The following is a 110,747-nucleotide window of genomic DNA, read 5'->3' on the forward strand; positions in this document are numbered from 1 at the left end:
TAGGACCAATCGACATTCAGGATTCCCAAATCGCTTAATCGCTGATTCATAAGATACCGTGTTAGGCACGGAGGTCGATGGTGGCGGTTAGGCGGTATGAACTGAGCGACGCTCAGTGGCTCAAGATTGCATCCTTGTTGCCTGGGAAGATTGGCGACCCCGGACGTAGCGGCTTGGACAATCGCCTGTTTATCAATGGTTGCCTTTGGGTTTTACGCTCGGGCGCACATTGGCGCGATCTGCCGGACCGCTATGGCAAATGGAAAACGGTGCACAAGCGCTTCAGCCGCTGGTGCCATGCCGGCGCCTGGGAGCGGGTGTTCGAGGCGCTGACGGCTGATCGAGACAACCAGTATCTGATGATCGACAGCACGATCGTTCGCGCCCATCAGCAGGCAGCCTCCGGAAAAGGGGGGCCAAGGATCAGGCGCTGGGGCGTTCCCGAGGCGGACTAACCATCAAGATCCACATGCTGGTCGATGCCCTTGGACGGCCGCTGCGTTTCATCGTAACCGCCGGTCAGGTGGGCGACAACACGCAAGCGCCGGCTCTTCTAGAGGGACAGAGCGGCGCCGCCGTGCTGGCTGATAAAGCCTATGACAGCAATGCCTTGCGGCAAATGATCACCAGCATGGGAGCCGAAGCGGTCATCCCGTCAAACCGCTCACGCAAGATCATCATTCCGCACGATGAAGGCGCCTACAAACATCGCAACCGCATCGAGCGGTGCTTCAACCGAATGAAGCACTTCCGACGCTTCGCCACCCGATACGACCGCAGAACAATCCACTTCGAAGGCTTCGTCTATCTCCTCGCCGCAATGATCTGGCTGCCGTGAATGTCGATTCGTCCTAGCCCTCTCCCCGCGGGCGGGGAGAGGGGACATGCCCGAAGCCTGCCTCACAGCGAGGGGCTTACGTTGGAAGCCGACCCGGCGTTTGGCTGCTGGTTGAAATGATTGTCCTGGAGGGTGCCGCGAGTCTCCTTCGCCCCGCTCGCGGGGAGAAGGTGGCCGGCCGGCCGGATGAGGGGCTATCGATAAACTCTATGTCGGCGATCAGGCGAAGTCGCCTCAATCCTCGATCTTGCGCGCTTCTGAGATCAGCATGATCGGTACGCCATCGCGGATCGGATAGGCGAGGCGGGCCTTTTCCGAGATGAGTTCGTTGGCTTCGGCATGGTAGCTGAGGCGCCCCTTGGTCAGCGGGCAGACGAGCAGTTCGAGCAGTTTCGGATCGACCTTGCTGGCATTGATATCCATCGTTTGCCGCTCACTGCAACATGCTGTCCACATCGCCGAAGTCGCGCGCAAGCACGATCTCGGTGATGGCGATCAGGGTTTCCGCACGGGTCTTGAGGTCGGGGGCCTCCAGCAGCGCCTGCTTTTCTGCCGGGCCGTAGGGCGACATCATCGCCATGGAATTGACCAGGGTACGGTTGCTCGCCCTCTCGACGCTTTCCCAGTCGGCCTTGAGCTTGTTGGCTTCGAGATAGGCCTTGAAGGCGGCAAGCAGTGCTGCCCGGTCGACGAGGGTCTCGTCGTCGCGGTTTTCGAGGTCGGCGGCAAAGGGGCCGATGCGAAAGCGGCGATAGCCGCGCGTTGCGGCAACCTCCGAAAACAGCCGGTAGCGGCAGACCCCGGTCAGCGAGGTGATGTAGCGGCCGTCGCCGGTTTCGGCAAAAGAGGTGATGCGACCGATGCAACCGACCTCGCAAAGCGCCTGCATTGGGCCGGTGGCGGTCTCGTTGCGCCCTTCGCAGAAGGAGGGCTGCACGATGCCGATCAGGCGGTTGCCGGAGAGCGCGTCATCGAGCATGGCGAGATAGCGCGGTTCGAAGATATTGAGGGGGAGCTGGGCGCCGGGAAGCAGCAACGCACCGGTCAGCGGAAAGACCGGAATGATCTCCGGTAAGTCTTTCGGACCGAGATAGCGTGCATTTCCGACGTGCATTCCGATAGACCCTGCAGGTATGCGCTCTTGCCCCGCCAAGGAAGCGTGGTCAACCAGATCAAGATGGTGCGCTCCTCGAAAATCTCAAGGGAGGAATGCGCCGATCTTCATGGGTGAATGTGGGCCACGGTGATCCGCTGGAAACAAGAATGGGGCGGAGACCGCCCATTCGAGAAACGCCTGATGGTTCAGGAAAACAGGATCGACGACAGCTTGCGGCGCGCGGCGATCGTTGCCGGGTCCTTCGGGCCCCAGACCTCGAAGAAGGACAAGAGCTCGCGACGGGCGCCGTCGTCATCGAAGCTGCGGTCGCGCTTCATGATCGTCAGCAGGTGATCGGCGGCCGCCGTCCGGTCGCCTTCGACGTTGCGGATCTTGGCGAGCAGGACGCGCGCCTCGTGATCGTCGGGGTTTGCAGCAAGGCGGCGCTCGAACTCGTTGGGATCGCCGAGCTTGCGCGCTTCCTCGATCTGGTCGAGCTTCTTGGCGATCGCTGCAATGCCGGCGTCCTTGGCGAGGTCTTCCGGCAGGCTGGAAAGCGCTTCACGGGCCTCGGCGATCTGGCCGAGCGCGATCATGCAATCGACCATGCCGGCGATCGCCGCGACGTTTTCGGGATCAGTCTGCAGCACGGCGCCGTAAAGGCCGGCGGCGTTCTCGGCATCGCCGGCATCGAGAAGCGCCCTGGCGTCAGTGAGGACCGCTTCGATTTCGGCCTTGCTGTCATCGACGGCCGGGCCGGCGATCTTTTCGATGAACTGCTTGATCTGGCTTTCCGGAACCGCGCCCATGAAGCCGTCAACCGGCCGGCCGCCAACGAAGGCGATGACGGCGGGGATCGACTGGATGCCGAGCTGGCCGGCAATCGAAGGATGATCGTCGATGTTCATCTTGACGAGCTTGACGCGGCCTGCAGCTTCCGTGACCACCTTTTCGATGACCGGCGTCAGCTGCTTGCAGGGGCCGCACCAGGGGGCCCAGAAGTCGACGAGAACGGGCTGCTGCCTCGAGGCGTCGAGCACGTCCTTGGTGAAGTTGGCGGTGGTGGTTTCCTTGATCAGGTCGCCGCCTGACGCAGCCGCCGGCGCCGGCTGGCCGAAGGAGGCCGAGGCCGTCATCTGAGTGCCGAAGGACCCTGCATAGGGATTGTCGCTGCCCGTCATTCTTCTCTCCTCGCCGGCTCGTCGTCCAGCTTACTGCATTCGCGGCAAAGATCGTATGTCAGGCCGTGACTTTCAAGACAAGCGGTTCGTGCCCGGTCGCTTCCATGAAGCGTAGCAGATCCTTCGAAGCGATCGAGGTGGTCGCGTCATTGGAAAGCGGATGGCAGTTGACGATGTCGAACTTCATCAGCTCCTCGTCGAGGATGACCTTGACGTTGCCCTGGGTGTCGTTGATGGCGCCGAATGCGGTCACGGCACCCGGAATGACGCCCAGATATTCCATCAGCTTCTCCGGCTTGCCGAAGGACACCTTGCTTGCCGCGCCGATCACCTGATGCACGGTCTTCAGGTCGACCGTCGCGTGTTCCTCGACGGTCAAAAGGAAGTAGTTGTCCTTCTTGTCCTTCACGAAGAGGTTTTTCGTGTGGCCGCCGGGGATCGCGTCACGCAACGCCACCGATTCGGCGACCGTGAATACCGGTTCGTGGCTCTTGGTTCTGTGCTCGATCCCAAGTCCGTCGAGAAAATGAAAGAGGTCTTCGGAGGTCTTCGGCTGTGATTCATTCATGATTCTCATCCCTTGGGCGTTCGTTTCCTACCCTGCTTTAGGGGAGAAGTTCGCCGAGACGCAATCTCACAGGCGGCGAGTGCGACCGAAAACGCGGCATTTCCGGGCTTCCCGAGCGGTCTCCAAAAAAATATTCGATTTCTCGTCATTTCCCTGTTGCATTCCAAAATCGCTTAGGCCATATACCGCCCGTCGCCGCAAGACACGGCGCCGCCACGGTCCACCGACTACCCCCGGACCGCGGTTAATGAGCGGGTGTAGCTCAGGGGTAGAGCACAACCTTGCCAAGGTTGGGGTCGGGCGTTCGAATCGCCTCACCCGCTCCAATTTCTCCCAACCACTTCATTTCACAATTGTTTTTGAAATGAACGGCATTCGCCGTCAGGCCTTTTTGCCTATGCGAACGCATGCCCGGACAGCTGGCCCGAGATTGTCATTCTTGCTCTGCCGCTGGTGGCAGCACGCGCTTGCGCCGGCCCGCTCAACTCTTCATGAACACATAATCCGTTTCCTGCCGACGGACCTCGCCGGGGCGCAGCACCGCGTTCGGGAACTCAGGATGGTTGATCGCGTCCGGCCAGATCTGGGTTTCCAGGCAGAAGCCGGCGAAGGGGCCGTAGCGGCGGCCGTCGAGGCCGGGGACGGGGATGTTCAGTTTCGCGCCGGTATAGAGCTGCACGCCGGGTTCGGTCGTCAGCACTTCCATCGTCACGCCGGAATTGATGCTGCGGGCAAGTGCCACTGAATGTTTCGCCATGGGTTCGCTCGAAAGGCAGAAATTGTGGTCGTAGCTGATGCGTTCGCCTTCGGTCTGGCGCCGAAGCGGCGTCATTTCCCTGAGATCGAAGACGGTGCCCTCGACCGGGCGGATCTCGCCCGTCGGCACCTGCAAGTCGCTCGTCGGCAGATAGTGGTCGGCGGCGATCATGATGTCGTGGCCGAGCGCGTCGGCGCTGCCGTCGAGATTGAAGTAGCTGTGCTGGCAGACATTGGCGAGCGTTGCTCGATCCGTCGTGCTCTCGTAGACGACGCTCAGCACGCCACCGGGCTTCAGCGCGTAGGTGCAGGTGACCGTGCAGTTGCCGGGATAGCCGGCGCGTCCGTCCGGATCGGTGATTGTGAGCGTCACGCTATCATGCGTCTGGCGGACGATCGTCCAGTTGCGCTTGCCGATATTGTCGCTGCCGCCGTGCAGGTGGGTGACGCCCTTCTCGTTCAATTCAAGCTGATAGGCTTCGCCGTCGAGTGTGAAGCGTCCGTTGCCGATGCGGTTGGCGCAGCGCCCAGGCGTGGCGCCAAGATAGGGCGAATGGTCGAGGTAGCTTTCAAGATCGGTGAAACCGAGCACCAGCGGCGGCTCATGGCCTTCCAGCCGCAGGTCCTGGATCACCGAACCCCAGGTCAAGACATGGGCGGTGAGGCCGCCGCCGGAGAGCAGCACACGATGGACCGGCTCGCCGGATGGCAGATGGCCGAAGATTTCCGTGTTCTGATGCATGTTCACCGCTGGCTCCCTCTACAGCGCCGCGCGTCTCCCCAGATGCGCAAAGGTCGCTGTACACTTTTTGAATTGCTGCATGTTTTGCCCTTGGCTCGGTTAGGATCAAGGGAAACATGCAGCGATGCGATCGCAGCAACCTGCGTCATTTCCTAAGGCACGGCAACCGGAAAATCATACTAAATGCGGCCTTGCATCGTGTCCGGCCTGAAAGCAAAAACGCCTAGCTATTCAAGGCGCTACCGCGACCTCTCTGCAATCACTTCAGCGCGATAGTTGCTTGGTGGCGTCCTGAAGCCCGGCAAGCGTCAGGGGAAACATTCTCCCCTCGAACAGGCCTTTCACCATGGCGATCGACTGGGTGTAGCTCCAATGCTGCTCGGGCACGGGATTGAGCCAGATCGAGCGCGGAAAATGCGCGGTCAATCGCGACAGCCAGAGAGCACCGGCCTCGTCGTTCCAGTGCTCGACCGAGCCGCCGGGATGGCTGATCTCATAGGGGCTCATCGAGGCATCACCGACGAAGATGGCGCGATAGTCGCCGCCATAGGTGCGCAGCACTTCCAGGGTGCGGGTAATGTCGGCGCGGCGGCGACGATTATCCTTCCACAGGCCTTCGTAGATGCAGTTGTGGAAGTAGAAGTGTTCCATATGGCGGAACTCGCCGCGGGCAGCGGAGAACAGTTCCTCGACGATGCGGATGTGATCGTCCATCGAGCCGCCGACGTCGAAGAACATCAGAAGCTTCACGGCATTGCGCCGCTCGGGTCTCGTCACCACGTCGAGATAACCGTGCTCGGCGGTGGCGCGGATTGTGCCCCCGAGGTCGAGTTCGTCGGCGGCTCCCTGGCGTACCCAGCGCCTGAGCCGCTTTAGCGCCACCTTGATGTTGCGGGTGCCGAGTTCGACCGTATCGTCATAGTCTTTGAACTCGCGCCGGTCCCAGACCTTCACGGCGCGGCGATGGCGCGACTGGTCCTGGCCGATCCTGACGCCTTCGGGATTGTAGCCGTAAGCGCCGAAGGGGGAGGTTCCGGCGGTGCCGATCCATTTCGAGCCGCCCTGGTGCCGGCCCTGCTGCTCTTTCAATCGCTGGCGCAGGGTTTCCATCAGCGTGTCGAAGCCGCCGAGCGCTTCGATCAGGCGCTTTTCTTCCTCGGTCAGATGCTTTTCCGCGAGCTTGCGCAGCCAGTCCTCGGGGATGACGGCCTCTTCGCCTGCTTCGGATGGATTGACCGCCTCGAGCCCGGAGAAGCAATGCTGGAACACCCGGTCGAAGCGGTCGATGTGTCGCTCGTCCTTCACCAGCGCCGTGCGCGCCAGGTAATAGAAGGCTTCGACGTCGAAAGTGGCAAGGCCCGCCTCCATTCCCTCGATCAGGGACAGGAATTCCCGGAGGGTCACCGGGACTTTCGCTGCCTTAAGCTCGAGGAAGAAGGGGATGAACATCGCTAAGCCTCAGCTTGCTCCGGTACCGATCTCAGAGAGATCATAGGGCGTCGTCTGGTACATCTCGTTGATCCAGTTGCCGAAGAAGAGATGCGCGTGGCTGCGCCAGCGGTTCTGCGGCGGCAGGGTCGAATCGTTGTGCGGGAAATAGTCGTGCGGCATCTTGATCGGCACGCCCGCGTCCACGTCGCGGAAGTACTCGTCCGACAGCGAGGTCGAATCATACTCCACGTGGTTGAACATGTAGAGCCGGTTGCCCTTCTTCTCGTGCACCAGGCAGACGCCCATCTCCTTCGATTCCATCAGGATCTCGAGGCTCGGCACCTTGTCGATGTCGGCGCGCCGGACCTCGGTCCAGCGCGAGACGGGAACCGCGAAATCGTCGGAAAAGCCGTTTAGATAGACGGATGAGCGGTTGAGGTTCTGGTGGCGGTAAACGCCGAAAGCCTTTTCCTTCAGCGGATATTTCGGCACGTCGTGGAAATGGTAGATCGCCGCCATCGCGCCCCAGCAGACGTTGAGCGTCGAATGCACGTTGGTTTCCGTCCAGTCGAGGATGCGCTTCAGTTCGTCCCAATAGGTGACGTCCTCGTATTCGAGCGTCTCGACCGGTGCGCCTGTTATGATGAAGCCGTCGAACTTGCGGCCCTTCACCTCTTCCCAGGTCTCGTAGAAGGAAAGCAGGTGATCCTCCGAGGTGTTTTTCGCGCGGTGGGCGCCGATGCGCACCAGCGACAACTCCACCTGCAGCGGCGAGGCGCCGATCAGGCGCGCCATCTGGATCTCGGTCTTGATCTTGTTCGGCATGAGGTTCAGGAGCCCGATCTGGAGCGGGCGGATGTCCTGACGGATCGCCACGGTCTCGGTCATCACCCGCACACCCTCAGTGACGAGGGTTTCGAAGGCGGGCAGCGTATCGGGAATCTTGATGGGCATGGGCTTCCACTCGATCAAATACAAAAAAACCGGCGGCGATTGATCGCGACCGGTCCTCGGAAATCCAACTTTCCTCGGCCCTTTAGCGACTTGTTTAACGTGGCTGCAAGCCGGCCGGCCAAATCACCACGGGGAATTTGATAGCGCGAGTGGGGCGCGGGGGTCAAGAAAAACGAATCGGGCGGTTTGGGCGGCCCCTCATCCCGCTGCCGCGACCTTCTCCCCGCAGGCGGGGAGAAGGAGACTTGCGGCCCCCGCTCGTGTCGAGACGAACCCTCCGATTCGCTGATGACAGTTCCATTCGGCAAGTCTGCGAGCGGGCTCGTCCCCTCGCCCCGCCTGCGGGGAGAGGGTTAGTCCTCGGGTTAAACCCGAGGAGAGGGGCAAAGTTGCTCCAGCGGATCCAGGGCGTCCCGCATCCCGTAACCGAGCCGGCGTCCTGCCTCGTCGATGCCAAGCCAGAAGAAGCGAAAACGGATCGGCGGGCCGCCACTGTCCGGCGTCATCTCCTGGTGCAGCCAGGTTTGCGGCTGTTTGCCGGTCAGGGCGGTGTGAAAATAGTGCCGGCGATGACAGATCGTCCTGCCGTCCCTCTGGAAAGTATAGTCCATAGTGACGAGAGGTGTGAGCGCATCCGGTGGTGCCAGCCCGGTCTCCTCGACAAACTCGCGCACAGCCGCCTGCTCCGGGCTCTCGCCCGGCTCCATCGTGCCGCCGGGCACCTGCAGTTCGATCTCGGGAAAGTCCGGCTCGTCGAAGACCAGCAGGCGGCCCTGCCAGGTGGCGTAGATCAGGACCTTGTGCGCGTCCGGGCTCATCCGTCGCGGCGCGCCATGAAGGCCAGGCGTTCGAAGAGGTGCACGTCCTGCTCGTTCTTCAGGAGCGCGCCGTGCAGCTTCGGCAGCATGGTCTTGGCGTCGACCCTCAGATCAGCCGGATCGACCTCGTCGGCGACGAGCAGGCGGATCCAGTCGAGCGCCTCGGAGGTGGAAGGCTTCTTCTTGAGGCCCGGCACCTGGCGGATGTCGTAGAAGGCGGCAAGGGCTGCCGAAAGCAGCGCCTTGCGGATGCCGGGGTAGTGCACCTCGACGATCCGGGCGAGCGTGTCTGCGTCGGGGAAGCGGATATAGTGGAAGAAGCAGCGGCGCAGGAACGCGTCCGGCAGTTCCTTCTCGTTGTTGGAGGTGATGATGACGATCGGCCGGTGCCGGGCGCAAATCATCTCGCCAGTCTCGTAGACATGGAATTCCATGCGGTCGAGTTCCTGCAACAGGTCGTTCGGAAACTCGATGTCGGCCTTGTCGATCTCGTCGATCAGAAGCACCACGCGGCGGTCTGTCTCGAAGGCCTGCCAGAGCTTGCCCTTGCGGATGTAGTTGCGGACCTCGTTGACGCGCTCGTCGCCGAGCTGGCTGTCACGCAGGCGCGACACGGCGTCGTATTCGTAAAGGCCCTGCTGCGCCTTGGTGGTCGACTTGACGCTCCATTCGATGAGCTCGAGGTTAAGGGCTGAGGCGATCTGGCGGGCAAGCTCGGTCTTGCCGGTGCCGGGCTCGCCCTTGACGAGCAGCGGCCGCTCCAGCCGGATCGCGGCATTGACGGCGATCATCAGGTCCTTGTCGGCGATATAGTCGGCGGTGCCTTCGAATTGCATGGGCGTCTTCCGGTTTCAGCGTCTTGTAAGCGAAGTCCATGGACTACCGCATAATGGCTGAAATCGGAATCGATTTGAGCAGGAGATGCCGGGAGCAGAGGGCTCGGCTCGGCGTCAGCCGCGAAGGGCGGTGACTTCGATCTCGATCAGCATTTCCGGGCGAATGAGATCGCAGACGATCATGGTTGCGGCCGGGCGGATCTCGCCGAAGACTTCGCCGAAGATCGGAAACACCCGGTCGGCGAAGCTGGCATCGGTGACGTAGTAGTGATTGCGCACCACGTCTTTCAGCGAGAAACCCGCTTCCTTCAGTGCGCCCTCGATCGTCTTCAGGCAGTTGCGCGCCTGCTCCTCCACCGTCTCGGGCATGGTCATGGTGGCGTAGTCGTAGCCGGTCGTGCCGGAGACGAAGCACCAATCGCCCATCGCGACGGCACGCGAATAGCCTGCCGTCTTTTCGAAGGGCGACCCCGAGGAGATGAGCTTGCGCGCCATGCCGCTCGCTTTAAGCCCAGGGGCGCGAGGCGCCGACCGTCTTTTCGAAGCTGTCGATGGCGGTTGCCTTTTCCAGCGTCAGGCCGATGTCGTCGAGGCCGTTCAGCAGGCAGTGACGCTTGAAGGCGTCGATCTCGAACTTGATCGAGCCGCCGTCCGGACCGGTGATTTCCTGGGATTCCAGGTCGACCGAGAGGATGGCGTTGGAGCCGCGCGAGGCATCGTCCATCAGCTTGTCGAGGTCGGCCTGGCTGACGACGATCGGCAGAATGCCGTTCTTGAAACAGTTGTTGTAGAAGATGTCGGCAAAGGACGTGGAGATCACGCAGCGGATGCCGAAGTCGAGCAGAGCCCAGGGGGCGTGTTCGCGCGAGGAGCCGCAGCCGAAGTTGTCGCCGGCAACGAGGATCTTGGCGTTCTGGTAGGCCGGCTTGTTGAGCACGAAGTCTGGATTGACCGAGCCGTCCTCGTTGTAGCGGGCTTCGGCGAAAAGGCCCTTGCCAAGGCCGGTGCGCTTGATCGTCTTCAGGTAATCCTTCGGAATGATCATGTCCGTGTCGATGTTGACGACGGGGAGGGGGGCTGCGACACCAGTGAGCTTGACGAATTTTTCCATAACTTCAGGCCTTCGATTTCAGAAGAATGTTGCGCTAGCGTTTAGATGAGTTTTGCGCCGAAATGAAGGAAAATCTGTTCAAACGTAGCGCGCCGGGCGGGTGAAAATGCCCGCCCGGCGGAACTTTTCTCCGGATTTCGATTGTCTGAAGGGACTTAGCCTGCTTTGATCGGGCTGTTCATCGCCCAGAGAACACCGAAGGGATCGCGAAGCTGGCCATAGCGGTCACCCCAGAACATCACCTCGATCGGCATCACCACTTCGGCGCCGGCAGCAACGGCGCGATCCCACCAGGCATCGATGTCGTCGACGGTGAGCGTCAGGGTGAAGGCCTGCGGCTTTTCCAGCGGATGGCCGTATTCCGGATAGGCGTCGGCCAGCATCAGCGAGCTGCCGTTGACATAGAGGTGGATGTGCATCGTGCGGCCCTGCTCGTCGAGCGGGTGCCGGTTCACTTCCTTGCCGCCGAAAGCGCGCTGGTAGAATTCGGACGCCTTGGCGGCGCCGTCGACTTGCAGATAGGGCAGGAGCCCGTTCAGGACCGGTGCCGGCTGTTGCGTTTCGGTTTGCTGCGTCTGGGTATCCATCGGGTTCTCCATCCTGTTTGAGGAGCCAGGACCGTTGCTGGCCTGTCTCAAGGACGGGCGGGGATTGCCCGATCCGACACAGGGATGGAAAAAAAATTGAAACCGGATGGAATGACGGTTTTGGAGGGACAGCGACGGGGTACGATCCGATCACGGATCGACCGCGCCGGGCATCACAGGTCGATGATCGTACCGCGACCGTCGTTCCAGATGCGCATCTCGCGCTGACCGTGGGCGGCAGTCGCTGCTGCCGGACGGACGGTGGCGCGGGCCGGCTTGAAGTTCAGCCGTGCGGCAATGGCGCTGCCGATCACGACGACGGCGGCGATTCCGGCCAGTGCCAGCGCCAACGAAGCGGTCAGAACGAAGGCTGCGAACGTGATGGTCAGGGCCGCGGCCGTAAAGAGAACAGAGCGAATGCTTTGCATAATCGTCACCTTTCTGATGGCGATGTGGTGGTTCGCGCCCGCACTTGCAAGAGGTGGGTTTTCGAAAGAGGTGCGGCGGTTCGCCTCGTCTTGCGGAACGGGGCAAAGGCGGGCACAACTGGGGCATGAGCAAATCCACAGAACATCACCCCGTGCGCCTGCGTCGCTCGGTGCTTTGTGTGCCCGCCGACAACGCCCGGGCACTTGCCAAGGTCGCTGAACTTGCGACCGACGCCGCGATCTTCGATCTCGAAGATGCGGTGGCGCCCGAGCGCAAGGCCGAGGCGCGCGCGGCTCTGGTGCGGCATCTGTCAGAGAGCCGGCCGGATTGCGAAATCGTCATCCGCATCAATGCGATCGGATCCGGCTTTGGCCAGGAGGATCTTGCCGCGGCGCTTGCGGCCGGGCCGGATGCCATTCTTCTGCCGAAGGTCGAAAGCCCTGCGGATATCCAGGCGGCGGCCGACTGGCTTACCGAGAACGATGCGCCTGAGACGCTGCGCCTCTGGGCGATGATCGAAACGCCGCGCGGGGTCATCAACGCGCCTGTCATTGCCGAAGCCGGCCGCACCTTTGGTGGCAGGCTCGATTGTTTCGTCGTCGGTCTCAACGACCTGCGCAAGGACACCGGCGTGCCCGACCGCCCCGGCCGCCCCTATCTCATCCCGTGGCTGATGCAGATCCTGCTGGCCGCCCGCGGCGGCGGTGGCCTCGACGTCATCGACGCCGTGTTCAACGATTTCCGCGATGCTGATGGTTTCGACGAGGAATGCCGGCAGGGCCGCGACATGGGCTATGACGGCAAGATGCTGATCCATCCGGCCCAGATCGGCCCGGCGAACGAGCGCTTCGGCGTGGAGCAGATTGCCGTCGACGAGGCGCGCGCGATCATCGCCGCCTTCTCGGCTCCCGAAAACGCCGGCAAGGGCGTCATCAATCTCAATGGGCGGATGGTCGAACGGTTGCACCTCGACCAGGCCGTAACACTCGCCGCCAAGGCGGACCTCATCGAACAACGAAAGACGAGATCTTGAAACTCTACCGCTTCCTGACCGGCCCCGACGATGCCACCTTCTGTCACAAGGTGACGGCGGCGCTGAACCAGGGCTGGAGCCTGCACGGCTCGCCCACCTATGCCTTCAATGCGGACACGCAGCACATGCAGTGCGGCCAGGCGGTGATCAAGGAGGTCGAGGGCAAGGATTACACGCCGGATATCAAGCTGTCGGAACAGTAGTCGGGAGGAGCGAGTTTAGCCCCTCTCCTCGGGTTTAACCCGAGGACTAGCCTCTCCCCGCAGGTGGGGCGAGGGGACGTGCCCAGCTTGCTCAGTCTTCACCGAGGCATCGATCGCAGAGCGAAAAGTATCGTCCCGTTGTAGGGCGAGGGTGCGACGATGTCCCTTCGCCCCGCTTGCGGGGAGAAGGTGCCGGCAGGCGGATGAGGGGCGGAGCGAAACGGCGAGCCGTCAGCCGCCGACGTGCTCGACGCTCGCCTCGATCCGCTCCATGTCGTCGTCGGAAAGGCCGAAGTGGTGGCCGATCTCGTGGATCAGCACGTGGGTGATGATGTCGCCCAGCGTCTCCTCGTTCTCCGCCCAATAGTCGATGATCGGGCGGCGATAGAGGGTGATGCGGTTTGGAAACTGGCCGGTCTCCATGGTGAAGCGTTCGCTGATGCCGCGGCCTTCGAAGAGGCCGAGCAGGTCGAAGGGCGTTTCCAGCGCCATGTCCTCAAAAACGTCGTCGCTCGGGAAGTCGGCAACTTCGATGATGAGGTCGGTCGTCAGCTGGCGGAACTCCTGCGGCAGGTGGCCATAGGCTTCCAGTGCGAGCTGTTCGAAAGTGGTAAGCGTCGGTGCGTGGCGTTCCCGCCAATCATCGGTCTGGTCAATGCGGGCCATAGGCACTCCTTGTTGCCCTCCATATAGCGATTTTGCCTTTGTTTTTCGAGTGTTGAATTCCATGGGCACGTGGACAGGAATAAATTCTTATAATTGGCTGTTGACTCCATTAGGAAGCTCTGGAATCTATTAGAACATAACATGAACATTTGATGGGAGTTGACCGTCATGGCCGACAAAGCCGTGCAGCGGGAGACGGTACTTTCGCTCCGAGAGACCATAACCAGGATCGAAAACCGCCGGCTTCCGGGCGTCGTGCGGGCCGCCAAGGCGGCCGATCCCGGCGGCTTCCGTCAGCGTGAGGAAGATGAGCCCGGCCGCCGGGCGCTTGCGCTCGGCGTTCCGGATCTGGACGACCTTCTCGAAGGCGGGCTGCCGCTTGAAGGCATGACGGAAATCCGCAATGCCGAGACCCGCGATGCCGGCGCTGCCGCCGGCTTTGCCGCAGCGCTCAGCGTGCTCTGCCAGCAGGCACGCCTTAAAGAAGGCGAGCCGGCGGCCCCCATTCTCTGGATCAGTCAGTCGCTCGCCTCCACCGAAGCGGGCCTGCCCTATGGGCTCGGCCTCAAGGCCTACGGGCTCGATGTCCGAGGTCTTGTCTTCAGCCTGCCGCGCACGGTGAAGGACGCGCTGTGGATCGCTGAAGCCGCGCTTTCCGTCCCGAGCTTCTGCGCCGTCATTCTGGAAATTCGCGGCAACCCTGGCGCCCTTGCGCTCAGCGAGAGCCGGCGCATGCATGTCCGCTCACGCGCAGGGCGCATTCCCCTTCTGCTTTTGCGCCAATCCGGACACGAGGAGGCCAGCAGCGCCTTCTTTCGCTTCCTCGTCGAGCCGTCGCCGGCGCGCGAGCGCCCACTACCGGATGGATCGATGCTTCGCGGCAGCATCGGCCATCCGGTCTTTCATGTCATCGCCGAGAAGAGCAGGGCTCCTGCGCCGCTCGGCTTCCTGCTGGAGTGGAACCCCCATGACCGCCGCCTTTACCCCGTCGAGCTCCTACCAGCCGCTGCTGCGGCAGATCCAGAACCAGCGCATTCTGTCGCTCGCCTTTCCGCATCTTCCGGCCGATCGGGTCGCCCGCAAGCGCTGGGGGAACTCGTGGCTTTCCCGCGGGCGTCCTGAGCATCCGCCCGTCGTCTTTGCCGACAAGGTGAAGAGCGCGATGCGCCTCGTCGCGCTTGACGGTTTCGCCGAGAAGCGTGGGTTTCACATTGGCCAGGGCGTTGCCGAAGCCCGGGCCATGTGCCCCGAGATCGATGTGCTGCCAGCCGATCCCGCTGCCGATCGGGCGCTGCTTGCAGGCCTTGCGGATTGGTGCTGTCGCTACACACCGCTCGTCGCGCTCGATGGCGATAGCGGCCTCTTTCTCGATATTACCGGCTGTGCCCATCTTCTCGGCGGGGAAAAGGCGCTGCTCGATGATCTGCTCGCGCGCCTCTTTCACCTAGGGGTCGAGGCCCGGGCGGCGATCTCCTCGTCTGCCGGGCTTTCCTGGGCGGTGGCGCGCTTCAGCTCCGAAGGCGTCATCGCTCCGGATGAGGCGGCACGGGTGCTGGCGCCATTGCCGATGGCAGCTCTCAGGTTGCCGCAAGAGACGATCGAAACGCTTGGCCGGGTCGGGCTCAAGCAGATTGGCGACATTATCGAAGCGCCGCGCGCGCCGCTTGCCCGCCGGTTCGGTGCGACTTTGCTTCTGCGCCTCGATCAGGCGCTCGGACGGGAGGACGAACCGCTGTCGCCGCGGCTGCCTGTCGCTGCCCTCTCCGTGGAGCGCCGCCTCGGCGAGCCGGTTCAGGGCGAAGACGATATTTTGGGCCTGACGGAGCAACTGGCAACCCGGCTGAAGCCGGAACTGGAAAAACGCGGCGAGGGCGGTCGCCTGTTCGAGCTTCTGCTCTTCCGTGTCGATGGCGCGGTCTTCCGCATCGCCGCCGGCACGTCCTCGCCCCTCAACGAGCCGCGGCGTGTCGCCGGGCTTTTCCGCGAGCGCCTGCAGGCCGTGCATGAGGACCTCGATGCCGGCTTTGGTTTCGAGATCCTCAGGCTCTCGGTGCCGAAAAGCGAGAAATACGAGGTGATGCAGGAGGATTTTTCCGGCACGCCGGATCGCGAGCGTCCGTTGGCGGCCTTTGCCGACCGGGTGATGGCGAGGTTCGGGGCAGAAAGCCTCATGGTACCGGCTCTCTCGGAAAGCCACGTGCCGGAACGGGCGGCAAGCTTTCGCCCGCTGACGGATCTGGCGCTCATGGGCCAGGCCGTGGGGTCGGCGGAAAACATTCCCGCGCCTCTGCTTGCGGTGATGGCCCGGCCGCAGCGGCTCTTTCCGAGCCCCGAGCCGGTGGAAGCCGTGGCTGAGGTGCCGGAGGGACCGCCCCGAAGTTTCCGCTGGCGCCGCACGTTGCACCGCATTGCGCGTGCCGAAGGGCCGGAGCGGATTGCCGGCGAATGGTGGCTCGATGGCGAGCCGGCGATGGAGCGTGATTATTTCCGGGTGGAAGACGAGCGTGGCCGGCGGTTCTGGCTGTTTCGCGAGGGCCATTATGGTGTTGGTGCCCCACCGCGCTGGTTCATGCATGGAGTCTTCGCATGAGCACCCCTTATTTCGAGATCGGCGCCTGGTCGAATTTCTCCTTCCTCGAAGGTGCCTCCCATCCGGGCGAGATGGTCGTCGCAGCCAGCCGCCTCGGCATTGCTGGCCTTGGCATTGCCGACCGCAATACGGTTGCCGGCGTGGTGCGCGCCCATGCGCAGGCCAAGGTGGAAAAATATCCGTTCCAGCCGGGCGCGCGGCTCTCTTTCACCGAAGATCTGCCTGACGTGCTTGCCTATCCCTTAAATCGCCGTGGCTGGGGCAATCTCTGCCGCATGCTGAGTGCCGGAAACCTGCGCGCCAGGAAGGGCACCTGTACGCTCTACGAGACCGATCTCATCGAATGGGGCGAGGACTTGTTGCTTGTCGTGCTGCCCGATCCCGTGATCGGCGCGCCGGAGGCAACCCTGCTTGCCGACTTCCTCAAGCGCCTGGAGCCGCATTTTGCCGACCGGCTCCATCTGGCGCTGGTGCCGCGCTATGACGGCTTCGACCAGTTGGCCTTTGCCGGGCTTGCGACCATCGCCCGCCATGCGACGGTCAAGCTCGTCGCCACCAACAGTCCGCTGTTTCATGCCGCTGCCCGGCGGCCGCTCGCCGATGTCGTCACCGCCATCCGCGAGCATGTGACGATCGCTGCGGCCGGTTATCGGTTGCACGCCAATGCCGAACGGCATTTGAAGACCCCTGCCGAAATGGCGCGCATCTTCCGCGACTATCCGGAAGCGATCGCCAATACCGGGCACTTCTTCCGGCGTCTGAAGTTCTCGCTGTCGGATCTCGAATATCAATATCCGGATGAAAGCATTCCGGGCGAGACGCCGACGCAGACCCTGCGGCGGCTGACCATGGACGGCGCGCGCGAGCGGTATCCCGGGGAGATTCCAGAAAAGGTTTCGACGCAGATCGAGTACGAGCTCGAACTGATCGCGGGCAAGCGTTACGAGCCCTACTTCCTGACGGTGCGTAATATCATGGCGTTTGCGCGCAGCGCTCATATTCTGTGCCAGGGTCGCGGTTCGGCGGCGAATTCCACCGTCTGTTATTGCCTGGGCATCACCGAAGTTGATCCGCTTTCGACCACCCTGCTCTTCGATCGCTTCCTCTCGACCGAGCGGGACGAGCCGCCGGACATCGACGTCGATTTCGAGCATGAGAAGCGGGAAGAGGTGATCCAGCACATCTATCGCACCTACGGCAAGGAGCATGCGGGTCTGACGGCTGCCGTCATCAGCTACCGGGCGCGCTCGGCCGGGCGTGAGACCGCCAAGGCCTTCGGTTTTTCCGAGGACGTGCAATCGGCGCTCGCCGGATCGGTCTGGGGCTGGTCGGTCGCGGATCTCTCGGAACGAGAGGCGCAGGCCGCCGGACTCGACACGAAGGACCCGACGACCGTGAAGGTGCTCGATTACGCCACCGAGCTGATGAGCTTCCCGCGCCACCTCTCCCAGCATGTCGGCGGCTTCGTGATCACTCGAGATAGGCTCGACGAGGTGGTGCCGATCATGAACACGGCGATGCCAGACCGCTACATGATCGAGTGGGACAAGGACGATCTCGACACGCTGAAGATCCTGAAGATCGACGTGCTGGCGCTCGGCATGCTCACCTGCATCGCTCGCGCCTTCGAGCTTCTCGACCGACATTACGATGTGCAGAAAAACCTGCATCAGCTCTTCAAGGATCATCAGGATGCCGTCTACGACATGATCTGCCGGGCCGATACGATCGGCGTCTTCCAGATCGAGAGCCGCGCGCAGATGAGCATGCTGCCGCGGCTGAAGCCCAGGAAATTCTATGATCTCGTCATCGAGGTGGCGATCGTCCGGCCGGGGCCGATCCAGGGCAACATGGTGCATCCCTATCTGAAACGGCGGGAGCAGGATGCTTCGAATATCCCTATCGAATATCCAAGCCCTGAATTGGAGGCCGTGCTGAAGCGGACGCTTGGCGTGCCCTTGTTCCAGGAGCAGGCGATGCAGATCGCCATCACCGCCGCCGGTTTTTCGCCCAGCGAGGCCGACCGGCTACGGCGGGCGATGGCGACCTTCAAGCGCACCGGCACCATCCATACCTTCCATGAGAAGATGATCGAGGGCATGGTCAAGAACGGCTATGACAGGGACTTTGCCGAGCGCTGCTTCAAGCAGATCGAGGGCTTCGGCGAATATGGCTTTCCCGAAAGCCATGCCGCGTCCTTCGCGCTGCTCGTCTATGTCTCATCCTGGCTGAAGACCTATTACCCGGATGTCTTCTGTGCCGCGCTCCTCAACTCGCAGCCGATGGGCTTTTACGCGCCCGGTCAATTGGTGCGCGATGCAAGGGAGCATGGGGTCCGGGTGCGGCCGGTCGATATCAACCATTCGGTCTGGGATTCCGACCTCGAAGCGGGAGATCTCGACAAGGGCGCCATCGAACCGCGGCATCGCGAGATGGAGGAGGTGATCAGGACTGACAAGGCGATGCGGCTTGGCTTCAACTCGATCAAGGGGCTGCGCCAAGAGGAGATCGAGGACAGGCTCGTTGCCAATAGGGGCGCCGGCTACGCAACGGTGCGCGATCTCTGGCTGCGCTCGGGACTGTCGCGTTCCGCACTTGAGCGGCTTGCCGATGCGGATGCCTTCCGTTCGATCGGGCTTGATCGCCGCAAGGCGCTCTGGGCGGTAAAGGCGCTCGATGAAAAGAGTGCGGCAGAGCGGCTGCCGCTCTTCGATCTGAAGGCACAGGAGGACCTGCGGCCGGAGCCGACCGTGGAGTTGCCGGAGATGCTGCCGGGCGAGCAGGTGATCAACGACTATCGCTATCTCTCCTTCTCGCTGAAGGCGCATCCGGTTTCCTTCCTGAGATCGCAGCTTTCCGAACAGGGAATCGTGCCGAGCCGCGCGCTTGCGACTGCCCCGGTCGGACGGCGGATCACGGTCGCCGGGCTGGTGCTCGTTCGCCAACGTCCGGGCTCGGCCAAGGGCGTGATTTTCATGACCATCGAGGACGAGACGGGTGTTGCCAACGCGATCGTCTGGCCAAAAGTGTTTGCGGCCTATCGGCCGGTGGTCATGGGTGCGCGCCTGGTCAAGATCCGCGGCCGGCTCCAGCGCGAAAGCAGTGTCATCCACGTGGTTGCCGAACACATCGAGGACATCACGCCGATGCTCGGACTGTTGCGCAAGGAAGCGCGCCGTTTCGGCGCGAGCGAGCGTGCCGACGAGGCGCTGAGATCGACCGGCGATGCGCGAGAGAAGAAGGCACAGGGCGATCTGCATCTGACAATGGCGCGACGTCCCCGCGGCAGCCCGGAGCCGGTAACGGAAGAGGTGGCTGACGTCATGCCGAAAGGGCGCAATTTCCACTAGAGCATTCTGCCTCACCGCTTGCGGCAGGAAAATACTTTAGAATCAATGAGAAGACCATCCTGAGTGCCTTCCTATGAACGCAAGGGGCTCCAGCGCACCGCTTGCTGCTGGAGGCGCAAAGCTGCCCGGGCATCGAACCGAGTGAATATCCCCCTGTGGGGCATCCGACACTTCTGCGCATCCGTTTTCAGGGAGGTCTTGTTCCGCGTGGTCCCCGACATCAGGGAGGTCAGGATCTGCGTTCCATCGCCGGTGAAGCGGGGCCGTGTCGGCCATCTGATGCGTCGGGCCTTCTGGAAAAAGGTGTGTAAAAATGTCGCAGGAGGGCGGCGGCGTGCCTGCCCCATTGCTCGCAGGAATAGTCATCCATATTTCGCTAAAATTCTGAAAACACGAAACTTTTTGTCAAGTTTAGAGTTGTTCTAATCCGCCTGCAACTTCCGCTCACGGAGTTTTTTGTTGACACTAAATATCCTGTTTTGCTTTATGCGCTAATACAGGGCGTTGCGTACGACAGGCGAGACGACATGCTGGTTTGCAGCTGCAATTTCATCACGGAAAAAGAGATCGAGGACGTGATCGTCGGCCTCCTTAACGAGGACTGCTGGCAGTTGATCGTGCCGGCGAAAGTCTATCACGCGATGGAAAAACGCGGCCGCTGCTGCGGCTGTTTCCCCAATGTCGTCGACATCATCATCCGCACCACCGAGCAATATCACGCGCACCGCGACTCGACGGACGCAGAGATATTTGATTTCATGGCCCGCCTCAGACAATTCCATGAGGACAATCGGAGGGCGGACCTTGAAAGGCGACAAAAAAGTCATCGAGCAGCTTAACGAAGCGCTCTATCTCGAACTCGGTGCCGTCAACCAGTATTGGCTGCACTACCGCCTCCTCGAAGACTGGGGTTACACGCTTCTCGCCAAGAAGGAGCGCGCCGAATCCATCGAGGAAATGCAGCACGCGGACAAGCTTGTTGCCCGCATCATCTTCCTCGAAGGCCACCCCAATCTGCAGACGGTTGCGCCGTTGCGCATCGGCCAGAACGTCAAGGAAGTGCTGAAGGCGGATCTCGCCGGCGAATACGACGCCCGCACCGCCTACAAGAAATCCCGCGACATCTGTCATGCCGCCGGAGACTATGTCTCCATGAAGCTCTTCGAAGAGCTGCTCGCCGACGAAGAAGGCCATATCGACTTCCTCGAAACCCAGCTCGAGCTGCTCGACAAGATCGGCGAAGAGAAATACGGCCAGCTCAATGCCGCGCCGGCCAATGAGGCCGAAGCCGACTAAGCTCAGCGCGGCTTTCCAAAAACAAGGGCCGGCGATTTCGCCGGCCTTTTTGTATCTGTGACTGCCAGGTTCAGCTTACGCCGCCAGATGCGCGAAGGCCGAGACGACCTCCTCATAGACCTTGCGCTTGAACGGCACGATCAGTTCCGGCAGGTCGCGCATCGGCTTCCACTCCCAGGCGTCGAATTCCGGGTCGTGGCCGCCCGGCGGCGGATTGATGGCGATCTCGCTCTCCTCGCCCTCGAAGCGGAAGGCATACCAGCGCTGCGTCTGGCCGCGATACTTGCCCTTGAGGCCGATGCCGATCAGATGTTCGGGCAGGTCGTAGTTGATCCAGCCGGAGGCTTCCGCGAGCAGGGAGACCGTGCGCATGCCGGTCTCCTCGTAGAGTTCGCGATAGGCGGCCTTCAGCGGATCCTCGTCCTTGTCGATGCCGCCCTGCGGCATCTGCCAGCGCTGCGGCGAGCCGTCATACTCCGAGTTGCCGACAGCGATGCGATGTCCGGCCCAGACGAGGCCCGCGCGATTCAGCACCATAACCCCGACACAGGGGCGATAGGGAAGATCCTCCGGTCTCAGTTTCTTGTCCTTGCTCATCGGCTGCTCTTCCTTTCCGATCAAACCACGCGCGCGGCTGCAATCTAACTCTTTGAAATGACGCAATTCCAGACGGAAAACCGCTTCACACTGTTGCTGGAATTACTTTAGTTTTGTTGCGGATCCTTGACGAGCGCGGAAACGCCGACAATCTCGATGCCGCGCCCCTGCGCTTCAGTCACCCAAGTGGCAATCGCGCCGACGCTTTCGTCAAAGGCCGAGGCGACGCCGATGGCGCTGCCGTTACGCCGTGCAATGCGCTCGAGCTCGTCGAGCTTCTTCAGGATTGCACCGCGGCTGAGTTCGGTGTCGAGCGTCAGATCGGCAAAGCCGTGCGGCACGTCGAAGGCATCGGCGAGCTTGCCCGAGAGAGATTGTGCCGAGGTGCCGTCGTCCAGGAACAGCAAGCCGCGCTTGCCAAGGTCGCGCATGACCGGTTCCAGCGCGTCGGCATCGGACAGGAAGCGGCCGCCGAGATAGTTCATGATGCCGGTGTAGTTGGTGATCTCCGCGAGGTTTTCATGCAGCTCCGCAAGGTTCTTCTTGGCGGAAGGACCGACGCGCAGGGCATTGGGGCCTGGGTCGTTCGCCGGGTAGTCGAACGGCTCCATCGGCACCTGCAGCAGGATCTCATGGCCGCTGCGGCGTGCCTCCTGCATCCAGCGCTGCAGGCTGTTTCCGGCTGTGGCAAAGCCAAGCGTTATGTCGGCCGGCAGGTCGCGAATCGCCTTCTGGGTTCCGGTCTGGCTGAGGCCGAGCCCGCCGACCACGAGCGCGACGCGCGTGCCACGCGCACCGGACCAGGGGCGAGCGTACTGATCCATCGGGCGCAACCCATCGGGGCCGATGATCGGCAGCCGCCCGGCCGGGCTATCTTCCAGCAGGGCGTCGTTGGGCATGGCCGCCATGCGCGGATCCTGGCCGCGGATCGGGCCAACATTGATCAGAGCTGGGCCCTTGCCGTCACGGCTGCGCGGCGAAAACGTGGTGACGGTGGAGCCATCGTCCGTGATTGTGCGCTCGACATTGGCGCCGGAATAGGCGGTTCCAGGCGCCATCGTTCCGTTATCGCCGGCGCCCGATTGGCCATTGGCAGCTTTCTGTGTCTTGCCGTCCGCATCTTTCGCGCTCTCGGCCGTCACGGCCGCCGGCGACGGGATGCGCCTCAGCCCGTCGGGCGAAAGAGAACCCCAGAGGGACAGCCCGACAACGGCGGCGCCACAAAGGCCAAGAAGGGTAAGCCCGAGCAAGCGCGGAGGGGTGCGCTTCGCCGCTGGCTTTGCCCGCCGGTTCTGGCCGAGCGGAGCATTGAGATCAGTTCCCAAACGGAGCCTCGGTCGAGCTGTAATGTTGCCGCCAGAGTGAGGTCGACGCCAAGACGCTTCGCCCGATCCTCCCCCTTAGCGCAACCGTGCCTACTGCATGTTTCCTTAGATCGCCTCCGATTCAAGGCTAGAAACATCCACCAACTCAAACTTCTACGGCCTTTGCGCGTCCAAAAAGACGCGCGACGCTGTAGAGAATCAGTCGCCACGGCGGCGCCTGCTAACCCTATAATTTAGTGGCGAAGGGTTGACCAGTGCATCGGCCAGCACAGGCATCCGGTCAAACGGAAAGCGCCGCATGTTCGATTGAACATGCGGCGCTCTCTTTGCTGCCTAGGCAGATTTACTTCTTGAGCTGTGCCTGTTCCGGATTGGCCGGGAAGGTCGGATCGGTCTTCTTGCCACGCAGCAGGTCGAGTGCGTAGTTGAGCTGCAGATCGTCCTTCGTTTCCGGTGGCACATAGGCAACCGAGCCCGAGCCTTCGTCGGTTTCGCTCTGGCCCTGGATGTGGCCACGCAGGTCGGATTCGCCCTGAGCCTCGACCTTGCCGAGCAGTTCGGGCGGCAGCGGCTGTTCGACCTTGATGTCGGGCGAGATGCCCGTGCCCTGGATCGATTTGCCCGACGGCGTGTAGTAGAGCGCCGTCGTCAGACGCAGCGCGCCGGCTTCGCCGAGCGGAATGATCGTCTGGACCGAGCCCTTGCCGAAGGAGCGCGTGCCGAGCACGGTCGCGCGCTTCAGATCCTGCAGGGCGCCGGCGACGATTTCCGAAGCCGAAGCCGAACCGCCGTTGACGAGAACGATCACAGGCTTGCCGTCGGTCAGGTCACCCGGGGTCGCGTTGAAGCGGCGGGTTTCATCCGGGTTGCGGCCGCGGGTCGAAACGACTTCACCGCGCTCCAGGAAAGCGTCGGAGACGTTGATCGCCTGATCGAGCAGGCCACCCGGATTGAGGCGCAGGTCGAGGACATAGCCCTTGAGCTTGTCGGCCGGCACTTCCGACTTGATCTTCTCGATGCCCTTCTTCAGGTCGTCATAGGTCTTCTCGGTGAAGGAGATGACGCGCAGATAGCCGACATCGCCTTCGGTGCGGAACTTGACGGCGCGAACGGCGATGACGTCGCGAACGATCGTCAGGTCGATCGGCTTGTCGGCGCCCTTGCGCAGGATGGTCAGCTTGATCGGGGTGCCGACGGCGCCGCGCATCTTCTCGACGGCGTCTTCCAGCTTCAGGCCGCGCACATCCTGACCGTCGATCTTCGAGATAAAGTCGCCGGCCAGTACACCGGCGCGCGCAGCAGGCGTGTCGTCGATCGGGCTCGTCACCTTGACGAGGTCGTCTTCCATCGTGACTTCGATGCCGAGGCCGCCGAACTCACCGCGGGTCTGGGTGCGCATGTCCTCGGCGTCGGCCGAGTTCATGTAGCTCGAATGCGGGTCGAGCGAGGAGAGCATGCCGTTGATGGCGTTCTCGATCAGCTTGTCGTCCTGCGGCGGCGTCACGTATTGCGCGCGCACGCGCTCGAACACGTCGCCGAAAATAGCAAGTTCGCGATAGGTCGAGGTATTGGCCGCGACGGCCGGAACGACGGCCGAATAAACCACGCCCATCGCGGTCGCGCCCATCAGCGCCCCGACCAGAACAAGTGAAGCCCTACGTATCATTTCGCGCCTTTCCAACCTCTGCTGCGGTCCACCACGGTCGGGAATCAACCGGTTTACCGTCTTTCCGGAATTCAATGTAAAGCGTCGGCCGATCGGTTTCCAGCGCCAAGGCCGCTGCGCTTGCCACTCTTTTTGCTCCCATCGTCGCCAGCGGTTCGCCGGCCACGACAAACTGTCCGGGCTGGACGCTCACCTTCTCCATGCCCGAGAGCACGACGTGGTAGCCGTCACCCGGGTTGAGAATGATCATCTGCCCATAACTGCGGAAATTGCCTGCATAGACGATCCAGCCATCTGACGGCGCAGTCACCAGCGCGCCGGGATTGGTTTCCAACATGATCCCTTGCAGGGAGTGCCCTGTGCCGTCTGCATCGCCGAATTTACGCAACAGCGATCCAGCGGCCGGATAGGCAAGCTTGTTCCTCAGCTCCGAAAACACATATGCGGGGGCAATGCGGTTTTTGTCAGGCACGGCGCTGCGGGCCAGTTCCCGCGCCGCCTCGCGCTCGGCCTCACTCATGCGCCGGCGCTCTTCCTCCTGGGCGCGGGCTGCCTCGGCGGCGTCGCGAACGGAGGCGATCTGGCTCTCGAGCGAACCGATCAGACCTTGCAGATTGGTAGCCTGGGCGGCGAGTTCCTGCGCCTTGCGCTGCTCGGCAGCAAGCTCGCCGGCGCTCGTCTGGCGCAGCTTCTCTTTCTCGGCGACCAGCATCGCCATGCGCCGCTCTTCTTCGACATTGGCCGTCATCGCCGCCGTCAGGTCTTCGCGCTGCTTGTCGATGCCGGCGCGGATGTCGGCGAGCGCCTTGAGGTCGGCCACCAGGTTTTCGGTTTCCTTGCGCAGGCCGGGCACGACGGCACCAAGCAGGATGGCGCTGCGTACCGAGGCGAGCGCGTCCTCCGGGGTGACCAGGATTGCCGGCGGCGGGTTGCGCCCCATCCGCTGCAGGGCGGCAAGCACTTCGGCAAGCACACCGCGCCGCGATCGCAACGACCGGCGAACCGTGTCCTCCTTGGTGCGCAGGTCACTCAGCTTCTTCTCGCCGTCGACGATCTGCTGCTCCAGCTCCTGGCGCTTCCTGGCGGAATCGACGATCGCGACGCGCAGGGCCTCGTTGCTCTTGTCGATCTCGGCAATGGTTGCGGTGAGCGCGTCGGCGCGCTCCTGTGAAAGCGTGATGGTCCTGGAGAGTGCGTCGAGCTCGCTGCGCGTGCTGTTGCGGCGAAGCGTGAGATCCGCAGCAGGATCCGGCGGCCCCTGTTCCTGGCCGGCCATCGAGGCGGCAGGAGACGGCGCATCCTGGGCGCCCGCCGGCAGGCCGATCGCAAGCGCAAGCGCAAAAAGCGCCGCTCTGCGGCCAGGCCGCCCTGCGTCGCCTCTTCTTATGCTGAAAACGCTGGCCTTGCCCTGGCGCGTCATCCGTCGCGTGCGTCCATCCGAAAATATGAGCAAAAAGCCTAATCTGATTTGGCGCGCGCGACCAAGCATATTCTCGTTATCGCCGCGTGTTACCGTGCGACGCGACATGCGGGCGCAAGACCGAAGCCCGGATTAGACGCGGTGATAGGGATGGCCCGAGAGAATGGTCACCGCGCGGTACAGCTGCTCGGCGATCAGGATGCGCACGAGCTGGTGCGGCCAGGTCATCTTTCCAAGGTTGAGCACCGCATTGGCGCGGGCATGCAGGCTCGGGTCGAGACCATCGGCTCCGCCGATCGCAATCATCAGGTCCCGCTTGCCGCCGTCGCGGAACGTACCGAGGAGCGACGCGAAGCCTTCGGAATCGAGCGCCTTGCCGCGCTCGTCCAAAAGCACGAGCAGGCTGCCGTCGGCGAGCGCCTTTTCAAGCTGGGCCGCCTCCTCGCGTTTGCGCGTGTCCGCATTCGTCGCCCGGCTCTCGTTGACTTCGACGACGCGGGAGAGCTCGAGGCCGATCGCCGGACCGGCCTTGGAGAAGCGGTCGAGATAACGGGCCGCGAGATCCTTTTCCGGCCCCGCCTTCAGGCGGCCGACTGCGAAAAGTCCGATACGCATGGCCCTATCCGTTCCCGCTCGCGCTGGACCGGGCAAAGCTCGATCAGTCGCAACAAACTTCCGGCTGACAACGCCGCTCAAGGCGGCGCCAGCCCTTCAAATTCATGCATGACCGCAACTCGGCTCGTCCGGCATTCAGCTGCGCGGCGACCCGGTCGGTCTCAATGCAGGGTGCCGTCCTCGATTTCAGGAGCCGCCCACATCTTTTCGATGTTGTAGAACTCCCGAATCTCCGGTCGGAAAATGTGAACGATCACATCACCGGTGTCGATCAGCACCCAGTCACCGCCTTCCAGACCTTCGACACGGGCATTGCCAAAGCCCCCGTCTTTCAGGTCGGTCGTCAGGTGATCGGCAATGGCCATCACATGCCTGTTCGATCGCCCGGAGACAACGACCATGAAGTCTCCCAGCGCCGACTTTCCGGCAATGTTGATGCTGACGATATTCTCTGCCTTCGAGTCCTCTAGGCTTTCGAGGACCAGTTGAAGCGCACGGACAGCGGCTTCGTCGCTCGATCCCGTGCTGCGCGGGAATGCGGAGACCGCATATCCCTTGGCGTGTGCTGTTGTCAGGGTCTTTCCTTTCCACATGAACAGAACAGGCACTTCCGATTCGAACAAAGATCGAACCGTCCATGAATGTAGGCATCAAACCGTAGCGGTTTCAAGACAGCAGAACTGATTCCCAGGAAATCATAGTCCGCCGGTGCGAAGTGCTGTGGAGCTCATCGACGAGCGAGGCCCGTGAATGAAGGTCCAGGCCGGGGCCGGGTGGAAGGCGAGGCGGCGTGCGTCGTCCTCATCTATACGGGCATAATCGAAGGTTTTCGCCATGCGCGAGGAGAGATAGGCAAGCGTCGAGCCCGGCCGGTCAATGACGGCGATCGGGAAGGTGCGGGCGATCTTCTGCCAGTTCTGCCAGCGGTGGAAACTCTTCAGATTGTCGGCGCCCATGATCCAGACGAAGCGAATATCGCGGTTGCGCGCCTGCACGATTTCGAGCGTGCGGGCGGTGTAGCTCTGACCGAGCGCCTGCTCGAAGGCCGTCACCTTGATGCGCGGGTTACGCGCGAGCCTTTCGCTCATGGCGATGCGGTCGGCGAGCGGCGCCAGATTGTTGTGATCCTTGAGCGGGTTGCCGGGAGTGACCATCCACCAGAGCTGGTCGAGCCCGAGGCGCTGGATCGCCGTATCGGCAACCAGCACATGACCGTCATGCGGCGGATTGAAGGATCCGCCGAAGAGGCCCACCATCATGCCGCTTTCGACATGGGGCATGCGCAGGTAGCGGGCATTCACCTTGCCCGTCGTCACTTCAGGGCCTGACCTGTCCAGCACCACGCACCCGATACTTGAAGGAGGTCAATTGCTCGACGCCGACCGGGCCGCGGGCGTGCATCTTGCCGGTGGCAATGCCGATTTCGCCGCCCATGCCGAACTCGCCGCCATCGGCAAACTGGGTCGAGGCGTTGTGCAAAAGGATCGCGGAATCAATCTCCGCAAAGAAGCGCTCGACCACCTGAGCATTCTCGGCGATGACGGCTTCGGTATGAGCCGATGACCAAGTGCTGATGTGCTCGATCGCGCCGGAAATGCCGTCCACCAGCTTCACTGAGATAATGGCGTCGAGATATTCGGTCGCCCAGTCCTCGTCAGTTGCGGCCTTCAGACCATCGGCCGCGCCGGCGAGGTCTTCCGATACGCGCACTTCGCAACCGGCCGCGAGCAACGCTTTCAACAGCGGTTTTGCCAGCCGCTCGGCATCGTTCCGGTCGATCAAAAGCGTTTCGGCGGCGCCGCAGATGCCGGTGCGGCGCATCTTGGCGTTGACGACGATCTTTTCCGCCATGGCGAGATCGGCCGAAGCGTCGACATAGATATGGCAGAGGCCCTCGAGGTGGGCGAAGACCGGGACACGCGCCTCGTTCTGAACGCGGGCAACGAGGCTCTTTCCGCCGCGCGGCACGATGACGTCGATCGCGCCGGCGAGGCCGGAAAGCATGGCGCCGACGGCGGCACGGTCGGCGACCGGCACCATCTGGATGGCATGCTCGGGCAGGCCGGCCGCCTTCAGCCCCTCGACCAGGCAGGCATGGATTGCACCCGAGGAATGGAAGCTGTCCGAGCCACCGCGCAGGATCACGGCATTGCCGGCCTTCAGGCAGAGTGCGCCAGCGTCCGCCGTCACATTGGGCCGGCTTTCATAGATGACACCGATGACGCCGAGCGGCGTGCGCACGCGCTCGATGTGCAGGCCATTCGGCCGATCCCATTCGGCAATCACGTCGCCGACCGGGTCCTTGAATTCGGCAATCGCGCGGATGCCGTTCGCCATGTCGCGGATGCGGCCTTCAGTCAGCGTCAGGCGGTCGATGAAGGCGCTGGCGACACCAGTTTCGCGGGCATTTTCGAGGTCGATCGCGTTGGCGGCGAGGATCTCGTCCATGCGCGCGACGATCGCGTCGGCCATGGCGATGAGGGCGGCGTGCTTGCGCTCGGCGCTGGCGACGGCGAGTGGTCGGCTGGCGGCCTTGGCCCTGCGGCCGATCTCCAGCATGACGCTCTCGACGTCGCCCTTGTTCTTCACCTCGTCAAGCATGGATCTCATCCTTCCGGCTGCCCTGTTCCTGGGCGCGTTTTCCGGTCATCACCATATCGTCGCGGTGCACCATGGCGGCGCGGCCGGCATAGCCGAGGATCGCGGCAATCTCCGCCGATTTCTTGCCGGCGATCTGGCGGGCCTCGTCGGCATCGTAACCGGCGAGACCACGGGCGATCTCGCGACCGGAGGTGCCCAGAATGGCGATGGTGTCGCCGCGGCTGAAGCTGCCGGTGACGTCGCGCACGCCGGCGGGCAGCAGGCTCTTGCCGGAGCGCAGCGCCTCTTCGGCACCGGCATCGACGGCGAGCGTCCCGGCCGGCAGCAATTGCCCGGCAATCCAGGTCTTGCGCGCGGTCACCGGCGAGCCTGATGGCGCGAACCAGGAGGAGCGGGCGCCCTCTTCGATCGCGGCCAGCGGATGGTCAGGTTTGCCGGAGGCGATGATCATGGCGCAGCCGGCCGTCGTCGCAATTTTGCCGGCATCGATCTTGGTGCGCATGCCGCCGCGTGAAAGCTCCGATGCAGCGCCGCCGGCCATGGCCTCGATCTCGGGCGTGATCTCGGCGATCGTTTCGAGGAAACGGGCGTTCGGGTCGAGATGCGGCGGGGCGGTATAGAGCCCGTCGATATCGGAGAGCAACACCAGCAGGTCGGCACCGACCATGGTGGCGACGCGGGCGGCGAGGCGATCATTGTCACCGTAGCGGATTTCGGTGGTCGCGACCGTGTCGTTCTCGTTGATGATCGGCACGGCGCCGAGCTTCAGCAGCTGGTTGATGGTGGCACGGGCGTTGAGATAGCGGCGGCGCTCCTCGGTATCGCCCAAGGTCAGCAGTACCTGCCCGGCAACGATGGCATCGGTCGACAGGCTCTCCGACCAGGCGCGCGCCAGCGCAATCTGGCCGACGGCGGCAGCCGCCTGGCTCTCTTCCAGCTTCAGGGCACCCGCCGGCAGGTTGAGCACCGTGCGACCAAGCGCGATCGCACCCGAGGAAACGACCAGCACTTCGACGCCCTTGGCCCTGAGGCCGGCGATATCGGCGCACATGGCGTCGAGCCAGGCTTTCTTCAGCCCTGTCGCGCGGTCGACCAACAGGGCCGACCCAATCTTGATGACGACCCGGCGATACTTTTGAAGCGGCTTGCGGGTCTTGGTCATCTCAGGCGTTCTCCTCGCTGAAGCCTTCGCCTGCTTTGGCGGCGACGATGACGCTGCGCAGTGCCCTCAGCGCTTCGGTCATGCCCTTGCCGACGGCAGCGGACAACAGAAGGGGCTCTTCGCCGCAGGCCTTCGCCAGCGCCTTGGCCTTCACCTTCAGCTCGTCCTCGTCGAGCACGTCGATCTGCGACAGCGCAACGATCTGCGGCTTGTCTTCGAGGCCGCCACCATAGGCTTCGAGCTCGTGCTTCACGGTCTTATAGGCCTTGGCGACATCTTCTTCCTGCGCCGAAACGAGATGGAGCAGCACGCGAGTGCGCTCGACATGGCCGAGGAAACGGTCACCGATGCCGACCCCTTCATGCGCGCCTTCGATGAGGCCCGGAATATCGGCGATGATGAATTCGTTGCCGTCGATGGTGGCGACGCCGAGATTGGGATGGAGCGTGGTGAAGGGATAGTTGGCGATCTTCGGTCGGGCGCGGGTGCAGGCCGCAAGGAAGGTCGACTTGCCGGCATTCGGCAGGCCGACGAGGCCTGCGTCGGCGATCAGCTTCAACCGCAGCCAGAGGGTCTTTTCGTCGCCTTCGAGACCCGGATTGGCCCAGTTCGGCGCCTGGTTGGTGGAGGACCTGAAGTGCGCGTTGCCGAAGCCGCCATTGCCGCCGGCGGCAAGCCGGTAGCGCTGGCCCTCGGCCACCATGTCGACGATCAGCGTCTCGTTGTCTTCCTCGAAGATCTGCGTGCCGACCGGCACCTTCAGCGTCACGTCGCCGCCACCGGCGCCGGTGCGGTTGCGGCCCATGCCGTGCTGGCCGGTCTTGGCCTTGAAATGCTGCTGATAACGGAAATCGATCAGCGTGTTGAGGCCGTTGACCGCCTCCACCCAGACGTCGCCGCCGCGGCCGCCGTCGCCGCCGTCCGGTCCGCCGAACTCGATGAACTTCTCGCGCCGGAACGAGACGGCGCCTGCGCCGCCGTCGCCGGAGCGGATATAGACTTTCGTTTCGTCGAGAAATTTCATTTGGCTGCCATCTGTTCGGAGTAAGTGCGCGGTTAGTTCACGGTGTGAGCGGGATGCGGGCGGAAAACCGCATACACTTTTCCTCATCCCGCTTTAATTTGCCGCCATCGATATAGGCGGTTTATTCGGAGGTCAAAGAATATCGTGCGGTTCGTCAGCTACAACATCCAATACGGCATCGGTCTTGACGGCCGTTTCGATCCCGAGCGCATCGCCGCCACGCTCGAAGGCGCCGACATCATCGCGCTGCAGGAAGTGACGCGCGGCTTTCACCGCAACGATCATGTCGATCTCGTCGCACGGTTCGAAGGACTGTTTCCCGGTCATTTCTCTGCCTTTCACGCGCCCTGCGATGTCGACATTGGCTCGGCGATCGAGGGCGGCCGCGCCGTCAGCCGCCGCTTCCAGTTCGGAAACATGATCCTGTCGCGCTGGCCGATCCTTTCGACGCGGCTGATCCTCCTGCCGCGCACCCGTACGATCAGCCCGATGAACCTGCAGCGCGGCGCGACCGAAGCGCTGATCGCCATGCCGGGCGGGCCGCTCAGGGTCTATTCCGTGCATCTCGATCACGTGCTGCCGGCCGAGCGCATCGCCCAGATCCGCTACCTGAAGGACCGGCTGCTCGGCTATCCGCTTGAGGGCGGCGCGATCACCGGGGCGGCCGACTTCGGCCTTGCCGAGCCGCCGCATCCGGAGGATTTCGTCGTCATGGGCGATTTCAACATGCAGCCGGAGACGCCGGAGTACTGTGCCATGGTGGGCGCGCGTGATGCCTTCTACGGTCGCTCGCTGCGGCTTGAGAACCCGGTCGATGCGCTCGCTCATCTCGGCCGGCTGACGCCGCAAAGCTATAGCTGGATCCATCCCGAAAACCCCGAAAAACGCATGCATCTCGACTATTGTTTCTTAAGCGCCGGTCTCGTGCCGCGTCTTCAAGACGCCTGGACCGACTATGAGGCCAAGGGCTCCGACCACTTGCCCGTCGGTTTCACGCTTGCATGAAAAATCCCCCGCGAAGGTGAGTTTCGCGGGGGGGGATTTCCTTTAGTGCGGTCGATGCAGGTCCGCTGCCGTCAGTCGCGTTTCGATATGCGCGACCATGGCGTTGCGGGCGAGCGCATAGACTTGGGCGCAGCCTGTGACCCTGAAGCCGATCTTCTCCTGCACCTTCAGCGAGCCCGGATTATCGGCAAAGACGCCGGAATGGAGCGTCGTTTCGGGCATGCGCCGGAAGAAGCGCTCGACCGCGGCATAGACCGCCTCCGAGGCAAAGCCCTTGCCCCAGTAAAAGCGGTTCAGCCAGTAGCCGACATGCCATTGACCGTGTCTGAGCTCGATGCCGATGCAGCCGATATGCACGTCGTCGCCTGACGTGATGGCGAGCGTCCAGTCGGGGGTCAGGCCTGAGGTCTGCGCGGTCAGCCAGTCGAGTGCGTCCTGCAGGTCGTAGGGCGCCGGAACGCGCGCAAGCATGCGCGCGACCTGGAAATCGCCGAGCGACTGGGCAATTGGCTCGGCATCATTCCGCCGGTGCGGGCGCAGGACAAGACGCTTCGTCTCGATGACCGGGCAGGGCCCGGGGCCGGGGCGGGCAACGACCCGCTGACGTTCGGAAACGAGCGCGTTCATCGCATGCCTCCCCAGCTTCTCAAGGAGACCCAGGTCTTGCGGTCGAGCCGGTACCATTCGACGGCGATCGAGCCGCCGAGCGCCAGGCTGCCGACCATGCCGCTGCCCTGGAACTGGAAGCCGCACTTCTGGATAACCCGGCGGGACGCCAGATTCATGACCCGGCAGCGCGCATCGATCTGGTCGATGTCGCGGGTGCGGAAGGCCATGTCCGTCAGGACCTGGGAGGCCTCGGTGGCATAACCCTGGTTCCAGTAAGGCTCGCCCAGCCAATAGCCGAGTTCCGCCGTCTTGCCATCCGGATGCGGCTCGATACCGCAGCAACCGAGAAATGCGCCATTGTCCGCCTTGGTAATCGCGTAGACGCACTTGCCAATCGTGCCGGCTTTCGCGCGTCGCACGAAGTCGGCGGCATCGGCCGTCGTATACGGGTGCGGCATGCGCGAAACCATGGTCGCGACATTGGCATTGTTGGCAAGATGGGCAAGGGCGTCGATATCGTCTTCATGAGGGGCGCGCAGAACGAGCCGGGGTGACAACAATATCGGGCAATCGGTCCTTGACCGTTGGGGCCTCAGCCTTTGCTCGGGAGACCGGGATTGGTCTTCCCTCAACAACTCGGTTTGCATGGTTTCCTCCAGAAACGAAAAAGGGGAGTTGGGTATTGCCCCATCTCCCCTTTGAAGTCTGGCTTGGAACCATCAGGTGCGTCAGCCGGGTCGATGAGACGCCGGCTGTTTTAGAGCGCTACCGGCTTATTCCGCTGCTTCGGCTTTCGGCATTACAGACACGTACACGCGGCCATTGGCCTTCGTACGGAAGTCCACATTGCCGGCCGTGAGTGCAAAAATCGTGTGGTCCTTGCCGAGGCCGACATTGGCGCCCGGATGCCACTTCGTGCCGCGCTGGCGCACGATGATGTTGCCTGCAACGACGTTTTCGCCGCCGAACTTCTTCACGCCAAGGCGCTTGGACTCAGAATCGCGACCGTTGCGCGACGAACCGCCAGCTTTTTTGTGTGCCATTGGTGTTCTCCTTTAAACCTTAGATCCCTGAACTCAGTTTGCAGCGGCTTCAGCGGCAGCTTCGGTCTTCTTCGAAGCCTTCTTCGCCTTGCCACCGGCAGCAGCGATGTCCAGGATGCGGACGGTCGTCTGGTGCTGGCGGTGACCGCGCGAGCGCTTGGAGTTCTGGCGGCGACGCTTCTTGAAGGCGATGACCTTCTTGGCGCGACCCTGCTCAACAACTTCCGCGCTGACGACGGCGCCTTCGACAAACGGAGCGCCGATGGTTGCATCGGCGCCAACGCCGACCATCAGGATCTCGGTGAATTCGATCTTGTCGCCTGCAACGCCTTCCAGCTTTTCGATGGTGAGGACGTCGTTGGCGGCCACGCGGTACTGCTTACCGCCGGTCTTGATGACTGCGAACATTTTTTATCCTTTCATGTTCGATCCGGCTCTCTACCCGAAGGCAAGGCCGTCTTTTTGTCAGTCGACAGTTGAGTGGAGCTCCTTTTGGATATCCACCGGTGAATGGGCGCAAATCACACCCGATGCGGTGTAGCTAGGCCACACCACTTCATTGCGCGGATTACAAGGATTTGCGCGCGTGTGTCAAGCTGAAAGCAACGGGGCCGTTACATATTCTTCAAACAGGCCCTTGCCAGCACCCGAATCTGCCGCTATGAACCCGACCGCGCCGAACAAGCGCCGACCAGCAAAGCGGAGAGGTGGCTGAGTGGTCGAAAGCACCGCACTCGAAATGCGGCGTACGGGCAACCGTACCGTGGGTTCGAATCCCACCCTCTCCGCCATATTCTCCTTATAAGTCCCGAAGCAGAAAACATCGGCCAAGTCCGCGTGCGTTCTGCGTTCGCCTTCGCGCGGCTCGCGGCCTAAGCCTCTCTGTTTTCCCGCAGCCAAATCTCCAGGGCGGCAATGACCGACAGCCGCAGGCTCGCGCCCTTGGCGAGAGCGCGCGTCAGGGCCATGTCGTCGGCGGCAAAGCCCATCTCGGCCATGATGGCGTTGGGCCGCATCCGGCGGCGGTTCATGATTGTTCTGATCTCGGTGATCGTTTCGGGGTGCAGGTAGCGGCCGCTGGCTATCGCCGGCGTTGCGCGGCGCGAAGGCGGTGATTCGGCGCCGGCGCCGAGATCGGCCGCCTCGCTGCCGCCATGCGTCCCCAGCCAGGCGAGAAAAGCCTGGCGCTCGCTCATGCTCGCCTTGCTCCAGGAGTTCTTCAGCTTGTCGAGACGTGTCCGTTCGGTCTTCAACCCAGCCAGGATCAGCGCCTTGCGCAAGGATGGGATCCGGCCGGCTGCGAGATCCGCGTGGATCTCGGGGAAGTCGAGCTTGAGGCGCTGGAGGTGATCGGCGGCGTCGCGCTTCGGTTTCTTCGGCATGCTCGCTTCCAATAATCGTTTGGCGTGCTCTATCGCATAAACCTGCAAATCTAAAATGGTCTGTCCGCGCAAAATGTCCGTGGCAGCGGCGTGCATGGCGGGAGCTGCGCCAATGCCGCCATCTTCGGCAGGCCCTGGGCAGAGCGGGGATGTCTTCTGTTCTTGTGGCGTGTTCGACCCTATAGAGATGCCAGTGAAAATGATGCGTTGCTTTGCGCCAGCTTTACGCAAGTCCCTTCGCCTATCGTCACATCAACGGCCGGGATGTGACACGGCGAATGAAGGACAATGATATGTCAAACGATATCGAACATTACCGCGATCCGTCGGATTCGATGGTCGCTCTCTACCTCGCCAACAACGACGGCGACGAGCTGACCGACGCGCTGGTCGCAGCGCTTGAAGACGCCTTCCGTATCTTGAGCGACGAGATTGCCGGCGAGACGATGCACTGAGGCGCTGCCTCCTGTCCGGTCGCTGAACGTGCCGCCACCGCGCCTTCACTCTCACAGGCGAATTGAAGCCGGTCTGCGTTTTCGGATCGGCGCCCGGCGCCAGGATGGCGACGGGTCATTGCCGGTGGTCAGCGATCCTGCAGCAGTGGCTCCACCGAGAGAGCAACCGCCAGCAACGCCCTGTCGGTTCCATTCCTTCCCATCAGCATCAGGCCGGCCGGGCGCGTCAGTCCCGGCATCGGCAGCGTGATGGCGTCAAGGTCGAACTGGTTGGCGACCTGGCAATTGCGCAACAGCAGGCCTTCCACATGGTCATATTCGGCGTCGTCCGTTGCCACGCTGGCAATCGGCACGGCGGCAATCGGCGTCGTCGGCAGGGCGACGAGGTCGTAGGGCGAAAGCCGCTCGCCCATTTCGACGGCGAGTGCGCGCCGTGTGTCCAGCAAGGCCGCGATGGCTGTATCCGGTACCGTGAGGCGCCGCCGAAGCGGTTCCTTGACCCGTGCATCGACGGGCGCATCGTCGTCTTTCAGCCAATCGGCGTGGATGCGGCTTGCCTCCAGCCCGGCGATCGAACCGATGCGAGTCGCTTCGCGAAGTCTCTGGATCAGATCGTCGATCTGGCAGCCGACGATCGCAGCGCCTGATCGGGCGAGCCGGTCAAGGCTTGCGGCAAAGGCGTCGGCGACCTCGGGCGAGAGGTCGTCCAGCAACCTCCCGTCCGGCACGCCGATGCGCAAACCTGCGATCGGTCGAGCGGCAAGCGGCGTCGGCCGCTCGCCGGCCATCACGGCATCGGCCATCGCGCAGTCGGCGACGGTGCGGGCGAGGGGGCCGATCGAATCCAGGGCAGGGGAAAGCGGAAAGGCGCCATCGAGCGGGATGCGGCTGGCGGTCGGTTTGAAGCCGACGATGCCGTTCAAGGCCGCGGGGATGCGTATGGAGCCACCCGTGTCGGAGCCGATGGCGATGTCGCAGGTGCCTTCGGCGACTGAGACCCCGGCACCGGATGAGGAGCCACCGGGGATCAGGCTTTCATCGGTGGCGTTGCCGGGCACCGGATAGTGCGGGTTGAGCCCGACCGCGGTGAAGGCAAATTCGGTCATATGGGTCTTGCCGACGATCACGGCGCCGGCGGCGCGCAGCCGCGTTACGATCAGGGCATCGGCTGCAGCCGGCGGCGCATCGCGGCGAATGACCGACCCGGCAAGCGTCGGCTCGCCGGCAACGTCGAACAGGTCCTTGATCGAGACGATCTTGCCGTCGAGCGGACCCAGGCTCGCGCCCGTCTGCCGACGACGGTCGGACGCATCCGCCTCGCTGCGCGCACTTTCGGCGTAAAGGCGCACGAACGTCCTTTCTTCGCTCCGGCGATCATTGAGCCGGCTCAAGATCTGTTCGAGGCGATCGCGGACGGAAGAAGAGTTCGAATGGGGCACGGTGAGGAACCTGATGATGTCTGTCGTCGCTTTTAGCACGACGCGATGCCGGATCGTTGCCCGGTTTCGCGGAGGCGATCCGGCGCTTCCTTCGATAGCAGCATTGATCGCAAAAGCCATCATCCGGATTGGAACGAAGCCGCCCACCTTCACCGAACTGTCGCCAAACCGTTCAAATTGTTTCATGCGGCTGTTACGCCTTTGACATCGGCATGACCAAAGGTCCGGCACGCGCGATCGCGCTGCCGATTCGGAGGTCTGCTTGGCCGATATCCTCAAGACGCTTTCGCGGCGTTCTTTCCTGCTTTCCGCCGGTGCCGCGGGCTTCGCGGCCTCGTCGGGTCTTGCAACTCCCTTCTATGCCCGCGGCTACGGCCGGCCGGAATTTGTTCACGGTGTGCAGTCCGGCGATGTCGACACGTGCTCGGGCATGGTCTGGACCCGGGTCGACCGGCCGTCGCGGGTGTCGGTGGAGTATTCGACGACCGAGAGTTTCGCCAATCCGGTCCGCCTTGCCGAATTGACGGCGACGTCGCAGGCCGATTGTGCGGTGAAATGCTCGCTCGACGGGCTGCTGCCGGACCAGGACATTTTCTATCGCTTCACCGCAACCGATCTCTACGATGTCAACCGTGTCTCCGAGCCGGTGGTTGGCCGGTTTCGCACGGCGCCGTTGCGCAAACGCTCGGTCCGCTTCGTCTGGTCGGGCGATACCGCCGGCCAGGGCTGGGGCATCGATGATGTCGGCATGAAGACCTATTCGACGATGCGGCAGCACGAGCCGGATTTCTTCATCCATTCCGGCGACACGATCTATGCCGACAACCCCATCCCCGACGAGATTGAGCTTCGCGACGGCGGTATCTGGAAGAACCGCGTGGTGACGCATGAGAAGCGCGATGTGGCGCGCACGCTCGAAGAATATCGCGGCCAATGGAAATACAATCTGCTCGACGAGCATGTCCGGCAGCTGAATGCCGTCTGTCCCACGTTCTATCAATGGGACGACCATGAGGTCTTGAACAACTGGTCGGCCTCGACCGATCTTCGCGACGACCCGCGTTATCCGGAAAAGGACGTCGCCGTCTATGCCGCGCGTGCCGCGCGCGCGTTTCACGAGATGACGCCGATCCGTAACGTCCCAACGCAGCCGGGCCGCATCTTCCGCAAGATCGGTTACGGTCCGTTGCTCGATGTTTTCTTTATCGATCTGCGCTCCTATCGCGGCGCCAACCAGGGCGAGGGCGGCGGCGAGCTTTTCGGCTGGCGGCAGGCGGACTGGCTCAAACGCGAGCTCGCCGCCTCGCGCGCCACCTGGAAGGTGATTGCCTGCGACATGCCGATCGGCCTCGTCGTCTGGGACGACCATGCCAACCGGCGCGGTTCGGATGCGATCGCCAATGGCGACAACGGTGCGCCTCTCGGCCGCGAACGCGAGTTTGCCGATCTGCTTACCTTCATTCGCGACAACGGCATCGACAATCTGGTCTGGCTGACGGCGGACGTGCACTATACCGCTGCGCACCACTATGATCCTGCGCGCGCCGCCTTCAAGGAGTTCACGCCGTTCTGGGAGTTTGTGTCAGGCCCCCTTCATTCCGGCACCTATGGGCCGAAGGAGCTCGACATGACCTTCGGACCCGAGGTTCGCTTCATCAAGGCCTCGGGCGGTGGCATCGACAGCAACCTGCCGCCGTCGGCCGGCCTGCAGTTCTTCGGCATCGTCGACATCAACGGTCAGACGCAGCAGATGACCGTGCGGCTGATGGACCGGCAGGACCAGGAACTCTGGCGCGTAACGCTTGATCCGGCAGCGGTCGCATGAGCAATTCGACGGTCGTTGGCATCGGTGCAAACCCGGCGCGAGGGGGCCATGCCGGTTGCAAAGCCATGGTCTGCCGGCCTTTCGGCGCCGGTCTCTTCGACGTGCCCCCCTTTCGCAATCGCAAAAAAACCTGTATGAGCGCGACCATTGAAAAAGCGGCGTGGCCCATCGGGGCTTGCCCTAAACCTTCCGAGACGAAAAATGAGCATTCGTAACATCGCGATTATCGCGCACGTCGACCATGGGAAAACGACCCTTGTTGACGAGCTCCTGAAGCAGTCGGGCTCGTTCCGCGACAACCAGCGCGTTGCCGAACGCGTCATGGACTCCAACGACCTCGAAAAAGAGCGTGGCATCACCATTCTCGCCAAGGCGACTTCGGTCGAGTGGAAGGGAAACCGCATCAACATCGTTGACACGCCCGGCCACGCCGACTTCGGCGGCGAAGTCGAGCGCATCCTGTCGATGGTGGATGGCGCCATTGTTCTCGTCGACGCTTCCGAAGGCCCGATGCCGCAGACGAAGTTCGTGGTCGGCAAGGCTCTGAAGGTCGGCCTGAAGCCGATCGTTGCGATCAACAAGATCGACCGCCCGGACGGCCGCCACGAGGAAGTCATCAACGAGGTCTTCGACCTGTTCGCCAACCTCGACGCTACCGACGAACAGCTCGACTTCCCGATCCTTTACGGTTCGGGCCGCGATGGCTGGATGAACGTTGCGCCTGAAGGTCCGAAGGACCAGGGCATGGCGCCGCTTCTCGATCTCGTCTTGAAGCACGTGCCGGAGCCGACGGTTGCCGAAGGCCCGTTCCGCATGATCGGCACGATCCTTGAAGCCAACCCCTTCCTCGGCCGCATCATCACCGGCCGCATCCATTCGGGTTCGCTGAAGCCGAACCAGGCCGTGAAGGTTCTCGGCCAGGACGGCAAGCTGCTCGAAAATGGCCGTGTCTCGAAGATCCTCGCTTTCCGCGGCATCGAGCGTCAGCCTATCGAAGAAGCGCATGCCGGTGACATTGTTGCGATCGCTGGCCTCACCAAGGGTACCGTTGCCGATACCTTCTGCGACCCGAGCGTTGCCGAAGCGCTGACCGCACAGCCGATTGACCCGCCGACCGTCACCATGTCCTTCATCGTCAACGACTCGCCGCTTGCCGGCACCGAAGGCGACAAGGTTACGAGCCGCGTCATCCGCGACCGCCTGTTCAAGGAAGCCGAAGGCAACGTTGCGCTGAAGATCGAAGAATCCTCCGAGAAGGATTCGTTCTTCGTGTCGGGCCGTGGCGAACTGCAGCTCGCCGTTCTGATCGAAACCATGCGCCGCGAAGGTTTCGAGCTTGCCGTTTCGCGTCCACGCGTCGTCATGCACAAGGATGACAATGGTCAGCTGCTCGAGCCGATCGAAGAAGTGGTCATCGACGTCGATGAAGAGCATTCCGGCGTCGTCGTGCAGAAGATGTCGGAGCGCAAGGCCGAAATGGTCGAGCTGCGTCCGTCCGGTGGCAACCGCGTCCGCCTGGTGTTTTTCGCTCCGACCCGCGGCCTCATCGGCTACCAGTCGGAACTTCTGACCGACACCCGCGGCACGGCGATCATGAACCGCCTGTTCCACGACTACCAGCCCTACAAGGGCGAGATCGGCGGCCGCGTCAACGGCGTTCTCCTGTCGAACGATTCCGGTGAATCTGTTGCCTACGCGATGTTCAACCTCGAAGACCGCGGCCCGATGATCATCGATGCCGGCGAGAAGGTCTATGCCGGCATGATCATCGGCATCCACACCCGCGACAACGACCTCGAAGTGAACGTTCTGAAGGGTAAGAAGCTCACCAACATGCGTGCTGCCGGCAAGGACGAAGCCGTTCGTCTGACGCCGCCGATCCGCATGACGCTGGAGCGCGCGCTCTCCTGGATCCAGGACGACGAGCTCGTCGAAGTGACGCCGAAGTCGATCCGCCTGCGCAAGATGTATCTCGACCCGAACGAGCGCAAGCGCTTCGAGAAGTCGCGCACGGCCGGTGCTGCCTGAGCAGCCTGAAAATTACCAAGCCTAGAAAAAACCCCGGAGCGATCCGGGGTTTTTTGCTGTGTGTGCCACGGATGGGCGACTTGCGGATAAAGTTAAAAAGGCGTTAACCTTCCATAGGGTGCCGTTAAAGTTGCCTGTGGGTTAACGCCGGCCGGCAACCGGGCGGGATTCCTGTTCGCCGTGTGTGTGTTTAGAGTCGCGAGTCATGAAGACTGTTTCGATAGAGATTCGGCCCGGAGAGCCGCAGGAAGCGTCGGCCATTGCCGATGTGCACCGCGTTTCGTGGCTGCAGGCCTATGGCGGTCTCATCCCCCACCGTCCGCTCGTTCAGATGGTCAATCGCCGTGACGAGGTCTGGTGGCGCAAGGCGACCCGCGGCCCTGCGACGCTGCTCGTCGTGGACGTGGCCGGAACCATTGCCGGTTATGCAACGCTCGGCCTCAGCCGTGCCAAGGCTCTGCCACAGGAAGGCGAGATCTACGAGATCTATCTCAGGCCCGAGTATCAGGGCATCGGTCTCGGGCGTGTCCTTTTCGGCGAAGCGAGGAGCCTGCTGCGCTCGCTTGGTTGCCGCGGGCTCGTCGTCTGGTGCCTCGAAGACAGCGAACATGCCTACCACTTCTTCCAGGGTGCCGGCGGCACGGACATCGCCGAAGGCATGGAAGATTTCGGCGACAAACACCTGAAGAAGGTCGGCTTCGTCTGGAACTAGGCTCACCAAGATCCCGGCCGCAATACTGAAATCAAGGCTTATTCCGGCAGTTCGTTGACCGTTTCGGCGGCCTTGTCGCCACGCGTGCCGTGATAGGCGGGCTTGTCGATGCCGCAGCGGAAGGTCGGCGCCACCTCGTCGGCGACCTTGCGGGCAAGCGCATTCGGATCGGGATTGGCGAGCGCATCGACATAGCCGGCGACGCAGCCCTTGCCATCGTCCTTCTCGGCCACCCTGGAGATGACGAGCACCTGCCCCTGGAGCGCCGGGACCGATGCGCCCGACGCGTCGGTGTTCTCGATGAACCAGCGCAGGATCGTCGCGACCGGCGCGCCGCCCTTGGCAACCCGCCACTCCACGGTCGTGCCGGCATGGTTGAACGGAATGAAACTCTCGAAGGCGTCGTCGGAATAGCGTTGGTTCAGGTGGCCGAACGAGACGCTCTGGCGGATGTCGGCTTCCTTGAACCGAACGGGGTAGTCCGCATGACCCGGGCAGGTCATCAACGCGTACATGCCTTCCTCTTCCGCGATCGTCTTGCACTTGTCGCGGCCGATATCGGTGTAGACGCTTTCATTGGCTATCGCCGGCCCGGCGGACAGCAGTGCCATCGCGAGGAGCGCAACCCTTCCGTTCATCTGGAACTCCCTCAAGTGTAATTTTGAGACCTGTGGAGGTCGATTGGCAGGCACGAAACGACCGGTTGAATCTGCGCTACGGACGAAAGTTATGTTGCATCGCGGCATGTTTCCCTTTATCCGACGGGCAAACTTCTCAAACCGACCCTGGAGTAGATCCATGCGCATCGACGCGATTTCCATCGGAAAGAATCCACCAGAAGATGTCAACGTGATCGTTGAAGTTCCCGTCGGCGGCCATCCGATCAAGTACGAGATGGACAAGGAAGCCGGCACGCTGGTCGTCGACCGCTTCCTCTACACGCCGATGACCTATCCGGGCAATTACGGCTTCGTGCCGCACACGCTTTCGGATGACGGCGACCCGATCGACGTTCTGATCTGCAACACCCGTCCGCTGGTTCCGGGCTGCGTCATCAACGTGCGCCCGATCGGCGTGATGATGATGGAAGACAATTCCGGCCAGGACGAGAAGATCATCGCCGTTCCGTCGGCTCACCTGACACAGCGCTACGACAAGGTGCATGAATACACCGACCTGCCGGAAATCACGCTGAAGCAGATCGAGCACTTCTTCGAGCACTACAAGGATCTGGAGCCCGGCAAGTGGGTGAAGATCTTCGGCTGGAAGGATGCGTCCGTCGCCCGTCAGTTGATCAAGGAAGCGGTCGAGCGCGCCAAGGGCGCCAAGTAAGCTTAACGACCGACCAGCTCGGCAAGTCGCCTCATCAAATCCTCCGGATCGCCCTCGATCCGGAGGATTTTTTTGCGCTGCGTTTCGCCTGAGATGAGGGAGAGCCTGCTCTTGGCAAGCCCAAGCTTCTTCGCAAGAAAGGCGATCAGCGCCTGGTTGGCCTTGCCCTTCTCGGGCACGGCGCTGACGCGCACTTTCAGATATTCCTCGCCGTCGGCGCCGGTCTCGAAGCCGTCGATGGCCTCACGGCCGCCATTCGGCGTGAGGCGCACCGTCAGGCGACAATGGTCGCCATGGGCGGTGAAGGCCGAGGTGGCCATCGTTAGCCAAGCAGGGCCGGCGCGATCGTCGTGTTGAGGAAGAGCTGGATGAAGTAGAGGATCACGAGCACAACCAGCGGCGACAGGTCGACGCCGCCCATGTCGGGCAGAACCCGGCGGATCGGACGGTAGAGCGGCTCGGTCAACTGGTAGAGCGAGCGGCCGATCATGTTGATCGCCTGGTTGTTCACGTTGATGACGTTGAACGCGTAGAGCCAGGAAAAGATGGCCGACGCGATGACCAGAAACCACGCGATGTTGATGATGAAATTCAAGGTGCCGATGACAGCAAGCATGCCGGTCTCCAAATCGTTATTGACAGACATGTAGACATTGAGACCTAAACGAGCAAGTACGCCGGTTTATCGGGCGCGATCATGTTTAACATGAGGCCGTTCGACAGCCGGTCCCACCAGGAGCGCCTCCCTCATGTCCGCCGTTCATGCCTCGCATCGTTTTGCCGCCTTTCGGCATGTCGGCTACCGCCGCTATTTCTTCTCCCGGTTTCTCGCTTACTTTGCGATCCAGATCATCTCGGTCGCCGTCGGCTGGCAGATCTATGATCTCACGCGTGATCCCTTCAATCTCGGCCTGATCGGTCTCTTCCAGTTCCTGCCGTCGCTGGTTCTGATCCTCGTCACCGGGGCCGCGGCCGACCGCTACAACCGACGCATGATCATGGGCATCTGCATGGTCGTCAGCACGCTCTGCGCTGCCGCGTTGCTCATGCTGACCGTGACCGGGCTGTTTTCGCCCTGGCCGGTCTATGCAATCCTCGTCGTCTTCGGCATCGAGCGCGCCTTCCTGGCGCCGGCTTCGCAGTCTTTGGCGCCCAATCTGGTGCCGCCCGAAGATCTGCCCAATGCGATCGCCTGGAACTCCACGTCCTGGCAGACCGCGATGATCGTCGGCCCGGTCGCCGGCGGCCTGATCTATGCACTCGGTGCGGTCGTTCCCTATGCGGTCGGCGTCTGCTTCTTTCTGGCTGCGGCGCTCATGGTTTTTGCCATTCCGAAGCCGGCAAAGCGCACGCCGGCCTCCGCGCAGAGCTGGGAGACGATCACCGCCGGTTTCCGCTATATCAAGGCGGAAAAAGTGGTGCTCGGCGCCATATCGCTCGATCTCTTCGCCGTGCTGCTCGGCGGTGCCGTCGCGTTGATGCCGGTTTTCGCCCGTGACATTCTTGCGCTCGGCCCCTGGGGCCTCGGCCTGCTTCGTGCTGCTCCGGGCATCGGCGCCGTCGGCATGGCGGTGTGGCTGGCCGCCCACCCGATCCGCCATCGGGCCGGTTTCTACATGTTCATCGGCGTGGCGCTCTTCGGCCTCGGCACGATCATCTTCGGGCTTTCCGCCACGCCCTGGATCTCGATTGCGGCCCTTGTCGTCATGGGCGCCGCCGACATGATCTCTGTCTATGTGCGCGAGACGCTGATCACGCTCTGGACACCGGACGAGCTGCGCGGTCGGGTCAACGCCGTCAATATGGTCTTTGTCGGCGCGTCGAACGAACTCGGCGAATTCCGCGCCGGCATGATGGCCTCCGGCTTCGGCGCGGTGTTCGCGGTCGTTTTCGGTGGTATGGGAACGCTGCTCGTGTCAGGGCTCTGGGCTCTCGGCTTCCCGCAATTGCGCAAGATCGACACGCTCGACGTGCCCGATCACCACAAGCAACCATAGGCGGGTTGCGTTAGGCCGTTTCTTGAAACGCAATTCCGGCCGGAAAACCGTTTTACGCTTTTCGTGGAACTGTTTCTGGTTGTTGGTGGCGCAGGAAGATCAATTCGAGGAAGTTCTCCATCCAGGTGCGCAGCGGCCCGTCATGCTGCATGCGTCCGTCGAGGTGTGCTTTGCCGACCTGGGCGCCCGGCATCTCGAAGCGGTGGGCGCCGTGCACGACCCATCTGTGCATCATGGCGCGTGTCAGCTCGCCGTGGAACTGGATGCCCCAGGCGTTGTCGCCATAGCGGAACGCCTGGTTCGGATAGGTGTCGCCGGTTGCGAGCAGCTCGGCGCCTGCAGGTAGATCGAAGCCTTCGCGGTGGAAATGATAGACCATGTCCGGCCAGTCCATCAGCGCCTTGCCGGCCTCGGTCGCCACCAGCGGGTACCAGCCGATCTCGGTCATGCCTTCGTGATGCGGCGCGACGCTACCGCCGAGATTGCGCGCCAGCATCTGCGCGCCGAGGCAGATGCCGAGATAGGGCTTGTTCTCCTTGAGCGGAACGGAGAGCCAATCGATCTCGCGGCGGACGAACTCTTCCTCGTCATTGGCGCTCATCGGGCCGCCGAAGACGATCGTGCCGCTATGGCGCTCCAGCGTGGAAGGCAGCTCGTCGCCGAGCGCCGGACGGCGGATATCCAGGCTAAAGCCCTTTTGCTGAAGAATTTGACCGACGCGGCCGGCGCTCGATCGTTCCTGATGCAGAATGATCAGAACCGGGTCTCGGGCGCTGGTGTCCGGTATCGGCATTTCAGTTTTCCTGTTGCGGCTCTACTTCCACGGCCGCGTCGCTTCTCGCCGCAGCCTCCTGCCGCATGAGCACCCGGTCGCGGCCGGAGACAGCGAGCAGGTCGGCAATCCGCCAGATCACGTGATCTTCCATCTCGCTGCGCTCGCCGTCGGCATAGACGATATCCCAGAGCATGCCGACGAGTTCGACGCGCTGCTCTTCCGACAGATGCCGTTTGATCTCGGCGGTGAACTGGTAGAAGTCGATCGCTTCGCTCTCGGCAGTCTCGCCGGCTTCGATCAGCGCCGCCAGCGCCGCATCGTCGACCTTGTAGTGCTGCTTGATGACCGCCCGCATCTTGCGCCGCTCGGACGCAAGGATCCTGCCGTCGGCTTCCATCACCTGGAAACAGAGGGCGATGACCGCCACTCTGGGGTCGCCATGCTGTATTCGTGCCGTCGGACCCGTGAGCCCGTCGAGAAACGTCCGTAAGCGTTCAAACATATATTCTGCCCAGCCCCTTGATACTCAAAACAGTCGGAACCCGGCCTTTTCCGGTGTCTTCTCGCCGGTGGCGGGATCGCGGACCCCCGGATCATCCGGCGGTCGCCCGAAGAAGGGATCGGATATCTGCTCGCCGTTGGCGACGTCTTCCTTCGCCGTCGTCTTGATCGCAGCTTTTTCGGCGACCGGCTCGGGTGGCTTGCGTTCCGCAACCTTGATCGGCTGCACCTGTACCACAGGCTCCTCGCGCTCGGCCTCGAGGATGACAGGCGTCTCCTTCCGCTTGGCCACAGGCGCCGGTTCGTGCACATGCGGCTCGATCGCCACCGGCGGCAGGCTGCGGATCGCTTCGTCAGCGGTGGATTGATCGTGGTCGACAGTTGCCGAAAGCGTGTGCGGCGACGCCTTCCATTCGAAGGCGTCGAGCCGGCCGCTGACCGGGGAGACCGGCAGCCACGTCGGTGATGTCACGCCATCGGCAGTCCAGGCCGGATCACGCGGACTGCGCAGCGCCTGCGCCATCCAGTGGCGGATGCGGCCCTCGTCACCGGTGTCCGCCTCTTCGATGTCGGCAAGCAGCAGGAAGACGCTTTCGGTCGGATCAAGCCTTGCTGCGGCTTCAGCCTTGGTGCGGGCCAGAAGCAATTCGCGCGCTTCGAGTGCGGTTTCGGCGACGGTGGCCATGGCAACGGCATTGTTCGGTCGCAGGGCCTCGAGCTTGCGCGCCCGTTTCAGCCGGTCGACGGCAGTGTCGCCACCACGGGCACGCACGTAGAGCTTCGCCACGTCCGGGTGCGGTTCGTGCTTCCAGCTCTTCTCAAGGATCGCGGTTCCCTTGCGCAGGTTATCCTCGCGAAACAGTGCCTTGGCGGCGATGAGCGCGGCCGGCACCAGATGTTCGTCCAGCTTCAGCGCGGCGAGCGCATCGTCGCGCGCCGCCTTCACGTCGCCATCGAGCTTCGTCATCGCGCGGGCGGTCAAAAGCACGGCCTTCTTGCGGTCTGCGTCCTTGCGCTCGACCACATGGGCAGCGCGGCTTTGATCAAGAAGACGAAGGGCGTCGTCCCATTGCCCGGCCTGGCTCTGGCTGTCGAGCGTTGCGAGCGCCGCCCAGGGAAGATGCGGCGCCTTTTCGGCGGCGCGTTCGGCATATTGCCGGGCTGCTTCGTGCGCACCAAGGCGCTTGGCTTCGAGATAAAGCCCGCGAAGCCCGAGTTCGCGCGTCTCCGGATCGTCCGCCATCAGTTCGAACTTGCGGCGGGCGTCGTCATACTTGCCCTCGATCAGCGCCGTCTGTGCTTCAAGCAGGTGGATCAGCGGCTCCTGGTCGGCGCTGATCAGGCCGCGGGTGCGCGCCGTCATCTTGCGGGCAAGGTTGGCATCGCCGGCGCCGGCGGCGATCAGGCCGGTCGAAAGTGCCTGGTAGCCGCGGTCGCGCTTGCGGGCGCGGAAGTAGCGGGTAACCGTGTGCGGCGACAGCCAGATCGTGCGCACCAGCCAGACGGCGATCAGCACGGCGGCGATCAGCGAGATCAGCAGCGATGCGGCGCGCATCAGGCTCATCTCGACGAGCTGACCTTGCCAGACGAGAGAGAGTTCGCCCGGACGGTCGGCAAGCCATGCGAAGCCGAGGCCGAGGCCGAGGACGAGGAGGATGAAAACCAGAATGCGGATCATGTCTGTTTCCTCAACCCTCTGTGCCCGGCTTGGCCATCGTTGCGGCGACGGCAGCGTCGATCACGCCCTCGACGCGCAGGCGCTGGTCGAGCTTGGCCTTGAAGGCCTCGCCCACCGGCTTGGCGGCGACCGGCAGGCCGTCCCATTCAAGCGCTGCGCCCTTCAGGTCACCATTGTTCAGCTTGTCCTCGATGCGGGCGATGACCGCCTCGGGCGTGTCACCCTCGACGCTGCCGACCGGGCGGACGCGAATGCCCGACATGGCGCTCGACACGAGCCGGTCGAAAATGCCCTCGTTCGGATCGGGCTGATTGAGGGCGTCGAGCATGGCATCGGCGGTCTTGGGGAACTCGCGGCGCAGGTCGGTGCGGGTCGGCACGCCGGTCTGGGCATCCGTTGCCAGGCCGGATATGGCCTGCTCATCCGGTGCGATGCTGCGCAACGCGTCGAGTTCGGCGAGGAATGGCCCGCCGCGATCGATCGCGGATTTGAGCGCGGTAACCGCGACGGCCTTCGCCATCTGGATATCATTGACCGGCTCGTTGAGCTTCTGCTCGGCGGATTCGATGCGGCTCGCGAGCTCGGCTTTCTCGGCGGTGGCCGATTGCCGGGCGTCGGCAAGCGCGGTCTTCAGGCCCGCAATCTCCTTGGTGAGATTGTCGACCTCGGCCTTCAGCGCCTCAGCCTCGGCGCCGCCTGGGCCGTTCGCGCCGGGCTGGGCTGCGGACTGTTCCAGCGCGGCGAGACGGCCTTCGAGCGCCGTGTTGTCGACAACGGCCGTGGGGGCGGGCAGCGCTGCGATCTGGTCGCGCAGGGCCTGCAATTCCTGTGACACGGACTGTTCGACGCCGCTGCCGCGATCCGGCCCAAGCGCCGGGACGAAACCGGCATATTGCAGACCGCCGAACCCGAGCAGCGTCACCAGGCCGCCGACGATGCCGGCGGCAAGCGCCCCGGAATTGGAGACGGGTTTTTGCCGCGGTGCCGGCTCCGCATCGCGCGTCACGACGTGCGGTGGCTCTTCAGCAAAAGCGGCCGCGGCGGCATCGGCCGCCGCATCGGCGCGCTGCTCCTCGATTTCTTCCTCAAGGCGGGAGTCGGCAGCGCTGTCGTCGCTGCTGTCGGCCGTAGCATCATCCGCTTTGGCGTCGCCTTCGGCGTCTGTGGCTGCAGCGTCCATCACCGGCTCGCGGCCTGCTTCTGCCTCGGCCGGTTCCGCAATGGTCTTGTCCGCTTCGAGGTCGATCGTCAGCGGTTCCTTCCCGGACTTCGAGCGGCGCGGCGGGTTTTCCGATACCATGGTGACCTCTTACCGTTGGTGCCTGTCGGCTCTTCCCTCAAACCTAGTCAGCCGGAACGGGGAGGGAAAGCCCCTCCGTTCCGTTTTTGAATGAATTTGGCATTAGAGAAGACTGAAAAGGCTTTCTTCATCGGGCCTTGCGGCAATCTCCAGCCTCACGTTGTGCGGCAGCGCCTCGGCGATCGCGGGGCTGAGGCAAAGGTAACGCGAAGCGAAGGAGGGGGCGGCGAGGCCAGCGTCCGACAGGAGACTTGCAAGCCGGCGGGCCGTCTCACGGGAGTAAAGCAGCACGGCGTCGAAGGGGCCAGGTCGCATGGCGTCCTGCAGGATGCCGGGTGGGTGCGCGATGGGATCCATCCGATAGCATTCCACCACCCGATGATTGATGCCGTGCTGCTGGAGCATGTGTTCGAGACCGTCCGAACGAGGTGTGCCGGTCAGATAGAGGACCGGCTGCTGCGTCAGTGTGTCGATGGTCGAGGCGATCAGCCCGGCCAGCGCCTCGCCGGTTCCGCCGCCGATGCGGATATCGGCGAAGCCGAGTTCCTCGGCCGCGCGTGCGGTCGCCTCGCCGACGCAAAAGCAGGGATCGGCGAGATCCTTCGCAAGATCTTCACGGAATGCGGCGAGGACCCGAACTGCTTCGGCGCTGGTCAGAGCGATCGCCGCATGCGGCATTTCGAGCGCTGCTTTTGCAGCAACGGTGAAACGGGTAGCCTGCATCAGCGGCAGCAGGATTGCTTCGTGGCCGGCAGCCTCCAGCCGGCGTGCGGTCGTCTCGGCGGCAGGAAGCGGCCGGGTGACGAGCACGCGCATCGGCTTAGGTCCAGCTTGCAAAGAAGCCCGGGCCGGCCATGGCGCGGATCTCCTCGCCGGCCTTGCGGCCAAGCGCCTCGGCATCGGTACTCTTGCCTTCGATGGCGACACGATGATGCGTCCGGCCATCCGGCGTGAGGATCATGCCGGAGAAGCGGAGATGCGTGCCGTCCGAGGTGGCCAGGCCGGCGATCGGCGTGCGGCAGGAGCCGTCGAGCGTCGCGAGGAAGCCGCGCTCGCAGGCAACCGCCTCGTGGGTGCGCGGATCGTCAATGGCCGCAAGCAGGTCGTTGATGCGGCGGTCGCCCGCCCGGCTTTCGATGCAGATCGCGCCCTGTGCCGGTGCCGGCGGAAAATCTTCCGGATCGAGCAGTTCGGTCGGGACGTGGGCCATACCCAGCCGCTTCAGACCGGCATAGGCGAGCAGCGTCGCGTCCACCTGGCCCTCGGCGAGCTTTCTCAGTCGCGTTTCCACCTGGCCGCGATAGGTGATGACGTTGATATCCGGACGCAGCCGGCGGATCAGCGCCTGGCGGCGCAGCGACGACGAGCCGACCGTTGCGCCCTCGGGAAGTTCCATCAGTTTCGGTGCCGTGCGGCCGATGAAGGCGTCGCGAACATCCTCGCGCGGCAGGAAGGCGGAAAGACAGAGCCCGTCCGGCAGCTTCGTCGGCATGTCCTTCGACGAATGCACGGCGAAATCGAGTTCGGCCGACAGCAATTGCTGCTCGATCTCTTCTGTGAACAGGCCCTTTCCGCCGATCTCGGCGAGCGAGCGATCGGTGATGCGGTCGCCTTTGGTCGACAGAATGACGACCTCGAACATTTCCGGCGGCAGACCATGGACCGCTGCGAGGCGATCGCGCGTTTCATGGGCCTGGGCGAGCGCCAGCGGGCTACCGCGCGTGCCGATCCGGAAAGGTTTTGTTTGCATCAAAGGCTATCCATTGTTACCGGAGTTCCGTGTACCCACCTTTCGGTGCGACCGCAATCTTTTGAGTAGTTCCTGATGTCTCCGCCCCTGCGCATCCTCGGCATAGAAACAAGCTGCGACGAAACCGCCGCTTCCGTTATTCTGCGCGATGAAAGCGGTAAAGGCCATATTCTTGGTGACGTCGTTCTGAGCCAGCTGGAAGAGCACAGCGCCTATGGCGGCGTGGTTCCTGAGATCGCGGCGCGCGCCCATGTGGAGGCGCTCGATACGCTGATCGAGGAGGCGCTGCTGCGTGCCGGCGTTACGCTTGCCGACATCGATGCGATTGCTGCGACAAGTGGTCCCGGTCTGATCGGCGGGCTGATCGTCGGGCTGATGACCGGCAAGGCGATCGCGCGCGCAACCGGCAAGCCGCTCTACGCCGTCAACCATCTCGAAGGCCACGCGCTGACGGCGCGGCTGACGGACGGGCTTTCCTTCCCCTATCTGATGCTGCTTGTTTCCGGCGGCCACACCCAGTTGATTCTGGTCAAGGGCGTCGGCGACTACGAGCGCTGGGGGACCACGATCGACGATGCGCTGGGCGAAGCCTTTGACAAGACGGCGAAGCTGCTCGGCCTGCCCTATCCGGGTGGCCCCGCAGTGGAGAGGGCGGCGCTCGCCGGTAATCCGGAACGGTTCAATTTCCCACGGCCGCTCGTCGGCGACGCCAGGCTCGACTTTTCGTTTTCGGGCCTGAAGACGGCGGTGCGCCAGGCGGCGCAATCGCTGGAGCCGGCCACGGATCAGGACATTGCCGATATCTGCGCCTCGTTCCAGCGGGCCATTTCGCGCACATTGAAGGATCGCGTTGGCCGCGGACTGAAGCGCTTCAAGGCAGAGTATGCCGGTGTTGAGCGGCCGGCGCTTGTGGTTGCCGGCGGGGTTGCCGCCAACCAGATTCTTCGCGCGACGCTCCAGGAACTCTGTGACAAGGACGGTTTCGCGTTCATCGCGCCGCCGCTTTCGCTCTGCACCGACAATGCGGCGATGATCGCCTGGGCGGGCGCGGAACGTCTGGCGGCAGGCATGGCGGCGGATGGCCTCGATGTTGCGCCGCGTTCGCGCTGGCCGCTCGACAGCCAGGCTCAAACATTGCTCGGCTCGGGCAAACGCGGCGCCAAGGCATGAACAGTTCAGCCAGGGGCATGACGAACTCAGCCCATGCCGCACTCAGCCGGGGGCATGACGATACGAAGGACATACGGATAGAGAATGAACGATAGTTCCAAGATCGGGCCGAAGATCGTCGTGGTCGGTGCCGGCGCCTTTGGCACAGCACTTGCCGCGGTTGCGGCATCGGCTGATGGCAGCGACGTGACGCTGCTTGCCCGTCGCCAGGAGATCGCCGAGGCGTGCCGGGATACGGGTCGCAATGAAGATGCTCTACCCGGCATCGACCTGCCGCCGGCGCTGAAGCACACATCAGACGTTTCCGTTCTTGCCGATGCCGAAATCGTGCTTTTCGTCATGCCGTCCCAGGCCCATCGCGACGCGGCGCGGCACTATGGTCCTGTCATCAATGCGGCCGCCACCATCGTCACTTGCGCCAAGGGCATGGAGCAGGCAACCGGCCGGCTCCTGACCGACGTGCTGGCGGAGGAGCTGCCGGGCCATGCGATCGGCGTGCTCTCCGGACCTGGTTTTGCCGCCGATATTGCCAAGGGCCTGCCGACCGCCATGGTCGTTGCTGCGGCCGATGCCCAGACGGCGACGATGCTGGCGGAAGTTCTCTCCGGCCCGACCTTTCGTCTCTATCCCTCGCAAGACCGCATCGGCGTGCAGCTTGGCGGCGCGCTCAAGAATGTGCTGGCGATCGCCTGCGGCATCGTCGAAGGCGCGGGGCTCGGCGACAGCGCCCGCGCGGCGCTGATTTCGCGCGGCCTTGCCGAGATGTCGCGCTTCATCGCTGCCGAGGGCGGCGAGGCGGATACGGTGCGTGGTCTTTCCGGCCTCGGCGATCTCGTCTTGACGGCGACCAGCCATCAGTCGCGCAACCTGCGTTTCGGCATTTCGCTCGGCAAGGATGGCCGCGCCAGCGGACGCAAGGGCGAACTGGTCGAAGGCGCCTTTGCCGCGTCCGTCGCCGCCCGTGTCGCCCATGATCTCGGCGTCGAAATGCCGATCACCGAAGCGGTGGCGGCGATCATCGACGGCAAGCTCGATGTCAGCTCGGCCCTCGAACAATTGATGTCTCGTCCGATCACCCAGGAATGAACGGGCAGCGGGATGAAGAAACGCATCCCGCGCCAAACGACAACTTCAGGAGGAAGCATGCTCTTCGCACTTCATTGCACCGACAAGCCGGGCGCGCTGCAGCTTCGGCTCGATACTCGCCCCGACCATGTCACCTATCTCAATGATCTCAACGCCAAGGGCGTCCTCAAGATGGCCGGCCCTTTCCTCGGTGACGACGGCAAGCCGACGGGAAGCCTGGTGATCGTCAAGAGCGAGACCATCGACGAAGCCCGCGCCATTGCCGAGGCAGACCCCTATGCCAAGGCGGGGCTCTTCTCCAATGTCGAGATCAAGGCCTTCAATTGGGTCTTCAACAATCCGGAGGCTTGAGACCAAGATGGCGCATTGGCTCTACAAATCCGAACCCGTCAAATGGTCCTGGCAGATGCAGAAGGATGCCGGCGCCAAGGGCACCGAATGGACCGGCGTGCGCAACTACCTGGCACGCAACAACATGCGGGCGATGCAGATCGGCGACAAAGGCTTCTTCTATCATTCGAACGAAGGCCTGGAGATCGTCGGCATCACCGAGGTCTGCGCGCTCTCGCATCCGGATTCGACCGCCGAGGGCGATGCGCGCTGGGACTGCGTCGATATCCGCGCGGTCACGGACATGCCGCGCCCGGTGACGTTGAAGGACATCAAGGAGAACCCGAAGCTCGCCAAGATGTCGCTCGTCACCTCCATGCGCCTCTCGGTGCAGCCGGTGACCGAGGACGAATGGCTCGAGGTCTGCCGCATGGGCGGGCTCGACAATCCGCCGCGGTAATTTGTTTCAGCCCATCCGAAGGTCCAAAGGCTGTTCGGATGGGCGCGGAGAGTTTTCGTGAAGACCGATCCGGAAAGCTTTATCCTCGAAAATACCGATGTTTTGTCGCCGCCGCATGTGCCGGAGGTCCGCCTGCACCTGGCGACCGAGGCGCATGAGCTCTGGCTGAAGACGGAGGACGAATTGCAGGAGATCGGCCTGCCGCCGCCATTCTGGGCCTTCGCCTGGGCCGGAGGGCAGGGGCTCGCCCGCTATATCCTCGACCATCCCGAGGTCGTGCGCGACCGTCGCGTCGTCGACTTCGCCTCCGGCTCCGGCCTGGTGGCGATTGCCGCGATGAAGGCGGGTGCTGCCTCGGTGCTTGCGGCCGACATCGATCCCTGGGCGGAGACCGCTGTCCGGCTGAACGCCGCGATCAATGGGGTCACGCTTTCCTACACTGGCGACGACATCACCGGCCAAGACCTTGAGGCCGATATCTATCTCGCCGGCGATGTCTTCTACGACAGGGCTTTCGCCGATCAGCTAAAGCCGTGGTTTTCCAAGTTGATCGCCGGCGGTGCGACCGTAATCGTTGGCGATCCCGGCCGCTCCTACTGTCCGCGCGAGATGATGACGGCACTGGCCACCTACGAGGTGCCGGTGACGCGGGCGCTGGAGGATAGCGAGGTCAAACGCACGACCGTCTGGCGCTTCGGGATTGCCGCAGACGCGGCCAGTTGACAGCCCAAGGCCCTTCGATTCCAATCCGTCAAAAAACGGGGGAACGAACATGGCATTTGCGGGCATGAACTATCTGGCGGTGCTGATTGCCGCCATCGCGGCTTTCGGTCTTGGCGCGATCTACTACGGTGTCCTCGGCAAGCCCTGGATGAAGGCCGCGCGCATCGACGCCGCAAGCGCACAGATGTCGCCGGTGCTCTTTGCCATTTCCTTCGTGTCCGAACTGGTAATGGCGACCATGGTCGCGGGCGTCGTCGGCCATCTCGGTCCGGATCAGGTGACGCTCGCCAACGGCGTGGTCTCGGCCTTCTTCCTCTGGCTCGGCTTTGTCGCGACGACCATCGTCGTCAACCATCGCTATCAGGGCTTCGGGTGGGACCTGTCGCTGATCGACGGTATGCACTGGCTGCTGGTGCTGGTTGCCATGGGCGCCATTATCGGCGCCATGGGTGTCTGACCACGTTTGCCCAGCGGCACCAGGCCTATTGCCGGATCACGCAGACGCCGTGTTCATAGGCGCAGGAGCGGTTCATCGTCTGCGGCGAGACGGTGATGATCTTGCTGCGCTTGACCTGTGGGGGTGGCGCGTAGCCACTGTCGTCGGCATAGCGGTAATCGCCTTCCTGGCTGAAATAGATGCCGTTGCCCAGGTCGACATAGGCGGAAATGCCGCCGACATAGGCGCCGATGCCCGGGATGATGTCGGGAAATTCGTCGCCACCATAGATCCCCGGCCGATAGTCGTTGCGGCGGCCACTGGATGTCCAGATCGCGCGCCCGGCCCTGTCGCGAACCCATCCGCTGCCGTTCCCCCATCGCTCGGCGTTGGGGCCGGGATAGGGGCGATACCGGGGAAGACGGACATGCCGGGTGCGTGTGTCCACCTCCGGCAGTCCACCGTAGATGGCCGGTCGACCATCGTGGCGCCTGTTGCCGGACGTCCAGATATCGTTGCCTGCCCGATCTCGCATCCACCCGCCACGGTGCCCCCATCGCTCGGTGTAGGGGCCAGGATATGGGCGATATCGCGGAAGGCGAATGTGCCGGGTGCGGGTGTTCACTTCCGGCAGCCCGTTGTTGGACGCCCAGTCACGGCGAGGCATATGATTGCGGTTCCAGCCATTTCGGAAGCCCGCCCCGCCGAAGTCGTAGCCCCGACTGCCGGAGCGGCCCGAATACATTCGGTTATGGATGGTGCGCGTCTGGATGCCGCCTGATCCGCCCCAGTCCCGGGCTTCCATGGGGATGCAGCTCGTTGCGATGACCAGGCCGGCGAGTACTAGCACTTTGGTCGCATGGATTGCCCTGAACAGAACCATTCTGTCCGCCCTCCGGATGACGCTTAACAAATCGTTAAGGCCACTCTGGGCCAATTTCGCCCGAAAGTCACGGAATCGCTTGGTTTTTTGGAGCTATCGTTAACGGATGGCCGTGTCTCCGGCAGAGCGGAAAATGGCGCAATTCGTCTAATCGATTAAATTGATTTTGCACTGCAAACACACTTGTCGTTAAGCAATATGGTGATTAAAGGTCCGGAGGACTGAATTGCGCACAATCAGGTGCGATACCGGACTAAAATCGTCCACTTTCTGGGCGTAAACCCGGGCATTTCCGTGAGGTTCCGATGACGGATGTCACAAGAAGCCGGCCGCTGTCGCCGCATCTTCAAATCTATAAGCCGATCCCGACAATGGTGATGTCCATTGTGCACCGCATCACCGGCGGCGCGCTTTACTTCGGCACCATTCTCGTCGCCTGGTGGCTGATCGCCGCGGCATCGGGTGCGGCCTATTATGACTGGGTCAGCTGGCTGTTCGGCACGTGGATCGGCAAGCTGGTGCTGTTCGGTTATACCTGGGCACTGGTGCACCACATGCTCGGTGGTCTGCGCCACTTCATGTGGGATCTCGGCTATGGCTACGAGAAGCACTTCGCCACCAAAGTGGCCAAGGCGACGATCGTCTGTTCGGTGGCGCTGACGCTGCTGATCTGGGTGGTCGGCTATCTCGTCCGCTAACTGGGAGGAAGAACACTGATGGATATGCGCACGCCTCTCGGCAAGGTTCGTGGTCTTGGCTCGGCCAAGGAAGGCACCGATCATTTCTGGCGCCAGCGCCTGACGGCCGTTGCCAACGTTCCGCTCTTGATCTTCTTCGTCATCTTCCTCGTTCGCTACGCCGGCGCGCCTCACGCGGATGTCGTCGCCGCACTCGCGAACCCCTTCGTCGCCGTCGTCATGGCGCTCGTCGTGCTCTCGGGCCTCATCCATATGCGGCTCGGCATGCAGGTGATCATCGAAGACTACGTGCATGGCGAAGGCATGAAGATCGTGCTTCTCATGCTCAACACATTTTTCACGATCGCGGTTGGCGGGCTCTGTCTCTTCGCCATCCTGAAGATCGCTTTTGCAGGGTAATTTCGCCATGGCATCGAACAGTTCACCCGCTGCAAACGGCAAGGCCTACCAATATGTCGACCATGCCTTCGACGTCGTCGTCGTCGGCGCCGGCGGCGCGGGCTTGCGCGCGACCCTCGGCATGGCCGAGCAGGGCTTGAAGACCGCCTGCATCACCAAGGTCTTCCCGACCCGCTCGCACACGGTCGCTGCGCAGGGCGGTATCGCCGCCTCGCTGCAGAACATGACGCCCGACAGCTGGCAGTGGCACCTCTACGACACCGTCAAGGGTTCCGACTGGCTCGGCGACGTCGATGCCATGCAGTATCTTGCCATGGAGGCGCCGAAGGCGGTCTATGAGCTCGAGCACTATGGCGTGCCCTTCTCGCGCAATGCCGAAGGCAAGATCTACCAGCGGCCGTTCGGCGGCCACATGCAGAACTACGGCGAAGGCCCGCCGGTGCAGCGCACCTGTGCGGCGGCCGACCGTACCGGCCACGCCATCCTGCACACGCTCTACGGCCAGTCGCTCAGGAACAACGCCGAGTTCTTCATCGAGTATTTCGCGCTCGACCTGATCATGGCGGATGACGGCCGCTGCACCGGCGTGGTTGCCTGGAACCTCGACGACGGCACGATCCATCGCTTCTCCGCCAAGATGGTGGTGCTGGCGACCGGCGGCTACGGCCGCGCTTACTTCTCGGCGACCTCGGCGCACACCTGCACCGGCGACGGCGGCGGCATGATCGCGCGCGCCGGCCTGCCGCTGCAGGACATGGAGTTCGTCCAGTTCCACCCGACCGGCATTTACGGCGCGGGCTGCCTGATCACCGAAGGTGCGCGTGGCGAAGGCGGTTATCTCGTCAACTCCGAGGGCGAGCGCTTCATGGAGCGTTACGCGCCGTCGGCCAAGGACCTTGCCTCGCGCGACGTCGTCTCGCGCTGCATGACGATGGAAATCCGCGAAGGCCGCGGCGTCGGCAAGAACAAGGACCACATCTTCCTGCACCTCGACCACCTGGATCCGGCGGTTCTGCACGAACGCCTGCCGGGTATCTCGGAATCGGCGAAGATCTTTGCCGGCGTCGACGTGACGCGCGAGCCGATCCCGGTTCTGCCGACGGTGCACTACAACATGGGCGGCGTGCCGACCAACTACTGGGGCGAAGTGCTGAACGCCGACGCCCAGAACCCGGAGCGCATCGCACCCGGCCTGATGGCGGTCGGTGAAGCCGGCTGTGCCTCGGTGCACGGTGCCAACCGCCTCGGCTCCAACTCGCTGATCGACCTCGTGGTCTTCGGCCGCGCCGCAGCCATCCGCGCCGGCCAGGTAATCGACCGTAACGCGGCGGTGCCGGAGCTCAACAAGGCTGCCTGCGACCGCATCATGGACCGCTTCGACCGCCTGCGGAACGCCAATGGCGGCACGCCGACGGCGGTGCTGCGCGAAAAGATGCAGCGCGCCATGCAGGAAGACGCCGCCGTGTTCCGCACCCAGGAATCGCTGGAATCGGGCTGCAAGCGCATCTCGGCGATCTGGAAGGAACTGCCGGACATCAAGGTCACCGACCGCTCGATGATCTGGAACTCGGACCTCGTCGAGACGCTGGAACTCGAAAACCTCATGGCCAACGCCATCACGACGATCTACGGCGCCGAAGCGCGCAAGGAGAGCCGTGGCTCGCACGCCCGCGAGGACTTCACCGAAGGTCCGCTCGGCGGCCGCGACGACGTCAACTGGCGCAAGCACACGCTCGCCTGGGTCAACGAGGCCGGCGACGTCAAGCTCGACTACCGCCCCGTTCATACCGACCTGATCGCCGAAGGCATCGATCCCAAGAAGATCGAGCCCAAGGCCCGCGTGTACTGACGATGAGAAAACGTTTCGGCTTCACTCTTATCGTCGGCAGCTTGCTGGTCGCCTTGCCCGTCATGGCAGCCGAGCGGTACGAGCTGCGCGCTCCCGGTGGTGTGGGCGCTGCGACGAGCAACGAGGTCGGCGTCTGGAAGACGGCCAAGACCGCCCGCGGCGCGCGTTCGTCGCTCGCGATCGGCAATCAGTTCATGTCGCCGAATTTGGAATGCATTGTTCGGCCGGGTACCAAGGCCGAAGTCATAAAGCGCGAGGGATCGGTCGCCTATGTGCGCGCGAGCAACGCGGCTTTCGGTGGTTGCAAGGGTTTCGTGAAAACGGAATTCCTGTCGGCAAACTAGGATTTTATCATGGTTGAACTCGCTCTCCCCAAGAATTCGCAGATGACGGAAGGCAAGGTCTGGCCGAAGCCGCAGGGCGCGACCAACGTTCGCGAATACCGCATCTATCGCTGGAACCCGGATGACGGCGCCAATCCGCGCATCGATACCTTCTATATCGATGTCGACGATTGCGGCCCGATGGTGCTCGACGGTTTGCTCTACATCAAGAACAAGATCGACCCGACGCTGACCTTGCGCCGCTCCTGCCGCGAAGGCATCTGCGGCTCCTGCGCGATGAACATCGACGGTACCAACACGCTCGCCTGCACCAAGGGCATGGACGAGGTGAAGGGCGCGGTGAAGGTCTATCCGCTGCCGCACATGCCGGTCGTCAAGGACCTGGTCCCGGACCTCACCAATTTCTACGCCCAGCACCGTTCGATCGAGCCGTGGCTGAAGACGGTGTCGCCGACGCCGGCCAAGGAATGGAAGCAGAGCCACGAGGACCGTCTGAAGCTCGACGGCCTCTACGAGTGCATCCTGTGCGCCTGCTGCTCGACCTCCTGTCCGAGCTATTGGTGGAACGGCGACCGATACCTCGGTCCGGCGGTTCTGCTGCAGGCCTATCGCTGGCTGATCGACTCCAGAGACGAAGCGACCGGCGAGCGTCTCGACAATCTCGAGGATCCCTTCCGTCTCTACCGCTGCCACACGATCATGAACTGCGCCCAGGCCTGTCCGAAGGGTCTGAACCCGGCCAAGGCCATCGGCGAGATCAAGAAGATGCTGGTCGAGCGCCGCGTCTGATCGACCGGCAGGATTCGATTTGGGAACGGCGGGCAGGGCCCGCCGTTTTGCGTTGTGCGCCACGAGACGGCCGCATTGACGCCGGATCAATCCTTGATTGTGGGGGGCGAAATGGGGATGGGTGTCACCGAGCTTTCGCCAGGAGACGCGCAGCGAATGTACCGGGCGGCCGGACGTTTCAATCCTGCAACAGGTCGGCAGGAATCGTCGTCCCTTGATTTGTCAGGTGGATTTGCTGTATTTCGGCCTATATTATCGCGTTGCATCATGGTTCGCGACACGAACAGGAGTAGGGATATGCGGGTAATTCACGCGGCGGCGGGGCTGGCAGTTGTGCTTGCGCTGACCGGATGCCAGCGGACATCGATGGGCGGTTTCGGTTCCCAGGATGCATCACCCGCTCCGATTCAGGCCGCACCGGTTCCCTCGGTTTCGTCGAACCAGCTTCCGGCGCCGAGCGGCAACACTTCGCAATTCCCGGCTGCACCGGCGAGCGGTACGGCGGTTGCCGGTGGCGCTGTTCAGCAGCCCGGCACGCAGGTTGCCGCTGCAGGTGGTGGCCTTGATGTCACCAAGGAATCAATGGTTGGCAACTGGCGTGTATCGAGCGCCGGCAGCTCGTGCGACATGTTCCTGACGCTGACCAATCTCGGTTCCGGTTCGCGCGGCGGCACCCGTGGCTGCGCCGGCGAGCTGACGACCATGGGCTCCTGGGAAGTGGCCGGCAAGCAGGTGGTCCTCAAGGATCGCAGCGGCAATGCGATCGCCCGACTCTACAAGACGGCCGACGCCCGGTTCGATGGTTCGACCAATGGCGGCCAGCCGGTCAGCCTCAGCCGCTGACGCTTATCCAGCCCGGTCTCGCGCCGGGCTTTTGTTTTCCGGCCCATCTCGGGTGAGACGTGCTCAATCCTGACGACAGTATCTACCGCAAGCTCGAAGCGCTCGTTGCGAGCGGCGAGCGCAAACGCGACCCGGCGCAGTTTACGATTGCCCGGCGTTTCGACCATCTTTCGGCGGAGCTGCTCGCCAGCCGCCCATCGCGCAAGACCAATGCGCTCGGCTGGCTGTTTGCCTCGCGCAAGAAAGATCACCCCCCGGTCAAGGGGCTCTACATCTACGGCGGCGTCGGGCGCGGCAAGACGATGCTGATGGATCTGTTCTTCGACACGGTGCCGATCCAGCGCAAGCGCCGCGCACACTTTCATGAATTCATGGCCGATGTGCACGAGCGCATCTACAAGCACCGCCAGAAGCTCAAGAACGGCGAGACGAAGCAGGCCGACCCGATCCCGCCCGTCGCCTCGGAACTCTTCGGCGAGGCGCGGTTGCTCTGCTTCGACGAATTCTCGGTCACCGACATCGCCGATGCGATGATCCTCGGGCGGTTGTTCGGCGAACTTTTCGCCAAGGGCTGCGTGCTTATTGCGACGTCCAACGTTGCGCCTGGCGATCTCTATCGTGACGGTCTCAATCGCGGGTTGTTCCTGCCCTTCATCGATCTGCTCAAGGCGAATGCCGAGGTCATTTCGCTGGATACGGATACGGATTACCGGCTGACGAAGACCGACGGCAGTCCGGTGTGGCTCTCGCCGCTTGGTCCGGAGGCCGATGCCGCGATGGCGCGGGCGTGGACGAGCGAGACCCGCAATGCACCCATCGCCCCGGCCGAGGTGCCGCGCAAGGGCCGAAAGATCCCTGTGCCGGCTGCCTCCGGCAAGAGTGCCCGCTTCAGTTTCGCCGACCTCTGCCAGCACCCGCTGGGTGCTGCAGACTACCTGGCCATTCTCGAGCGCTATTCGACCATCTTCGTCGATCACGTCCCGCACCTCGGGCCACATATGCGCAACGAAACCAAGCGCTTCATTCTTCTGGTCGACACGCTCTATGACAACGGTGCCCGGCTGTTCGCCTCGGCAGCGGCCGCGCCGCAGGATCTGCTGACCCAGAAGAAGGGCACGGAAGGCTTCGAGTTCGACCGTACGGTCTCACGGCTGATCGAGATGCAAAGTGAGGAATATGCCGCTGCGCACCCCGCCAACAGTGCTGTTTTGTAACGCAGTTGTGACGGAAATTCTTACGTTTACGTAAGAGTTTTATGATCTAACCGATTGAAATTCCTTCATCAAAAAGTATCGATTGATATTTTAACGATTGCCGTTTAATGCCTTGCGGCGAAGGTTTGGCGTTTGCCGCGCTTCAGGCCTCGATCATATTGGGATCACAAAGGAAGCAGTTTCATGGCTCGCAACAAGATCGCACTTATCGGTTCAGGGATGATTGGTGGCACGCTGGCGCATCTCGCCGGCCTGAAGGAACTGGGCGACATCGTCCTCTTCGACATCGCCGACGGCATCCCGCAGGGCAAGGGCCTCGACATCGGCCAGTCCTCGCCGGTCGAAGGCTTTGACGTGAACCTGACGGGTGCCAGCGACTACGCCGCCATCGAAGGTGCCGACGTCTGCATCGTCACCGCCGGTGTCGCACGCAAGCCCGGCATGAGCCGCGACGATCTGCTCGGCATCAATCTCAAGGTCATGGAACAGGTCGGCGCCGGCATCAAGAAATACGCTCCGAACGCCTTCGTCATCTGCATCACCAACCCGCTCGACGCCATGGTCTGGGCGCTGCAGAAGTTCTCGGGCCTGCCGAAGAACAAGGTCGTCGGCATGGCCGGCGTTCTCGACAGCGCGCGCTTCCGCCTGTTCCTCTCCCAGGAATTCAACGTATCGGTCCAGGACGTCACGGCCTTCGTTCTCGGCGGTCACGGCGACACCATGGTGCCGCTCGCCCGCTACTCGACCGTTGCCGGCATTCCTCTGACCGATCTCGTTCAGATGGGCTGGGTCACCAAGGAGCGCCTCGAGGAAATCATCCAGCGCACCCGTGACGGCGGCGCCGAAATCGTCGGCCTCCTGAAGACCGGCTCGGCCTACTACGCCCCGGCCGCTTCGGCGATCGAGATGGCGGAAGCCTACCTCAAGGACAAGAAGCGCGTGCTCCCCTGCGCCGCTCACCTGACCGGCCAGTACGGCGTCAAGGACATGTATGTCGGCGTTCCGACCGTTATCGGCGCCGGCGGCGTCGAGCGTATCATCGAGATCGACCTCAACAAGGCCGAGAAGGAAGCGTTCGACAAGTCGGTCGCTTCGGTCGCCGGTCTTTGCGAAGCCTGCATCGGCATTGCGCCGAGCCTGAAGCAGTAATCGCGTCCCGCTGAGCGGACGCTCCGTATCCGCCCAGCCTCTTTGTTTTTGCCGCATTGGTGCGGGTAGGTGCCTCACCTGCCCGCACAATGCTCCAGACAGGAAAACCACCATGAACATTCATGAATATCAGGCCAAGGCTCTCTTGAAGAGCTATGGCGCACCCGTCGCGGAAGGTGTCGCGATCTTCACGGCCGACGAGGCTGAAGCTGCAGCCAAGACGCTCCCGGGCCCGCTCTATGTCGTCAAGAGCCAGATCCATGCCGGCGGTCGCGGCAAGGGCAAGTTCAAGGAACTCAGCGCCGACGCCAAGGGCGGCGTTCGTCTTGCCTTCTCGATCGATGAAGCCAAGGCTCATGCCAAGGACATGCTCGGCAATACGCTCGTCACCGCGCAGACTGGCCCTGCCGGCAAACAGGTGAACCGCCTCTACATCGAGGACGGCGCCGACATCGAGCGCGAACTTTATCTGTCGCTGCTCGTCGACCGCTCGGTCGGCCAGGTCGCCTTCGTCGTTTCGACCGAAGGCGGCATGGACATCGAGGCTGTTGCGCACGACACGCCGGAAAAGATCGTCAACGTCGCGATCAACCCGGAAGCTGGCGTCACCGCCGCTGATCTCGCCAAGCTCACCTCGGCCCTGAAGCTCGAAGGCGAAGCCAAGGCTGACGCCGAAAAGCTCTTCCCGATCCTCTACAAGGCTTTTGTCGAGAAGGACATGAGCCTGCTCGAGATCAACCCGCTGATCGTCATGAAGAACGGCCGCGTGCGCGTTCTCGATGCCAAGGTCTCGTTCGACGGCAACGCGCTCTTCCGCCACGACGACATCAAGGCACTGCGCGACGAAACCGAAGAAGACGCCAAGGAAATCGAGGCCTCCAAGTGGGACCTCGCCTATGTGGCGCTCGACGGCAACATCGGCTGCATGGTCAACGGCGCCGGCCTTGCCATGGCGACGATGGACATCATCAAGCTCTACGGCAAGGAGCCGGCGAACTTCTGTGACGTCGGCGGCGGCGCCGGCAAGGAGAAGGTCGCGGCAGCCTTCAAGATCATCACGGCTGACCCAAAGGTCGAGGGCATCCTCGTCAACATCTTCGGCGGCATCATGAAGTGCGATGTCATTGCTGAAGGTGTCGTTGCGGCCGTGCAGGAAGTCGGCCTCAAGGTTCCGCTGGTCGTTCGTCTCGAAGGCACGAATGTCGAGCTTGGCAAGAAGATCCTGAACGAATCCGGCCTGGCGATCACCGCCGCCGACGATCTGGATGACGCTGCCAAGAAGATCGTCGCCGCGATCAACGGCTAACTGAAGGACCAGACCTCATGTCGATTCTCGTTAACAAGAACACCAAGGTCCTCGTTCAGGGCCTGACCGGCAAGACCGGCACCTTCCATACCGAACAGGCGCTTGCCTATTACGGCACACAGATGGTCGGCGGCATTCACCCGAAGAAGGGCGGCGAAACCTGGACCGGCTCCAAGGGCGAAACCCTGCCGATCTTCGCATCGGTTGCCGAAGGCCGTGAAAAGACCGGTGCGGACGCATCCGTGATCTATGTTCCGCCGGCAGGTGCCGCAGACGCGATCATCGAAGCGATCGACGCGGAAATCCCGTTCATCACCTGCATTACCGAAGGCATCCCGGTTGCCGACATGGTGCGCGTCAAGGCCCGTCTCGACCGCTCCAAGTCGCGCCTGCTCGGCCCGAACTGCCCCGGTATCCTGACGCCGGAAGAATGCAAGATCGGCATCATGCCGGGCTCGATCTTCCGCAAGGGTTCGGTCGGCATCGTCTCGCGTTCCGGCACGCTCACCTATGAAGCCGTGTTCCAGACCTCCAACGAAGGCCTCGGCCAGACGACGGCCGTCGGCATCGGCGGCGACCCGGTCAAGGGCACCGAGTTCATCGACGTGCTCGAGATGTTCCTGGCGGACGAGGCCACGACCTCGATCATCATGATCGGCGAAATCGGCGGTTCGGCCGAAGAGGATGCGGCGCAGTTCCTCATCGACGAGGCCAAGAAGGGCCGCAAGAAGCCGATGGCCGGCTTCATCGCCGGCCGTACCGCGCCGAAGGGCCGCACCATGGGTCACGCCGGCGCCGTCGTTTCCGGCGGCAAGGGCGATGCGGAATCCAAGATCGCAGCGATGGAGCAGGCAGGCATCCGCGTGTCGCCGTCGCCGGCCCGCCTCGGCAAGACGCTGGTCGAAGTCCTGAAGGGCTGATCTCAAGACTTCTGCCCGGGCCGGAGCGATCCGGCCCGGGCAGCCTGCAGCCCGCGTGTTTCCTTGGCTGATGCGAGATCAGGATACGCGGCAAACTGAGTGCCACGGCGAGCCCGGCGCGTCCCTCGATGCGCGACGCCGTAGGAAAGGCAAGGCGCCAAGCGCGCCGAACGAACATGAACGACCGGGATACCCGGCAACCCAACTTCAGTCAGGAGGCGGACGAGCTGTCCGCGTGAAACCATGACAAGGCAAGAGGCCAACGAGCAATTCCAGCTCACATCCTTTCTGGACGGCGCCAACGCCGCCTATATCGAGCAGCTCCACGCACGCTATGAGACGGACCCGGCGTCCGTGTCGGCCGAATGGCAGGCCTTCTTCAAGGCGCTCGCCGACCGGCCGGAAGATGTCGTGAAGGCAGCCAAGGGCGCCTCCTGGAAAAAGAACAACTGGCCTATCCAGGCCAATGGCGAGCTCGTGTCGGCGCTTGACGGCGACTGGGGTACGGTCGAAAAGGTCATCGAAAAGAAGGTCAAGGCGAAGGCTGAGGAAGCCGCCGCTGCCACTGGCACTGTCGCGAGCGCTGCCGACATCCATCAGGCGACGCGCGATTCCGTGCGCGCCATCATGATGATCCGCGCCTACCGCGCCCGTGGCCACCTGCATGCCAAGCTCGACCCGCTCGGCCTTGCCGCTCCGGTGGAGGACTACAACGAGCTTTCGCCCTCGAACTACGGTTTTGAGGACAAGGATCTCGACCGCAAGATCTTCATCGACAACGTGCTCGGCCTCGAATACGCGTCCATCCGCGAAATGGTCGAAATCCTCGAGCGCACCTACTGCTCGACGATCGGCGTCGAGTTCATGCACATGTCCAACCCGGACGAAAAGGCCTGGATCCAGGAACGCATCGAAGGCCCGGACAAGGGCGTCGAATTCACCCCGGAAGGCAAGAAGGCCATTCTGCAGAAGCTGATCGAGTCGGAAGGCTTCGAGCAGTTCATCGACGTCAAGTACAAGGGCACCAAGCGTTTCGGCCTCGATGGCGGCGAATCGCTGATCCCGGCGCTCGAGCAGATCATCAAGCGCGGCGGCCAGGAAGGCCTCAAGGAAATCGTTCTCGGCATGGCCCACCGCGGCCGCCTGAACGTGCTCTCCCAGGTCATGGCCAAGCCCCATCGCGCCATCTTCCACGAGTTCAAGGGCGGCTCCTACGCGCCTGACGACGTCGAAGGTTCGGGCGACGTCAAGTACCATCTCGGCGCTTCCTCCGACCGCGAGTTCGACGGCAACAAGGTTCACCTGTCGCTGACGGCGAACCCGTCGCACCTCGAAATCGTCAACCCGGTTGTCATGGGCAAGGCCCGCGCCAAGCAGGACCAGATGGCGACCGTCTTTGAAGGCGACATCATCCCGCTGCGCGAGCGCTCGAAGGTCATGCCGCTCCTGCTGCATGGCGATGCGGCCTTCGCCGGCCAGGGCGTGATTGCTGAAATCCTCGGCCTGTCCGGCCTGCGCGGTCACCGCGTCGCCGGCACCGTGCACTTCATCATCAACAACCAGATCGGCTTTACCACCAATCCGGCCTTCTCGCGTTCGTCGCCCTATCCGTCCGACGTCGCCAAGATGATCGAAGCGCCGATCTTCCACGTCAACGGCGACGATCCGGAAGGCGTCGTCTATGCGGCGAAGATCGCGACCGAATTCCGGATGAAGTTCCACAAGCCTGTCGTCATCGACATGTTCTGCTACCGCCGCTTCGGCCACAACGAAGGCGACGAGCCTGCGTTCACCCAGCCGAAGATGTACAAGGTCATCCGTGGCCACAAGACCGTCGTCCAGCTCTATTCGGACCGGTTGATCGCCGAAGGCCTGATGTCCGATGGCGAAGTCGAAAAGATGAGGGCCGACTGGCGCGCCCATCTCGAGCAGGAGTTCGAGGCCGGCCAGTCCTACAAGCCGAACAAGGCCGACTGGCTCGACGGTGTCTGGTCGGGCCTGCGCTCGGCCGACAACCAGGACGAACAGCGCCGCGGCAAGACCTCGGTGCCGATGAAGCAGCTCAAGGAAGTCGGTCGCAAGATCTCGGAGATCCCGGCAGGCTTCAACGCGCACCGCACGATCCAGCGTTTCATGGAAAACCGCGCCGCGATGATCCAGACCGGCGAAGGCGTCGACTGGGCGATGGCCGAGGCGCTCGCTTTCGGCACGCTGGTCACCGAAGGTACCAAGATCCGTCTTTCGGGCCAGGACTGCGAACGCGGCACCTTCTCGCAGCGCCACTCGGTGCTCTACGATCAGCAGACCGAAGAGCGCTACATTCCACTTGCGAACCTGTCTCCGACCCAGGCCCGCTACGAGGTCATCAACTCGATGCTTTCCGAAGAAGCGGTTCTGGGCTTCGAGTACGGTTACTCGCTTGCCCGCCCGAACGCGCTGACGCTCTGGGAAGCCCAGTTCGGCGACTTCGCCAACGGTGCGCAGGTCGTTTTCGACCAGTTCATCTCGTCGGGCGAACGCAAGTGGCTGCGCATGTCGGGTCTCGTCTGCCTGTTGCCGCACGGCTATGAGGGCCAGGGTCCGGAGCACTCGTCCGCCCGCCTCGAGCGCTTCCTGCAGCTTTGCGCCGAAGACAACATGCAGGTCGCCAACGTCACGACGCCGGCGAACTACTTCCACATCCTGCGCCGCCAGGTGAAGCGCGACTTCCGCAAGCCGCTGGTCCTGATGACGCCGAAGTCGCTGCTGCGCCACAAGCGTGCGGTCTCCAGCCTGTCGGAAATGGCCGGCGAGAGCTCGTTCCACCGCCTGCTGTGGGACGATGCAGAGGTGATCAAGGATGGTCCGATCAAGCTGCAGAAGGACTCCAAGATCCGTCGCGTCGTGCTCTGCTCGGGCAAGGTCTATTACGACCTGCTCGAAGAACGCGAAAAGCGCGGCATCGACGACATCTACCTGCTGCGCGTCGAACAGCTCTATCCGTTCCCGGCCAAGGCGCTGATCAACGAGCTCAGCCGCTTCCGCAACGCGGAGATGGTCTGGTGCCAGGAAGAGCCGAAGAACATGGGCGCCTGGTCGTTCATCGATCCTTATCTCGAATGGGTTCTCGCCCATATCGACGCCAAGTATCAGCGCGTGCGCTACACCGGCCGTCCGGCCGCCGCTTCGCCGGCGACGGGCCTGATGTCGAAGCACCTGGCGCAGCTTGCCGCCTTCCTCGAGGACGCGCTGGGGGGCTGATGCTCCCCTCGCTCTGAGCCAATAGAAACAGATATCTGATCAACGGAACAAAAATCATGGCAACAGAAATCCGCGTTCCCACCCTCGGTGAATCCGTCAGCGAAGCGACCGTCGGCACCTGGTTCAAGAAGGTCGGCGACGCCATCAAGGCCGATGAACCCCTGCTCGAACTCGAAACCGACAAGGTGACTATCGAAGTGCCGGCGCCGGCCGCAGGCACGCTGTCCGAAATCGTCGCCCAGGCGGGCGAAACTGTCGGTCTCGGCGCGCTGCTCGGCCAGATCGCCGCCGGTGCTGCCGGCGCCGCGGCCGCCCCGGCTGCTGCGTCTGAGAAGAAGGCCGAGCCGGCTGCCGCCGCTCCGGCTGCCCCGGCCGCTGCTGCTGCTCCTGCCGCGACGTCGATGCCGCCGGCACCTTCGGCTGGCAAGCTGCTCGCCGAAAACAACCTGTCGGCCGACCAGATCGATGGTTCCGGCAAGCGCGGCCAGGTGCTGAAGGGTGACGTGCTTGCAGCCGTTGCCAAGGGCATCTCGACGCCGGCGGCTGCCGAGCCGGCCAAGGTCCAGGCCCGTGCGCCGTCGACGGCTGAGGACGTCGTTCGCGAAGAGCGCGTCAAGATGACCCGCCTGCGCCAGACGATCGCGCGCCGCCTCAAGGACGCGCAGAACACCGCTGCCATGCTCACCACCTACAACGAGGTGGACATGAGCGCCGTTATGTCGCTGCGCAACAAGTACAAGGACATCTTCGAGAAGAAGCATGGCGTGAAGCTCGGCTTCATGGGCTTCTTCACCAAGGCCGTCACCCATGCGCTGAAGGAAATCCCGGCCGTCAACGCCGAGATCGATGGCACCGACATCATCTACAAGAACTACTGCCACGTCGGCGTTGCCGTCGGCACGGACAAGGGTCTTGTCGTTCCGATCGTGCGCGATGCCGACCAGATGTCGATCGCCGAAATCGAGAAGGACATCGGCCGCCTCGGCAAGGCTGCGCGTGATGGCGCGCTGTCGATGGCCGACATGCAGGGCGGCACCTTCACGATCTCCAACGGCGGCGTCTACGGCTCGCTGATGTCCTCGCCGATCCTGAACGCACCGCAGTCCGGCATTCTTGGCATGCACAAGATCCAGGACCGTCCGGTCGCCATCGGCGGCCAGGTCGTCATCCGCCCGATGATGTACCTCGCACTCTCCTACGATCACCGCATCGTCGACGGCAAGGAGGCCGTGACCTTCCTCGTCCGCGTCAAGGAAAGCCTTGAGGATCCGGAGCGTCTGGTCCTCGACCTCTAATATCTGGAGGCAGGGGCGCGCCTTTGTGCGCCCCTGCCGACGCCGCCTCGATCGATGGGGCGAAGCCTGTCTCTACTACCCGGCGCCGCCGAGGACTGGCCGTAACTAACCGATGATGCCGATCTGAACCGCTCCTGGGATCGCAAGGGATGATGGAAGCCGCTGCAGCGTCGACTGAAATCTGGGTGCTCGGCTGGAGCGTCGTGCTGTTGATCGCGCACATCCTCGTGCAGGCACTGTCGCTCGATCTCTCCGGTGATTTCACCATCAAGTACCTGCTTGGCCCGCGCGACGAGCAGCGGGCGTCCAGGAGCGTGGTGTCCGGCCGCCTGCTGCGGTCGCTGCGCAACATGCTGGAGACCTATCCGGCCTTTGTCGCACTTGCCCTTGCCCTGGCGGTGACCGGCAAGACGGGAGGCCTTGGCGCGATCGGCGCGGTGACCTGGTTTCTGGCGCGCGTGGTCTACACCGCACTCTACGTGGCCGGGGTTCCCGTGCTGCGCACTATCGTCTGGTTCGTGTCGATCATCGCCCTGCTGCTGATGGTCGCGCGGCTTTTGGGCTAGCTTTGCTGGCCAACGAAGCAAGAGGAGACCGTCGCATGGCATTCGAACCCAACGTTCCGCCGATCCAGGTGCATCTCTGCGTCAAGGACGGCACGGCGGCGATCGCGTTCTACGAGAAGGCCTTCGGTGCCCAGCACACCTTTTGCCAGCTGGCTGAGGATCGCAAGCGCGTGATGCATTCCAATCTGTCGCTCTTCGGCGGCGAGATCATGCTGCACGATGAATTTCCCGAGTTCGGCTCGAGCGTGCTTTCGCCGAAGACGGTCGGCGGTGCGAGCGTTGCCATCAACATCAACCTGCCGAAGGCCGCCGATGTCGATGCGGCCTATGCGAAGGCGGTCGCCGCCGGGGCATCGACAGTGCTGGAACCGCAGGATACCTTCTGGCACGCACGCTACGCGCGTATCCAGGATCCCTTCGGCCACGTCTGGGCCTTCAACGCACCGGTCGCACAATCATGAGCCAATATCTCTTCGAACTCGCATCGCTGATGGCGATCTTTTCCTTTGCTATCGTCTCTCCCGGCGCCGACCTTGCCATGGTCATGCGCCAGTCGATCGTGCATGGCCGCCGTCCGGCGATCATCACGTCCTTCGGCATCGGCTCGTCGCTGATGTTTCATGTGACCTACACGATCCTCGGCCTCGGGCTGATCATTTCGCAGTCGATCTATCTCTTCAACATCGTCAAATGGTGCGGCGTCGCTTACCTGATCTATATCGGCATCAAGGCTCTGCGCGCTGGCCAGACGGAAATCAAGGTCGAGCGCACGGAGGGCAATGAGCCCGGCAAGGGCCAGTCGGCCGCCAAGGCTTTCGGCCTTGGCTTTGCCGCCAATGCGCTCAACCCCAAGCCGGTGTTCTTCTTCCTGTCGATCTTTTCGACGGTCGTCAGCGCGCACACGCCGATCCTCGTCAAGTTCGGCTATGGTCTCGTCATGGCCTCGTGCCTGATCCTCTGGTTCGTCGGCGTCAGCCTGTTCATGACGACGCCGCGCATGCGCGCCGCCTTCACCCGCGCCAGCAAGTGGATCGACCGCGCCAGCGGCGTGGTGTTCATCGCGCTCGGCCTCAAACTCGCAACGGAGAAGGCTGCCTGATCATGGTCGCTCGTCGCCTCATCCCCGTGCTTTTCTGCGCTGCGCTTGCCGCGCCGGCTGCTGCTGCCGAGTGCAAGCAGTCGCACGCGATCTATGGCGATCGTGACGGCGGCTATGAGCTGCGCTTCGAGCCTGTCGGCTCGGCAAGTGCTGCGACCAGCAACCATTTCAAGGTGGCCGTGCTGAAGCCCGGCCTGCTGCTTGACGGCGTCGTGATGCCGGCGGGCGAGCCGGAGCGGGCCACGGGGCTGATCATGCACAATTGCCCCGAGGGGGACGCGACCGGCGAGGAACTGCGCGCCTGCACGGTCTGGCAGGGTGTCGTCTATGCGCTCGATAAGGCCGGCGCGCTCAGCGAGATCCCCGCCGAGAGTGAGCCGGCGGCGGCGCAGCTGCTGCTGCCCGACTTCGGACCCTCTCTCAGAGCATCGAGCGCCTGGGGCAAAGGCAAGGCAGAAGCCGACAGCTGGGATTCCTTCACCCTCAAGGGATGCGCCGCATGAGCGCAAGTCCCGTTCTTCTTGTGACCGGCGGCAGCCGCGGCATTGGCGCGGCGGTCTGCCTTGCGGCGGCGAAAGCCGGCTGGCGCGTCGCGGTCAACTACGCAACGAACCGCAAGGCGGCCGATGCAGTGGTCCGCGCGATTGAAAAGGCCGGCGGCTCGGCGGTCGCGGTTCAGGGCGACGTCGGTTCCGAGGCGGATGTCCAGGCGATCTTTGCCGCCGTCGATGCGGCCTTTGGCCGGCTGGACGGCCTCGTCAACAATGCCGGCATCGTTGGGCCAACCGCACGGATCGACGAGATGTCCGTCGAGCGGCTGGAGCGAATGTTCCGCATCAACGTCACCGGCTCCATCCGCTGCGCGGCCGAAGCCGTCCGCCGCATGTCGACGCGTTATGGTCACCGGGGCGGCGTCATCGTCAACCTCTCCTCGGCAGCAGCCGTGCTTGGCTCGCCGGCGCAATATGTCGACTATGCCGCCTCGAAGGGTGCGATCGATACCTTCACCATCGGCCTTGCACGTGAGGTGGCTGCCGAGGGCATTCGCGTCAACGCTGTTCGCCCCGGCGTCATCGATACCGAGATCCATGCCTCCGGCGGCCTGCCGGACCGGGCCCGTGATCTCGCTTCCACCATTCCCGTTCAGCGACCCGGCACCGCCGAGGAAGTCGCTGACGCGATCCTCTACCTCCTGTCGGACAAGGCGACTTATGTGACGGGAGCAATTCTCAATGTCAGCGGCGGGCGGTAACCGCCCTGAAGGAAGGATAGTCAAATGTCTTATGATCTCATCGTTATCGGCAGCGGCCCGGGCGGCTATGTCTGCGCCATCAAGGCGGCCCAGCTTGGCCTGAAGGTGGCCGTCGTCGAAAAGCGCGCCACCTATGGCGGCACCTGCCTCAACATCGGCTGCATCCCGTCGAAGGCGCTGCTGCATGCCTCCGAGATGTTCCACCAGGTCGCCCATGGCGTGGACGCGCTTGGCGTCGAGGTTGCAGCGCCGAAGCTGAACCTCGGAAAGATGATGGCCCACAAGGACGCGACGGTTAAGGCCAACGTCGACGGCGTTTCGTTCCTGTTCAAGAAGAACAAGATCGACGGAATCCAGGGCACCGGCAAGGTGCTCGGCCAGGGCAAGGTCTCCGTCACCAACGACAAGGGCGAGGAACAGATCCTCGAAACCAAGAACATCGTGATTGCCACCGGCTCCGACGTTGCCGGCATTCCGGGCGTTCAGGTCGACATCGACGAGAAGGTCATCATCTCCTCGACCGGCGGCATCGCGCTCGAAAAGGTGCCGGCCAACATGATCGTCGTCGGCGGCGGCGTCATCGGCCTCGAGCTCGGTTCGGTCTGGGCACGTCTCGGCGCCAAGGTAACAGTTGTCGAATATCTCGATACGATCCTCGGCGGCATGGACGGCGACGTTGCCAAGCAGTTCCAGCGCATGCTCGCCAAGCAGGACATGGAGTTCAAGCTCGGCGCCAAGGTGACCGGCGTCGTCAAGGACGGCAAGGGTGCGAAGGTGACCTTCGAGCCGGTCAAGGGCGGTGACGCCCAGACGCTTGAGGCCGACGTCGTGCTGATTGCCACCGGCCGCAAGCCCTATACCGACGGCCTTGGCCTCGATAAGGCCGGCGTCGTCATGGACCAGCGCGGCCGTGTCGAGATCGACCATCACTACCAGACGAGCGTTACCGGCATCTACGCCATCGGCGATGTGGTGCGTGGCCCGATGCTTGCCCACAAGGCGGAAGACGAAGGTGTGGCGGTTGCGGAGATCCTTGCCGGCCAGGCCGGCCACGTCAACTACGACGTCATCCCCAGCGTCGTCTACACCCAGCCGGAAGTCGCCTCCGTCGGCAAGACCGAGGAAGAACTGAAGGCCGCAGGCGTCGCCTACAAGGTTGGCAAGTTCCCGTTCACCGCCAATGGCCGTGCGCGCGCGATGCTCGCCACCGACGGCTTCGTCAAGATCCTGGCTGACAAGGAAACCGACCGCGTGCTCGGTGGCCACATCGTCGGCTTCGGCGCCGGCGAGATGATCCACGAGATCGCCGTGCTGATGGAATTCGGCGGTTCCTCGGAAGACCTCGGCCGCACCTGCCATGCGCATCCGACCATGTCGGAAGCGGTCAAGGAAGCGGCGCTGTCGACCTTCTTCAAGCCGATCCATATGTAATGAACCTGCAGGGGGCTGCGGCGAGCGGCCCCCTCATTCCAGCCGTGAGCTTCGAACCGGCGCGGCTGTCGTTGGGTCCTTCGTCCGGCCATGCGCGCGTCAGCGCGCGCTGACACAACCGCCGCGGATGCTGCGTGTTCGATGCCGGCGATTGCTCACTCTTCAGAAGCGGACCTGACCGCGTGGAAGCGCTGCTCGAACTCGCGCCTCAGGCTGCGCCGTGCCTCGGCCGCGCGCTGCCGGCGCTTGCGGTCGCCCGTGTCGGTGACAAGGGTAGGAACGGGTGTCGGGCTGCCGTCCGCGTCGACGGCGACCATGGTGAAGTAACAGGAATTGGTGTGGCGCCGCTCGCCGCTGCGGATGTTCTCCGCCTCGACCCGGATGCCGATCTCCATCGAGGTGCGGCCGGCATTGTTGACGGCGGCTCGGAAGGTAACGAGCTCGCCGACATGGATCGGCTGGCGGAAAATCACCTGGTCGACCGAAAGTGTCACGGCATATTGCTGCGAATAGCGTGAGGCGCAGGAAAACGCCACGCGATCCAGAAGATTGAGCAAGGCGCCGCCATGGACCTTGCCGCTGAAGTTCGCCATGTCGGGCGTCATCAACACGACCATTTCGAGCTCACGCGGGTCATGGCTGGTTTCCATGGTTCATCTCCTCATTGGATGCGAATTGCGACGGCTATCCGGAGTTATGCGGGCTTGCTGCCGCGAAGGGAAGGGTGGTCTTGCCTGTCGCGAAGGCACGAGGTGTGACGATTGGCCCGAGGGCTGCGACAAGCGGCGATCTGTGCAGCGACGGCTGAGGGCGCGATCATGTTTCCGTTGCGCATGATCAATGATACCGACGCGTCAGGAGGAAACATGAAACCGAGAGCCGTGCCCGTCTCGTTGCTGAGCCGTCATCTGCCGAATGCCGACTGGGCGGATCGCTTCGAGCTGGCCCTCGATGGCAAGGGACTGACTGCCACCCAAGCCGCCGAGCTATCGCTTGGCCGTTCGCCGCGGTGGGTCCGGGACCTGCTGGGCCTGCGCAACCGTGTCGTCTCGATCATCGGTCTGAAGTCGGCGGCGCCGAAGCCGGGTCGCCTCGGACTGGTCGGTGCGTTTCCGGTGCTGGAAAAGAGCGACGACGAGGTGGTGCTGGGGTTCGACGACAAGCATCTCGACTTTCGCATCGTCGTCGATGTCAGGGCGGGATCCGCGGTCAACCAGATCGTCGGCGTCACGACATTGATCCGCCGTCACAACGCGCTCGGGCGCATCTATTTGGCGGCGGTCATGCCGTTTCACAAGATGATCGTGCCGACCTTGATGGGTGGTTTGCGATAGATCTTGCGTCAGAGCTAATTCGCGCGCGTGACGGTGAAACCCTGGGTGCGCAAGAGTTCGACGAGGCCTTCCTTACCCGGCAGGTGCAGCGCGCCGACGGCCATGAAGGCGCCACCATCTTTCAGGATCGGCTCGGCGCGTGTCGCCATCGTCCTGTTGCGATCAACGATGATGCGCTGTTCGAAATCGGCATAGCCGAAATCCTCGGCGCTCTTGTCGGATACGGCTTTCATCATCGGCATGATCATGCCCGTGTCGCCGGAAAGATAGAGGTCTGTCATGGTTGCGAAGACGTCGTCGATCGTCTTGCCGAGCGCCAGCGTCTCGATGAGGGCGCGCAGATGCAGTTCGGTCGGCAGCGAGTCCATCGCCGAGAGCTGCTCGACCAGCGATTCCAGGCCTTTCAGCGTCTTGCCCCGACCAACCGCATCCTCGGCGATCTTCTTGTCGAGGAAGGACGCGCCGGCCGCCTTGCGGGTCATTTCGCAGGCGGGCAGCGCGACGAAGCTCGCGATCATCCAGGGTTTCATGCGGGCGACCAGCGTCAGCGGAATGCCGCGTGCCTTCAGGCCCGCTTCCAGCTTTTCGCGATCACCGGGCTTCAGGAAATCGGCGATCGTCTTGTTGTCGGGAAACATGGTGAGGTCGGGCCGCATCAGGATCGCGGCGGCTGACTTCTTCTCGTCGATGATCTCGTCCGATTCGACGATGACCGTCGAGGCTGCCTCAAAGGCGGCCGGGGCCTCGGCAGGCAGTGCGAGCACCCGCGGATCGGTGACGTGCATGGTGCCGAGCAGCCAGGACGGCGCAAGCCCGTCCTTCTCGATCTTCCAGAAGATGCCTTTGCCGTTCGGGACGGCCGCGGCTTCCGCTTCGAGCGCGGCGAATTTTGGTGGATCCGACTTGGCAAGGGCGGTGAGCACGTTCGAGCCGCCACATTCCGCATCTTGGGAGGTTTCCTGGGCATCGGCGTCGGCAACGAAGAGGAGGGCAACGACAAGGCAAGCGGCAAGAACAAGATGCAACAGGGCGGCCAGCCAAAGCGCACCGTCGGCGAGCCAAGCAAGCGGGTTGCGCGGCAGGTTTCGATCAGGTCTCGCAAAGGCGGTCATCATTCTTCCCCGACAATCGGAGGGTCGACTCTAAGCGCGCGCCGGTCACGGCTTCCTTAATAGCCATGGTTAATCCAGCGGTTCGCCAAAAATCAGGCACGCGGATGGGCGCGGTCATAGATCTCGAGAAGCCTTGCGGAATCAACGCCGGTATAGACCTGGGTCGTTGACAGGCTCGCATGGCCGAGCAGTTCCTGAATGGTCCTGAGGTCGCCGCCACCGGCGAGCAGATGGGTGGCGAAGGAGTGGCGCAGCGCATGCGGCGTTGCCGAATCAGGCAGGCCGAGCGCGCCGCGCAGTTTCTGCATCTCGCGCTGGATGATCGCCGGCTGCAGCGTGGCACCGCGCGCGCCCCGAAACAGCGGCTCGTCGGCGGTGGGATGATAGGGGCAGAGCTTCAAATAGGCGGCAACGGCCTGGCGTGCGGCGTCAATCAGCGGCACGATACGCGTCTTGCCGCCCTTGCCGAGAATGCGCAGCGAGGTCGGCGCGCCGGCAAAGTCGCCAGATGTCAGCCCGAGGGCTTCGGAGATGCGCAGGCCGCAGCCATAGAGCAGGGTCAGCACTGCCGCGTTGCGCGCGGCAATCCAGGGCTCTTCGGCAAGCTGGGCTTGCGAAGTCACGACGCCCAAAGCCTCGCGGTCGGTCAACGGCTTCGGCAGGGACTTAGGCTGCTTCGGCGAGCGCACCGCGGCGGCGCCTGCAGCGTTCGCGAGACCGTTGCGCTCGAGAAAGCGCAGGAAGGAGCGCAGTCCTGCGAGCCCGCGGCCGAGCGTGCGGGCGCCGGCGCCGCCCTTGCGGCGCTGGGCGAGAAAACCGCGAAGGTCGGCCGGCCGCAAAGTCTTGATGTCGGAAAGTCGCGGCGGGCCAGCCAGATGCCCGGTGAGGAATGTCAGGAATTGTCGCGTGTCGCGCTCATAGGCCTCGACTGTCTTGCCTGAAAGGCGGCGCTCACGCGTCAGCCCGTCGAGCCAGCGCTGACGCTCGGCGAGCAGCTCCGGATGGCCTATGACGAGGAGCTCGTTCATTGTCGTTTTCCTGAGGTTGTCCATCGGCGACAATGCCCTGAGGCATCTTATGTTTTTGCTAATGCGCCCTTGGAATCTGTCATCCTTCGATCATATAGAATTGCGATGGTCAGCCGCAAACAAACGGATCGGACTATGGCGGGACGGGATTCGGTGAACGGATTCGCGCATTTTGCTGAAGTAATCGCCCTGGTCTCCCAGGGGCAGCCTGGCCACATCGTCGACACGCTGATCGCCGAGCGCGGGCAGCGGATCGCCAGGAGCCCGATGTGGCCGCTGATGCGGCCCTTTCTCTACACGTTGCTGAACTATCGCAAGGCGCTCGAGTTCGCCGATGCGGTGGCGAACATGCCGGGCTTTCAGGCCTTCGAACATCTGAGCTCACTTCTGTCGCTGGATGTGCGCGTCGACCGGGCCGAGCGCATTCCCACCGAGGGCGGCTTCCTGCTTGTCAGCAACCATCCGACCGGTATTGCCGACGGCATCGCCGTCTTCGATCTGCTCAAAAGCCGGCGGCCGGACATGATGTTCTTCGCCAACCGTGACGCCATCCGCGTCAATCCGCGTTTTGTCGAAATGGTCATCCCGGTCGAATGGCGCGAGGAGTACAAGAGCAAGCTGAAGGCCCGCGAGACCCTGCAGGTCACCAACCGGGCGATCGGCGAAGGCAAGGCGACGGTGCTTTTTCCCTCCGGGCGGATCGCCTACTGGGCGGACGGTCGCCTTAACGAGCGGCCGTGGAAGACGTCGGCCGTGGGCTTTGCGCGCAAGTACGGCTTGCCGATCCTGCCGGTGCATATGAGCGCGCGCAATTCCGGTCTGTTCTACTGGTTCGCCAAGTGGTCGACGGAACTGCGCGACATGACCGTGTTCCACGAACTTCTCAACAAGAAGGGCGATCTCTTCGATTTCCGTATCGGCAACCTCATCCCGCCGGAAGCACTGGACGGCGAGAGCGTCGAGGTGACGAAGGCGCTTGAACGCCACACGGTTTTCGACCTCGCTTCGGATGCTGACGCCGCGTTCCAGCCCAGGCTGCAATCGGCGAGCGGGCTCTGAACCGCTTGTTGCGATATGGCGCAGTGGCCGGCGGACTTCCCGTCGGGCGGTGGATCGGCTAGGTCATGAGCCATGCTGCTTCAATCCATGTTCGCCGAAAATTACCGTTCGCTGAAGTCGATCCGCATGGACCTGACCGGGGTCAACCTGTTCATCGGCGAGAACGGCGTCGGCAAATCCAATCTCTACCGCGCCCTGCAACTCGTGCAATCGGCGTCACGCGGCACACTGGCGCGCGAGATCGCCGAGGAGGGCGGCATGTCGTCGGCGCTCTGGAGCGGTCGTCGTCGCGCCGACAAGCCGGCGCGCATCCGGCTCGAGACAGAGTTGCTCGACGAGGAGCGGGCGATCACCTTCCGCTACCGGATTGAAGCCGGGCTGCGCCCGCCCGTGGCCGCCGCCGGTTTTGCCTATGAGCCGCAGGTGAAGGAAGAGGAACTGACCGTCGAGACCGGCCGTCGGCCGGTGACGATGATGAAGCGCTCCGGACCCGGTATTTTCGTGCGCGGCGAGCGCGGGCGGATGGAGGATTATCCCGAGCAGGCACTGACCTCGGAAACGGCGATCTCGCTTCTGGGTGACGCCGGGCACTATCCGGAGGTTGGAACCTTCCGCCGCGCAGTCGACCAGTGGCGGTTTTTCCATGGCTTTCGCAGCGACCGCGATTCGCCCCTGCGTCTGCCCTGTCTCGCCGTCACGGCGCCGATGCTCGACGAAACGGGCGTCAACATGGCGGCGGTCTTCGCGACGCTGCGGCACACGCGTGAGGATACGGTCGATCTCGACCGTGCCGTCGCCGATGCCTTCGGCGGCGCCTATCTCGATGTTCCCGAGCCCGGCCAATTTGCCGAATTCTCGCTGGTCTTCCCGGATTTTCCCAACCGGCCGTTTTCGCCGCGCGAGCTTTCCGACGGGCAGATGCGCTTTCTGGCGCTGGCTGCAGCGCTGCTTTCCTATCGCCGCCCCCGCTTCATTGCCCTTAACGAACCGGAGACGAGCCTGCATCCGGACATGCTGCCGGCGCTCGCCGACATGATCGCCAGTGCCTCGCGTGAAAGCCAGATCTGGATCGTCACCCATTCGGAGCGGTTGGCTGACGAGGTGCGTCAGCGCTGCGGCATTCGTCCGCGCCGGGTGATCCGCAAGGAGAGTGCCACCTGGATCGACGGCATGCGGCTGACAGGGCTGATGGACGACGACGAGTAAGCAATAAAAAACCCCGCATCGCTGCGGGGTCTTCTGTTCATTCCTGAAACATCAGGCCTGAAACAATCAGGCGATCTTCTGGCCGGTCTTGGCCCAGTCGGCCAGGAACTGCTCGAGGCCCTTGTCGGTCAGCGGGTGCTTGACGAGAGCCTTCAGCGTTGCCGGCGGCGCGGTGACGACGTCGGCGCCGATGAGGGCGGCTTCCTTGACGTGGTTCACGGTGCGGATCGAGGCCGCGAGGATTTCGGTCTCATAGCCGTAGTTGTCGAAGATGTGGCGGATCTCGCGGATCAGGTCCATGCCATCGAAGGCGATGTCGTCGAGGCGGCCGACGAAGGGCGAGACGAAGGTCGCGCCGGCCTTGGCGGCGAGCAGCGCCTGATTGGCCGAGAAGCACAGCGTCACGTTGGTCTGGTGGCCGTCCGAGGTCAGCGCCTTGCAGGCCTTGAGGCCGTCGAGCGTCAGCGGCAGCTTGATGCAGATGTTGTCGGCGATCTTCGAAAGGACGGCCGCTTCCTTCATCATCTCGGCGTATTCGGTGGCGGTGACTTCAGCTGAAACCGGGCCTTCGACGATGCCGCAGATTTCCTTGGTGACTTCCGCGATGTCGCGGCCGGACTTCAGGATCAGCGACGGGTTGGTGGTGACGCCATCGAGAAGGCCGAGATCGTTCAGCTCGCGGATTTCCTTGACGTCGGCGGTATCAACGAAAAATTTCATGGAGTCACTCCCTTGGGGCACGATTGCCGTTCGGGCGCATATCTACCGGGGAGGAATTCCGTTGGCAGAAATCGCGCGCGTTGAAACTCTGGTGGAACCGTGACAAACCCTGCTGCCGGCAAGGCTGCGGTTCGCAGCGCAGTTTTCTTTAACCGAAACACGTGGCAAGGTCACGGCAAAATGACTCGCGATTCAACCGATTTATTCGGCGATTTGCTCGGGCCCGTTTCGGCCCGTCGCGTCGTGCCGGTCCTGGTGCCCATGCCGGCGCCGAGGGCCTATTCCTATGCGGTTCCCGATGGCATGGCGGTCGAGCCGGGCTCGATCGTGCAGGTGCCGCTCGGCCCTCGTCTCGTCGTCGGCGTGGTCTGGGATGGGGACGATGACGGAAGCGTCGATCCGAAGAAACTCAAGGTCATCGAGAAGGTTTTCGACTGCCCGCCGCTGACGCGTGACATGCGCACTTTTCTCGACTGGGTCGCCGCCTATACCGTCACGCCACCGGGGCTGGTTGCGCGCATGGCGCTGCGTGCGCCGGCCGCCTTCGATCCGGAGCCGATGGTGGAGGCACTGCGCCTCACCGAGATGCGACCGGAACGCATGACCGCGGCGCGCCAGCGGGTGATCGCAACGGCGTGCGACGGTTTCTCCTGGACGCGTTCGGGGCTGGCGCATGCGGCCGGAACGTCGTCGAGCGTGATCGACGGGCTGGCGCAGCAAGGCGTCTTCGAAACGGTGTTCATGGCGCCGCCGCCGGTTGTCGCCCTGCCCGACCCCGATTTCGTCGCGCCCCGGCTTGAGGGTGCGCAGAAGGATGCCGCCGCCGATCTTCTCGCGGCCGTGGAAGAGGGCGGCTTTTCGGTGTCGCTGATCGACGGCATCACCGGCTCAGGCAAGACCGAGGTCTATTTCGAGGCGATCGCCGCGACGCTTCGGGCCGGCAAGCAGGTGCTGATCCTGCTTCCGGAGATCGCGCTGACCTCGAGCTTTCTCGAACGGTTTCAGGATCGCTTCGGCGCCAAGCCCGCCGAGTGGCACTCTGATCTTGCGCCGCGCACCCGCGAAAAGGTCTGGCGTCAGGTGACGACGGGTACGGTGCGCGTCGTCGCCGGCGCCCGCTCGGCGCTTTTCCTGCCGTTCGAGGAGCTGGGTCTCATCATCGTCGACGAAGAGCATGATCCTGCCTACAAGCAGGAGGATCGCGTCTTTTACAACGCCCGCGACATGGCGGTCGTGCGCGGCCGGATCACCGGTTTTCCGGTCGTGCTCGTCTCGGCGACGCCGTCGGTTGAAAGCCGGGTCAATGGCGAGGTCGGCCGCTACAAGCCGATCCACCTGCCGACGCGCTTCGGCGACGCGGCGCTGCCGCGGCTCGGCGTTGTCGACATGCGTCAGCATCCGCCGGCGCGCGGCGGTTTCCTGTCGCCGGTGCTCTTGAACCAGGTCGGCAAGGCCGTCGAGCGCGGCGAGCAGGCATTGCTCTTTCTCAATCGCCGCGGCTACGCGCCGCTGACGCTCTGCCGCGTCTGCGGCCATCGTTTCCAGTGCCCGGATTGTTCGAGCTGGCTCGTCGAGCATCGCTTCCGCGGCCAGATCCAGTGCCACCATTGCGGCCACGCGCAAAAGACGCCGGAGGCCTGTCCCGAATGCGGTACGCTGGATCATCTCGTCGCCTGCGGGCCCGGGGTCGAGCGCATCGCCGAGGAAGTGGAGCAACATTTTCCAGACGCGCGCACGATCGTGCTTTCGTCCGATCTCATGGGCGTCAAGCGCTTGCGACTGGAGCTCGACGCGATTGCGCGCGGCGAAGCGGATATCGTCATCGGCACGCAGCTCGTCGCCAAGGGGCACAATTTTCCGCTGATGACGCTGGTCGGCATCGTCGATGCGGACATCGGCCTGGCGAATGGCGATCCGCGGGCGGCGGAACGAACCTTCCAGCTGCTCTCGCAGGTGACCGGCCGCGCCGGGCGAACGGGCTTGAAAAGTCTCGGCCTGTTGCAGACCTATCAGCCGCAGCATCCGGTCATGCAGGCGATCGTTTCCGGCGACGCCGATGCCTTCTATGAGCGTGAGATTGCCGAGCGCGAGAAAGCGTTGCTTCCGCCCTTCGGCCGGCTTGCCTCTCTGATTGTCTCGGCCGATTCGCGCCAGGATGCGGAGGGGCATGCGCGGGGGCTGCGAATGGCCGCACCAAGGACCGACGGCATCATGATCCTGGGCCCCGCCGAGGCGCCGCTGGCGCTGATCCGCGGGCGGCATCGCTTCCGCCTGCTGGTGCATGGCCGCCGCAACAGCGACATGCAGGCTTTCGTCAAGGCGATGATCGCCGCGGGCCCCAAGGAGCGTGGCTCTATCAGCGTCCAGCTCGACATCGATCCCCAAAGCTTCCTGTAGTTCAAGTTTCCTGTGATCGTCGGGCTGAAGAGGCGGCAGGCGATTCACAACCGGGGCGACATGCGCTAGAGGTCAGGGACGCTTCGCTTTGGCCAGCCGGCCGAAGACGAAACAGCAGAACAACAGGCACATCTGCGGGAACAGGCATGGAGTTCTACATTCCGACGGAAACCGGCGAGTTCCTCGCCTTCTGCGCAGCCGCTGTGGCGGTGCTGATCGGCGTCGTCATGCTGTTTGCGCCCCGGCTTACCTTTCGCGCGGCTGGCATCGGCATTGCGGAGGGACGGCGTGGTGGCTATGCCGAGGCACGCTCTACCATGGGCGGCATGCATGTCGGGCTCGGTCTTGCCGCCATCCTGCTGGCGCAGCCGATGGTCTATCTTGCTGTCGGTGCGGCCTTCGCGCTCGCCGCTTTCGGCCGAATCCTCTCGATGATGAGTGACAACGGCACCACGCTCTACAACTGGCTGGCGCTCATCGTTCAGGCGGCACTTGCCATCCTGCCGCTCGCCTATGTCTTCGGCATGATCTGATCTGTCGTCGACATGATCTGATTGCGTCCGCGGGCTTTTCCGCGATTCACAGCGCAGGAAACGAATTTACGGCAAAATTCGGCCAAAGGTGGCCGACTTATGCCGCATTCCTGCCGTTCGCGTGTTGCGAGTCCAAACATCCTATGCTAGACGAACCGCGAATTGCGGGGGAAGTGGGTCGCCAGGCCTCGATATCCTGCAAATTATTGCAGCAAATTCAAGAATTTAAGTTGACGGCTCACCGCCAGCACTGTTCTTGGATGAAATTGAGAGAAGCTTGTGCCCGTGGCAGACACATCCCAGCTTATTTCCGGTGTTGCAGAAAGATATGCGTCCTCGCTTTTTGAACTCGCGCTGAGCGCCGGTTCGGTCGAGGCAGTCGGTGCGGATCTTAACCGCGTCCAGGCCCTGATCGACGGCAGCGACGACCTGAAGCGGCTGATCGCAAGCCCGGTCTTTTCTGCAGACGACCAGTTCAAGGCCATTTCGGCGGTTTCCGAAAAGGCTGGCATCTCCGGGCTCGTCGGCAACTTCCTCAAGGTCGTTGCGCGCAATCGTCGCCTCTTCGCGCTGCCGGGCATGATCAAGGCGTTCCGCCTGATCGCCGCGCGCCACCGTGGTGAAATCTCCGCCGACGTCACGTCGGCCCATGCGCTCTCCGCAGCGCAGCAAAACGAATTGAAGGCGACGCTGAAAGGCGTCACCGGCAAAGACGTGGCGGTCAACGTCACCGTCGACCCGTCTATTCTTGGTGGCCTGATCGTCAAGGTCGGCTCCCGCCAGATTGACACTTCCCTTCGCACCAAACTCTCTACCCTTAAGCTTGCACTGAAAGAGGTCGGCTGATGGATATCCGCGCCGCGGAAATTTCCGCAATTCTCAAAGATCAGATCAAAAATTTCGGCCAGGAAGCAGAAGTCTCCGAAGTCGGTCAGGTGCTTTCCGTCGGTGACGGTATTGCCCGCGTCTACGGCCTCGACAATGTCCAGGCAGGCGAAATGGTCGAATTCCCGGGTGGAATTCGCGGCATGGCGCTGAACCTCGAAGCCGACAACGTCGGTGTCGTTATTTTCGGTTCGGACCGTGACATCAAGGAAGGCGACACCGTCAAGCGGACTGGCGCCATCGTGGACGTTCCGGTTGGTCCGGAACTGCTCGGCCGCGTCGTCGACGCGCTCGGCAACCCGATCGACGGCAAGGGCCCGATCAACGCCAAGCAGCGCTCGCGCGTTGACGTCAAGGCTCCGGGCATCATTCCGCGCAAGTCGGTGCATGAGCCGATGTCGACCGGCCTCAAGGCCATCGACGCCCTCATCCCGGTCGGCCGCGGCCAGCGCGAGCTCGTCATCGGCGACCGCCAGACCGGCAAGACCGCGATCATTCTCGACACGATCCTCAACCAGAAGGCCATTCACGACAATGGTCCGGAAGGCGACAAGCTGTATTGCGTCTACGTCGCAATCGGCCAGAAGCGTTCGACGGTTGCCCAGTTCGTGAAGGTTCTCGAAGAGCGTGGCGCTCTTCAGTACTCGATCATCGTTGCTGCGACCGCTTCCGACCCGGCTCCGATGCAGTACCTCGCACCGTTCGCCGGTTGCGCGATGGGCGAATACTTCCGTGACAACGGCAAGCATGCCCTGATCGGTTACGACGACCTTTCCAAGCAGGCCGTTTCCTACCGTCAGATGTCGCTGCTGCTGCGCCGCCCGCCGGGCCGCGAAGCTTACCCGGGCGACGTCTTCTATCTGCACTCCCGCCTGCTCGAGCGTGCTGCAAAGCTCTCGGACGACAACGGCGCCGGTTCGCTGACGGCTCTGCCGGTCATCGAAACGCAGGGCAACGACGTTTCCGCGTTCATTCCGACCAACGTGATCTCGATCACCGACGGCCAGATCTTCCTTGAAACCGACCTGTTCTACCAGGGCATCCGTCCGGCCGTTAACGTCGGTCTGTCGGTTTCGCGCGTCGGTTCCGCCGCGCAGATCAAGGCGATGAAGCAGGTTGCCGGCTCGATCAAGGGCGAGCTCGCCCAGTATCGCGAAATGGCCGCCTTCGCGCAGTTCGGCTCGGACCTCGATGCCGCTACCCAGCGCCTCTTGAACCGCGGTGCCCGTCTGACCGAACTCCTGAAGCAGCCGCAGTTCTCGCCGCTGAAGACGGAAGAGCAGGTCGCAGTCATCTTCGCAGGCGTCAACGGTTACCTCGACAAGCTGCCGGTCAACCAGGTTGGCAAGTTCGAGCAGGGCCTGCTTTCGTACATGCGTTCGGAAGGCAAGGACATCCTGGAAACCATCCGCAAGGACAAGGCGATCTCCGACGACGTCAAGGGCAAGCTGAAGGCTGCAATCGACAGCTTCGCCAAGTCTTTCGCCTGAGCGGATTTCATTTAGGACGGATAACGGATGCCTTCACTTAAGGATCTGAAGAACCGGATCGCCTCCGTCAAGGCGACGCAGAAGATCACCAAGGCGATGAAAATGGTCGCCGCGGCGAAGCTTCGGCGTGCCCAGGAGGCGGCCGAGGCCGCCCGGCCTTACTCGCAGCGCATGGCTGCCGTTCTCGCCAACATCGCCCAGGCGGTTGGCGGGGATGACGGTGCGCCGCAGCTGATGACCGGTACCGGCAAGGACGACACGCATCTTCTGGTCGTCTGCACGGCCGAACGCGGTCTTTGCGGCGGCTTCAACTCGCAGATCGCACGCCACGCTCGCGACCACGTTCGCAAGCTGCTTGCCGCCGGCAAGACCGTGAAGATCATCTGCGTCGGCAAGAAGGGCTTCGATATCCTGCGTCGCGAATTCGCGTCGCTGATTATCGATCGTGTCGACCTGCGTGAGGTCAAGAAGATCGGCTTCCAAAACGCCGACGATATTGGCCACAAAGTCATCGCGCTCTTTGAAAAGGGCGAGTTCGATGTCTGCACGTTGTTCTATTCTGAGTTCAAGTCCGTTATCGCCCAGATTCCGACGGCACAGCAGCTGATCCCCGCCTCGGCCGGCCCGGTCGCAGCGCAAGCATCTGATGCTTCGGCCGTCTACGAATATGAGCCGGACGCGGGCGCGATCCTGAGCGATCTCATTCCGCGCAACATTTCCGTGCAGATCTTCCGAGCCCTGCTCGAGAACGTTGCGGGCGAAATGGGCGCCAAGATGAGCGCGATGGACAATGCGACGCGCAATGCTGGTGAGATGATCAACAAGCTGACGCTGAACTACAACCGTCAGCGCCAGGCTCAGATCACCAAGGAACTCATTGAAATCATCTCGGGCGCGGAAGCGCTCTAAGGTTACGAGAAGAGGGTAAGGATTATGGCTAAGGCAGCTACCCCGAAAGAAACCGTAGCGGAGAAGAAGCCCGCTGCACCGAGGAAGGCAGCTTCCGCCAAGACCGCAGCAGTTGCCGCAACCGGCGCTGTCGGTCGCGTAACGCAGGTCATCGGCGCCGTCGTCGACGTCGCGTTCGAAGAAGGCCAGCTTCCGCAGATCCTGAACGCGCTGGAAACCGACAACCACGGTAACCGCCTCGTTCTCGAAGTCGCCCAGCATCTCGGCGAAAACTCCGTTCGCACGATCGCGATGGACTCGACCGAAGGTCTCGTCCGCGGTCAGCCGGTCACCGACACCGGCGCACCGATCACGGTTCCGGTTGGCGACGAAACGCTCGGACGTATCATGAACGTCATCGGCGAGCCGGTTGACGAAGCGGGTCCGCTCGTCACCTCCGGCAAGCGCGCCATCCACCAGGAAGCGCCGTCCTATGTCGAGCAGTCGACCGAAGCGCAGATCCTCGTCACCGGCATCAAGGTCGTTGACCTTCTCGCTCCTTACGCAAAGGGCGGCAAGATCGGCCTCTTCGGCGGTGCAGGCGTTGGCAAGACCGTTCTCATCATGGAACTGATCAACAACGTCGCCAAGGCGCACGGTGGTTACTCGGTGTTTGCAGGCGTGGGTGAACGTACCCGCGAAGGCAACGACCTCTACCACGAGATGATCGAGTCCGGCGTTAACAAGCACGGCGGCGGCGAAGGCTCCAAGGCTGCGCTCGTTTACGGCCAGATGAACGAACCGCCGGGCGCCCGCGCTCGCGTCGCTCTCACCGGTCTGACGATCGCTGAAGACTTCCGCGACAAGGGCCAGGACGTTCTGTTCTTCGTCGACAACATCTTCCGCTTCACCCAGGCAGGTTCCGAAGTGTCGGCTCTGCTCGGCCGTATTCCGTCGGCCGTGGGTTACCAGCCGACGCTGGCGACCGACATGGGTCAGATGCAGGAACGCATCACCACCACGACCAAGGGTTCGATCACCTCGGTTCAGGCCATCTACGTTCCCGCCGACGACTTGACCGACCCGGCGCCGGCAACCTCGTTCGCCCACCTGGACGCAACGACGGTTCTGTCGCGCTCGATCGCCGAAAAGGGCATCTACCCGGCCGTTGACCCGCTCGACTCCACGTCGCGCATGCTCGACCCGATGATCGTCGGCGAAGAGCACTACGAAGTGTCGCGGAAGGTCCAGACGACCCTGCAGCGCTACAAGGCTCTTCAGGACATCATCGCCATCCTGGGCATGGACGAACTGTCGGAAGAAGACAAGCTGGCCGTTGCCCGCGCTCGCAAGATCGAACGCTTCCTGTCGCAGCCGTTCTTCGTTGCCGAAGTCTTCACCGGTTCGCCGGGCAAGCTGGTTGCTCTCGAAGACACGATCAAGGGCTTCAAGGGCCTGGTCAACGGCGAGTACGACCACCTGCCTGAAGCCGCCTTCTACATGGTCGGCTCGATCGAAGAAGCGATCGAAAAGGCCAAGAAGCTGGCTGCCGAAGCCGCTTGATTGCACTGTTAAGCCTCGGCGCGACCCAAGCGCCGAGGCTTTCATCCTGCCTTCTCAGAAGGCAGGGAAGACATGCACAGCCGCCGTTAGGTGGCGCGCCCACGAAAAGTGAATGGTCATGGCCGATTTCAACTTTGAGCTTGTTTCCCCCGAGCGCCTGCTCCTCTCCGAAAAAGTGACGGAAGTCGTCATTCCGGCGACCGAGGGCGAGATGACCGTGATGGCCAATCACGCGCCGACGATGACGACGGTCAAGCCCGGCGTGGTCACGGTGAAGACGGCCGACGGCAAGACCGAGCGTTTCGCAGTGTTCGGCGGTTTCGCCGATATCCTGCCGACCGGTTGCACGCTGCTTGCCGAATCCGCTGTTCACGTCGACGAACTCGACCGCACGGTGCTCGAAAACCGCATCGATGCGGTTCGCGCCGAGCTGGAAGGCGCCGGCGATGAGAAGAAGACTCGTCTCGAGCAGTTTGTTGCTGAACTGACGAAGCTCGGCGAGATCGTGATCCCGGCCTGAAAGGGACACCCGCAAGGGTAAGTGATTTGAGAAAACCCCGCCTTCGAGCGGGGTTTTTTATTGACCGCCAGGCGGCTTTGGGCGTCGTCTGGTGGTTGGCAGATGGCTCCGATCGACGGCTTTAGCTATTGTTCATCACACATCCTGTATTGAACGCTGATCGCTCAGCCTAGGAAGAGAGACCGCTGGCATGACGTCGAAGATTGTTCCTGTCATCATGGCCGGCGGAAAAGGTACCCGCCTGTGGCCGCTCTCGCGTTCCGCGGCGCCGAAGCAGTTTTTGCAGATCCTCTCCGACCGGTCGCTGTTTCAGCAGACGCTTGAACGGGTGTCGGATCCGGCGCGATACGAGCCGGCGATCGTGGTCACGAACAGCGATTTTCGCTTCATCGTTGCCGAGCAGGCGCGCGCGATCGACGTTGATCTGGGCGACATCCTGCTGGAGCCGGTGGCGCGCAACACCGCACCGGCCCTTGCCGCGGCCGCCTTCTCGGTTCTCGGCCGCTTCGGGCAGGACGCGATCATGCAGGTGCTTGCGTCCGATCATGAGATCGATGCCGGCGCTGTCTATATGGATTGCATCAGGCGGGCGCAGAAGGCCGCACTGAATGGAGAGCTGGTGACGTTCGGCATCACGCCGACGGAACCGGCAACCGGCTACGGCTATATCGAGGCCGGAGACGAACTGACCGAAGGCACAAACCGGGTGGCGCGCTTCGTGGAGAAGCCCGATCGAGCCAAAGCCGAGGCGATGCTTGCAACCGGGCGCTATCTCTGGAACTCCGGCATGTTCATGCTGCCGGTAAAGCTCTTTCTTGACGAGGTTCGCCGCTTTGCGCCGAAGGTGGAGGAAGCGGCAAGGGGGGCCGTCGAAGGCGCCCACAAGGATCTCGATTTTACCAGGCTGCACGCCGAGAGCTTTGCCGCCGCGCCGGATATCTCGATCGACTATGCGGTGTTTGAGAAAACCGAACATGCCGCGGTGGTGCCGTCCGCCTTTCCCTGGTCCGATCTCGGCAGCTGGGATGCGGTGTGGAAGACCGGACGAAAAGACGGGGACGGCAATGTCGTGACTGAACGGGCGACGGTGTCGAACACGCGCAATTCGCTGGTTCTATCGCGCGATATTCATCTGGCGGTTCAAGGGCTCGAGGATGTGGCCGTCATCGCCGGCGAGGACGCTGTCTATGTCGGCCGATTGGACGACAGCCAGAGCGTGGGCAACATCGTCAAGGCGCTGGCGCGCTCTCCGCGGACGGCGGCGCTGACGGAAGTGCACCCGACCTCCTACCGCCCTTGGGGTGCGGTGGCCGCCCTTTCAGAGGGTGAACGTTTCGCCGTCAAACGCCTGCATGTGACGCCCGGGCGGAAGATCTCGCTGCAGAAGCACCATCACCGCGCCGAACACTGGATCGTTGTGCGCGGCACGGCCGAGATCACGATGGCGGGGGAGACACGTCTGCTGCACGAAAACGAGTCGATCTATATTCCGCCGGGAACGGTGCATCGGCTGTACAATCCGGGCAAGATCCCGCTGGAGCTGATCGAGGTGCAGACGGGCTCCTATCTCGGAGAGGACGATATCATCCGCATCGAGGACGAGTTCGGGCGGCATTGAAGCCTGCCGTCCGGCATCGAGCTACCACCTCGGATGGAAGGCCAAATTCGATCGACCGTAGTTGCGGACAGATGCCGCTTCATTGTCGTCGACATGCCGATCAGCTGAAACGAAAAATGCCCGGGCCGAGACCCGGGCATTGAAGTCGGCGCATGCGGACTGAGTTGGCTCAGCCGGCAACGCGCTCGGTCTCGCCCTTCTGGGCGTAGTAGTGGCCGAAGCGGTTTGCGAGGAACGTGTCGAGCGCGATGTCTTCCTGGCGGACGAAGCCCTTCGAGGCGATCTTGCCTTCGGCGAGCAGGTCGAGCACGGCGCAGATGCTGCCTGCGGTCGTGATCTGAATGCCGCTCTGCATGCGACCGGCAACGACGCCGCTATAGACCTTGTTGGCGTAGGTTTCCTGGATCAGGCGGCCGTCACGGAAGCCCGAAACGGTGACGAAGATCACGACGACGTCCTGGGTCGTGGTCGGCAGCGAATTTTCGAAGATGTCCTTCAGGACTTCGCGGCGGTGACGCAGGCCGAGGTCGTTCAAGAGCGCCTTCATGATCGCGGCATGGCCGGGATAACGGATCGTCTTGTAGTTCAGGGTGCGGACCTTGCCCTTCAGCGTCTCGCAGAGTGTGCCGAGGCCGCCAGAGGTGTTGAAGGCTTCGTAGGTGACGCCGTCGAGCGAGAATTCTTCGCGCTCTTCCATGGCCGGAACTTCGATCAGGTTGCTCTCAACGATCGCCTCGCAGGGCTCGATGTATTCGTTGATAACGCCGTCGGTGCTCCAGGTGAGATTGTAGTTGAGCGCGTTCGACGGGTACTGCGGCAGGGCGCCAACGCGCATGCGCACGCTCTCGAGCGTCTGGAAGCGGCTGGCGAGATCGTTGGCGACGATCGAGATGAAGCCCGGCGCGAGGCCGCACTGCGGAATGAAGGCAGTGTTCGCCTTGGCGGCGATCGCCTTGACCTGGCGGGTGGATTCGACGTCTTCGGTGAGATCCAGGTAGTGGATGCCGGCTTCGGCGGCAGCTTCAGCGATTGCGACGGTTAGGTGGAACGGGGCGGCGCTGAGAACCGCGAACTTGCCGGAGAGAAGTGCGACGAGCGCCTTCTTGTCGCCGATGTCGACGGTCGCCGTCGTGATCGCTGCATGCTTTTCCACCTGCTCCAGCTGCTCGGCGGCGCGGTCGGCGACGCAGACGCTGTAGTCGCCGGTGTGGGCAAGCATACGGGCAATGGTGGAGCCGATCTTGCCTGCTCCGATGACGACGATATTCTTCATTCTTTCCCCCGGGGTATGAGAACTGTTTCTGTCTCTATTGTCGGGGGAGGGGTTGTTGATTTGAAGCGCCGATATGACTAAATCGCCTATCTAAATTCGGCAGATTGCCCAACTGGACCGACGAAATGCAGATCACGGACAAGGATCGAGAGCTTCTCGCCATCCTCAGCGAAAACGCCCGCATGCCGACGGCGACGATCGCCCGGAGGCTCGGGCTTTCGCGCACGACGGTGCAGGCGCGGATCGAGCGGCTCGAACGCGAGGGCATCATTGCCGGCTACGGCGTGCGCTTGTCGGAAAGCTATGAGAAGGGATTGGTGAAGGCCCATGTGCTGATCACCATCGCGCCGAGGGCGCTCCCCCGCGTGACGCCGGAACTCAGTGCGATCAGGGAGATCCAGACGCTGCATTCGGTCAGCGGCAGCTTCGACCTCATCGCCGTCGTGGCGGCGACGTCGATCAGTGAGCTCGATCTCTTGATCGATCGCATCGGCGAAATCGATGGCGTCGACCGCACGCTGTCTTCAATCATCCTCTCGACGCGGATCGACCGATAGGCCGTTGCTTCCGGTCCTTATGCCGGGCGGTCGGGGCTATGGCGTTGCGCCTGAAGGCGAGGGGGCTTCGCTCTCGTTGCTGCCAGAGGCGCCGGCACCTGCGCTGTCGGGCACCTTTGCCGGCGCGTTCCAGGCGGTTGGTCCTCGAACGAAGGTGCGAACGCTGCCGTCGCCAGAGGCGAGCCACTTGCTCCGGTCGAAGTAAAGCTCGGCAATGCTCTTCGGCCGCGCCCGTGGCGGCTGGTTGGCGAGGAAATTGTAACGCGGCGTCATTTCGTCGGACTCGCGCTTGAACTGGATGCGGCTGCCGAAGTGCTTGAGGTCGAATTCCTTCAGCGCCTGGATCCGCAGGGTGACGCTGGCGGCATCAGCCCAGCGTACATGGTCGAGAAAGACGGCGGCGGCGCGGGCGGCGGCCGTTGTCACTGCCTGGCTGTCGTCCTGGCGTTCGATGTTGAGCTTGACGCGGAAGGACGTGATCTCCTCCTCGCCGCTGCCCTTGACGAAGATAAAGATCGACGAGGGTCTGTCCTCGCCCGGCCGCGGGAAGGAAATGAGCGAGGAGCATTCCCATTGCCCGCGTTCGCCGGCGCTTGATTTCCATTCGAGTTCGCGAAAGCCGGCTTCGCGCAGTTCGTCACAGAGCGCCTTGGGATCGCTGCGGATGGCGCGGAGAAACTGCTGCTCTGGTGTGTGCAGATCCTGGAAGGTCCAGGCGGGCAGGGCGATCAGCGGCGGTCCGCGCTTCGTCGGCCTGGCGGTCTTCTGTTCGGCCGGTTTCTCGCCTTCGAGAAGGGTTGTCGGAAGACCGAGCGCAAGCAGGACTTTCTTGAGGTTGCGTTGCCCGTTGGCGAGCAAGGCTGTTGCGAGGATGGCCGTGACAATCAGCAGGAGCACGATCAGGAAAAAGCGCAGCCCCGTCCGGCGGGCGGGCTTCCCGGCAGGTGTCTTGCCACGGGCCGTGCTCATGCCACCCCGCTCGCCGGATGGCGGGCGACGGGACGCGGGGCCTCCAGCAAAAGGCGGTCGGTCGGCCGGGTTTCCATGATCTCAGGTTGTCACCATATCCAAGCCTTCTTCATCCCCGAAATCCGCTGCGGCGGCAATATGCAACCGCCGATCTAGAGCGTCCATTGTACGTTCATATGAGCGCACAAAGGACGCTTTAGCACTTTGATCCTGGAGCATCTTTCTGCCTCAAGTGATTCCGCTCGAGGCAGAATGCTCCAGGCCGGCGGACTGTGACATTTCCGTACAACGCGTCGCTGAGCGCTGAGCGCGGCGAACGAAAAAGTTGAAATCCGGAGATGATTGCATAGTTTTGAGCGGCAGACTGTGAAAGGGACGCGACGTTCGTCATGACAGCCCCAACATTTGCCGCCTCCTCGATCGACGTGCCGCTCGTCCGGCGGCTGATCGCAGCGCAATTTCCCGACTGGTCGGACCTCGAGGTGCGGCCGATCGAGCCCGGTGGTTGGGACAACAGGACGTTTCGCCTGGGCGACACGATGAGCGTCCGTCTGCCGAGCGCCGAGCACTACGTAGGGCAGGTGGAGAAAGAGCAGCACTGGTTGCCGCGGCTGGCGCCGCATCTGCCGCTACCCATACCTGCGCCTTTGGCCAAGGGAGCGCCGGCGGAGGGCTTCCCCTGGCCCTGGTCGGTCTATCGCTGGCAGCCGGGCGAAACGCTGGCGGCCGAAAGGGTTGACGATCTCCGGCAAGTGGCACGCGACCTCACGCGTTTTCTCCACGCCCTGATGCGGGCGGATGCGACCGGCGGGCCATTGCCCGGCGCGCATAATTTTCACCGCGGCGGCCCGCCGGCCTTCTACGACGAGGAGACGCGCCAAGCGATCGCGCTGCTCGATGGGCAGATCGATACCAAGGCGGCGCACGAGGTCTGGGAGGCGGCACTTGCCGCCCCATTCGAGGGCAACCCAGTCTGGTTTCATGGAGACATCGCCTGGGGCAACCTGCTCGTCGAGAACGGTCGCTTAAGCGCCGTCATCGATTTTGGCACCTCGGGTGTCGGCGATCCGGCCTGCGATCTCGCCATAGCCTGGACGTTTTTTCACGGCGAAAGCCGGGACGTATTTCGTGACGGCATGGCACTCGATCGCGGCGCCTGGGCCCGCGGTCGTGGCTGGACGTTGTGGAAGGCGCTGATCGTCCTTGCCGGAATGACCGGGGCGCCGGCGAGCGAAATGGCGAAGCAACGCTCCGTTATCGACGAGGTGCTCGAGGACCATCGCTGCTTGGGCTAGCACCGCGAAAGCGTAGGGCGCGCGTCGGCTGGCTTGACCCGCGAGAAAATAGCCTCTAGGTCAGGCGCACGCGGGACGACCCGCGTCGGTGCTTCGCCTGGGGACGGCCCCACTATCTCGACCGAGATATTGGAGTCGATCGCATCATGCAGCCCCATCGCTCGTGGCACGTCCGCGCGCCCCTTTCCTTCATCGAGCAGCTGAATGCTTCCGTCCGGAGCGATCGCCATGCGCGACGATTTCGGCCGACAATCGCTTATCCAACAACACATTGACGCGCCGGCGGCCACCGCCGGTGTGCCGCTGAGGTGTCATCGCCAACGCAACGAGGTTGATGATGGCTGGACCCATCGAACAATTTGAGATCAAGTCACTGTTTCCGATCGCGGAGATCGGTGGCCACCAGATCAGCTTTACCAACTCGGCCACCTACATGGTCCTGACGGTGGCGATCGCCAGCCTCTTCCTGATCCTGTCGACCGGGCGGCGCGGGCTGGTGCCGAACCGGGCGCAATCGGCGGCCGAGATCCTCTACGAGTTTGCCGCAAAGACACTGCGCGAAAATGCCGGCGAAAAGGGCATGCGCTTCTTCCCGCTGGTGTTTTCGCTGTTCATGTTCATTCTCACCGCCAACCTGATCGGCATGTTTCCCTACGCCTTCACGGTGACGAGCCATATCGCCGTGACCTTTGCGCTGGCGCTGCTCGTGTTCCTGACGGTGACGCTCTACGGCCTTTACCGGCACGGTCTCGGCTTCCTCCGGCTGTTCATGCCGTCGGGTGTGCCGCTGGTGCTGGCGCCGATCATCATTCCGATCGAGGTGGTCTCCTACCTCTCGCGTCCCGTCAGCCACTCGGTCCGCCTGTTCGCGGTCATGCTCGCCGGTCACATCACGCTCAAGGTTTTCGCCGGCTTCGTCGTCAGCCTCACCGGTTTCGGCGCACTGGGGATGCTGGGCGCAGTCCTGCCCTTGATGATGACCGTCGCGCTGACGGGCCTTGAACTGCTGATGTCGGTCATCCAGGCCTATATCTTCACCATGCTGACCTGCATGTATCTCAACGATGCGCTTCACCCGAACCATTGAGAAGTGACGAGGCTCCCTGGAAAAGGGAGCCTCCTTGTCATCCGGCCGTCGTCCGGCGTGCTTCGATCCGATATGTTCGCCAGGAGGACCAGGCGAAGGCCAGCAGGAACATCGCGGTCATCAGCAGCACGATGGTCGGCGCCGGCGCGCTGTCGATGAAGAAGGACAGATAAACGCCCAGGAAGGACGCCGTCATCGCGATGAGCACGGCGACGATGAGCATCGCGCCCATGGTGCGGGTGATCAGGAAGGCGATGGCGCCGGGCGCGATCAGCATGGCGATGGCAAGGATCAGCCCCACCGCCTTCAGCGCGCCGACGATCGTCAGCGACAGGATTGCAAGCAGGCCGTAGTGCAGCCAGTTGACCGGCAGGCCGACGGCCTTCGCCTGGGCCGGATCGAAGGCGTGCAGCAGGAAATCGCGCCATTTGACGGCGAGGATGCCGGCGGCGACGAGCGCGATCACGCCGGTCTCGACGATATCGCGCCAACCGATGCCAAGCATGTCGCCGAAGAGGATATGGTCGAGATGCACGTCGCTCTGGATCTTGGTGTAGAGTACCAGGCCGAAGCCGAACATGCCCGAGAACACCACGCCCATCACCGTATCCTGCTTGATGCGGCTGTTCTCCTTGAGGTAGCCGGTCAGAAGCGCGCAGGACATGCCGGCTGCAAAGGCGCCGACGGCGAGCGGCAGGCCGACGATGTAGGAAATGACGATGCCGGGGAAGACGGCGTGCGAAATGGCATCGCCCATCAGCGACCAGCCCTTCAGCACCAGGAAGCAGGAGAGCATCGCCGTCGGGATCGCCACCAGCACCGAGATCAGAAGCGCATTGCGCATGAACTCGAATTCGAAGACGGCAAGCAGCATGTCGAGCGAGATCATCGGGCAACCTCCACCGGCTCGGCGCTGCGCCTGCGCGCGGCGAGGAGCCCATGTTTGGGGGCGAAGACGAAGGCCGCAAGGAAGATCAGCGTCTGCAGCACGATGATGATGCCGCCGGTGGCCCCGTCGAGGAAGTAGCTGAAGTAGGCGCCGAGGAAACTGGTCAGCGCGCCGATGGCGATGCTGATCAGGATCAGCCTGGGAAAGCGATCCGTCAGCAGATAGGCGGTCGCGCCTGGCGTTACCACCATGGCGATGACGAGGAAGGCGCCGACGGTCTGCAGTGCGGCGACCGTACAGGCCGAAAGCAGCGTGAAGAACAGCACCTTGAGGAAGGTCGTCGGAATGCCGATCGAGCGGGCATGGCTCTCGTCGAAGAAGGTCACCATCAGGTCCTTCCACTTCGCCGTGAGGATAATGAGCGAGACGACGCCGATGATGGCAAGTTGCAGCGTGTCGGCAGGCGTGATCGCCAGGATGTTGCCGAGCACGATCGTCTGGATGTTCACCGAGGTTGGCGACAGCGACACCATGAAGAGGCCAAGCCCGAAGAAGGAAGTGAAGATCAGGCCGATGATCGTGTCTTCCTTGAGCCGGGTGCGTTGGTTGAGAAACAGCATGGCGCCGGCGGCAAGTCCGCCGGAGAAGAAGGCGCCGAGCGAAAAGGGCAGGCCGAGCATGTAGGCGCCGGCGACACCCGGCACAATCGCGTGCGAGAGCGCGTCACCGATCAGCGACCAGCCCTTCAGCATCAGATAGGACGACAGGAAGGCGCAGACGGCGCCGACCAGCGCGCTCACCCACATGGCATTCAGCATGTAGCCATAGGTGAAGGGTTCCAGGAGCGTGGCGATCATTTGCCGTTCGGCTCCCCGTTGGTCTCGGGTTTTGCCGGCTGCGCCACCATGCGATCCTTGTCGCCATACATGACCAGCGGGCGCTCGTCGTCGGTAATGACAGCCAGTTGCCGCGGATCGGCGTCGTCGTGCAGGCTGTCGCCGCCGAGCACGAAATGCCGGAGAACGCCGCCGAAGGCGAGCTCGAGATTTTCCCGGGTGAAGGTGGTTTCGGTCAGGCCGTAGGCAAGCACGGTGTTCTTAAGAAGTACGGTGCGGTCGCAGAATTCCGGTACGCTGCCAAGATTGTGGGTCGAGACCAGCATGACCCGGCCCTCGTCGCGAAGTCCGATCAAGAGGCGGATGATCGCGTCCTCGGTCTTGACGTCGACGCCGGTGAAGGGTTCGTCGAGCAGGATGACCTTGCCGTCCTGGGCGAGCGCGCGTGCCAGGAAGACGCGCTTCTTCTGGCCGCCGGAGAGCTCACCGATCTGGCGCTTGCGGTAGTCGCTCATGCCGACCCTGGCGAGGGCTGCCTCGACCGCCTCATGATCCACCTTCTTCGGGATGCGCAGCATGTTCATGTGGCCGTAGCGGCCCATCATGACGACGTCCTCGACCAGAACCGGGAAGTTCCAGTCGACCTCCTCGGCCTGAGGAACATAGGCGACGAGGTTCATCTTGAGCGCTTCGGGCACGGAGCGCCCGAGGATCGAGATCTCGCCGCGCGAGAGGCGGGCGAAACCCATGATCGCCTTGAAGAGCGTCGACTTGCCGCTGCCGTTGACGCCGACGAGCGCCGTGATCGTGCCCGTCGGGATTTCGAAGGTCGCGTCGCGCAACGCCCGCAGGCCGTTGCGGTAGGTGACTGTCGCACCTGAGACGCGAATGCCGTTGCCTTGCTCGCCGGATGCCGGAACGGGACCGGAGCGCGGCTTCACCTGAAGGTTCATTGCGAAAGACCCTTGGCGATGGTTTCCGATGTGACGCGCAGCAGATCGATATAGGTGGGAACCGGGCCGTCCGCTTCGCTCAAGGAATCAACGTAAAGCACGCCGCCGTATTTTGCACCGGTCTCGCGCGCCACCTGCTCGGCCGGATCCGGAGAAATCGTGCTTTCGGAGAAGACGACGGGAATGTTGTTGGCCCGGACGGCATCGATCACCTTGCGAACCTGCTGCGGCGTGCCCTGCTGGTCGGCGTTGATCGGCCAGAGATACAGTTCCTTCATGCCGAAATCGCGGATCAGGTAGCTGAAGGCGCCCTCGCTCGACACCAGCCAGCGCTTGTCCTCGGGGATCTTGGCGATCTCGGCGCGGATGGGGGCGATGGTCGCCTCGATCTTCTGCTTATAGGTCTCGGCATTGGCCTTGTAGACCTCGGCATTGGCAGGGTCGTACTTCACGAAGGCATCGCGAATGTTGTCGACATAGACGAGGGCTGCCGACGGCGACATCCAGGCATGCGGATTGGGCTTGCCGGTATAGGGGCCTTCGGCAATGCCCATCGGCTCGACGCCCGTCGAGACGACGGCGCCGGGGACATCGTCGAAATTCTGGAAGAACTTCTCGAACCAGAGTTCCAGGTTGAGGCCGTTCCAGAGGATCAGCTTGGCATCATGCGCTTTCAGAATATCGCGCGGGGTCGGCTGGTAGTTGTGGATCTCGGCACCCGGCTTGGTGATCGATTCGACGATGGCCGCATCGCCTGCGACGTTCTTCGCCATGTCTGCAATGACCGTGAAGGTCGTCACTGCCTTGAACTTTTCCTGCGCCGCGCTGGCGCCTGGAACGAGCGCGATGGCTGCCATGGCAACTGCCGCTGCCAGGATCGCGCGCCTCGTTTGATCGATCATTCGCTACTCCCAAGTGTTGACATCGACAGGAGTAGGGGAATGATTTGCATAAGTCAATGCAAATGAGAAGCATTCGCAACTGGCTATTTTCAAACCCGGCGCCCTTGGCTAGTGTACGGCCATGAAACAGAACAAGAATCGTGTCGAAGAACTGGAAGGCGTCCTGAGGGATGGCGGCGTGCGCGTGACGCGCCAGCGCGCGGCAATCCTGAAGATTCTGGCGACCGCCGAAGATCACCCCGACGCGAGTGAGCTGCATCGCCGTGCCAAGGAAATCGACGCCACCGTATCGCTTTCGACCGTCTACCGGACGCTTTCGGCGCTTGAGCAGCAGGGTGTCGTGCACCGCCATGCCTTTGAAAGTGCGACGGCCCGTTTCGAGACGGCCGACGCGCCGCATCACGATCACCTGATCGATATCGATACCGGCGCGGTGATCGAATTCCGCTCCGACAAGATCGAGCAGCTGCAAGCGGAGATTGCCGCCGAGCTTGGCTACGATCTGGTGCGCCACCGGCTGGAGCTCTACTGCCGCAAGCGCAAGGACTGAGCGCTTTGTGACCGCAGCCGCCCGCCACAATCCGGGCGAGCGGCGCGTCGCTTTCTGATTGCAACACGATCATCCGCGATCGACGACGGCGACTGTTGTGCGCCGTGCCGGTATTGTCATGGCCGCAACGCCGATGACGACGCAGCCAAGGCCGATCCAGGCGGTGTCCGACAGCCGCTCGCCGAGGAAGACCGCGCCAATCGCAACACCGACGGGCACGCGCAGATAGGCCTGGGCGGTGGCGCCGACCGAACCCAGCGTCTGGATCAGCCGGAAGTAGATGGCAAAGGCAAGTGCTGTCGAGAAGACGGCAAGCCCGAGAAGCGCGAGCAGCGAATCCGTGGAGGGCGCAAGCGTCCAGGGCCTGTCGACAATAAGGCTGGTGGGGATCAACAGCACCGTGCCTGCGATCAGCGAGCCGGCGGCGGGCATCATCGGGTCGAGCCCTTTGAAACTGCGTCCGAAGATCGCCGCACCTGCATAGCAGACGGTTGCCAGGATCACGGCAAGCTGCGGCAGCAATTGCTCACCGAGGCCGCCGAAGGCCTCCATGCCGATGATCAGGCTGATGCCGGTCATGCCGGCAATGACACCGACGAGCTTGCGGGTTGTGACCGCCTCATGGCGGATGATCAAGGCCGTCATCAGGAAGGCGAAGATCGGCGTCGTCGCATTGAGGATCGAGGCGATGCCGGCATCGATCGTCTGCTCGGCCCAGGCGATCAGCGTGAAGGGCACGACGCTGTTGAGGCAGGCCTGGAACAGGAACCGCCGCCAGGTTGCCGCGTCGCGGGGCATCTTCAGCCCGCGCCAGCGAAGGACGGCGAGAAGGATGGCGCCGGCGATCAGGGTGCGGGCGGCGATCAACGTGACCGGCGGGATGGTCTCGATGCCGATCTTGATGAAGGTGTAGGAGGCGCCCCAGAGTGTCGCAAGCGCGAGAAGCAGCGATAGCTCGAGGGTGAGATTGGTCTTGGCCATGGCGATTGAAACCTTCGTGTCGTCGTCGTTGGCCCCTCTTCTAGCGCGGCGGAGACGGTAGATGCTTCGGCGGCGATCGAAGTATCAAGGCCTCGCTGTGTGTGCGAAACGACAAAGCCCCGGCCCACCTTTTGGGGGAGGGCCGGGGCAGATGCATTCCCTGTTGCTCAGTGGCTGTCTGCGAGCTTGGCCGCGTCGACGGAGGCAGATCGTTGGAAGCTCAGGCCATTGAAGAAGGCGTTGAGCACCACGGCCGAGATCGAGGCGAGCACGATGCCGGACTCGATGATCGGATGGATCGCGTGTGGCAGCCACATCAGGAAGTTCGGCGCGATCAGCGGGATCAGGCCGAAGCCGATGGAGACGGCGACGACGAAGAGGTTGTTGCGCGACGACTTGAAATCGACGGTCGACAGGATGCGCACGCCGGTGGCAGCCACCATGCCGAACATCACCAGGCCAGCGCCGCCGAGCACGAAGGGCGGCACCGCCTCGACCAGCGCGCCCATCTTCGGGATCAGGCCGAGCGCGATCATGATGACGCCGCCCATCACGCAGACGTAGCGGCTCTTGACGCCGGTGACGCCGACAAGGCCGACGTTCTGCGAGAAGCTGGTATAGGGGAAGGTGTTGAACAGGCCGCCGATCATGGTGCCGAGACCATCGACCCGAAGCCCGGCTGTCAGTTGCTGCTGCGAAACCTCGCGGTTGGTCATTTCGCCAAGCGCCAGGAACATGCCTGTCGATTCGATCATCACCACGATCATGACAAGCGACATGGTGGCGATCAGCACCGGATCGAAGATCGGCATGCCGAAGCGCAGCGGGGTGACAACGGCAAACCAGCCGGCGTCTGCCACCCGATCGAAGTGCATCATCCCGAGGGCTGCGGCGACGACGCAGCCGACGACGACGCCGGTCAGCACGGCAATGTTGCTGATCAGCCCGCGGCCGAAGCGTGCGATGACGAGAATGGAGATGAGCACGAAGGCGGCAAGCGCGATGTGGCTCGGCTCGGCATAGAGCGGGTTCGGTACCGTGGCGCCGAGCACCAGGCCATCGGGCACGGCAGATCCGCCGGCGGCAGCCGCCTTCTTCAATTCGGCCAGCCATTCGACATGGCTCGGATCGACGAGTTTCGGCGCCGTCGGGCCGAAGGGATTACCGAAGATCCAGTTGACGCCCACCCGCATCAGCGACACGCCGATGACCAGGATGATCGTGCCGGTGACGATGGGCGGAAAGAACTTGAGCAACCGGCCCATCAGAGGGGCGATCAGCAGCGCGATGAGGCCGGCACCGATGATGGCGCCGAAGATCATCCGTGCGCCCTCCTGACCGGGTGTCATCGCCGCCATCGAAACCATCGGCCCGACTGACGCGAAGGTAACGCCCATCATGACGGGAAGGCGGATGCCGAAGCTGCGACCGACGCCGAGCGACTGGATGATGGTGACGAGGCCGCAGACGAAAAGATCGGCCGAGATCAGAAAGGCGACGTCCTGAGGGCTGAGCTGCAGCGCCCGGCCAACGATCAGCGGCACCGCGACGGCACCGCCATACATGACAAGAACATGCTGGATCCCAAGCGTCGCGAGCCTGCCTACAGGCAGCTTCTCGTCCACCGGGTGTATGCTGGAAACGTCGCTCATGGTTCCTCCTCCCATCACGTCGACCAGTCCTCCCCCGTCCTCCAACAGGGAAATGCTATCTTTCGTTGTGGCAAAATGGCGCACAAGTGCCGCGGTAGCAAAAACACTTTCCGGATTTCGGGGGAAATCGGCGATGCCGCGCGTGGGCGGAATGAAAGCTGTCAGCGCATGTTACCAACGATGCAACGTTGCCGCAATGCAGCAGAGCGATGGTGTGCGCGTTGCCGTTCAAGCCGCGGCGCAGCTGTTCTGGGATCGCAATCGATGAAATCTCGCCAACTGGCACTGTCGCTCTACCGTCTGTCCGGTATTTTGCTGGCGTTTGCAATCGCCTTCTGGCCGGCGGCTGCCAGTGCCGGCGGTGCGTCTTTCCCCGGCCAATGGCAGCAGGTGGCGCGCGGCACAGGCGTGTGTGCGGCTTGCCGGGTCGATATCAGGCGGAGCGGACCGGTGCTGAGGCTGAGTGGCAAGGACGGTTGGGTCGCTGTCGTCCATGTCGGGGCAGGAGGAAGCGGAAACAGCGCCGAGGGCATCGGCCGCTGGAGCGAAGGCGACGCCAGCCACTATGGCGGCAAGCCCTTCGATATTCGCGTCGCGATCGTCAACAAGCACCTCTACATGGACATGTTGGTGCGCATGGATGATGGCTCGACGCGGGCGATCCGGGCGATTTTCGACAAGCGGCGATCGGAGAAATCCGGGCGCCTGCGGTTGGCCCGGATGTAGAGGCGCCAAAGAAAACCGGGGCCGTCGCCGACCCCGGTGCCGCATCTCCTGAAATGGAAAAGGCCGCCCGGTTGGGGCGGCCCTCGTCTTACTTCTGCCAGCTCTTGACCAGATCGTCATAGTTGACGGTCTGCGGCTTTTCCTTCTCGTTCTCGACCTTCAGCTGCGGAGCGAGGTTGCCCTTGGAAACGGCGTCCTGGTTCCAGTACTCGAGATCGTGCTCTTCGGCGAGCTTCGGACCGAAGTCGCCCTGGACGCCCGAACGTTCGAGGCGGGAGAGAACTTTCTCCTGCTCGGCGCACAGCGAGTCCATGGCTTCCTGGGCGGACTTGGCACCCGAGGAAGCATCGCCGATTGCCTGCCACCACAGCTGAGCCAGCTTCGGATAGTCAGGAACGTTCGTGCCGGTCGGCGACCACTGCAGGCGGGCCGGCGAACGGTAGAACTCGATCAGACCGCCGAGCTTCGGAGCGCGGTCCGTGAAGCTCTTGTGGTCAAGCGTCGACTGGCGGATGAAGGTGAGGCCGACATGGCTCTTCTTCACGTCGACGGTCTTCGAGGTCACGAACTGCGCGTAGAGCCAGGCGGCCTTGGCGCGATCGTCAGGCGTGGACTTCAGCAGCGTCCACGAACCGGCGTCCTGATAGCCGAGTTTCATGCCGTCCTTCCAGTAGACGCCGTGCGGGCTCGGCGCAAAGCGCCACTTCGGCGTGCCGTCCGCGTTCACGACCGGCAGGCCGTCCTTCACGAAGTCGGCGGTGAACGCCGTGTAGGTGAACATCTGCTGGGCGATTTCACCCTGCGACGGAACCGGGCCGGATTCCGAGAAGGTCATGCCCTGGGCAGCAGCCGGTGCATAGGCCTTCATCCAGTCGAGGTACTTCTGGATGGAGTAGACGGCAGCCGGGCCGTTGGTGTCGCCACCGCGGGCAACGCACGAGCCGACCGGACGCGAGTTCTCGTCGACCTTGATGCCCCACTCGTCGACGGGCTTGCCGTTCGGGATGCCCTTGTCGCCGTTGCCAGCCATCGACAGCCAGGCGTCGGTGAAGCGCCAGCCCAGCGACGGGTCCTTCTTGCCGTAGTCCATGTGGCCATAGACCTTCTTGCCGTCGACTTCGCGGCCGGTGAAGAACTCGGCAATATCCTCATAGGCCGACCAGTTGACCGGAACGCCGAGGTCGTAGCCGTACTTCGCCTTGAAGTCCGCCTTGTTCTTCTCGTCGTTGAACCAGTCGTAGCGGAACCAGTAGAGGTTCGCGAACTGCTGGTCGGGCAGCTGGTAGAGCTTGCCGTCAGGTGCGGTGGTGAAGGACTTGCCGATGAAGTCGTCGATGTCGAGGTTCGGGTTGGTGACGTCCTTGCCTTCATTGGCCATGAAGTCGGTCAGGCTGCGGGCCTGCTGGTAGCGCCAATGGGTACCGATCAGGTCCGAGTCATTGATGTAGGCGTCGTAGACGTTTTCGCCCGACTGCATCTGCGTCTGCAGCTTTTCGACGACGTCGCCTTCGCCGATCAGGTCATGGGTGATCTTGATGCCGGTGATGTCGGAGAAGGCCTTGGCCAGCGTCTTCGATTCGTATTCATGGGTTGTGATCGTTTCGGAAACGACCTTGATTTCCATGCCGGCGAAAGGCTTGGCCGCATCGACGAACCACTGCATTTCGGCTTCCTGAGCCGCGCGGTCGAGCGAGGACATGTCGCCGATCTCGCTGTCGAGGAACGTCTTAGCCTCGTCCATGCCGGCAAAAGCGGAGCCGGTGTAAGCCAGCAGCATAGCTGCCGTCGTAGTCAAAAGATGCCGTCGCATAATTCCCTCCCTTAGGTTTGCGAATGCGGTTCTTTGGCTTTCGAGGGGTCGCTCGTTTAGCGGCTCCTCAAATCGGTTCGCCTCAGACGTAGCGGAAGACGCCGACGGCATAGACCAGGGAGAGCGCGAGCGCCCACCACAGGTTTTGACCGCCGACGAAGCCGAGCCATGCGAGGTGAATGAAGGCGCTGCCGAGCAGCGACACGAAGAGGCGATCGCCCCGTGTCGTCTCGAAGCGCAGGATGCCGACGCGCGGGGTTCCGCCCGGCGAGGCATATTCCCAGACCGCCATCATCGACAGCAGCGCGAAGATGGTCAGGAAGAACATGGCCGACGGAAACGACCAGGCCATCCAGCCACCGGCAACCAGCGGCGCGAACCAGTCGCGCGCGCCGTCCTTGACCGGCAGCATGCTCATGAGCAGACCGGCGGCGGCGGCATAGACGAGGAGAACGGCGGCGAAGGGCAGTTGCCAACGGGCCTTGCGATCGGGTTGAGCAGTCATCATACCCTCCCCAGGGCAAAGCCCTTGGCGATGTAGTTGCGAACGAAATAGATCACCAGCGCGCCCGGAATGATGGTGAGCACGCCGGCGGCGGCCAGCACGCCCCAGTCGAGGCCGGAGGCGGAGACGGTGCGGGTCATGGTGGCAGCGATCGGCTTGGCGTCCGTGGTCGTCAGCGTGCGGGCAAGCAGCAGTTCGACCCAGGAGAACATGAAGCAGAAGAAGGCGGCGACACCGATGCCCGAGGCGATCAGCGGCATGAAGATCTTCACGAAGAAGCGCGGGAACGAGTAGCCGTCGATATAGGCGGTTTCGTCGATTTCCTTCGGCACGCCCGACATGAAGCCTTCCAGGATCCAGACGGCGAGCGGCACGTTGAACAGGCAGTGGGCAAGCGCCACGGCGATGTGCGTGTCGATCAGGCCGAAGGCCGAATAGAGCTGGAAGAAGGGCAGGGCAAAGACCGCCGGCGGCGCCATGCGGTTGGTCAGGAGCCAGAAGAACAGGTGCTTGTCCCCGAGGAAGCGGTAGCGCGAGAAGGCGTAGGCCGCCGGCAGCGCTGCCGTTACCGAGATCACCGTGTTCATGACGACGTAGATGATCGAGTTGATGTAGCCGTTGTACCAGGACGGGTCGGTGAAGATCACCTGATAGTTCCTGAGCGTCGGGTTCACGGGCCAGAGCGAGAAGGTGCTGAGGATCTCGCTCGTCTCCTTGAAGCTCATGTTGACGAGCCAGTAGATCGGCAGGAGCAGGAAGACGATGTAGATCGTCGGCACCAGCCAGGAAAGGCGTTCGGTAAGCGGTTGTGTCTGCATGTTGGTTCTCCTCCCGCTCACTTCAGCCTTGCGCGTCGCTCGTGGTCATCACGGTGTAGAAGATCCACGAGAGCAGCAGGATGATGAGGAAGTAGATGATCGAAAGCGCTGCCGCCGGACCGAGGTCGAACTGGCCGATGGCCGTCTTGACGAGGTCGATCGACAGGAAGGTGGTGGAGTTGCCGGGGCCGCCGCCGGTGACGACGAAGGGCTCGGTGTAGATCATGAAGCTATCCATGAAGCGCAGCAGGAAGGCGATCAAAAGCACGCGCTTCATCTTCGGCAGCTGGATGTAGCGGAACACCGACCAGCGCGAGGCGCCGTCGATCTTGGCCGCCTGGTAATAGGCGTCCGGGATCGAGACGAGACCGGCATAGCACAGAAGCACGACGAGGCTCGTCCAGTGCCAGACGTCCATGACGATCAGCGTCACCCAGGCGGCGACCGGATTCTGCACGTAGTTGTAGTTGATGCCCATGCCTTCGAGCGTGCGGCCGAGCAGGCCGATGTCGACGCGGCCGAAGACCTGCCAGATGGTGCCGACGACGTTCCACGGGATGAGCAGCGGCAGCGCCATCAGGACGAGGCAGACCGGCACGCCGAGACCCTTCTTCGGCATGTTCAGCGCGATGATGATGCCGAGCGGAATTTCGATCGCCAGGATGATCGCCGAGAAGATCAGGTTGCGGGTGAGCGCGTCCCAGAAGCGGTCCGATGTCAGCACCTGAACGTACCAGTCGGTGCCGGCCCAGAAGAACGCGTTGTTGCCGAAGGTGTCCTGGACCGAATAGTTGACGACGGTCATCAGCGGGATGACGGCCGAGAAGGCCACCAGCACCAGGACCGGCAACACCATGAACCAGGCCTTGTTGTTCCAGGTTTTCTCCATGGTCAGGCCTCCTCGCCGACGCGCCAGGAATCGGCGTAAATGTTGATGGCTTTCGGATCGAAGCGGACACGCGGATCGGCGGGGATTTCGCCATCCTCGTCGACGATGATCGAGATCGGCTGATCGGCGAAGCGGGCACGCACGATCTTGTGGCGGCCGATATCCTCGACCTTGGTGATCGCGACCGGCATGCCCTCGCGGCCGAGCGAGACGAATTCCGGGCGAATGCCGAGCTCGGTCTTGGCGCCGGACTTGACCTTCGGAAGAAAGTTCAGAGCCACGTGTTCGCCGCCGACGGTCGCGGTGTTGCCGTCGAGATTGACCGGCAGGACGTTCATGCCCGGCGAGCCGATGAAGTAGCCGACGAAGGTGTGGCGCGGGCGTTCGAAGAGCTCGGCCGGCGTGCCGATCTGGACGATCTGACCGTCATACATGACGACGACCTTGTCGGCGAAGGTCAGTGCCTCGGTCTGGTCGTGCGTGACGTAGACCATGGTGAAGCCGAACTGCTTATGCAGCCGCTTGATCTGCGAGCGCAGCACCCACTTCATTTCCGGATCGATAACGGTCAGCGGCTCGTCGAAGAGGATGGCGCTGACGTCGTTGCGCACGAGGCCGCGGCCGAGCGAAATCTTCTGCTTCTGGTCGGCGGTGAGACCGCGGGCGGTTTTCTTCGCCCAGCCGCCGAGACCGATCATTTCGATCGTTTCCTTGACGCGGCGGTCGACCTCGGCCTCCGGCACGTGCCGGTTGCGCAAGGGGAAGGCCAGATTGTCGTAGACGGTCATCGTGTCGTAGATGACAGGGAACTGGAACACCTGAGCGATGTTGCGTTCCTGGGTCGAGAGATGCGTCACGTCCTTGCCGTCGAAGAGAATGCGCCCTTCCGACGGGTTGATCAGGCCGGAGATGATGTTGAGCAGCGTGGTCTTGCCGCAGCCGGAGGGCCCGAGCAGCGCATAGGCGCCGCCGTCGTTCCATTCGTGATGCACTTCCTTCAGCGCGTAGTCGTTTTCCGATTTCGGCTTGGCGCCGTAGGCGTGGCGGATATGTTCCAGGTCGATGCGTGCCATGTTTTCCTCCCAGCGCCTCCTCAGGCCACGCCGCCAATGGCGCGTCCATCCGGCCCGAAGGCCATGAGATGACGGGTATCGACGAAGACCGCGAGGGTCGCGTCCGGTTCGATGTCGTGAATGCCCGGCGCCAGCATGACCCAGCGTGCATTGGCGAAACCCACGTGAATGAAGCTTTCCGACCCTGCGATCTCGGAGATCGCGGTCTTGACGGTGAGCGGGTCACCGCCGCCCTGCGGGCGATCGAAAGAAATGTGGTGCGGCTGGAAGGCGACGGTGCAGGGACCGTCGGCAATGCCAGCCAGATGCGCCGGAACCGTCAGCACGGGCTTGCCGTCGAGCGTGAAGACCGAGCCGGATTTGACGAGGTCGATCGTGTTCAGCGGCGGATCGGCGAAGGTGCGGGCGGTGATCAGGTCGACCGGACGGCGATAGACGTCGATCGTCTTGTCGAACTGGGTGATGCGGCCCTGGCTGAGGGCGGCGGTGTTGCCGCCGAGCAGCAGCGCTTCCGAAGGCTCGGTCGTCGCATAGACGAAGATGGCGCCGGAGGCGGCAAAGATCTTCGGCAATTCCTCGCGCAATTCCTCGCGCAGCTTGTAGTCGAGGTTGGCGAGCGGCTCGTCGAGCAGCACAAGGTCGGCATTCTTGACGATGGCGCGGGCAAGCGCCGTGCGCTGCTGCTGGCCGCCGGAGAGGTTCAAGGGCGTGCGGTCGAGATAGGGCGTGAGCTTCAGCAGTTCGGCCGCCTTGCGCACTTCGCGGTCGATGGTCGCGGCGTCGGCGCCGCTGATGCGCATCGGCGAGGCGATGTTCTCGTAGACCGTCATGGCCGGATAGTTGATGAACTGCTGGTAGACCATGGCGACCGAGCGTTTCTGCACCGGCAGGCCGGTGACGTCGGTGCCGTCGAAGATCAGCGCGCCGGAGGCGGGCTTGTCGAGACCGGCCATCAGCCGCATCAGCGACGTCTTGCCGGAAAGGGTCGGGCCGAGCAACACATTGAGCGACCCCCTCTCCAGCACCAGGTCGGTCGGGTAGATATGCGTCTCCCCGCCCACGACCTTGGATATCATCTTCATTTCAAGCATTGAATTCTCCACCCAGCCCGAAGGCAGTCCCGAGCATTTCCACGCCGCCGTGGTACGCCCTACTTTATCGTTTCTTGCATTTCCGGACGCAAACCGCTGCGCGCTTTTTGCTGGAAATGCCCATGAATGCGAGTGTCCTCAGGCGGCTGCGTTGGCCGCGCCTCGCATGTAGTCCTCCAAGGCCGCCGCCTCGCCCGGCGTCAGCTTCAATCCCAGTTTCGTGCGGCGCCACAGCACGTCCTCGGCGCGCCGTGCCCATTCCTGCGTCATCAGCCACCTGACCTCGGCCTCGTAGAGATCGGCACCGAAGCGGTGACCAAGAGCCGCTTCGTTTGATGCCGAACCCAGGAGGGCCGCGGCGCGTGTGCCGTAGAGGCGCACGAGCCGTCGGGCATGTGCCGGGGTGAGGAACGGGTATTGTCTCTGCAGCCGAGCGACCTGATCGACATAGCCCTCAGCCGGAAAGTCGCCGCCCGGAAGCGTCGAGCCGGCGGTCCATTTCGATCCCTTGACGCCGATCGCCTCGCCGATCTTTTCGAGCGCCGATTCGCCGAGGCGCCGGTAGGTCGTGAGCTTGCCGCCGAAAACGTTGAGAAGCGGTGCCGTACCCTTGTCGCCCTCGACACGCAGCACGTAGTCGCGGGTTGCTTCCTGCGCCTTGCTGGCGCCGTCGTCATAGAGCGGGCGCACGGCCGAATAGGTCCAGACGATGTCGTCCCTGGTCACCGGTTCGAGGAAATACTCGCTCGCGGCCCTGCAGAGATAGTCGACCTCGGTGTCGCTGATGTGCACGTCGGAGGGGTTGCCGGTGTAATCGCGATCGGTGGTGCCGATCAGCGTGAAGTCCTCTTCGTAGGGGATGGCGAACATGATGCGGCCATCCGGGTTCTGGAAGAAATAGGCGCGCGGATCGTCGAACTTCTTCTTCACGACGATGTGGCTGCCCTGGACGAGGCGGACATTGTGGACGTCGTTCTTGCCGAGCGCACCGGAAAGGACCGCATCGACCCAGGGGCCCGCGGCATTGATGAGCATGCGTGCCTGCAGGGTCTTGCGTTCGCCGGTTGCCTGGTTCTCGGTTTCGATGATCCAGAGCGCGCCATTGCGCCGTGCGGAGACGACCCGGGTGCGGGCCATGATCACGGCGCCGCGATCGGCGGCGTCGCGGGCATTCAGCACCACGAGGCGGGCGTCGTTGACCCAGCCGTCGGAGTATTCGAAGGCCTTGTTGAACAGGCGCTTCAGCGGCTTGCCCGCCGGGTCGCGGTTCATGTCCAGCGTCGCCGTTGCCGGCAGCAGCTTGCGGCCGCCGATGTGATCATAGAGGAAG

113 protein-coding genes, 2 tRNA genes, 1 pseudogene and 1 riboswitch (1 of these 117 running past the window's edge) are annotated in these 110,747 nt (G+C 63.0%); of the genes and pseudogenes, 57 read left to right on the forward strand and 59 right to left on the reverse strand.

Translation table 11 applies throughout. The features are described 5' to 3' along the window. Positions 1-77 precede the first annotated feature (77 nt). A pseudogene (locus BBX50_RS29150) lies at positions 78-838 on the forward strand (IS5 family transposase). Between the two features lie 234 nt (positions 839-1,072). Here BBX50_RS29150 and BBX50_RS03685 read toward each other — a convergent pair. The 4 genes from BBX50_RS03685 to BBX50_RS03700 all read right to left on the reverse strand — a co-directional run bounded on the left by BBX50_RS03685 (position 1,073) and on the right by BBX50_RS03700 (position 3,683). Continuing rightward, entirely contained in the window at positions 1,073-1,261 is a 189-nt protein-coding gene (locus BBX50_RS03685; RefSeq protein WP_034802755.1) for a Trm112 family protein, read from the reverse strand. 10 nt (positions 1,262-1,271) lie between these two features. Beyond that, positions 1,272-1,952, reverse strand: coding sequence for an LON peptidase substrate-binding domain-containing protein (locus BBX50_RS03690; protein WP_065773981.1), 681 nt, complete (start codon positions 1,950-1,952; stop codon positions 1,272-1,274). Between the two features lie 188 nt (positions 1,953-2,140). Then, positions 2,141-3,115 (reverse strand): thioredoxin, encoded by a 975-nt coding sequence (gene trxA, locus BBX50_RS03695; protein ID WP_065773982.1) that lies wholly within the window; start codon positions 3,113-3,115, stop codon positions 2,141-2,143. 58 nt (positions 3,116-3,173) lie between these two features. Next, entirely contained in the window at positions 3,174-3,683 is a 510-nt protein-coding gene (locus BBX50_RS03700; RefSeq protein ID WP_083213531.1) for a prolyl-tRNA synthetase associated domain-containing protein, read from the reverse strand. A 251-nt stretch (positions 3,684-3,934) separates the two neighbouring features. Here BBX50_RS03700 and BBX50_RS03705 point away from each other — a divergent pair. Beyond that, positions 3,935-4,009, forward strand: a tRNA-Gly gene (locus tag BBX50_RS03705). Between the two features lie 155 nt (positions 4,010-4,164). On the opposite strand, the gene BBX50_RS03710 is transcribed toward BBX50_RS03705, so the two are convergent. The 9 genes from BBX50_RS03710 to BBX50_RS03750 all read right to left on the reverse strand — a co-directional run bounded on the left by BBX50_RS03710 (position 4,165) and on the right by BBX50_RS03750 (position 11,346). Beyond that, positions 4,165-5,181 (reverse strand): aldose epimerase family protein, encoded by a 1,017-nt coding sequence (locus tag BBX50_RS03710; RefSeq protein ID WP_065774119.1) that lies wholly within the window; start codon positions 5,179-5,181, stop codon positions 4,165-4,167. 264 nt (positions 5,182-5,445) lie between these two features. Continuing rightward, positions 5,446-6,630 carry a VWA domain-containing protein gene (locus BBX50_RS03715; RefSeq protein WP_065773984.1) on the reverse strand — a complete coding sequence of 395 codons (1,185 nt, stop codon included), beginning with the start codon at positions 6,628-6,630 and terminating at the stop codon, positions 5,446-5,448. A 9-nt stretch (positions 6,631-6,639) separates the two neighbouring features. Next, positions 6,640-7,566: a homoserine O-succinyltransferase gene (metA, locus tag BBX50_RS03720; protein WP_065773985.1), complete on the reverse strand. Its 927-nt coding sequence runs from the start codon at positions 7,564-7,566 to the stop codon at positions 6,640-6,642. Between the two features lie 62 nt (positions 7,567-7,628). Then, positions 7,629-7,706: riboswitch (SAM riboswitch) on the reverse strand. Between the two features lie 225 nt (positions 7,707-7,931). Next, complete coding sequence (locus BBX50_RS03725; RefSeq protein ID WP_065773986.1) at positions 7,932-8,384, reverse strand: NUDIX domain-containing protein; 453 nt, start codon at positions 8,382-8,384, stop codon at positions 7,932-7,934. Next, positions 8,381-9,220 carry a MoxR family ATPase gene (locus BBX50_RS03730; protein ID WP_065773987.1) on the reverse strand — a complete coding sequence of 280 codons (840 nt, stop codon included), beginning with the start codon at positions 9,218-9,220 and terminating at the stop codon, positions 8,381-8,383. The genes BBX50_RS03725 and BBX50_RS03730 overlap by 4 nt, the downstream gene beginning before the upstream one ends. A 114-nt stretch (positions 9,221-9,334) precedes the next feature. Next, entirely contained in the window at positions 9,335-9,715 is a 381-nt protein-coding gene (locus BBX50_RS03735) for a RidA family protein (protein WP_057254948.1), read from the reverse strand. A gap of 10 nt (positions 9,716-9,725) precedes the next feature. Further along, positions 9,726-10,331: a 3-isopropylmalate dehydratase small subunit gene (gene leuD, locus BBX50_RS03740; protein WP_065374121.1), complete on the reverse strand. Its 606-nt coding sequence runs from the start codon at positions 10,329-10,331 to the stop codon at positions 9,726-9,728. A gap of 155 nt (positions 10,332-10,486) precedes the next feature. Further along, positions 10,487-10,918 (reverse strand): glyoxalase/bleomycin resistance/extradiol dioxygenase family protein, encoded by a 432-nt coding sequence (locus BBX50_RS03745; protein ID WP_065773988.1) that lies wholly within the window; start codon positions 10,916-10,918, stop codon positions 10,487-10,489. A 173-nt stretch (positions 10,919-11,091) separates the two neighbouring features. Then, entirely contained in the window at positions 11,092-11,346 is a 255-nt protein-coding gene (locus BBX50_RS03750) for a hypothetical protein (protein ID WP_065773989.1), read from the reverse strand. Positions 11,347-11,471: 125 nt separating this feature from the next. Between BBX50_RS03750 and BBX50_RS03755 the strand changes: the two genes are divergently transcribed. Together BBX50_RS03755 and BBX50_RS03760 are read left to right on the forward strand one after the other, a co-directional pair. Beyond that, complete coding sequence (locus BBX50_RS03755; protein WP_065773990.1) at positions 11,472-12,380, forward strand: CoA ester lyase; 909 nt, start codon at positions 11,472-11,474, stop codon at positions 12,378-12,380. Then, entirely contained in the window at positions 12,377-12,583 is a 207-nt protein-coding gene (locus BBX50_RS03760) for a DUF1737 domain-containing protein (protein WP_065773991.1), read from the forward strand. Before BBX50_RS03755 ends, BBX50_RS03760 begins: the two co-directional genes overlap by 4 nt. 231 nt (positions 12,584-12,814) lie before the next feature. On the opposite strand, the gene BBX50_RS03765 is transcribed toward BBX50_RS03760, so the two are convergent. Then, positions 12,815-13,249 (reverse strand): metallopeptidase family protein, encoded by a 435-nt coding sequence (locus BBX50_RS03765; RefSeq protein WP_034802708.1) that lies wholly within the window; start codon positions 13,247-13,249, stop codon positions 12,815-12,817. A 168-nt stretch (positions 13,250-13,417) separates the two neighbouring features. Between BBX50_RS03765 and BBX50_RS30200 the strand changes: the two genes are divergently transcribed. The 5 genes from BBX50_RS30200 (at position 13,418) to bfr (ending at position 20,485) form a co-directional block, all read left to right on the forward strand. Continuing rightward, entirely contained in the window at positions 13,418-14,371 is a 954-nt protein-coding gene (locus BBX50_RS30200; protein ID WP_065788370.1) for a hypothetical protein, read from the forward strand. Continuing rightward, positions 14,286-15,839 carry a DNA polymerase Y family protein gene (locus tag BBX50_RS03770; protein WP_244515116.1) on the forward strand — a complete coding sequence of 518 codons (1,554 nt, stop codon included), beginning with the start codon at positions 14,286-14,288 and terminating at the stop codon, positions 15,837-15,839. Before BBX50_RS30200 ends, BBX50_RS03770 begins: the two co-directional genes overlap by 86 nt. After that, positions 15,836-19,189, forward strand: coding sequence for an error-prone DNA polymerase (locus tag BBX50_RS03775; protein ID WP_065773993.1), 3,354 nt, complete (start codon positions 15,836-15,838; stop codon positions 19,187-19,189). The genes BBX50_RS03770 and BBX50_RS03775 overlap by 4 nt, the downstream gene beginning before the upstream one ends. 527 nt (positions 19,190-19,716) lie before the next feature. After that, the gene (locus BBX50_RS03780; RefSeq protein WP_065774120.1) at positions 19,717-20,028 is read left to right on the forward strand and encodes a (2Fe-2S)-binding protein; all 312 of its coding nucleotides are present in this window, start codon (positions 19,717-19,719) and stop codon (positions 20,026-20,028) included. Then, a complete protein-coding gene (bfr, locus tag BBX50_RS03785; protein WP_034802698.1) occupies positions 19,994-20,485 on the forward strand; it encodes a bacterioferritin in 492 nt (163 codons plus the stop codon). Before BBX50_RS03780 ends, bfr begins: the two co-directional genes overlap by 35 nt. A 75-nt stretch (positions 20,486-20,560) precedes the next feature. Here bfr and BBX50_RS03790 read toward each other — a convergent pair whose 3' ends face one another. From BBX50_RS03790 to obgE, 10 genes are all read right to left on the reverse strand, one after another. After that, positions 20,561-21,082, reverse strand: a complete 522-nt coding sequence (locus BBX50_RS03790; RefSeq protein WP_065773994.1) for an RNA pyrophosphohydrolase — start codon at positions 21,080-21,082, stop codon at positions 20,561-20,563. A gap of 107 nt (positions 21,083-21,189) precedes the next feature. Then, positions 21,190-22,407, reverse strand: a complete 1,218-nt coding sequence (locus BBX50_RS03795; protein ID WP_065773995.1) for a divergent polysaccharide deacetylase family protein — start codon at positions 22,405-22,407, stop codon at positions 21,190-21,192. Between the two features lie 343 nt (positions 22,408-22,750). Then, the gene (locus tag BBX50_RS03800) at positions 22,751-24,073 is read right to left on the reverse strand and encodes a S41 family peptidase (protein WP_065773996.1); all 1,323 of its coding nucleotides are present in this window, start codon (positions 24,071-24,073) and stop codon (positions 22,751-22,753) included. Then, entirely contained in the window at positions 24,063-25,493 is a 1,431-nt protein-coding gene (locus BBX50_RS03805; protein WP_065773997.1) for a murein hydrolase activator EnvC, read from the reverse strand. Before BBX50_RS03805 ends, BBX50_RS03800 begins: the two co-directional genes overlap by 11 nt. 132 nt (positions 25,494-25,625) lie before the next feature. Further along, the gene (gene rlmH / locus BBX50_RS03810; protein ID WP_065773998.1) at positions 25,626-26,108 is read right to left on the reverse strand and encodes a 23S rRNA (pseudouridine(1915)-N(3))-methyltransferase RlmH; all 483 of its coding nucleotides are present in this window, start codon (positions 26,106-26,108) and stop codon (positions 25,626-25,628) included. 161 nt (positions 26,109-26,269) lie between these two features. Then, positions 26,270-26,701, reverse strand: a complete 432-nt coding sequence (rsfS, locus tag BBX50_RS03815) for a ribosome silencing factor (protein WP_065774121.1) — start codon at positions 26,699-26,701, stop codon at positions 26,270-26,272. A 102-nt stretch (positions 26,702-26,803) separates the two neighbouring features. Further along, the gene (locus BBX50_RS03820) at positions 26,804-27,409 is read right to left on the reverse strand and encodes a nicotinate-nucleotide adenylyltransferase (protein ID WP_083213529.1); all 606 of its coding nucleotides are present in this window, start codon (positions 27,407-27,409) and stop codon (positions 26,804-26,806) included. A 16-nt stretch (positions 27,410-27,425) separates the two neighbouring features. Then, positions 27,426-28,709, reverse strand: coding sequence for a glutamate-5-semialdehyde dehydrogenase (locus BBX50_RS03825; RefSeq protein WP_065773999.1), 1,284 nt, complete (start codon positions 28,707-28,709; stop codon positions 27,426-27,428). Then, positions 28,702-29,871, reverse strand: a complete 1,170-nt coding sequence (proB, locus tag BBX50_RS03830; RefSeq protein WP_065774000.1) for a glutamate 5-kinase — start codon at positions 29,869-29,871, stop codon at positions 28,702-28,704. Before proB ends, BBX50_RS03825 begins: the two co-directional genes overlap by 8 nt. A 1-nt stretch (position 29,872) precedes the next feature. Next, on the reverse strand, positions 29,873-30,895 hold the full coding sequence (gene obgE / locus BBX50_RS03835; RefSeq protein WP_065774001.1) for a GTPase ObgE: 1,023 nt from the start codon (positions 30,893-30,895) through the stop codon (positions 29,873-29,875). A gap of 144 nt (positions 30,896-31,039) precedes the next feature. On the opposite strand from obgE, the gene BBX50_RS03840 reads away from it, so the two are divergent. Further along, entirely contained in the window at positions 31,040-31,900 is an 861-nt protein-coding gene (locus BBX50_RS03840) for an endonuclease/exonuclease/phosphatase family protein (RefSeq protein WP_065774002.1), read from the forward strand. A gap of 42 nt (positions 31,901-31,942) precedes the next feature. Here BBX50_RS03840 and BBX50_RS03845 read toward each other — a convergent pair whose 3' ends face one another. The 4 genes from BBX50_RS03845 to rplU all read right to left on the reverse strand — a co-directional run bounded on the left by BBX50_RS03845 (position 31,943) and on the right by rplU (position 33,960). Beyond that, positions 31,943-32,527, reverse strand: a complete 585-nt coding sequence (locus BBX50_RS03845; protein ID WP_065774003.1) for a GNAT family N-acetyltransferase — start codon at positions 32,525-32,527, stop codon at positions 31,943-31,945. Next, a complete protein-coding gene (locus tag BBX50_RS03850) occupies positions 32,524-33,156 on the reverse strand; it encodes a GNAT family protein (RefSeq protein WP_065774004.1) in 633 nt (210 codons plus the stop codon). The genes BBX50_RS03845 and BBX50_RS03850 overlap by 4 nt, the downstream gene beginning before the upstream one ends. Positions 33,157-33,282: 126 nt before the next feature. Next, complete coding sequence (rpmA, locus tag BBX50_RS03855; protein WP_037470908.1) at positions 33,283-33,552, reverse strand: 50S ribosomal protein L27; 270 nt, start codon at positions 33,550-33,552, stop codon at positions 33,283-33,285. Between the two features lie 33 nt (positions 33,553-33,585). Next, positions 33,586-33,960 carry a 50S ribosomal protein L21 gene (rplU, locus tag BBX50_RS03860; RefSeq protein ID WP_057254969.1) on the reverse strand — a complete coding sequence of 125 codons (375 nt, stop codon included), beginning with the start codon at positions 33,958-33,960 and terminating at the stop codon, positions 33,586-33,588. Positions 33,961-34,253: 293 nt separating this feature from the next. On the opposite strand from rplU, the gene BBX50_RS03865 reads away from it, so the two are divergent. After that, positions 34,254-34,343, forward strand: a tRNA-Ser gene (locus BBX50_RS03865). Positions 34,344-34,424: 81 nt separating this feature from the next. On the opposite strand, the gene BBX50_RS03870 is transcribed toward BBX50_RS03865, so the two are convergent. Next, positions 34,425-34,934: a hypothetical protein gene (locus BBX50_RS03870; protein ID WP_065774005.1), complete on the reverse strand. Its 510-nt coding sequence runs from the start codon at positions 34,932-34,934 to the stop codon at positions 34,425-34,427. Between the two features lie 293 nt (positions 34,935-35,227). Here BBX50_RS03870 and BBX50_RS30380 point away from each other — a divergent pair, with 293 nt between their 5' ends. Then, on the forward strand, positions 35,228-35,389 hold the full coding sequence (locus tag BBX50_RS30380; RefSeq protein ID WP_201723451.1) for a hypothetical protein: 162 nt from the start codon (positions 35,228-35,230) through the stop codon (positions 35,387-35,389). 128 nt (positions 35,390-35,517) lie between these two features. Here BBX50_RS30380 and BBX50_RS03880 read toward each other — a convergent pair whose 3' ends face one another. After that, positions 35,518-36,828: an amidase gene (locus BBX50_RS03880; RefSeq protein WP_065774123.1), complete on the reverse strand. Its 1,311-nt coding sequence runs from the start codon at positions 36,826-36,828 to the stop codon at positions 35,518-35,520. A 262-nt stretch (positions 36,829-37,090) separates the two neighbouring features. On the opposite strand from BBX50_RS03880, the gene BBX50_RS03885 reads away from it, so the two are divergent. From BBX50_RS03885 to BBX50_RS03895, 3 genes are all read left to right on the forward strand, one after another. Beyond that, entirely contained in the window at positions 37,091-38,653 is a 1,563-nt protein-coding gene (locus BBX50_RS03885; protein ID WP_065774007.1) for an alkaline phosphatase D family protein, read from the forward strand. 201 nt (positions 38,654-38,854) lie between these two features. Then, the gene (typA, locus tag BBX50_RS03890; protein ID WP_065774008.1) at positions 38,855-40,681 is read left to right on the forward strand and encodes a translational GTPase TypA; all 1,827 of its coding nucleotides are present in this window, start codon (positions 38,855-38,857) and stop codon (positions 40,679-40,681) included. Positions 40,682-40,886: 205 nt separating this feature from the next. Then, complete coding sequence (locus BBX50_RS03895) at positions 40,887-41,393, forward strand: GNAT family N-acetyltransferase (RefSeq protein ID WP_065774009.1); 507 nt, start codon at positions 40,887-40,889, stop codon at positions 41,391-41,393. Between the two features lie 38 nt (positions 41,394-41,431). Here the strand turns inward: BBX50_RS03895 and BBX50_RS03900 are convergent, their stop codons facing one another. Then, positions 41,432-42,031 carry a hypothetical protein gene (locus tag BBX50_RS03900; RefSeq protein ID WP_065774010.1) on the reverse strand — a complete coding sequence of 200 codons (600 nt, stop codon included), beginning with the start codon at positions 42,029-42,031 and terminating at the stop codon, positions 41,432-41,434. Between the two features lie 160 nt (positions 42,032-42,191). Here BBX50_RS03900 and ppa point away from each other — a divergent pair, with 160 nt between their 5' ends. Then, positions 42,192-42,725 carry an inorganic diphosphatase gene (ppa, locus tag BBX50_RS03905; protein WP_057254979.1) on the forward strand — a complete coding sequence of 178 codons (534 nt, stop codon included), beginning with the start codon at positions 42,192-42,194 and terminating at the stop codon, positions 42,723-42,725. 2 nt (positions 42,726-42,727) lie between these two features. Here ppa and BBX50_RS03910 read toward each other — a convergent pair whose 3' ends face one another. Continuing rightward, entirely contained in the window at positions 42,728-43,045 is a 318-nt protein-coding gene (locus BBX50_RS03910) for a DUF167 domain-containing protein (protein WP_065774011.1), read from the reverse strand. 2 nt (positions 43,046-43,047) lie between these two features. Then, entirely contained in the window at positions 43,048-43,341 is a 294-nt protein-coding gene (locus BBX50_RS03915; protein WP_139108271.1) for a YggT family protein, read from the reverse strand. A gap of 133 nt (positions 43,342-43,474) precedes the next feature. On the opposite strand from BBX50_RS03915, the gene BBX50_RS03920 reads away from it, so the two are divergent. Further along, the gene (locus BBX50_RS03920; RefSeq protein ID WP_065774012.1) at positions 43,475-44,722 is read left to right on the forward strand and encodes an MFS transporter; all 1,248 of its coding nucleotides are present in this window, start codon (positions 43,475-43,477) and stop codon (positions 44,720-44,722) included. A gap of 52 nt (positions 44,723-44,774) precedes the next feature. Here BBX50_RS03920 and BBX50_RS03925 read toward each other — a convergent pair whose 3' ends face one another. The 6 genes from BBX50_RS03925 to hemC form a co-directional block, all read right to left on the reverse strand. After that, on the reverse strand, positions 44,775-45,515 hold the full coding sequence (locus BBX50_RS03925) for a glutamine amidotransferase (RefSeq protein WP_065774013.1): 741 nt from the start codon (positions 45,513-45,515) through the stop codon (positions 44,775-44,777). Between the two features lies 1 nt (position 45,516). Then, entirely contained in the window at positions 45,517-45,999 is a 483-nt protein-coding gene (locus tag BBX50_RS03930; RefSeq protein ID WP_065774014.1) for a TerB family tellurite resistance protein, read from the reverse strand. 24 nt (positions 46,000-46,023) lie between these two features. Next, complete coding sequence (locus BBX50_RS03935; RefSeq protein WP_065774015.1) at positions 46,024-47,676, reverse strand: heme biosynthesis protein HemY; 1,653 nt, start codon at positions 47,674-47,676, stop codon at positions 46,024-46,026. Positions 47,677-47,686: 10 nt separating this feature from the next. Further along, complete coding sequence (locus BBX50_RS03940; RefSeq protein WP_065774016.1) at positions 47,687-48,976, reverse strand: COG4223 family protein; 1,290 nt, start codon at positions 48,974-48,976, stop codon at positions 47,687-47,689. 102 nt (positions 48,977-49,078) lie between these two features. Next, entirely contained in the window at positions 49,079-49,792 is a 714-nt protein-coding gene (locus BBX50_RS03945) for a uroporphyrinogen-III synthase (RefSeq protein ID WP_065774017.1), read from the reverse strand. Between the two features lie 4 nt (positions 49,793-49,796). Then, positions 49,797-50,726, reverse strand: coding sequence for a hydroxymethylbilane synthase (gene hemC / locus BBX50_RS03950; protein ID WP_065774018.1), 930 nt, complete (start codon positions 50,724-50,726; stop codon positions 49,797-49,799). Between the two features lie 75 nt (positions 50,727-50,801). Here hemC and tsaD point away from each other — a divergent pair, with 75 nt between their 5' ends. The 6 genes from tsaD to BBX50_RS03980 all read left to right on the forward strand — a co-directional run bounded on the left by tsaD (position 50,802) and on the right by BBX50_RS03980 (position 54,952). Next, the gene (gene tsaD / locus BBX50_RS03955) at positions 50,802-51,896 is read left to right on the forward strand and encodes a tRNA (adenosine(37)-N6)-threonylcarbamoyltransferase complex transferase subunit TsaD (RefSeq protein ID WP_065774019.1); all 1,095 of its coding nucleotides are present in this window, start codon (positions 50,802-50,804) and stop codon (positions 51,894-51,896) included. An 84-nt stretch (positions 51,897-51,980) separates the two neighbouring features. Beyond that, the gene (locus BBX50_RS03960; RefSeq protein WP_065774020.1) at positions 51,981-52,982 is read left to right on the forward strand and encodes an NAD(P)H-dependent glycerol-3-phosphate dehydrogenase; all 1,002 of its coding nucleotides are present in this window, start codon (positions 51,981-51,983) and stop codon (positions 52,980-52,982) included. Positions 52,983-53,039: 57 nt separating this feature from the next. Next, complete coding sequence (locus BBX50_RS03965) at positions 53,040-53,333, forward strand: YciI-like protein (protein WP_065774021.1); 294 nt, start codon at positions 53,040-53,042, stop codon at positions 53,331-53,333. 7 nt (positions 53,334-53,340) lie between these two features. After that, the gene (locus tag BBX50_RS03970; RefSeq protein WP_065774022.1) at positions 53,341-53,772 is read left to right on the forward strand and encodes an EVE domain-containing protein; all 432 of its coding nucleotides are present in this window, start codon (positions 53,341-53,343) and stop codon (positions 53,770-53,772) included. 57 nt (positions 53,773-53,829) lie between these two features. After that, a complete protein-coding gene (locus BBX50_RS03975; protein ID WP_065774023.1) occupies positions 53,830-54,495 on the forward strand; it encodes a methyltransferase in 666 nt (221 codons plus the stop codon). A gap of 49 nt (positions 54,496-54,544) precedes the next feature. Next, entirely contained in the window at positions 54,545-54,952 is a 408-nt protein-coding gene (locus BBX50_RS03980) for a DUF1761 domain-containing protein (RefSeq protein WP_065774024.1), read from the forward strand. A gap of 25 nt (positions 54,953-54,977) precedes the next feature. On the opposite strand, the gene BBX50_RS03985 is transcribed toward BBX50_RS03980, so the two are convergent. Next, positions 54,978-55,814, reverse strand: a complete 837-nt coding sequence (locus BBX50_RS03985) for a hypothetical protein (protein ID WP_065774025.1) — start codon at positions 55,812-55,814, stop codon at positions 54,978-54,980. A gap of 305 nt (positions 55,815-56,119) precedes the next feature. On the opposite strand from BBX50_RS03985, the gene sdhC reads away from it, so the two are divergent. From sdhC to lpdA, 18 genes are all read left to right on the forward strand, one after another. Beyond that, entirely contained in the window at positions 56,120-56,512 is a 393-nt protein-coding gene (gene sdhC / locus BBX50_RS03990) for a succinate dehydrogenase, cytochrome b556 subunit (RefSeq protein ID WP_065774026.1), read from the forward strand. 18 nt (positions 56,513-56,530) lie between these two features. Further along, entirely contained in the window at positions 56,531-56,911 is a 381-nt protein-coding gene (gene sdhD / locus BBX50_RS03995) for a succinate dehydrogenase, hydrophobic membrane anchor protein (RefSeq protein ID WP_058321723.1), read from the forward strand. Positions 56,912-56,918: 7 nt separating this feature from the next. Next, positions 56,919-58,760 (forward strand): succinate dehydrogenase flavoprotein subunit, encoded by a 1,842-nt coding sequence (gene sdhA / locus BBX50_RS04000; RefSeq protein ID WP_065774027.1) that lies wholly within the window; start codon positions 56,919-56,921, stop codon positions 58,758-58,760. Positions 58,761-58,762: 2 nt separating this feature from the next. Further along, positions 58,763-59,104, forward strand: a complete 342-nt coding sequence (locus BBX50_RS04005; RefSeq protein ID WP_065774028.1) for a succinate dehydrogenase — start codon at positions 58,763-58,765, stop codon at positions 59,102-59,104. A gap of 9 nt (positions 59,105-59,113) precedes the next feature. After that, positions 59,114-59,893 carry a succinate dehydrogenase iron-sulfur subunit gene (locus BBX50_RS04010; protein ID WP_065374169.1) on the forward strand — a complete coding sequence of 260 codons (780 nt, stop codon included), beginning with the start codon at positions 59,114-59,116 and terminating at the stop codon, positions 59,891-59,893. Positions 59,894-60,190: 297 nt separating this feature from the next. Continuing rightward, positions 60,191-60,736 (forward strand): protease inhibitor Inh/omp19 family protein, encoded by a 546-nt coding sequence (locus BBX50_RS04015; protein ID WP_065774029.1) that lies wholly within the window; start codon positions 60,191-60,193, stop codon positions 60,734-60,736. Between the two features lie 59 nt (positions 60,737-60,795). After that, a complete protein-coding gene (zapE, locus tag BBX50_RS04020) occupies positions 60,796-61,950 on the forward strand; it encodes a cell division protein ZapE (protein ID WP_065774030.1) in 1,155 nt (384 codons plus the stop codon). A 183-nt stretch (positions 61,951-62,133) separates the two neighbouring features. After that, positions 62,134-63,099, forward strand: a complete 966-nt coding sequence (gene mdh / locus BBX50_RS04025; RefSeq protein WP_065774031.1) for a malate dehydrogenase — start codon at positions 62,134-62,136, stop codon at positions 63,097-63,099. 112 nt (positions 63,100-63,211) lie between these two features. Then, positions 63,212-64,405 carry an ADP-forming succinate--CoA ligase subunit beta gene (sucC, locus tag BBX50_RS04030; RefSeq protein ID WP_065774032.1) on the forward strand — a complete coding sequence of 398 codons (1,194 nt, stop codon included), beginning with the start codon at positions 63,212-63,214 and terminating at the stop codon, positions 64,403-64,405. Positions 64,406-64,422: 17 nt separating this feature from the next. Then, positions 64,423-65,325 (forward strand): succinate--CoA ligase subunit alpha, encoded by a 903-nt coding sequence (gene sucD, locus BBX50_RS04035; RefSeq protein ID WP_058321727.1) that lies wholly within the window; start codon positions 64,423-64,425, stop codon positions 65,323-65,325. A gap of 243 nt (positions 65,326-65,568) precedes the next feature. Continuing rightward, positions 65,569-68,565: a 2-oxoglutarate dehydrogenase E1 component gene (locus tag BBX50_RS04040; RefSeq protein ID WP_065774033.1), complete on the forward strand. Its 2,997-nt coding sequence runs from the start codon at positions 65,569-65,571 to the stop codon at positions 68,563-68,565. Between the two features lie 56 nt (positions 68,566-68,621). Further along, positions 68,622-69,860 (forward strand): 2-oxoglutarate dehydrogenase complex dihydrolipoyllysine-residue succinyltransferase, encoded by a 1,239-nt coding sequence (gene odhB / locus BBX50_RS04045; RefSeq protein WP_065774034.1) that lies wholly within the window; start codon positions 68,622-68,624, stop codon positions 69,858-69,860. 149 nt (positions 69,861-70,009) lie between these two features. Then, on the forward strand, positions 70,010-70,426 hold the full coding sequence (locus BBX50_RS04050) for an MAPEG family protein (protein WP_320410497.1): 417 nt from the start codon (positions 70,010-70,012) through the stop codon (positions 70,424-70,426). A gap of 35 nt (positions 70,427-70,461) precedes the next feature. Further along, a complete protein-coding gene (locus tag BBX50_RS04055; protein WP_065774035.1) occupies positions 70,462-70,887 on the forward strand; it encodes a VOC family protein in 426 nt (141 codons plus the stop codon). Beyond that, the gene (locus BBX50_RS04060) at positions 70,884-71,525 is read left to right on the forward strand and encodes a LysE family translocator (RefSeq protein ID WP_065774036.1); all 642 of its coding nucleotides are present in this window, start codon (positions 70,884-70,886) and stop codon (positions 71,523-71,525) included. The genes BBX50_RS04055 and BBX50_RS04060 overlap by 4 nt, the downstream gene beginning before the upstream one ends. A gap of 2 nt (positions 71,526-71,527) precedes the next feature. Then, positions 71,528-72,028: a hypothetical protein gene (locus BBX50_RS04065; protein WP_065774037.1), complete on the forward strand. Its 501-nt coding sequence runs from the start codon at positions 71,528-71,530 to the stop codon at positions 72,026-72,028. Further along, positions 72,025-72,777, forward strand: a complete 753-nt coding sequence (locus BBX50_RS04070; protein WP_065774038.1) for an SDR family oxidoreductase — start codon at positions 72,025-72,027, stop codon at positions 72,775-72,777. Before BBX50_RS04065 ends, BBX50_RS04070 begins: the two co-directional genes overlap by 4 nt. Positions 72,778-72,801: 24 nt before the next feature. Then, a complete protein-coding gene (lpdA, locus tag BBX50_RS04075; protein WP_065774039.1) occupies positions 72,802-74,208 on the forward strand; it encodes a dihydrolipoyl dehydrogenase in 1,407 nt (468 codons plus the stop codon). Positions 74,209-74,363: 155 nt separating this feature from the next. Here lpdA and BBX50_RS04080 read toward each other — a convergent pair whose 3' ends face one another. Next, a complete protein-coding gene (locus BBX50_RS04080) occupies positions 74,364-74,858 on the reverse strand; it encodes an acyl-CoA thioesterase (RefSeq protein ID WP_065774040.1) in 495 nt (164 codons plus the stop codon). A 216-nt stretch (positions 74,859-75,074) separates the two neighbouring features. Between BBX50_RS04080 and BBX50_RS04085 the strand changes: the two genes are divergently transcribed. Next, positions 75,075-75,542 (forward strand): DUF2867 domain-containing protein, encoded by a 468-nt coding sequence (locus BBX50_RS04085; protein WP_065774041.1) that lies wholly within the window; start codon positions 75,075-75,077, stop codon positions 75,540-75,542. A 14-nt stretch (positions 75,543-75,556) separates the two neighbouring features. Here BBX50_RS04085 and BBX50_RS04090 read toward each other — a convergent pair whose 3' ends face one another. Together BBX50_RS04090 and BBX50_RS04095 are read right to left on the reverse strand one after the other, a co-directional pair. Continuing rightward, on the reverse strand, positions 75,557-76,654 hold the full coding sequence (locus BBX50_RS04090) for a TraB/GumN family protein (RefSeq protein WP_065774125.1): 1,098 nt from the start codon (positions 76,652-76,654) through the stop codon (positions 75,557-75,559). A 92-nt stretch (positions 76,655-76,746) separates the two neighbouring features. Continuing rightward, positions 76,747-77,682, reverse strand: a complete 936-nt coding sequence (locus tag BBX50_RS04095) for a tyrosine recombinase XerC (RefSeq protein ID WP_065774042.1) — start codon at positions 77,680-77,682, stop codon at positions 76,747-76,749. Between the two features lie 135 nt (positions 77,683-77,817). Between BBX50_RS04095 and BBX50_RS04100 the strand changes: the two genes are divergently transcribed. Together BBX50_RS04100 and BBX50_RS04105 are read left to right on the forward strand one after the other, a co-directional pair. After that, the gene (locus tag BBX50_RS04100) at positions 77,818-78,741 is read left to right on the forward strand and encodes a GNAT family N-acetyltransferase (protein ID WP_065774043.1); all 924 of its coding nucleotides are present in this window, start codon (positions 77,818-77,820) and stop codon (positions 78,739-78,741) included. A gap of 72 nt (positions 78,742-78,813) precedes the next feature. After that, positions 78,814-79,947, forward strand: coding sequence for an AAA family ATPase (locus BBX50_RS04105; protein ID WP_065774044.1), 1,134 nt, complete (start codon positions 78,814-78,816; stop codon positions 79,945-79,947). Between the two features lie 66 nt (positions 79,948-80,013). Here the strand turns inward: BBX50_RS04105 and fsa are convergent, their stop codons facing one another. Next, complete coding sequence (gene fsa, locus BBX50_RS04110) at positions 80,014-80,667, reverse strand: fructose-6-phosphate aldolase (protein WP_065774045.1); 654 nt, start codon at positions 80,665-80,667, stop codon at positions 80,014-80,016. A 180-nt stretch (positions 80,668-80,847) separates the two neighbouring features. Here fsa and BBX50_RS04115 point away from each other — a divergent pair, with 180 nt between their 5' ends. The 8 genes from BBX50_RS04115 to BBX50_RS04150 all read left to right on the forward strand — a co-directional run bounded on the left by BBX50_RS04115 (position 80,848) and on the right by BBX50_RS04150 (position 90,561). After that, complete coding sequence (locus BBX50_RS04115; RefSeq protein WP_065774046.1) at positions 80,848-83,064, forward strand: primosomal protein N'; 2,217 nt, start codon at positions 80,848-80,850, stop codon at positions 83,062-83,064. A gap of 146 nt (positions 83,065-83,210) precedes the next feature. Further along, positions 83,211-83,597: a DUF4345 domain-containing protein gene (locus BBX50_RS04120; RefSeq protein ID WP_065774047.1), complete on the forward strand. Its 387-nt coding sequence runs from the start codon at positions 83,211-83,213 to the stop codon at positions 83,595-83,597. A gap of 279 nt (positions 83,598-83,876) precedes the next feature. Next, positions 83,877-84,443, forward strand: a complete 567-nt coding sequence (locus BBX50_RS04125) for a F0F1 ATP synthase subunit delta (protein WP_065774048.1) — start codon at positions 83,877-83,879, stop codon at positions 84,441-84,443. Further along, entirely contained in the window at positions 84,443-85,972 is a 1,530-nt protein-coding gene (gene atpA / locus BBX50_RS04130; protein ID WP_057255020.1) for a F0F1 ATP synthase subunit alpha, read from the forward strand. Before BBX50_RS04125 ends, atpA begins: the two co-directional genes overlap by 1 nt. 27 nt (positions 85,973-85,999) lie before the next feature. After that, entirely contained in the window at positions 86,000-86,881 is an 882-nt protein-coding gene (locus BBX50_RS04135) for a F0F1 ATP synthase subunit gamma (protein WP_065774049.1), read from the forward strand. A 24-nt stretch (positions 86,882-86,905) separates the two neighbouring features. Further along, complete coding sequence (atpD, locus tag BBX50_RS04140) at positions 86,906-88,423, forward strand: F0F1 ATP synthase subunit beta (protein ID WP_065774050.1); 1,518 nt, start codon at positions 86,906-86,908, stop codon at positions 88,421-88,423. A gap of 118 nt (positions 88,424-88,541) precedes the next feature. Further along, on the forward strand, positions 88,542-88,943 hold the full coding sequence (locus BBX50_RS04145; RefSeq protein ID WP_057255102.1) for a F0F1 ATP synthase subunit epsilon: 402 nt from the start codon (positions 88,542-88,544) through the stop codon (positions 88,941-88,943). Positions 88,944-89,133: 190 nt separating this feature from the next. Continuing rightward, entirely contained in the window at positions 89,134-90,561 is a 1,428-nt protein-coding gene (locus BBX50_RS04150; RefSeq protein WP_065774051.1) for a mannose-1-phosphate guanylyltransferase/mannose-6-phosphate isomerase, read from the forward strand. A 169-nt stretch (positions 90,562-90,730) separates the two neighbouring features. Here the strand turns inward: BBX50_RS04150 and BBX50_RS04155 are convergent, their stop codons facing one another. Next, positions 90,731-91,834 carry a saccharopine dehydrogenase family protein gene (locus BBX50_RS04155; protein WP_065774052.1) on the reverse strand — a complete coding sequence of 368 codons (1,104 nt, stop codon included), beginning with the start codon at positions 91,832-91,834 and terminating at the stop codon, positions 90,731-90,733. Positions 91,835-91,959: 125 nt separating this feature from the next. Here BBX50_RS04155 and BBX50_RS04160 point away from each other — a divergent pair, with 125 nt between their 5' ends. Continuing rightward, on the forward strand, positions 91,960-92,391 hold the full coding sequence (locus tag BBX50_RS04160; protein WP_065774053.1) for an Lrp/AsnC family transcriptional regulator: 432 nt from the start codon (positions 91,960-91,962) through the stop codon (positions 92,389-92,391). 36 nt (positions 92,392-92,427) lie between these two features. Here the strand turns inward: BBX50_RS04160 and BBX50_RS04165 are convergent, their stop codons facing one another. Continuing rightward, entirely contained in the window at positions 92,428-93,360 is a 933-nt protein-coding gene (locus BBX50_RS04165) for a DUF6030 family protein (RefSeq protein ID WP_065774054.1), read from the reverse strand. 389 nt (positions 93,361-93,749) lie between these two features. On the opposite strand from BBX50_RS04165, the gene BBX50_RS04170 reads away from it, so the two are divergent. Next, positions 93,750-94,655: an aminoglycoside phosphotransferase family protein gene (locus BBX50_RS04170; RefSeq protein WP_065774055.1), complete on the forward strand. Its 906-nt coding sequence runs from the start codon at positions 93,750-93,752 to the stop codon at positions 94,653-94,655. A 337-nt stretch (positions 94,656-94,992) separates the two neighbouring features. Next, positions 94,993-95,742: a F0F1 ATP synthase subunit A gene (locus tag BBX50_RS04180; protein ID WP_139108272.1), complete on the forward strand. Its 750-nt coding sequence runs from the start codon at positions 94,993-94,995 to the stop codon at positions 95,740-95,742. A gap of 37 nt (positions 95,743-95,779) precedes the next feature. Here BBX50_RS04180 and BBX50_RS04185 read toward each other — a convergent pair whose 3' ends face one another. The 4 genes from BBX50_RS04185 to BBX50_RS04200 are packed head-to-tail and all read right to left on the reverse strand — an operon-like array spanning position 95,780 to position 99,322. Next, entirely contained in the window at positions 95,780-96,631 is an 852-nt protein-coding gene (locus tag BBX50_RS04185) for a metal ABC transporter permease (RefSeq protein ID WP_065774058.1), read from the reverse strand. Beyond that, positions 96,628-97,488, reverse strand: a complete 861-nt coding sequence (locus tag BBX50_RS04190) for a metal ABC transporter permease (protein WP_065774059.1) — start codon at positions 97,486-97,488, stop codon at positions 96,628-96,630. The genes BBX50_RS04185 and BBX50_RS04190 overlap by 4 nt, the downstream gene beginning before the upstream one ends. Further along, positions 97,485-98,420, reverse strand: coding sequence for a manganese/iron ABC transporter ATP-binding protein (locus BBX50_RS04195; RefSeq protein WP_065774060.1), 936 nt, complete (start codon positions 98,418-98,420; stop codon positions 97,485-97,487). The genes BBX50_RS04190 and BBX50_RS04195 overlap by 4 nt, the downstream gene beginning before the upstream one ends. Then, positions 98,417-99,322, reverse strand: coding sequence for a metal ABC transporter substrate-binding protein (locus BBX50_RS04200; protein WP_065774061.1), 906 nt, complete (start codon positions 99,320-99,322; stop codon positions 98,417-98,419). The genes BBX50_RS04195 and BBX50_RS04200 overlap by 4 nt, the downstream gene beginning before the upstream one ends. A 121-nt stretch (positions 99,323-99,443) precedes the next feature. Here BBX50_RS04200 and BBX50_RS04205 point away from each other — a divergent pair, with 121 nt between their 5' ends. Next, positions 99,444-99,872, forward strand: a complete 429-nt coding sequence (locus BBX50_RS04205) for a Fur family transcriptional regulator (protein ID WP_065774062.1) — start codon at positions 99,444-99,446, stop codon at positions 99,870-99,872. A gap of 69 nt (positions 99,873-99,941) precedes the next feature. Here the strand turns inward: BBX50_RS04205 and BBX50_RS04210 are convergent, their stop codons facing one another. Both BBX50_RS04210 and BBX50_RS04215 read right to left on the reverse strand, forming a co-directional pair. Then, complete coding sequence (locus BBX50_RS04210; RefSeq protein ID WP_065774063.1) at positions 99,942-100,853, reverse strand: EamA family transporter; 912 nt, start codon at positions 100,851-100,853, stop codon at positions 99,942-99,944. 167 nt (positions 100,854-101,020) lie between these two features. After that, the gene (locus tag BBX50_RS04215) at positions 101,021-102,505 is read right to left on the reverse strand and encodes a nucleobase:cation symporter-2 family protein (protein ID WP_065774064.1); all 1,485 of its coding nucleotides are present in this window, start codon (positions 102,503-102,505) and stop codon (positions 101,021-101,023) included. A gap of 264 nt (positions 102,506-102,769) precedes the next feature. Here BBX50_RS04215 and BBX50_RS04220 point away from each other — a divergent pair, with 264 nt between their 5' ends. Beyond that, complete coding sequence (locus BBX50_RS04220; protein WP_065774065.1) at positions 102,770-103,231, forward strand: hypothetical protein; 462 nt, start codon at positions 102,770-102,772, stop codon at positions 103,229-103,231. A gap of 88 nt (positions 103,232-103,319) precedes the next feature. Here BBX50_RS04220 and BBX50_RS04225 read toward each other — a convergent pair whose 3' ends face one another. The 7 genes from BBX50_RS04225 to glpD form a co-directional block, all read right to left on the reverse strand. After that, positions 103,320-105,041, reverse strand: a complete 1,722-nt coding sequence (locus tag BBX50_RS04225) for an ABC transporter substrate-binding protein (RefSeq protein ID WP_065774066.1) — start codon at positions 105,039-105,041, stop codon at positions 103,320-103,322. A gap of 82 nt (positions 105,042-105,123) precedes the next feature. After that, a complete protein-coding gene (locus BBX50_RS04230) occupies positions 105,124-105,546 on the reverse strand; it encodes a DUF2160 domain-containing protein (RefSeq protein WP_083213528.1) in 423 nt (140 codons plus the stop codon). Further along, on the reverse strand, positions 105,546-106,364 hold the full coding sequence (locus BBX50_RS04235) for a carbohydrate ABC transporter permease (protein ID WP_065774067.1): 819 nt from the start codon (positions 106,362-106,364) through the stop codon (positions 105,546-105,548). Before BBX50_RS04235 ends, BBX50_RS04230 begins: the two co-directional genes overlap by 1 nt. A 22-nt stretch (positions 106,365-106,386) precedes the next feature. Next, a complete protein-coding gene (locus tag BBX50_RS04240) occupies positions 106,387-107,253 on the reverse strand; it encodes a sugar ABC transporter permease (RefSeq protein ID WP_057255038.1) in 867 nt (288 codons plus the stop codon). A gap of 2 nt (positions 107,254-107,255) precedes the next feature. Beyond that, positions 107,256-108,326 (reverse strand): ABC transporter ATP-binding protein, encoded by a 1,071-nt coding sequence (locus tag BBX50_RS04245; protein ID WP_065774068.1) that lies wholly within the window; start codon positions 108,324-108,326, stop codon positions 107,256-107,258. 20 nt (positions 108,327-108,346) lie between these two features. After that, positions 108,347-109,417 carry an ABC transporter ATP-binding protein gene (locus BBX50_RS04250; protein ID WP_065774069.1) on the reverse strand — a complete coding sequence of 357 codons (1,071 nt, stop codon included), beginning with the start codon at positions 109,415-109,417 and terminating at the stop codon, positions 108,347-108,349. Positions 109,418-109,555: 138 nt separating this feature from the next. Then, positions 109,556-110,747, reverse strand: the 3' portion of a protein-coding gene (gene glpD, locus BBX50_RS04255) for a glycerol-3-phosphate dehydrogenase (RefSeq protein WP_065774070.1). The gene runs 326 nt beyond the window's last position; 1,192 of the gene's 1,518 nt are visible here — the last part of the coding sequence; its start codon lies off the right edge, out of view — the gene reads right to left on this strand; its stop codon occupies positions 109,556-109,558.

This window comes from Ensifer sp. LC11, assembly GCF_001695835.1.
Lineage (GTDB): Bacteria > Pseudomonadota > Alphaproteobacteria > Rhizobiales > Rhizobiaceae > Ensifer.

Excerpts from the sequence above, each read along its gene's own strand:
- BBX50_RS03685 (WP_034802755.1), bottom strand. The coding sequence starts at position 1,261 with ATGGATATCAATGCCAGCAAGGTCGATCCGAAACTGCTCGAACTGCTC.
- BBX50_RS03690 (WP_065773981.1), bottom strand. The coding sequence starts at position 1,952 with ATGCACGTCGGAAATGCACGCTATCTCGGTCCGAAAGACTTACCGGAG.
- trxA (WP_065773982.1), bottom strand. The coding sequence starts at position 3,115 with ATGACGGGCAGCGACAATCCCTATGCAGGGTCCTTCGGCACTCAGATG.
- BBX50_RS03700 (WP_083213531.1), bottom strand. The coding sequence starts at position 3,683 with ATGAATGAATCACAGCCGAAGACCTCCGAAGACCTCTTTCATTTTCTC.
- BBX50_RS03710 (WP_065774119.1), bottom strand. The coding sequence starts at position 5,181 with ATGCATCAGAACACGGAAATCTTCGGCCATCTGCCATCCGGCGAGCCG.
- BBX50_RS03715 (WP_065773984.1), bottom strand. The coding sequence starts at position 6,630 with ATGTTCATCCCCTTCTTCCTCGAGCTTAAGGCAGCGAAAGTCCCGGTG.
- metA (WP_065773985.1), bottom strand. The coding sequence starts at position 7,566 with ATGCCCATCAAGATTCCCGATACGCTGCCCGCCTTCGAAACCCTCGTC.
- BBX50_RS03725 (WP_065773986.1), bottom strand. The coding sequence starts at position 8,384 with ATGAGCCCGGACGCGCACAAGGTCCTGATCTACGCCACCTGGCAGGGC.
- BBX50_RS03730 (WP_065773987.1), bottom strand. The coding sequence starts at position 9,220 with ATGCAATTCGAAGGCACCGCCGACTATATCGCCGACAAGGACCTGATG.
- BBX50_RS03735 (WP_057254948.1), bottom strand. The coding sequence starts at position 9,715 with ATGGCGCGCAAGCTCATCTCCTCGGGGTCGCCCTTCGAAAAGACGGCA.
- leuD (WP_065374121.1), bottom strand. The coding sequence starts at position 10,331 with ATGGAAAAATTCGTCAAGCTCACTGGTGTCGCAGCCCCCCTCCCCGTC.
- BBX50_RS03745 (WP_065773988.1), bottom strand. The coding sequence starts at position 10,918 with ATGGATACCCAGACGCAGCAAACCGAAACGCAACAGCCGGCACCGGTC.
- BBX50_RS03750 (WP_065773989.1), bottom strand. The coding sequence starts at position 11,346 with ATGCAAAGCATTCGCTCTGTTCTCTTTACGGCCGCGGCCCTGACCATC.
- BBX50_RS03755 (WP_065773990.1), top strand. The coding sequence starts at position 11,472 with ATGAGCAAATCCACAGAACATCACCCCGTGCGCCTGCGTCGCTCGGTG.
- BBX50_RS03765 (WP_034802708.1), bottom strand. The coding sequence starts at position 13,249 with ATGGCCCGCATTGACCAGACCGATGATTGGCGGGAACGCCACGCACCG.
- BBX50_RS30200 (WP_065788370.1), top strand. The coding sequence starts at position 13,418 with ATGGCCGACAAAGCCGTGCAGCGGGAGACGGTACTTTCGCTCCGAGAG.
- BBX50_RS03775 (WP_065773993.1), top strand. The coding sequence starts at position 15,836 with ATGAGCACCCCTTATTTCGAGATCGGCGCCTGGTCGAATTTCTCCTTC.
- BBX50_RS03780 (WP_065774120.1), top strand. The coding sequence starts at position 19,717 with ATGCTGGTTTGCAGCTGCAATTTCATCACGGAAAAAGAGATCGAGGAC.
- BBX50_RS03790 (WP_065773994.1), bottom strand. The coding sequence starts at position 21,082 with ATGAGCAAGGACAAGAAACTGAGACCGGAGGATCTTCCCTATCGCCCC.
- BBX50_RS03800 (WP_065773996.1), bottom strand. The coding sequence starts at position 24,073 with ATGATACGTAGGGCTTCACTTGTTCTGGTCGGGGCGCTGATGGGCGCG.
- BBX50_RS03805 (WP_065773997.1), bottom strand. The coding sequence starts at position 25,493 with ATGACGCGCCAGGGCAAGGCCAGCGTTTTCAGCATAAGAAGAGGCGAC.
- rlmH (WP_065773998.1), bottom strand. The coding sequence starts at position 26,108 with ATGCGTATCGGACTTTTCGCAGTCGGCCGCCTGAAGGCGGGGCCGGAA.
- rsfS (WP_065774121.1), bottom strand. The coding sequence starts at position 26,701 with ATGTGGAAAGGAAAGACCCTGACAACAGCACACGCCAAGGGATATGCG.
- BBX50_RS03825 (WP_065773999.1), bottom strand. The coding sequence starts at position 28,709 with ATGCTTGACGAGGTGAAGAACAAGGGCGACGTCGAGAGCGTCATGCTG.
- proB (WP_065774000.1), bottom strand. The coding sequence starts at position 29,871 with ATGACCAAGACCCGCAAGCCGCTTCAAAAGTATCGCCGGGTCGTCATC.
- obgE (WP_065774001.1), bottom strand. The coding sequence starts at position 30,895 with ATGAAATTTCTCGACGAAACGAAAGTCTATATCCGCTCCGGCGACGGC.
- BBX50_RS03845 (WP_065774003.1), bottom strand. The coding sequence starts at position 32,527 with ATGAACGCGCTCGTTTCCGAACGTCAGCGGGTCGTTGCCCGCCCCGGC.
- BBX50_RS03850 (WP_065774004.1), bottom strand. The coding sequence starts at position 33,156 with ATGCAAACCGAGTTGTTGAGGGAAGACCAATCCCGGTCTCCCGAGCAA.
- rpmA (WP_037470908.1), bottom strand. The coding sequence starts at position 33,552 with ATGGCACACAAAAAAGCTGGCGGTTCGTCGCGCAACGGTCGCGATTCT.
- rplU (WP_057254969.1), bottom strand. The coding sequence starts at position 33,960 with ATGTTCGCAGTCATCAAGACCGGCGGTAAGCAGTACCGCGTGGCCGCC.
- BBX50_RS03870 (WP_065774005.1), bottom strand. The coding sequence starts at position 34,934 with ATGCCGAAGAAACCGAAGCGCGACGCCGCCGATCACCTCCAGCGCCTC.
- BBX50_RS30380 (WP_201723451.1), top strand. The coding sequence starts at position 35,228 with ATGTCAAACGATATCGAACATTACCGCGATCCGTCGGATTCGATGGTC.
- typA (WP_065774008.1), top strand. The coding sequence starts at position 38,855 with ATGAGCATTCGTAACATCGCGATTATCGCGCACGTCGACCATGGGAAA.
- BBX50_RS03895 (WP_065774009.1), top strand. The coding sequence starts at position 40,887 with ATGAAGACTGTTTCGATAGAGATTCGGCCCGGAGAGCCGCAGGAAGCG.
- BBX50_RS03900 (WP_065774010.1), bottom strand. The coding sequence starts at position 42,031 with ATGAACGGAAGGGTTGCGCTCCTCGCGATGGCACTGCTGTCCGCCGGG.
- ppa (WP_057254979.1), top strand. The coding sequence starts at position 42,192 with ATGCGCATCGACGCGATTTCCATCGGAAAGAATCCACCAGAAGATGTC.
- BBX50_RS03910 (WP_065774011.1), bottom strand. The coding sequence starts at position 43,045 with ATGGCCACCTCGGCCTTCACCGCCCATGGCGACCATTGTCGCCTGACG.
- BBX50_RS03915 (WP_139108271.1), bottom strand. The coding sequence starts at position 43,341 with ATGCTTGCTGTCATCGGCACCTTGAATTTCATCATCAACATCGCGTGG.
- BBX50_RS03920 (WP_065774012.1), top strand. The coding sequence starts at position 43,475 with ATGTCCGCCGTTCATGCCTCGCATCGTTTTGCCGCCTTTCGGCATGTC.
- BBX50_RS03925 (WP_065774013.1), bottom strand. The coding sequence starts at position 45,515 with ATGCCGATACCGGACACCAGCGCCCGAGACCCGGTTCTGATCATTCTG.
- BBX50_RS03930 (WP_065774014.1), bottom strand. The coding sequence starts at position 45,999 with ATGTTTGAACGCTTACGGACGTTTCTCGACGGGCTCACGGGTCCGACG.
- BBX50_RS03935 (WP_065774015.1), bottom strand. The coding sequence starts at position 47,676 with ATGATCCGCATTCTGGTTTTCATCCTCCTCGTCCTCGGCCTCGGCCTC.
- BBX50_RS03940 (WP_065774016.1), bottom strand. The coding sequence starts at position 48,976 with ATGGTATCGGAAAACCCGCCGCGCCGCTCGAAGTCCGGGAAGGAACCG.
- BBX50_RS03945 (WP_065774017.1), bottom strand. The coding sequence starts at position 49,792 with ATGCGCGTGCTCGTCACCCGGCCGCTTCCTGCCGCCGAGACGACCGCA.
- hemC (WP_065774018.1), bottom strand. The coding sequence starts at position 50,726 with ATGCAAACAAAACCTTTCCGGATCGGCACGCGCGGTAGCCCGCTGGCG.
- tsaD (WP_065774019.1), top strand. The coding sequence starts at position 50,802 with ATGTCTCCGCCCCTGCGCATCCTCGGCATAGAAACAAGCTGCGACGAA.
- BBX50_RS03960 (WP_065774020.1), top strand. The coding sequence starts at position 51,981 with ATGAACGATAGTTCCAAGATCGGGCCGAAGATCGTCGTGGTCGGTGCC.
- BBX50_RS03965 (WP_065774021.1), top strand. The coding sequence starts at position 53,040 with ATGCTCTTCGCACTTCATTGCACCGACAAGCCGGGCGCGCTGCAGCTT.
- BBX50_RS03970 (WP_065774022.1), top strand. The coding sequence starts at position 53,341 with ATGGCGCATTGGCTCTACAAATCCGAACCCGTCAAATGGTCCTGGCAG.
- BBX50_RS03980 (WP_065774024.1), top strand. The coding sequence starts at position 54,545 with ATGGCATTTGCGGGCATGAACTATCTGGCGGTGCTGATTGCCGCCATC.
- BBX50_RS03985 (WP_065774025.1), bottom strand. The coding sequence starts at position 55,814 with ATGGTTCTGTTCAGGGCAATCCATGCGACCAAAGTGCTAGTACTCGCC.
- sdhC (WP_065774026.1), top strand. The coding sequence starts at position 56,120 with ATGACGGATGTCACAAGAAGCCGGCCGCTGTCGCCGCATCTTCAAATC.
- sdhD (WP_058321723.1), top strand. The coding sequence starts at position 56,531 with ATGGATATGCGCACGCCTCTCGGCAAGGTTCGTGGTCTTGGCTCGGCC.
- sdhA (WP_065774027.1), top strand. The coding sequence starts at position 56,919 with ATGGCATCGAACAGTTCACCCGCTGCAAACGGCAAGGCCTACCAATAT.
- BBX50_RS04005 (WP_065774028.1), top strand. The coding sequence starts at position 58,763 with ATGAGAAAACGTTTCGGCTTCACTCTTATCGTCGGCAGCTTGCTGGTC.
- BBX50_RS04010 (WP_065374169.1), top strand. The coding sequence starts at position 59,114 with ATGGTTGAACTCGCTCTCCCCAAGAATTCGCAGATGACGGAAGGCAAG.
- BBX50_RS04015 (WP_065774029.1), top strand. The coding sequence starts at position 60,191 with ATGCGGGTAATTCACGCGGCGGCGGGGCTGGCAGTTGTGCTTGCGCTG.
- mdh (WP_065774031.1), top strand. The coding sequence starts at position 62,134 with ATGGCTCGCAACAAGATCGCACTTATCGGTTCAGGGATGATTGGTGGC.
- sucC (WP_065774032.1), top strand. The coding sequence starts at position 63,212 with ATGAACATTCATGAATATCAGGCCAAGGCTCTCTTGAAGAGCTATGGC.
- sucD (WP_058321727.1), top strand. The coding sequence starts at position 64,423 with ATGTCGATTCTCGTTAACAAGAACACCAAGGTCCTCGTTCAGGGCCTG.
- BBX50_RS04040 (WP_065774033.1), top strand. The coding sequence starts at position 65,569 with ATGACAAGGCAAGAGGCCAACGAGCAATTCCAGCTCACATCCTTTCTG.
- odhB (WP_065774034.1), top strand. The coding sequence starts at position 68,622 with ATGGCAACAGAAATCCGCGTTCCCACCCTCGGTGAATCCGTCAGCGAA.
- BBX50_RS04050 (WP_320410497.1), top strand. The coding sequence starts at position 70,010 with ATGATGGAAGCCGCTGCAGCGTCGACTGAAATCTGGGTGCTCGGCTGG.
- BBX50_RS04055 (WP_065774035.1), top strand. The coding sequence starts at position 70,462 with ATGGCATTCGAACCCAACGTTCCGCCGATCCAGGTGCATCTCTGCGTC.
- BBX50_RS04060 (WP_065774036.1), top strand. The coding sequence starts at position 70,884 with ATGAGCCAATATCTCTTCGAACTCGCATCGCTGATGGCGATCTTTTCC.
- BBX50_RS04065 (WP_065774037.1), top strand. The coding sequence starts at position 71,528 with ATGGTCGCTCGTCGCCTCATCCCCGTGCTTTTCTGCGCTGCGCTTGCC.
- BBX50_RS04070 (WP_065774038.1), top strand. The coding sequence starts at position 72,025 with ATGAGCGCAAGTCCCGTTCTTCTTGTGACCGGCGGCAGCCGCGGCATT.
- lpdA (WP_065774039.1), top strand. The coding sequence starts at position 72,802 with ATGTCTTATGATCTCATCGTTATCGGCAGCGGCCCGGGCGGCTATGTC.
- BBX50_RS04080 (WP_065774040.1), bottom strand. The coding sequence starts at position 74,858 with ATGGAAACCAGCCATGACCCGCGTGAGCTCGAAATGGTCGTGTTGATG.
- BBX50_RS04085 (WP_065774041.1), top strand. The coding sequence starts at position 75,075 with ATGAAACCGAGAGCCGTGCCCGTCTCGTTGCTGAGCCGTCATCTGCCG.
- BBX50_RS04090 (WP_065774125.1), bottom strand. The coding sequence starts at position 76,654 with ATGACCGCCTTTGCGAGACCTGATCGAAACCTGCCGCGCAACCCGCTT.
- BBX50_RS04095 (WP_065774042.1), bottom strand. The coding sequence starts at position 77,682 with ATGAACGAGCTCCTCGTCATAGGCCATCCGGAGCTGCTCGCCGAGCGT.
- BBX50_RS04100 (WP_065774043.1), top strand. The coding sequence starts at position 77,818 with ATGGCGGGACGGGATTCGGTGAACGGATTCGCGCATTTTGCTGAAGTA.
- BBX50_RS04105 (WP_065774044.1), top strand. The coding sequence starts at position 78,814 with ATGCTGCTTCAATCCATGTTCGCCGAAAATTACCGTTCGCTGAAGTCG.
- fsa (WP_065774045.1), bottom strand. The coding sequence starts at position 80,667 with ATGAAATTTTTCGTTGATACCGCCGACGTCAAGGAAATCCGCGAGCTG.
- BBX50_RS04115 (WP_065774046.1), top strand. The coding sequence starts at position 80,848 with ATGACTCGCGATTCAACCGATTTATTCGGCGATTTGCTCGGGCCCGTT.
- BBX50_RS04120 (WP_065774047.1), top strand. The coding sequence starts at position 83,211 with ATGGAGTTCTACATTCCGACGGAAACCGGCGAGTTCCTCGCCTTCTGC.
- atpA (WP_057255020.1), top strand. The coding sequence starts at position 84,443 with ATGGATATCCGCGCCGCGGAAATTTCCGCAATTCTCAAAGATCAGATC.
- BBX50_RS04135 (WP_065774049.1), top strand. The coding sequence starts at position 86,000 with ATGCCTTCACTTAAGGATCTGAAGAACCGGATCGCCTCCGTCAAGGCG.
- atpD (WP_065774050.1), top strand. The coding sequence starts at position 86,906 with ATGGCTAAGGCAGCTACCCCGAAAGAAACCGTAGCGGAGAAGAAGCCC.
- BBX50_RS04145 (WP_057255102.1), top strand. The coding sequence starts at position 88,542 with ATGGCCGATTTCAACTTTGAGCTTGTTTCCCCCGAGCGCCTGCTCCTC.
- BBX50_RS04150 (WP_065774051.1), top strand. The coding sequence starts at position 89,134 with ATGACGTCGAAGATTGTTCCTGTCATCATGGCCGGCGGAAAAGGTACC.
- BBX50_RS04155 (WP_065774052.1), bottom strand. The coding sequence starts at position 91,834 with ATGAAGAATATCGTCGTCATCGGAGCAGGCAAGATCGGCTCCACCATT.
- BBX50_RS04160 (WP_065774053.1), top strand. The coding sequence starts at position 91,960 with ATGCAGATCACGGACAAGGATCGAGAGCTTCTCGCCATCCTCAGCGAA.
- BBX50_RS04165 (WP_065774054.1), bottom strand. The coding sequence starts at position 93,360 with ATGAGCACGGCCCGTGGCAAGACACCTGCCGGGAAGCCCGCCCGCCGG.
- BBX50_RS04170 (WP_065774055.1), top strand. The coding sequence starts at position 93,750 with ATGACAGCCCCAACATTTGCCGCCTCCTCGATCGACGTGCCGCTCGTC.
- BBX50_RS04180 (WP_139108272.1), top strand. The coding sequence starts at position 94,993 with ATGGCTGGACCCATCGAACAATTTGAGATCAAGTCACTGTTTCCGATC.
- BBX50_RS04185 (WP_065774058.1), bottom strand. The coding sequence starts at position 96,631 with ATGATCTCGCTCGACATGCTGCTTGCCGTCTTCGAATTCGAGTTCATG.
- BBX50_RS04190 (WP_065774059.1), bottom strand. The coding sequence starts at position 97,488 with ATGATCGCCACGCTCCTGGAACCCTTCACCTATGGCTACATGCTGAAT.
- BBX50_RS04195 (WP_065774060.1), bottom strand. The coding sequence starts at position 98,420 with ATGAACCTTCAGGTGAAGCCGCGCTCCGGTCCCGTTCCGGCATCCGGC.
- BBX50_RS04200 (WP_065774061.1), bottom strand. The coding sequence starts at position 99,322 with ATGATCGATCAAACGAGGCGCGCGATCCTGGCAGCGGCAGTTGCCATG.
- BBX50_RS04205 (WP_065774062.1), top strand. The coding sequence starts at position 99,444 with ATGAAACAGAACAAGAATCGTGTCGAAGAACTGGAAGGCGTCCTGAGG.
- BBX50_RS04210 (WP_065774063.1), bottom strand. The coding sequence starts at position 100,853 with ATGGCCAAGACCAATCTCACCCTCGAGCTATCGCTGCTTCTCGCGCTT.
- BBX50_RS04215 (WP_065774064.1), bottom strand. The coding sequence starts at position 102,505 with ATGAGCGACGTTTCCAGCATACACCCGGTGGACGAGAAGCTGCCTGTA.
- BBX50_RS04220 (WP_065774065.1), top strand. The coding sequence starts at position 102,770 with ATGAAATCTCGCCAACTGGCACTGTCGCTCTACCGTCTGTCCGGTATT.
- BBX50_RS04225 (WP_065774066.1), bottom strand. The coding sequence starts at position 105,041 with ATGCGACGGCATCTTTTGACTACGACGGCAGCTATGCTGCTGGCTTAC.
- BBX50_RS04230 (WP_083213528.1), bottom strand. The coding sequence starts at position 105,546 with ATGACTGCTCAACCCGATCGCAAGGCCCGTTGGCAACTGCCCTTCGCC.
- BBX50_RS04235 (WP_065774067.1), bottom strand. The coding sequence starts at position 106,364 with ATGCAGACACAACCGCTTACCGAACGCCTTTCCTGGCTGGTGCCGACG.
- BBX50_RS04240 (WP_057255038.1), bottom strand. The coding sequence starts at position 107,253 with ATGGAGAAAACCTGGAACAACAAGGCCTGGTTCATGGTGTTGCCGGTC.
- BBX50_RS04245 (WP_065774068.1), bottom strand. The coding sequence starts at position 108,326 with ATGGCACGCATCGACCTGGAACATATCCGCCACGCCTACGGCGCCAAG.
- BBX50_RS04250 (WP_065774069.1), bottom strand. The coding sequence starts at position 109,417 with ATGCTTGAAATGAAGATGATATCCAAGGTCGTGGGCGGGGAGACGCAT.